Annotated in this window: 89 protein-coding genes and 1 pseudogene (1 of these 90 running past the window's edge); 37 read left to right on the top strand and 53 right to left on the bottom strand. The window is 57.8% G+C overall.

The window, feature by feature from the left end:
- Positions 1-186 (bottom strand): sulfatase-like hydrolase/transferase (locus ACXAH8_RS14375; RefSeq protein WP_475219722.1); only part of this gene is annotated, 186 nt, incomplete at its 3' end.
- Between the two features lie 363 nt (positions 187-549).
- Between ACXAH8_RS14375 and ACXAH8_RS14380 the strand changes: the two genes are divergently transcribed.
- Both ACXAH8_RS14380 and ACXAH8_RS14385 read left to right on the top strand, forming a co-directional pair.
- Positions 550-2496, top strand: coding sequence for a DUF3604 domain-containing protein (locus ACXAH8_RS14380; RefSeq protein WP_475219480.1), 1947 nt, complete (start codon positions 550-552; stop codon positions 2494-2496).
- 546 nt (positions 2497-3042) lie between these two features.
- The gene (locus tag ACXAH8_RS14385) at positions 3043-3885 is read left to right on the top strand and encodes a bifunctional allantoicase/(S)-ureidoglycine aminohydrolase (RefSeq protein WP_475219482.1); all 843 of its coding nucleotides are present in this window, start codon (positions 3043-3045) and stop codon (positions 3883-3885) included.
- A gap of 7 nt (positions 3886-3892) precedes the next feature.
- Here ACXAH8_RS14385 and bhcR read toward each other — a convergent pair whose 3' ends face one another.
- Positions 3893-4729 carry an HTH-type transcriptional regulator BhcR gene (bhcR, locus tag ACXAH8_RS14390; RefSeq protein ID WP_475219484.1) on the bottom strand — a complete coding sequence of 279 codons (837 nt, stop codon included), beginning with the start codon at positions 4727-4729 and terminating at the stop codon, positions 3893-3895.
- A gap of 168 nt (positions 4730-4897) precedes the next feature.
- Here bhcR and bhcA point away from each other — a divergent pair, with 168 nt between their 5' ends.
- From bhcA to bhcD, 4 genes are all read left to right on the top strand, one after another.
- Positions 4898-6088 carry an L-aspartate--glyoxylate aminotransferase BhcA gene (gene bhcA / locus ACXAH8_RS14395; RefSeq protein WP_475219486.1) on the top strand — a complete coding sequence of 397 codons (1191 nt, stop codon included), beginning with the start codon at positions 4898-4900 and terminating at the stop codon, positions 6086-6088.
- Positions 6088-7056 carry a beta-hydroxyaspartate dehydratase BhcB gene (gene bhcB, locus ACXAH8_RS14400; protein ID WP_475219489.1) on the top strand — a complete coding sequence of 323 codons (969 nt, stop codon included), beginning with the start codon at positions 6088-6090 and terminating at the stop codon, positions 7054-7056. The genes bhcA and bhcB overlap by 1 nt, the downstream gene beginning before the upstream one ends.
- Before the next feature lie 42 nt (positions 7057-7098).
- Positions 7099-8262 carry a 3-hydroxy-D-aspartate aldolase BhcC gene (gene bhcC, locus ACXAH8_RS14405; protein ID WP_475219491.1) on the top strand — a complete coding sequence of 388 codons (1164 nt, stop codon included), beginning with the start codon at positions 7099-7101 and terminating at the stop codon, positions 8260-8262.
- 110 nt (positions 8263-8372) lie between these two features.
- Positions 8373-9338, top strand: a complete 966-nt coding sequence (gene bhcD, locus ACXAH8_RS14410; RefSeq protein ID WP_475219494.1) for an iminosuccinate reductase BhcD — start codon at positions 8373-8375, stop codon at positions 9336-9338.
- 198 nt (positions 9339-9536) lie between these two features.
- Here the strand turns inward: bhcD and ACXAH8_RS14415 are convergent, their stop codons facing one another.
- Both ACXAH8_RS14415 and puuE read right to left on the bottom strand, forming a co-directional pair.
- The gene (locus tag ACXAH8_RS14415) at positions 9537-10022 is read right to left on the bottom strand and encodes an ureidoglycolate lyase (protein ID WP_475219496.1); all 486 of its coding nucleotides are present in this window, start codon (positions 10020-10022) and stop codon (positions 9537-9539) included.
- Positions 10019-11431, bottom strand: coding sequence for an allantoinase PuuE (gene puuE, locus ACXAH8_RS14420; protein ID WP_475219497.1), 1413 nt, complete (start codon positions 11429-11431; stop codon positions 10019-10021). Before puuE ends, ACXAH8_RS14415 begins: the two co-directional genes overlap by 4 nt.
- A gap of 146 nt (positions 11432-11577) precedes the next feature.
- Between puuE and uraH the strand changes: the two genes are divergently transcribed.
- Positions 11578-11931, top strand: coding sequence for a hydroxyisourate hydrolase (gene uraH, locus ACXAH8_RS14425; RefSeq protein ID WP_170378283.1), 354 nt, complete (start codon positions 11578-11580; stop codon positions 11929-11931).
- A gap of 9 nt (positions 11932-11940) precedes the next feature.
- On the opposite strand, the gene ACXAH8_RS14430 is transcribed toward uraH, so the two are convergent.
- A complete protein-coding gene (locus tag ACXAH8_RS14430) occupies positions 11941-12855 on the bottom strand; it encodes a LysR family transcriptional regulator (protein ID WP_475219500.1) in 915 nt (304 codons plus the stop codon).
- Positions 12856-12956: 101 nt separating this feature from the next.
- Between ACXAH8_RS14430 and ACXAH8_RS14435 the strand changes: the two genes are divergently transcribed.
- Entirely contained in the window at positions 12957-14189 is a 1233-nt protein-coding gene (locus tag ACXAH8_RS14435) for a urate hydroxylase PuuD (RefSeq protein WP_475219502.1), read from the top strand.
- A gap of 41 nt (positions 14190-14230) precedes the next feature.
- Here ACXAH8_RS14435 and ACXAH8_RS14440 read toward each other — a convergent pair whose 3' ends face one another.
- The gene (locus ACXAH8_RS14440) at positions 14231-15133 is read right to left on the bottom strand and encodes a LysR family transcriptional regulator (RefSeq protein ID WP_475219504.1); all 903 of its coding nucleotides are present in this window, start codon (positions 15131-15133) and stop codon (positions 14231-14233) included.
- A gap of 154 nt (positions 15134-15287) precedes the next feature.
- On the opposite strand from ACXAH8_RS14440, the gene xdhA reads away from it, so the two are divergent.
- The 5 genes from xdhA to guaD all read left to right on the top strand — a co-directional run bounded on the left by xdhA (position 15288) and on the right by guaD (position 23004).
- Positions 15288-16751 carry a xanthine dehydrogenase small subunit gene (gene xdhA, locus ACXAH8_RS14445; RefSeq protein WP_475219506.1) on the top strand — a complete coding sequence of 488 codons (1464 nt, stop codon included), beginning with the start codon at positions 15288-15290 and terminating at the stop codon, positions 16749-16751.
- Between the two features lie 15 nt (positions 16752-16766).
- Complete coding sequence (gene xdhB, locus ACXAH8_RS14450) at positions 16767-19085, top strand: xanthine dehydrogenase molybdopterin binding subunit (RefSeq protein WP_475219508.1); 2319 nt, start codon at positions 16767-16769, stop codon at positions 19083-19085.
- 3 nt (positions 19086-19088) lie between these two features.
- The gene (gene xdhC / locus ACXAH8_RS14455) at positions 19089-19967 is read left to right on the top strand and encodes a xanthine dehydrogenase accessory protein XdhC (RefSeq protein WP_475219510.1); all 879 of its coding nucleotides are present in this window, start codon (positions 19089-19091) and stop codon (positions 19965-19967) included.
- Between the two features lie 43 nt (positions 19968-20010).
- Positions 20011-21612 carry a xanthine/uracil/vitamin C permease gene (locus ACXAH8_RS14460; protein WP_475219512.1) on the top strand — a complete coding sequence of 534 codons (1602 nt, stop codon included), beginning with the start codon at positions 20011-20013 and terminating at the stop codon, positions 21610-21612.
- Between the two features lie 63 nt (positions 21613-21675).
- The gene (gene guaD, locus ACXAH8_RS14465; protein WP_475219515.1) at positions 21676-23004 is read left to right on the top strand and encodes a guanine deaminase; all 1329 of its coding nucleotides are present in this window, start codon (positions 21676-21678) and stop codon (positions 23002-23004) included.
- Between the two features lie 397 nt (positions 23005-23401).
- On the opposite strand, the gene ACXAH8_RS14470 is transcribed toward guaD, so the two are convergent.
- The 6 genes from ACXAH8_RS14470 to ACXAH8_RS14495 all read right to left on the bottom strand — a co-directional run bounded on the left by ACXAH8_RS14470 (position 23402) and on the right by ACXAH8_RS14495 (position 29266).
- The gene (locus ACXAH8_RS14470; protein ID WP_475219516.1) at positions 23402-24460 is read right to left on the bottom strand and encodes a 2Fe-2S iron-sulfur cluster-binding protein; all 1059 of its coding nucleotides are present in this window, start codon (positions 24458-24460) and stop codon (positions 23402-23404) included.
- 12 nt (positions 24461-24472) lie between these two features.
- Positions 24473-24946, bottom strand: coding sequence for a hypothetical protein (locus ACXAH8_RS14475; RefSeq protein WP_475219518.1), 474 nt, complete (start codon positions 24944-24946; stop codon positions 24473-24475).
- A gap of 18 nt (positions 24947-24964) precedes the next feature.
- Positions 24965-26116 (bottom strand): aromatic ring-hydroxylating oxygenase subunit alpha, encoded by a 1152-nt coding sequence (locus tag ACXAH8_RS14480; RefSeq protein WP_475219521.1) that lies wholly within the window; start codon positions 26114-26116, stop codon positions 24965-24967.
- 9 nt (positions 26117-26125) lie between these two features.
- Positions 26126-26389, bottom strand: coding sequence for a hypothetical protein (locus ACXAH8_RS14485; RefSeq protein ID WP_475219523.1), 264 nt, complete (start codon positions 26387-26389; stop codon positions 26126-26128).
- Positions 26386-26976 (bottom strand): TetR/AcrR family transcriptional regulator, encoded by a 591-nt coding sequence (locus ACXAH8_RS14490; RefSeq protein ID WP_475219525.1) that lies wholly within the window; start codon positions 26974-26976, stop codon positions 26386-26388. Before ACXAH8_RS14490 ends, ACXAH8_RS14485 begins: the two co-directional genes overlap by 4 nt.
- Positions 26977-27217: 241 nt before the next feature.
- A complete protein-coding gene (locus ACXAH8_RS14495) occupies positions 27218-29266 on the bottom strand; it encodes a dockerin type I domain-containing protein (RefSeq protein ID WP_475219527.1) in 2049 nt (682 codons plus the stop codon).
- Positions 29267-29494: 228 nt separating this feature from the next.
- On the opposite strand from ACXAH8_RS14495, the gene ACXAH8_RS14500 reads away from it, so the two are divergent.
- The 4 genes from ACXAH8_RS14500 (at position 29495) to ACXAH8_RS14515 (ending at position 37724) form a co-directional block, all read left to right on the top strand.
- Positions 29495-33304, top strand: a complete 3810-nt coding sequence (locus tag ACXAH8_RS14500) for a beta strand repeat-containing protein (protein ID WP_475219529.1) — start codon at positions 29495-29497, stop codon at positions 33302-33304.
- 38 nt (positions 33305-33342) lie between these two features.
- Positions 33343-34182, top strand: a complete 840-nt coding sequence (locus tag ACXAH8_RS14505; protein WP_475219531.1) for a SapC family protein — start codon at positions 33343-33345, stop codon at positions 34180-34182.
- Between the two features lie 100 nt (positions 34183-34282).
- The gene (locus ACXAH8_RS14510; protein WP_475219534.1) at positions 34283-36430 is read left to right on the top strand and encodes a type I secretion system permease/ATPase; all 2148 of its coding nucleotides are present in this window, start codon (positions 34283-34285) and stop codon (positions 36428-36430) included.
- Complete coding sequence (locus ACXAH8_RS14515) at positions 36414-37724, top strand: HlyD family type I secretion periplasmic adaptor subunit (RefSeq protein WP_475219536.1); 1311 nt, start codon at positions 36414-36416, stop codon at positions 37722-37724. Before ACXAH8_RS14510 ends, ACXAH8_RS14515 begins: the two co-directional genes overlap by 17 nt.
- Positions 37725-37783: 59 nt before the next feature.
- Here ACXAH8_RS14515 and ACXAH8_RS14520 read toward each other — a convergent pair whose 3' ends face one another.
- From ACXAH8_RS14520 to ACXAH8_RS14530, 3 genes are all read right to left on the bottom strand, one after another.
- On the bottom strand, positions 37784-39550 hold the full coding sequence (locus tag ACXAH8_RS14520) for an ABC transporter ATP-binding protein (protein WP_475219538.1): 1767 nt from the start codon (positions 39548-39550) through the stop codon (positions 37784-37786).
- A gap of 182 nt (positions 39551-39732) precedes the next feature.
- The gene (locus tag ACXAH8_RS14525) at positions 39733-40434 is read right to left on the bottom strand and encodes a response regulator transcription factor (protein ID WP_475219540.1); all 702 of its coding nucleotides are present in this window, start codon (positions 40432-40434) and stop codon (positions 39733-39735) included.
- Positions 40434-42299, bottom strand: coding sequence for a PAS-domain containing protein (locus tag ACXAH8_RS14530; RefSeq protein WP_475219723.1), 1866 nt, complete (start codon positions 42297-42299; stop codon positions 40434-40436). Before ACXAH8_RS14530 ends, ACXAH8_RS14525 begins: the two co-directional genes overlap by 1 nt.
- Positions 42300-42551: 252 nt before the next feature.
- Here ACXAH8_RS14530 and ACXAH8_RS14535 point away from each other — a divergent pair, with 252 nt between their 5' ends.
- Genes ACXAH8_RS14535 through ACXAH8_RS14550 form a run of 4 tightly spaced genes read left to right on the top strand, consistent with a single transcriptional unit; the run spans position 42552 to position 46467 of the window.
- Positions 42552-43676: an MlaE family lipid ABC transporter permease subunit gene (locus ACXAH8_RS14535; RefSeq protein WP_475219542.1), complete on the top strand. Its 1125-nt coding sequence runs from the start codon at positions 42552-42554 to the stop codon at positions 43674-43676.
- 1 nt (position 43677) lies between these two features.
- The gene (locus ACXAH8_RS14540) at positions 43678-44484 is read left to right on the top strand and encodes an ABC transporter ATP-binding protein (RefSeq protein ID WP_170639677.1); all 807 of its coding nucleotides are present in this window, start codon (positions 43678-43680) and stop codon (positions 44482-44484) included.
- 13 nt (positions 44485-44497) lie between these two features.
- On the top strand, positions 44498-45814 hold the full coding sequence (locus ACXAH8_RS14545) for an MlaD family protein (protein ID WP_475219544.1): 1317 nt from the start codon (positions 44498-44500) through the stop codon (positions 45812-45814).
- A complete protein-coding gene (locus ACXAH8_RS14550; RefSeq protein WP_170378328.1) occupies positions 45811-46467 on the top strand; it encodes an ABC-type transport auxiliary lipoprotein family protein in 657 nt (218 codons plus the stop codon). The genes ACXAH8_RS14545 and ACXAH8_RS14550 overlap by 4 nt, the downstream gene beginning before the upstream one ends.
- Before the next feature lie 3 nt (positions 46468-46470).
- On the opposite strand, the gene ACXAH8_RS14555 is transcribed toward ACXAH8_RS14550, so the two are convergent.
- The gene (locus ACXAH8_RS14555; protein ID WP_475219545.1) at positions 46471-48051 is read right to left on the bottom strand and encodes an FMN-binding glutamate synthase family protein; all 1581 of its coding nucleotides are present in this window, start codon (positions 48049-48051) and stop codon (positions 46471-46473) included.
- Between the two features lie 265 nt (positions 48052-48316).
- Here ACXAH8_RS14555 and ACXAH8_RS14560 point away from each other — a divergent pair, with 265 nt between their 5' ends.
- A complete protein-coding gene (locus tag ACXAH8_RS14560) occupies positions 48317-48685 on the top strand; it encodes a FluC/FEX family fluoride channel (protein ID WP_170659091.1) in 369 nt (122 codons plus the stop codon).
- Positions 48682-49044 carry a fluoride efflux transporter CrcB gene (crcB, locus tag ACXAH8_RS14565; protein ID WP_170659090.1) on the top strand — a complete coding sequence of 121 codons (363 nt, stop codon included), beginning with the start codon at positions 48682-48684 and terminating at the stop codon, positions 49042-49044. Before ACXAH8_RS14560 ends, crcB begins: the two co-directional genes overlap by 4 nt.
- Positions 49045-49052: 8 nt before the next feature.
- On the opposite strand, the gene ACXAH8_RS14570 is transcribed toward crcB, so the two are convergent.
- Genes ACXAH8_RS14570 through ACXAH8_RS14585 form a run of 4 tightly spaced genes read right to left on the bottom strand, consistent with a single transcriptional unit; the run spans position 49053 to position 53047 of the window.
- Positions 49053-49379 (bottom strand): cytochrome o ubiquinol oxidase subunit IV, encoded by a 327-nt coding sequence (locus tag ACXAH8_RS14570; protein ID WP_419741360.1) that lies wholly within the window; start codon positions 49377-49379, stop codon positions 49053-49055.
- Complete coding sequence (locus ACXAH8_RS14575; protein ID WP_170659089.1) at positions 49372-50004, bottom strand: cytochrome c oxidase subunit 3; 633 nt, start codon at positions 50002-50004, stop codon at positions 49372-49374. Before ACXAH8_RS14575 ends, ACXAH8_RS14570 begins: the two co-directional genes overlap by 8 nt.
- Positions 50001-52088 (bottom strand): cbb3-type cytochrome c oxidase subunit I, encoded by a 2088-nt coding sequence (locus ACXAH8_RS14580; protein ID WP_475219546.1) that lies wholly within the window; start codon positions 52086-52088, stop codon positions 50001-50003. Before ACXAH8_RS14580 ends, ACXAH8_RS14575 begins: the two co-directional genes overlap by 4 nt.
- The gene (locus tag ACXAH8_RS14585; RefSeq protein ID WP_475219547.1) at positions 52085-53047 is read right to left on the bottom strand and encodes a cytochrome ubiquinol oxidase subunit II; all 963 of its coding nucleotides are present in this window, start codon (positions 53045-53047) and stop codon (positions 52085-52087) included. The genes ACXAH8_RS14580 and ACXAH8_RS14585 overlap by 4 nt, the downstream gene beginning before the upstream one ends.
- Before the next feature lie 153 nt (positions 53048-53200).
- On the opposite strand from ACXAH8_RS14585, the gene ACXAH8_RS14590 reads away from it, so the two are divergent.
- From ACXAH8_RS14590 to ACXAH8_RS14605, 4 genes are all read left to right on the top strand, one after another.
- On the top strand, positions 53201-54436 hold the full coding sequence (locus tag ACXAH8_RS14590; RefSeq protein WP_475219548.1) for a lytic murein transglycosylase: 1236 nt from the start codon (positions 53201-53203) through the stop codon (positions 54434-54436).
- A gap of 404 nt (positions 54437-54840) precedes the next feature.
- Positions 54841-55734 carry a UTP--glucose-1-phosphate uridylyltransferase GalU gene (gene galU / locus ACXAH8_RS14595; protein ID WP_475219549.1) on the top strand — a complete coding sequence of 298 codons (894 nt, stop codon included), beginning with the start codon at positions 54841-54843 and terminating at the stop codon, positions 55732-55734.
- A 40-nt stretch (positions 55735-55774) separates the two neighbouring features.
- Positions 55775-57205 carry a mannose-1-phosphate guanylyltransferase/mannose-6-phosphate isomerase gene (locus ACXAH8_RS14600; protein WP_475219550.1) on the top strand — a complete coding sequence of 477 codons (1431 nt, stop codon included), beginning with the start codon at positions 55775-55777 and terminating at the stop codon, positions 57203-57205.
- A 151-nt stretch (positions 57206-57356) separates the two neighbouring features.
- Entirely contained in the window at positions 57357-58427 is a 1071-nt protein-coding gene (locus ACXAH8_RS14605; protein WP_475219551.1) for a DUF2793 domain-containing protein, read from the top strand.
- A 31-nt stretch (positions 58428-58458) separates the two neighbouring features.
- Here ACXAH8_RS14605 and fcl read toward each other — a convergent pair whose 3' ends face one another.
- Both fcl and gmd read right to left on the bottom strand, forming a co-directional pair.
- Positions 58459-59436: a GDP-L-fucose synthase gene (gene fcl / locus ACXAH8_RS14610; RefSeq protein WP_475219552.1), complete on the bottom strand. Its 978-nt coding sequence runs from the start codon at positions 59434-59436 to the stop codon at positions 58459-58461.
- Between the two features lie 10 nt (positions 59437-59446).
- Positions 59447-60571: a GDP-mannose 4,6-dehydratase gene (gene gmd, locus ACXAH8_RS14615; RefSeq protein WP_475219553.1), complete on the bottom strand. Its 1125-nt coding sequence runs from the start codon at positions 60569-60571 to the stop codon at positions 59447-59449.
- Between the two features lie 158 nt (positions 60572-60729).
- Here gmd and ACXAH8_RS14620 point away from each other — a divergent pair, with 158 nt between their 5' ends.
- Positions 60730-62034, top strand: a complete 1305-nt coding sequence (locus tag ACXAH8_RS14620) for a UDP-glucose dehydrogenase family protein (RefSeq protein ID WP_475219554.1) — start codon at positions 60730-60732, stop codon at positions 62032-62034.
- Positions 62035-62043: 9 nt separating this feature from the next.
- On the opposite strand, the gene ACXAH8_RS14625 is transcribed toward ACXAH8_RS14620, so the two are convergent.
- Positions 62044-62904, bottom strand: coding sequence for a phytanoyl-CoA dioxygenase family protein (locus ACXAH8_RS14625; RefSeq protein ID WP_475219555.1), 861 nt, complete (start codon positions 62902-62904; stop codon positions 62044-62046).
- 103 nt (positions 62905-63007) lie between these two features.
- Here ACXAH8_RS14625 and ACXAH8_RS14630 point away from each other — a divergent pair, with 103 nt between their 5' ends.
- The gene (locus ACXAH8_RS14630) at positions 63008-63907 is read left to right on the top strand and encodes a LysR family transcriptional regulator (protein ID WP_475219556.1); all 900 of its coding nucleotides are present in this window, start codon (positions 63008-63010) and stop codon (positions 63905-63907) included.
- On the opposite strand, the gene ACXAH8_RS14635 is transcribed toward ACXAH8_RS14630, so the two are convergent.
- Both ACXAH8_RS14635 and ACXAH8_RS14640 read right to left on the bottom strand, forming a co-directional pair.
- Positions 63871-64950: a helix-turn-helix domain-containing protein gene (locus ACXAH8_RS14635; protein WP_475219557.1), complete on the bottom strand. Its 1080-nt coding sequence runs from the start codon at positions 64948-64950 to the stop codon at positions 63871-63873. The genes ACXAH8_RS14630 and ACXAH8_RS14635 overlap by 37 nt on opposite strands.
- A gap of 139 nt (positions 64951-65089) precedes the next feature.
- On the bottom strand, positions 65090-66595 hold the full coding sequence (locus tag ACXAH8_RS14640) for a caspase family protein (RefSeq protein ID WP_170689106.1): 1506 nt from the start codon (positions 66593-66595) through the stop codon (positions 65090-65092).
- 121 nt (positions 66596-66716) lie between these two features.
- Between ACXAH8_RS14640 and ACXAH8_RS14645 the strand changes: the two genes are divergently transcribed.
- Positions 66717-67772: an OmpA family protein gene (locus tag ACXAH8_RS14645; RefSeq protein ID WP_170378365.1), complete on the top strand. Its 1056-nt coding sequence runs from the start codon at positions 66717-66719 to the stop codon at positions 67770-67772.
- Positions 67773-67774: 2 nt separating this feature from the next.
- Here ACXAH8_RS14645 and ACXAH8_RS14650 read toward each other — a convergent pair whose 3' ends face one another.
- The 4 genes from ACXAH8_RS14650 to ACXAH8_RS14665 all read right to left on the bottom strand — a co-directional run bounded on the left by ACXAH8_RS14650 (position 67775) and on the right by ACXAH8_RS14665 (position 76061).
- Positions 67775-69706, bottom strand: a complete 1932-nt coding sequence (locus tag ACXAH8_RS14650) for a caspase family protein (protein WP_475219558.1) — start codon at positions 69704-69706, stop codon at positions 67775-67777.
- Between the two features lie 21 nt (positions 69707-69727).
- A complete protein-coding gene (locus ACXAH8_RS14655) occupies positions 69728-73369 on the bottom strand; it encodes a two-partner secretion domain-containing protein (RefSeq protein ID WP_475219559.1) in 3642 nt (1213 codons plus the stop codon).
- The gene (locus tag ACXAH8_RS14660; RefSeq protein ID WP_475219560.1) at positions 73314-75029 is read right to left on the bottom strand and encodes a ShlB/FhaC/HecB family hemolysin secretion/activation protein; all 1716 of its coding nucleotides are present in this window, start codon (positions 75027-75029) and stop codon (positions 73314-73316) included. Before ACXAH8_RS14660 ends, ACXAH8_RS14655 begins: the two co-directional genes overlap by 56 nt.
- 192 nt (positions 75030-75221) lie before the next feature.
- Positions 75222-76061 (bottom strand): M15 family metallopeptidase, encoded by an 840-nt coding sequence (locus ACXAH8_RS14665; RefSeq protein WP_170675837.1) that lies wholly within the window; start codon positions 76059-76061, stop codon positions 75222-75224.
- A gap of 168 nt (positions 76062-76229) precedes the next feature.
- Here ACXAH8_RS14665 and ACXAH8_RS14670 point away from each other — a divergent pair, with 168 nt between their 5' ends.
- Both ACXAH8_RS14670 and ACXAH8_RS14675 read left to right on the top strand, forming a co-directional pair.
- The gene (locus ACXAH8_RS14670; protein ID WP_170549474.1) at positions 76230-76802 is read left to right on the top strand and encodes an OmpA family protein; all 573 of its coding nucleotides are present in this window, start codon (positions 76230-76232) and stop codon (positions 76800-76802) included.
- A gap of 33 nt (positions 76803-76835) precedes the next feature.
- Complete coding sequence (locus tag ACXAH8_RS14675) at positions 76836-79028, top strand: serine/threonine protein kinase (protein WP_475219561.1); 2193 nt, start codon at positions 76836-76838, stop codon at positions 79026-79028.
- Between the two features lie 33 nt (positions 79029-79061).
- Here the strand turns inward: ACXAH8_RS14675 and ACXAH8_RS14680 are convergent, their stop codons facing one another.
- The 23 genes and pseudogenes from ACXAH8_RS14680 to tssA form a co-directional block, all read right to left on the bottom strand.
- Complete coding sequence (locus tag ACXAH8_RS14680) at positions 79062-79784, bottom strand: protein phosphatase 2C domain-containing protein (RefSeq protein ID WP_170659069.1); 723 nt, start codon at positions 79782-79784, stop codon at positions 79062-79064.
- The gene (tagF, locus tag ACXAH8_RS14685; RefSeq protein WP_170720171.1) at positions 79781-80467 is read right to left on the bottom strand and encodes a type VI secretion system-associated protein TagF; all 687 of its coding nucleotides are present in this window, start codon (positions 80465-80467) and stop codon (positions 79781-79783) included. The genes ACXAH8_RS14680 and tagF overlap by 4 nt, the downstream gene beginning before the upstream one ends.
- Complete coding sequence (gene tssM, locus ACXAH8_RS14690; RefSeq protein ID WP_475219562.1) at positions 80467-84036, bottom strand: type VI secretion system membrane subunit TssM; 3570 nt, start codon at positions 84034-84036, stop codon at positions 80467-80469. Before tssM ends, tagF begins: the two co-directional genes overlap by 1 nt.
- Positions 84036-85487: a type IVB secretion system protein IcmH/DotU gene (gene icmH / locus ACXAH8_RS14695; RefSeq protein WP_475219563.1), complete on the bottom strand. Its 1452-nt coding sequence runs from the start codon at positions 85485-85487 to the stop codon at positions 84036-84038. Before icmH ends, tssM begins: the two co-directional genes overlap by 1 nt.
- Positions 85488-85585: 98 nt before the next feature.
- Entirely contained in the window at positions 85586-86926 is a 1341-nt protein-coding gene (gene tssK / locus ACXAH8_RS14700; protein ID WP_475219564.1) for a type VI secretion system baseplate subunit TssK, read from the bottom strand.
- A gap of 39 nt (positions 86927-86965) precedes the next feature.
- The gene (gene tagH, locus ACXAH8_RS14705) at positions 86966-88393 is read right to left on the bottom strand and encodes a type VI secretion system-associated FHA domain protein TagH (RefSeq protein WP_475219565.1); all 1428 of its coding nucleotides are present in this window, start codon (positions 88391-88393) and stop codon (positions 86966-86968) included.
- A gap of 10 nt (positions 88394-88403) precedes the next feature.
- The gene (locus ACXAH8_RS14710; RefSeq protein ID WP_170467447.1) at positions 88404-88709 is read right to left on the bottom strand and encodes a PAAR domain-containing protein; all 306 of its coding nucleotides are present in this window, start codon (positions 88707-88709) and stop codon (positions 88404-88406) included.
- A gap of 2 nt (positions 88710-88711) precedes the next feature.
- The gene (locus ACXAH8_RS14715; protein ID WP_170702362.1) at positions 88712-89323 is read right to left on the bottom strand and encodes a DUF6931 family protein; all 612 of its coding nucleotides are present in this window, start codon (positions 89321-89323) and stop codon (positions 88712-88714) included.
- A gap of 12 nt (positions 89324-89335) precedes the next feature.
- The gene (locus tag ACXAH8_RS14720) at positions 89336-91438 is read right to left on the bottom strand and encodes a type VI secretion system Vgr family protein (protein ID WP_475219566.1); all 2103 of its coding nucleotides are present in this window, start codon (positions 91436-91438) and stop codon (positions 89336-89338) included.
- Positions 91439-91472: 34 nt separating this feature from the next.
- Positions 91473-95234, bottom strand: a complete 3762-nt coding sequence (locus ACXAH8_RS14725; RefSeq protein WP_475219724.1) for a type VI secretion system contractile sheath domain-containing protein — start codon at positions 95232-95234, stop codon at positions 91473-91475.
- A 27-nt stretch (positions 95235-95261) separates the two neighbouring features.
- Positions 95262-95762: pseudogene (gene tssB, locus ACXAH8_RS14730) on the bottom strand (type VI secretion system contractile sheath small subunit); the annotation flags it as partial.
- Positions 95755-96612 carry an ion transporter gene (locus ACXAH8_RS14735; RefSeq protein ID WP_475219725.1) on the bottom strand — a complete coding sequence of 286 codons (858 nt, stop codon included), beginning with the start codon at positions 96610-96612 and terminating at the stop codon, positions 95755-95757. The gene ACXAH8_RS14735 and the pseudogene tssB (ACXAH8_RS14730), both read right to left, overlap by 8 nt.
- 57 nt (positions 96613-96669) lie before the next feature.
- The gene (locus ACXAH8_RS14740; protein WP_170549437.1) at positions 96670-97887 is read right to left on the bottom strand and encodes a hypothetical protein; all 1218 of its coding nucleotides are present in this window, start codon (positions 97885-97887) and stop codon (positions 96670-96672) included.
- An 84-nt stretch (positions 97888-97971) separates the two neighbouring features.
- Positions 97972-99516, bottom strand: coding sequence for a hypothetical protein (locus ACXAH8_RS14745; protein ID WP_475219567.1), 1545 nt, complete (start codon positions 99514-99516; stop codon positions 97972-97974).
- A 53-nt stretch (positions 99517-99569) separates the two neighbouring features.
- Complete coding sequence (gene tssH / locus ACXAH8_RS14750) at positions 99570-102287, bottom strand: type VI secretion system ATPase TssH (RefSeq protein WP_475219568.1); 2718 nt, start codon at positions 102285-102287, stop codon at positions 99570-99572.
- A 2-nt stretch (positions 102288-102289) separates the two neighbouring features.
- Positions 102290-103360 carry a type VI secretion system baseplate subunit TssG gene (gene tssG, locus ACXAH8_RS14755; protein WP_475219569.1) on the bottom strand — a complete coding sequence of 357 codons (1071 nt, stop codon included), beginning with the start codon at positions 103358-103360 and terminating at the stop codon, positions 102290-102292.
- Entirely contained in the window at positions 103324-105201 is a 1878-nt protein-coding gene (gene tssF, locus ACXAH8_RS14760) for a type VI secretion system baseplate subunit TssF (protein WP_170461487.1), read from the bottom strand. The genes tssG and tssF overlap by 37 nt, the downstream gene beginning before the upstream one ends.
- A 5-nt stretch (positions 105202-105206) precedes the next feature.
- Entirely contained in the window at positions 105207-105701 is a 495-nt protein-coding gene (gene tssE / locus ACXAH8_RS14765; RefSeq protein ID WP_170378426.1) for a type VI secretion system baseplate subunit TssE, read from the bottom strand.
- Positions 105694-106515: a type VI secretion system accessory protein TagJ gene (locus ACXAH8_RS14770; protein ID WP_170643316.1), complete on the bottom strand. Its 822-nt coding sequence runs from the start codon at positions 106513-106515 to the stop codon at positions 105694-105696. The genes tssE and ACXAH8_RS14770 overlap by 8 nt, the downstream gene beginning before the upstream one ends.
- An 81-nt stretch (positions 106516-106596) precedes the next feature.
- Positions 106597-107091, bottom strand: coding sequence for an Hcp family type VI secretion system effector (locus ACXAH8_RS14775; protein ID WP_170378430.1), 495 nt, complete (start codon positions 107089-107091; stop codon positions 106597-106599).
- A 96-nt stretch (positions 107092-107187) separates the two neighbouring features.
- The gene (gene tssC, locus ACXAH8_RS14780) at positions 107188-108684 is read right to left on the bottom strand and encodes a type VI secretion system contractile sheath large subunit (protein WP_170378432.1); all 1497 of its coding nucleotides are present in this window, start codon (positions 108682-108684) and stop codon (positions 107188-107190) included.
- A 3-nt stretch (positions 108685-108687) separates the two neighbouring features.
- Positions 108688-109203: a type VI secretion system contractile sheath small subunit gene (gene tssB / locus ACXAH8_RS14785; RefSeq protein ID WP_170378441.1), complete on the bottom strand. Its 516-nt coding sequence runs from the start codon at positions 109201-109203 to the stop codon at positions 108688-108690.
- Between the two features lie 67 nt (positions 109204-109270).
- Positions 109271-110317, bottom strand: coding sequence for a type VI secretion system protein TssA (gene tssA, locus ACXAH8_RS14790; protein ID WP_475219571.1), 1047 nt, complete (start codon positions 110315-110317; stop codon positions 109271-109273).
- A gap of 367 nt (positions 110318-110684) precedes the next feature.
- Here tssA and ACXAH8_RS14795 point away from each other — a divergent pair, with 367 nt between their 5' ends.
- The 5 genes from ACXAH8_RS14795 to ACXAH8_RS14815 are packed head-to-tail and all read left to right on the top strand — an operon-like array spanning position 110685 to position 113920.
- Positions 110685-111101, top strand: coding sequence for a hypothetical protein (locus tag ACXAH8_RS14795; RefSeq protein ID WP_170666648.1), 417 nt, complete (start codon positions 110685-110687; stop codon positions 111099-111101).
- A 3-nt stretch (positions 111102-111104) separates the two neighbouring features.
- Positions 111105-111725 carry a MotA/TolQ/ExbB proton channel family protein gene (locus tag ACXAH8_RS14800; protein ID WP_170643312.1) on the top strand — a complete coding sequence of 207 codons (621 nt, stop codon included), beginning with the start codon at positions 111105-111107 and terminating at the stop codon, positions 111723-111725.
- Positions 111726-111735: 10 nt separating this feature from the next.
- Positions 111736-112164, top strand: coding sequence for an ExbD/TolR family protein (locus ACXAH8_RS14805; protein WP_475219574.1), 429 nt, complete (start codon positions 111736-111738; stop codon positions 112162-112164).
- A complete protein-coding gene (locus ACXAH8_RS14810; protein ID WP_475219576.1) occupies positions 112161-112571 on the top strand; it encodes an ExbD/TolR family protein in 411 nt (136 codons plus the stop codon). The genes ACXAH8_RS14805 and ACXAH8_RS14810 overlap by 4 nt, the downstream gene beginning before the upstream one ends.
- Positions 112568-113920, top strand: coding sequence for a DUF4384 domain-containing protein (locus ACXAH8_RS14815; RefSeq protein ID WP_475219579.1), 1353 nt, complete (start codon positions 112568-112570; stop codon positions 113918-113920). The genes ACXAH8_RS14810 and ACXAH8_RS14815 overlap by 4 nt, the downstream gene beginning before the upstream one ends.
- A 12-nt stretch (positions 113921-113932) precedes the next feature.
- Here the strand turns inward: ACXAH8_RS14815 and ACXAH8_RS14820 are convergent, their stop codons facing one another.
- Positions 113933-115343: the final stretch of a PA14 domain-containing protein gene (locus ACXAH8_RS14820; protein WP_475219581.1), read on the bottom strand. The gene runs 1796 nt beyond the window's last position; the window shows 1411 of its 3207 coding nt (coding positions 1797-3207); the start codon falls outside the window, past its right edge; the stop codon is at positions 113933-113935.

The following is a 115343-nucleotide window of genomic DNA, read 5'->3' on the forward strand; positions in this document are numbered from 1 at the left end:
CAGTGGGACTGTATGGTTTCCGCTCCGGATGCCATATCGTCCTGTCATGGTCGCTGCGCGGGACGGCGTGCACTGACTTTCCACGTTGAAGCTCGTAAGTCGTAATCCTTCCGCAGCGAGGGCGTCCATCTCGGGGTTCGCCGCAACACGGACTAAACCGTTTGCGTAAGCCCGGGTTCGCTCCAGCCAAAATTATCTTGAAATATGAATATGATGTTGGGCTTATCTTGAGCAGAAACGACCGAGGCAAATAAAAAGGGATAAGGACATTAGGAATGTTCGCGACAACCTCTTTACGGCAACGCCTCCGATCAAGATCTCGGTTTCAAGACTGACGAGCCAAGTCACCAGTCGTCAAGAACGTCCACTCGCAGGGGTGCTTTTAACCGCGTCCGAGCGTCAAAGTTTTGGGCGAAGCTGCGGCCCGGGACTAGTCGAACCTCACCCGGGATCTTTTGAGCCCACCTAAGAAAAACCTTTGTTTTCCTTGACGAACAGCCAGGTCAGATGTTGCCATAGACTAGAATTCAGCTCGGCTGGGAGGTTCAAATGAAGTTTTTTCTTAAAACATCGACAGCTATAGTTTCCGCAGCGTTCATAGCAAGCTCTTCAAATGCTCAAAACGCCACACAAGGCGGGCAGGTTGGAGAGATGACCATATCAGTTGATGATATGCGTGAACCAGCGCCTACTGATTTTTCGCCGTACGCAGGTCGAGATTTTCCGACACGCCCGCTATGGGGTGACACTCACCTGCACACGTCAAACTCGCTCGATGCCCGCGGATTTGGCGTCATTCTGAGCCCAGACGATGCCTATAGGTTCGCACGTGGCGAGGAGGTCACCACATCGCATGGCCTCCGTGTGAAGCTGTCGCGTCCGCTCGACTGGCTTGTCGTATCCGATCACTCTGATGCCATGGGGGCTATGAATGAGATCGTGGCGGGGAACTCTACGCTTATGCGTGACCCAACGCTTCGAGACTGGAACGAACGCCTAAATGCCGGCGGCGACGTCGCTCTGGGAGCAACCATGGAAGTGATTGAAACCTTTGCTGGCATTACCGGCGATGCTCTACCCGAGGCTGTTTCAGACCGCAGGTTTGTACAATCTATATGGGACGAATTCACGCAAACTGCGGATCATCACAACGCCCCTGGCACATTCACTGCGTTCATTGGATACGAATGGACGTCCACCGAAGCAGGCAACAACCTCCACCGCAATGTGATCTACCGGGATGATGCCATTCGCGCGCGGCAAATGCTGCCTTTTACAACCGCTGAAACCTTTAATCCGGAACGGTTGTGGGACTGGATGGAAACATATGAACAAGAGACTGGTGGTCGTGTACTGGCCCTTGCTCATAACGGCAACGTCTCTAACGGCCTGATGTTTCCGGTCGAGACTAACCCTGAAACGGGTGAGCCTTTGACAGAAGATTACGCAGAGCGGCGTGCCAAGTGGGAGCCGATGTATGAGATCACCCAAATCAAAGGTGACGGAGAAACGCATCCGTTTTTAAGCCCAAACGATGAGTTCGCGGACTATGAAACTTGGGACAAATCCAACCTCGGCCCAACGCCCAAAGAAGATTGGATGCTCCAGTATGAGTATGCCCGTGAGGCTCTGAAGAACGGACTTAAGCTTGAGGCTCAACTAGGCACCAATCCATACAAATTCGGAGTGGTAGGTTCGACAGACAGCCATACCGCTTTGGCAACGGCGGAAGAAGACAACTTCTTTGGCAAACACTCTGGCGTCGAGCCGGAGCCCGGTCGTTGGCAGCACGTCGTTGGTGAGTTCGATACGACAAGAATTCTTGGATGGGAAATGGCAGCGTCTGGCTACGCCGCAGTCTGGGCAGAAGATAACACACGCGAAGCAATATTCGACGCAATGGAACGGAAGGAAGTCTATGGGACGACTGGCAGTCGAATTGCAGTTCGTTTCTTTGGCGGCTGGGACTTTACCGAAGCTGATGCAAGGTCTCGTTTGCCCGCCGAAATAGGATATGAAAAAGGCGTTCCGATGGGAGGGGACCTCGCAGATGCAACAGAAGGCGCGGACGCCCCAACATTCCTGGTTGCTGCGCTGAAAGATCCATTTTCCGGCAATCTCGACCGAGTTCAGATTGTGAAAGGTTGGTTAAATGCCGATGGCGAAACTGAAGAGCGGGTCTATGACGTGGCGTGGTCGGGAGACCGAAAACTTGATGCGGACGGCAAGCTGCCAGCGGTTGGGAACACCGTGGATGTTGCAACGGGCACGTTTACCAACTCGATAGGGTCTCCGGAGCTGATCAGTGTTTGGACGGATCCTGAATTTGATCCGTCAGTCAGGGCTTTCTACTACGCACGTGTCCTAGAGATTCCCACTCCGAGGTGGACAATTTATGACGCAGTTCGGTTTGGAGACGAGGTGCCTGCCGAAGTGCCTACTTCAACGCAGGAACGTGCTTACACCTCGCCAATTTGGTATACTCCTAAAGGCTGAAATGTGACTAATCCCTGCATCGTTGCTTGAAAAGCGCGGCTGTTCCTGTCGCTTCAACACTGGCGTAGTCCGTTCATTTTTTTTGTCCGACTAGGGCTGAGAGCGGACATCGAAACAATCCAGGCGAAGGACTGCTTTGTGTTGGCACTAGTCGTTACCGAGTCTACGGGTCAACTTCTGCAGTTTCCCAAAATCTTCGCCGCTTTCGGGTTCACCTTAAGGTCGATGACAGGCACTTACAAAGAAAGCTGCTGTGTTGGCCGGTCATTGATTAAGCGCAGCACATGTGTGGGTTGTGTCAGAGAGTAGTTCTTTGAGACAATGCACAAGTCGAACGGCTCGTGAAGCGCAACGCAAACTCTTTGCGAAGCCACTTCTTGCGGATCAAAAAGAGAAATCGTCCCGCGCCAAGTGAATCCTAAAATCACCAAACAATTTCCATGATTGTCAAATTTTCGCAGAGAGAGCTGTCGCCTCCTTACGGCTGGTTCGATCCTCAGAACCGGAGCATATGTAAGCGGGCACGGCTTTTCTTCAGGAGCACACATGAGCAAGCATTACTACGCACCCCATGGCGGACACCCCGGACAAGACCAGCTGCTGACGGACCGCGCCGTTTTTACGGATGCTTATGCCGTGATCCCCAAGGGCACAATGCGGGACATCGTGACGAGCTTTCTGCCGTTCTGGGACGATACACGCCTCTGGGTGATCTCGCGCCCACTGACAGGATTTGCCGAGACCTTCTCGCAATATATTATGGAGGTGCAGCCGGGCGGAGGCTCGGACCGGCCCGAAAACGACCCCGAGGCCCAAGGCGTTCTGTTCGTGGTCAACGGCACCGCAACTCTGATCGCTGAAGGTACGCGCTATGAGCTGACGCCTGGCGGCTATGCCTATCTGCCGCCCGGATGCGATTGGACCCTGCATAACCACTCCGATGACACCTTACGGTTCCATTGGATTCGCAAAGCCTATGAGGCCGTTGAGGGGCTGGGTATTCCGGATGTCCTCGTGCTGAATGAAAACGATATCGCGCCGACCCCAATGCCTGGCACCGATGGGAAATGGGCGACGACGCGGTTTGTCGAACCGAGTGACCTGCGCCACGACATGCATGTGACCGTGGTGACGTTTGAACCCGGTGCGGTCATCCCTTTCCTCGAGACCCATGTGATGGAACACGGCCTCTACGTGCTGGAGGGAAAGGCGGTGTACCGGTTGAACAACGACTGGGTCGAGGTCGAGGCCGGAGACTATATGTGGCTGCGCGCGTTTTGCCCACAGGCCTGCTACGCCGGCGGTCCGGGCAAGTTCCGGTACCTGCTCTATAAGGATGTGAACCGACACATGCCTCTGCGCCTTGGATCCGCCGCCAACCGGCGATAGAGGCCTCTCAGTTCACGATTCCTCCGATGGCCTGAGTCAATGCTCGGCCCGCCTCGATCACGGGGCGGCTGAGTTGTTCGATCCCGTTCTCGCGCACCCGGCTGGTGGGTCCCGAGACGGAAATCCCCGCAACCGCTTCGCCGTTCACGTCGAACACCGGCGCAGCGATACAGCGCATGCCCTCGTTTTTCTCTTCATTGTCGATCGAAAAACCTCGCGCGCGGATAGAAGTCAGGTCCTGTTTCAGACTTTCTACAGTCGTGATCGACCGGTCCGTGAACGCCTGCAGCTGGACCGAGGCCAGCAATCTGTCCAATCGGTCCTCATCCATATGCGCCAGCAGGACCTTCCCGATCCCCGACGCGTGCATCGGCGATAGTGTCCCGGGCGGAAAGAATGCCCGGATACTGGAATGCGTTTCCACCTGGCTTAGAAAAAGGACCGAGCCTTCTTTCTGAATGCCCAAATTGGCGGTCTCACCCGTAGTTTCCATGAGCTTGCGCATCACCGGTCTTGCCCGATCCACAAGGCTGGTGCGCCGTAGAAATCGCGATCCTATGACGAAGGCACGGGGTCCGATATGCCAGATCTGTTCGACGGGATCGAACTCTACCAAGCCCCTACCCTCAAGCGTGACAAGGATGCGATAGACCGTGGCTGGGGACTGCTGCATTTCATCGGACAGCATCGTCAATGACTTGCCTTGCGCCTCGCTCAGATACTCGAAAACCTCCATCGCACGGTCGAGGGATTTGATCGTGTTCTGAGCCGTTTTGTCATCCCATCCCCGCGGCCTTCCCCTGGCTTTTCGAGGGGAACCAGCGCCATTTTTTTGAGAAGCCATAAGAACCTTCGGATTTTTTCGAAATTTTAATTCATCGTATGAAAAACATAAGTTACTGACAACAATAATCTAAATAGTAGTGGTTGATTTTTGAAAATCGTTTTCAAAAAAATTTAAAATCGAGAAGCTTGGCCTTAGGATGTCCACAACGACGGAAGGAGACCATCCATGAGCTTTCAAAATCCCGTTTTCATTCCGGGCCCGACCAATATCCCTGAAAGCCTGCGCAAGGCTTGTGACATGCCCACGATCGACCACCGGTCGCCGCTGTTTGGGCACATCCTGCACCCTGCCCGCACGGGCGTTCGGAAAGTTCTGAAAAGCGACGGCGCAGAGGTGTTCATCTTTCCCTCGACCGGGACAGGCGGCTGGGAAACAGCTTTGACCAACACCCTATCCGCCGGAGACAAGGTTCTGGCCGCGCGCAACGGTATGTTCAGCCATCGATGGATCGACATGTGCCAGCGCCATGGGTTGAATGTAGAGATCGTCGAAACCCCTTGGGGTCAAGGTCTGCCGGCAGATCGCTATGAAGAGATCCTGACCGCCGATAAGAACCACGAGATCAAAGCCGTTCTTGCCACGCATAACGAAACGGCGACTGGCGTAAAGTCGGACATTGCGGCCGTGCGCAAGGCGCTGAACGCGGCGGGGCATCCTGCGTTGCTGTACGTTGATGGCGTCTCGTCCATTGCGTCGATGGATTTCCGCTTTGATGAGTGGGGCGTCGATGTGGCCGTCACCGGATCGCAAAAAGGGTTCATGCTGCCCGCAGGTCTCGCGATCGTCGGCTTTAGCCAGAAGGCGATGCAGGCGACCAAAACTGGCACCCTGCCCCGCACGTTTTTTGACGTCCACGACATGGCCAAGGGATACGCAAACAGCGCCTATCCCTACACGCCTGCCGTCGGCTTGATGAATGGCCTAAACCAGGCCTGCGACATGTTGCTGAACGAAGGGTTGGAGAACGTCTTTGCCCGCCATACCCGCATTGCCGAAGGTGTGCGTGCCGCCGTGGGCGCGTGGGGGCTGGAGCTTTGTGCCGCGAACCCTGCGGTCTATTCCGACACGGTCAGCGCGATCCGCACACCGGATGGTTTCAACGCGACCGATATCGTCACCCATGCGGCCGAGAAGTACGGTGTCGCCTTTGGCGTCGGCCTTGGCGAAGTCGCCGGCAAGGTCTTCCGGATCGGACATCTGGGCAGCCTGACGGACGTCATGGCCCTGTCGGGGATCGCGACGGCCGAAATGTGCATGGTCGATCTGGGTTTGAACATCCAACTGGGTTCGGGCGTGGCGGCCGCACAGGAATACTATCGCGGTCATCCAGCCGCTGTTCAGAAGGACGCTGCATGATGAAGGACCTCTCCATGAATATCCCGACCTATGAGGACATGCTCGAAGCGCATACCCGGATTGAGCCTTACATCCGACGGACCCCGGTTCGGACCTCGGACTACCTGAACGAATTGACGGGCGCCCAGCTGTTCTTCAAATGCGAGAACTTTCAGGAACCGGGCGCCTTCAAGGTACGCGGCGCCACCAACGCAGTGTTCGGCCTTGACGAGGAACAGGCGCAAAAAGGTGTTGCCACCCATTCCTCGGGCAACCACGCGTCGTGCCTGTCCTACGCCGCAATGAAGCGCGGCATTCCGTGCAACGTTGTGATGCCCCGCACGGCGCCTCAGGCCAAGATAGACACGGTGCGTCGCTACGGAGGTAAAATCACAGAATGTGAGCCTTCGACCACCTCGCGTGAGGCGACCTTCGCCCAGATTCAGGCGGCCACGGGCGGGGATTTCGTCCATCCCTACAACGATCCGCGGGTGATCGCCGGACAGGGCACCTGTTCGCGCGAATTCATCGAACAGACCGATGGTCTGGACGCGGTGGTTGCCCCTATCGGTGGTGGTGGCATGGTGTCCGGCACTTGCCTGACCCTGTCCACCCTCGCGCCCGAAACCGCAATCATTGCGGCGGAACCCGAACAGGCCGACGACGCTTATCGCAGTTTCAAGGCGGGCCACATCATCGCCGATGATGCGCCGAAAACCATCGCTGACGGCCTGTTGGTGCCCTTGAAGGACCTTACGTGGCACTTCGTCTCGAACCACGTTTCCGAGATCTACACGGCCTCGGAACAAGAGATCATCGACGCGATGAAGCTAACGTGGAAACACCTTCGGATCGTGATGGAGCCGTCCTCGGCTGTGCCTCTGGCTACGATCCTCAAGAACCCCGACGCGTTCAAAGGCAAGCGGGTCGGCCTGATCATCACCGGTGGTAATGTCGATCTGGACAAGCTGCCCTGGCTGAACACCTGACCCAGTCGCAAAAGACATCAATCCCGACACAGGAATACGGACATGAAAGATATGACCAATCTCGACGCATTCGAAGTAGGCTATGACATTCCGGCCAAGCCCGGAATGGATGAAGCAGATATCCAGACCCCCAGCCTTGTGCTGGATCTCGATGCGCTTGAACGCAACATCAAGAAGATGGGCGACTATGCCAAGGCCCACGGTATGCGCCACCGAGTCCACGGCAAAATGCACAAATCCGTCGACGTGGCGAAACTTCAGGAGCGCCTCGGCGGAGCCGTGGGCGTGTGCTGTCAGAAGGTCTCAGAGGCCGAAGTTTTCGTGCGCGGTGGGATCAAGGACGTGTTGGTGTCAAACCAGGTGCGTGACCCCGCCAAGATCGACCGCCTGGCCAGCCTGCCAAAACTCGGCAGCCGCATCATTGTATGCGTCGACGACGTAGACAATGTTGCAGACCTTTCCGGAGCAGCCGTCGATCACGGCACTCAGCTTGAGGTCTTCGTCGAAATTGACTGTGGCGCGGGACGGTGCGGTGTGACCACGACACCTCAGGTGATTGAAATTGCCAAAGCCGTCGAGGCGGCCGACAACCTCAAATTCACCGGCATTCAGGCCTATCAGGGCGCGATGCAACATCTCGACAGCTACGAGGCGCGCAAAGAAAAGCTGGATACCGCAATTGCGATGGTCAAAGACGCCGTTGTCGGCCTTAAGGCGGAAGGCATCGATTGCGAGCTGGTTTCCGGCGGCGGTACTGGCTCCTACTACTTCGAATCCAACTCAGGCGTATACAATGAGCTTCAATGCGGGTCCTATGCTTTCATGGATGCCGACTACGGCCGCATTCTGGACAAGGATGGTAATCGCATCGACCGGGGAGAGTGGGAGAACGCCCTGTTCATCCTGACCAGCGTCATGAGCCACGCCAAAGCTGACAAGGCGATCGTCGATGCAGGCCTCAAGGCGCAATCGGTAGACAGCGGCTTGCCCGTCGTGTTTGGGCGCGACGATGTCGAGTACATCAAATGCTCGGACGAGCATGGCGTTGTGATGGACACGGATGGTGTCCTTAAGGTCAACGACAAGCTCAAGCTGGTGCCGGGTCACTGCGACCCGACAGCCAATGTGCATGATTGGTATGTCGGCGTGCGCAACGGCAAGGTCGAGGCCGTCTGGCCCGTATCCGCCCGTGGTCGCGCCTACTAAGGCCGAGCAATCTAGAAAATCTGGCTCAACAGTAGCCTGATTCTCGCCCGTGTGCCGCCTCTCCCTTCGGGACAAACGCACGGGCGAACGAATTCCAAGTGGAGACTGACATGTTGATCGTACCCGAGCGCGAGATCGCCGGATTGATGACCCGCCAAGCGGCCTTCGATGCCGTTGAGAACGTCTTTGCGGCAATGGCCGCAGGCGACGCCTATAACTTCCCTGTCGTGCGTGAGGCCATCGGCCACGAAGACGCGCTGTATGGCTTCAAGGGTGGTTTTGATCGCGCCGGCCTGACTTTGGGCCTGAAGGCTGGCGGCTACTGGCCGAACAATCTTGAGAAACGCGGGTTGATCAACCACCAATCTACGGTTTTCCTGTTCGATCCCGACACCGGCAAACCTTCGGCGATGGTGGGCGGCAACCTGCTGACGGCGCTGCGCACAGCGGCGGCCTCGTCCGTGTCGATCAAACATCTGGCCCGCGCAGATGCCAAGGTGATCGGCATGATCGGAGCGGGCCATCAGGCCGCCTTTCAACTGCGCGCCGCGCTGGAACAGCGTAGCTTTGAAAAGGTCATTGGCTGGAACTACCACCCGGAAATGCTGCCCAATATCGAGAAAGTCGCTGTTGAGGCAGGCGTCCCGTTTGAGGCGGTCGAACTTGACGGAATGGCCGAAGCGGATGTGATCATCTCAATCACTTCGGCCTTTGCGCCGTCGTTGATGTCGTACCATGTCAGCCCCGGAACGCATGTTGCTTGCATGGGGACAGACACCAAAGGCAAGCAAGAGGTCGAACCTGCCCTGCTGGCCAAGGCGCGTGTTTTTACCGACGAGGTCGCGCAATCCGTCACCATTGGCGAGGCACAGCACGCCGTGGCCGAAGGACTGATCAGCCAAAGCGATGTCGCGCAGCTTGGCGCGGTCATCAATGGAACGCATGAGGGCCGCTCGGCAGATGATCAGATCACATTGTTCGACGGCACAGGCGTAGGCCTGCAGGATCTTGCGGTGGCCGCAGCGGTGGTCGACCTTGCCGTAGAAAAAGGGATCGCTATCGAGGTCAATTTCTGACGTCAAAGCAAACGCTGATACCTGGTTCCGAATGGCAAGTCGCCCCTCGGATTGCAAAGGACAGGCTGGCTGACGGCCGGGGTAAGCGCCCCGGCCAATGTCATTCCACCCGGAAGATGTTGCTAGGCGTTGAATTTTCGCTGGATTTCCAGCCTCATGCGCAGGGAAGTTGCGATACCCTGCGCATCTTAACGCGGTTTATTCGATGATAAGGTACAGGAACTCGAACCAATGCTCCTGTAGGTTGGGTCCAGTTCCAATTCTATCCACGACCGCAAAAAGCCCCGGATCATGGAGCGGGGTCAGTACCCCGTGCCAAGTGTTGCGATGATAGTTCACCCCCTGCCCCGGCGCAGTTATGAACGCAATCGGGTGGCCGGGTTTCCCATCTTCATCGGTAGCTACAACCACAACGAACGGCTTTTCGGACAATGGTAAAAACGCCTGGCTGCCCTCAGGGTGACGCTCCATCATATCCAGCCTGATCGGCAGGCTGAAAGCCTCGGACTGGAACACGCTGATCCCCGCACGGCCGTCCTGGAAATCCAACTCCGCGCGGTCGTGATAGCGGGCGCATTTGCCCTGATTGATGTACTTGTCCACCTCACCCGCCGCTTGGATCACATCTCCAAACGGCGCAAAGGCTTCGGGGGTTAGGGGCTGTAGCTTCAGCTCGACAGTCATTCCGAGAACTTCTCGATCAAGCGCAGCTCGGCGATCCGTTCGACCTGACGGCAGGCTTCGTTGAACTCGGTATCCCGGTCACTGTTAATGCGGCGGTGAAAGGCCTCCAGGATGCTGGCCTTCGTATTGTCTTTAACGGCGATGATGAAAGGAAAGCCGAATTTGGTCGTGTAGGCCTCATTCAACGCGGTAAAGGTTTCGCGTTCTTCATCTGTCAGCATATCCAGACCAGCCCCGGCCTGTTCCGCCGTGCTTTCCTTGGTCAGCCGCCCGGCGGCGGCAAGCTTACCCGCCAGATCCGGGTGCGCCGTCAGAACGCCAAGGCGTTGCTCAGTCGTGGCGGTACGGAATACACGCGCAAGCGCATTGTGGACACCAGCCGCATTGTCATGGGTCGGTCCGAGTTCAAGGTCAAACGCGCCTTCGGCAATCCAAGGGCTGTGTTCGAACACGCCGCCAAATTCGGACACAAAGGTCGGCTGGTCCATTTCGGACGGGGTGAGGCGTTGCATCGGTGGGTGTTCCTTTGCCCAGTGATCGGCAATCTGTTCGCGTGTCGCGAACCAGACGCCGTCGTGTTTTCTAAAGTACTCAAGCGCGCGTTTCAGCGCCATGGCGCGACCCGGACGACCGATCAAGCGGCAGTGCAACCCGATCGAGAGCATTTTCGGCATACCCGCTGTGCCCTCGGCATAGAGCATGTCAAAACTGTCTTTCAGATAGCTTTCGAACTGCGCGCCATTCGTATACCCGGCCTGAATCGCAAACCGCATGTCGTTGCAATCCATCGTGTATGGCACAATCAACTGATCCTTGCCCCCTGCTTTGATCCAATAGGGCAGATCATCGGCATAGCTGTCCGCGATATAGGCAAAGTCACCCTCTTTGGCGGCAAGATCGATCGTATTCATCGAACACCGACCCGTATACCAACCGCGCGGAGGCTGACCGGTGACTTCTGTGTGCAGCCGGATCGCCTCGCGGATCTGGACGCGCTCGTCTTGCGGGTCCAGATCCTTGTGTTCGACCCATTTCAGCCCATGGCTCGCGATCTCCCAGCCTGCATGCTTCATCGCCGCAACCTGCGCCGGGGCACGTGCCAGAGCTGTCGCCACGCCATAAACGGTCACGGGCAGGTCCTGCAAGAGCTGGTGAACACGCCAAAACCCGGCCCGACTACCGTATTCGTAAATCGATTCCATGTTCCAGTGTCGCTGCCCCGGCCAGGGGGCCGCGCCGGTGATCTCGGACAGAAACGCCTCGGAAGCGGCATCACCGTGCAAGATGTTGTTTTCGCCCCCTTCTTCATAGTTCAATACGATCTGAATCGCGATCCGGGCCCCGTTGGGCCAGTTGGCTTTGGGCATTTGACTGCCATAGCCGGTCATATCTCGTGGATAAGGCTTCACATCTGTTTCCTTCTTCTTGAGTTCCTCAATACTCCGGATAATCAAAGAAATTTTTCAAAAAATACGAAAAGCAGCTTCGGATAGTCTGGCTTTGCCCTCAGAGGAGAAAACAGACTAAGGAATAAGCAACTTGAGGAGTGGCATAAATGACCGGTTATCTTACCACACATGTCCTGGATACCGCGCGGGGATGCCCCGCCGAAGGGCTGAAAATCGAGCTGTACCGTATCAATGGCACAGACCGCACATTGCTGAAAGCACTGGTGACAAATGACGATGGCAGAACCGACGAACAGATTCTGCCGCAATCCGAGTTTTCAACGGGCGAATACGAGTTGATCTTCTATGCAGGCGCTTATCTTGATGCCTCGGGCACCCCGCCCGAAGACCCTCGTTTTCTGGATGTGATCCCGATCCGCTTCGGGATGTCCGAGCAATCTCATTATCACGTCCCGCTGCTTCTTTCCCCCTTTGGATACTCGACCTACCGCGGTAGCTAAGTACACGCTTTAGGAATTCGCCGCAGCGATTGAAGATCCGATACGCTCTATGATGAACTCCATGAACAGCCGCGTTTTGGGGTCTTGCATGCGGCGGTGGGTGAACAGACACGCCATCTGAATAGGTTCAGGCGGCGTTTCTGTGGCCACCGGAACCAGATTTCCGGCCTTGAGGTGCTGTGCGATCTCAAAGATCGGCTTGAGCGCGATCCCGTGACCCGCAAGGGCCCAATCCGTCAACACATCCCCATCGTCCGATTCATAGCGACCAGAGACACGGAATCGCTTTGGCCCCGTTTGAGTTCTTAGAAGCCATTGAAACTCGGTCGCGCCCGGGAAGCGCAGGTTGAGGCATTCATGATTGTCGGCGATCAAATCATCGCCACTTGCCGGCATCCCGCGTTTCTTGATGTATTTCGGCGAGGCGCACAGAACCCTTTCCACATCGGCGATTTTGCGAATGCGCAAATTACTGTCCTCGGGCTGCCCTAGGAAAAACGCAAGATCCAGTCCTTCTGTTGTTAGATCGACTTTGCGATCTGTCAGCCTCAGCCTGACATTGACCTCGGGGTACTCGGCCAGAAACTTTGGAACCTGTGGCGCGATCAGCCTGCGACCCACTCCTAACGGCGCAGCCACGTAGAGAGATCCTTTTAGGTTCTCCGTAATATTGACAATCTGTGCCTCGGCGTTTTCGACGGCCTCAAGGATCTCAGCAGCCCCCCGATAGAAGGATTGCCCCTGTTCCGTCGGCGTCAGGCTGCGCGTCGTGCGTTGAAAAAGCCGCACGCCCAGATGCTCCTCCAGTTGCGATATACGCGCCGAGGTGACAGCCGGAGAAACCCTCAGATCACGGCCTGCGGCCGACATGCTGCCCAACTCGTAGACTCGGACAAAGGTTCTGATGTTATCTAGATAGGACATTTTTTTGCATTTTTTGATACTGCTTGGTCTTTGCTAGCAATACCAGAACAAAGCAGTCTCGCATAGAGTGAGCGGAAGCAAAGAATCTTAGGAGCAAACCTATGTATGATCTGGCCGTAATGTGGGAGTGGATCGCCTTTTCGGTCCGCTGGCTGCACGTGATCACAGCGATGGCATGGATTGGGGCATCTTTCTACTTTATCGCATTGGACCTGATGCTTAAGCCAAACCCTGCGCTGCCGGATGGGGCCTATGGCGAGGAATGGGAGGTCCATGGCGGCGGGTTTTACCACACCGTAAAATACCTGGTGGCGCCCGCCCGGATGCCCGAGCATCTGACCTGGCACAAATGGCAAAGCTACACGACATGGCTATCTGGTGCAGCGCTCCTGATGATCATTTACTGGGTCGGAGGAGAGCTGTTCCTACTAGACCCGACCAAGGTCGATCTGGCGCTGTGGCAGGGAATTCTGATCTCTGGCGGGTCACTGACCATTGGTTGGTTGCTCTATGACCAAATGTGCAAATCCAAGCTGAGCGATCATCCCACTTTTCTGATGCTGTTGTTGTTCGTGATCCTGGTGATCATGTCCTGGGGCTACAACCAGATATTCACCGGACGGGCCGCGCTGCTGCATCTTGGGGCGTTTACAGCAACGATCATGACAGCCAATGTGTTCTTTCAGATCATGCCGAACCAGCGCATCGTGGTCGCAGACCTCAAGGCCGGTCGGACCCCGGATGCGAAGTACGGAAAGATTGCCAAGGTACGTTCGACGCACAACAACTATCTGACCTTGCCGGTCGTGTTCCTGATGCTGTCGAACCACTACCCGCTGGCCTTCGGCACTGAGTATTCATGGATCATTGCAAGCCTGATCTTCCTGACCGGGGTCACCATTCGCCACTATTTCAACACGATGCATGCGACCGGAACAGGCCCCCATTGGACCTGGGCAGTCACGGTCCTTTTGATGATCGTGATTGCATGGCTGTCCTCCGTCCGGTCCGGCGAGACATGGGAAGAGGCCGAAGCGCGCGAGCTGACACCTTATGAACAGAAATTCGCCTCGGCCGAGGGGTTCGAGGCCGCTTATGACACGGTCCTGGGCAACTGTTCCATGTGTCATGCGCGCGAGCCGGTTTATGGCACAATGAAATGGGCGCCCAAGAAGGTCTATCTTGAAACGCCCGGAGATGTCGCCCGTCAGGCTGATCAAATCTATCTGCAGGCCGGGATCAGCCACGCAATGCCGCCGCCAGCTGCGGTTCAAATGGATGACGAAGCCCGTCAGACTATCATCGCATGGGTGCGTGAAGTAAGAGGCCATTAAGCCCCGACTTGTAGCAGGTGAAACAGGACCCTCCTGCTGGTTTATCCAAAGAACCTTTTGCTGTGTTTCGCGATGTGTTCGACGAACAGGCGTATTTTAGGATCCTGAAGTTTCTTGTGCGGATAGAGGCAGCCGAAGATGGTCGGCAATGGCGGTGTCGAGGGCAGAACCTCGACCAGTTGGCCTGACACGAGATACTCTTTCACATCAAAGCGCGGTTTGTTGACGATCCCCTTGCCCGCCAAGGCCCAGTCCGTCAGGACATCGCCGTCATCCGCATCATACTTGCCCCGAACCTCAAGCTTGCGCGGACCCATATCGGTATTCAGGGTCCAGAAATACTCGGGCGATCTGGGGTAGCGCAGCAGCAGGCAATTGTGCTGAGAGTGCAATAGGTCATCCGGCGTTTTGGGCACACCAAAGTTTGACAGATATTCGGGCGAGGCACATAGCAGCCGATCACAATCCGCGAATTTCCGCAGCTTCATGGAGGAATCGCCCGGCTCTCCGATAAAGAACGCAATATCCAGACCATCGGCCATCATGTCCACTTTGCGGTCGGACAGGCGCATGCGGATCTCGGTCTCTGGATAACGCTCCGAGAAATCCGGCACCAGCGGCGCAACGATTCTGCGCCCAACCCCCAGCGGCGCTGTTATGCGGATTGCGCCGCGAGGGGCGTCCGAAAAACTGGCGACGCGCGCCTCGGCGTGGTCCAACGCCAGCAAAACGGCCTTGGCCTCATCATAGAAAACCTCGCCGACCTCTGTTGCCGTCATCGAGCGGGTTGTTCTGTTGAACAGGCGCACGCCCAGATGGTTCTCCAGCTCTTTCAGACGTTTGCTTGCCACCGCGGGTGTCAGCCGCAGGTCACGGCCGCCGGACGTGATGCTGCCCAGCTCCATCACCCTAACGAAGACCCGCAAGCTTTCGATGTATGACATTCATTCCTCCCACTTCGGGAAGACTGCGACGGTGGGATTTCTTTTTCAACGTTTTGTTGAAAGTATTTGTCATTTCCGACGATTTTAAGACTCAATCTCTGACTCTATGGTCCTGCGGCGACCCACCCGAAGGCAGGTGTAGAGGGAGATTAGCATGACGCCGCGCACTGACATCCGATTTGTCCTGAATGGCAAGGATGTATCTGTTCCAGACGTATCAGCCGACCAGACTCTTCTGGATTTTCTACGTCTCGAACGACGACTGACCGGCACCAAGGAAGGCTGCGCCGAAGGCGATTGCGGTGCATGTACCGTGCTTGTCGGGCGGCTTGGACGGACAGGTCTTTCCTATGCCCCAGTGAATGCATGCATTCGGTTCCTCGCTTCTTTGGACGGCTGCCATGTCTTAACGGTTGAGTATCTGTCCGGCCCCGACGGTCGCCTTCATCCGGTACAGCAAGCCATGGTTGATCATCACGGCAGCCAGTGCGGGTTCTGCACGCCGGGCTTCGTCATGGCGCTCTACGCGCTGTGGATGCAAACGCCCGAGCCAACGGAAACGCAGGTCGAAACCGCGTTGCAGGGCAATTTGTGCCGCTGCACCGGGTATGAGCCGATCATTCGGGCGGCTGTTGCTGTCAGCCGCTACGGCACCCCGGCCTCGGATCACCTGAACACCGAACGCGAGGATATGACCGCGCGTCTGGCGGCGTTGAAAGACGGGCGGCGCGTCGTCTCTGGACCGCAGGACAATCTGAGCATCCTTCCCTCCAGCGCGGATGATCTGGCCGAGTGCCTGCAGACTTACCCAGAGGCCACTATCGTCGCGGGCGCAACGGATGTGGGCCTTTGGGTCACGAAATTCCTGCGCAAAATCGGACCGGCGATCTTTACTGGACATCTCGAAGACCTAAAAACGGTCGAAAATCAGGGCCAGCACCTGCTGATCGGTGCAGGTGCCAGCTACACTGATTGCCAAGACCTGCTGTCTGAGCACCTACCGCACCTGACCTCATACTGGGATCGCATCGCCGGGTGGCAGGTACGCAATATGGGCACAGTGGGTGGCAACATCGCAAACGGCTCTCCCATCGGGGACACTCCACCTGTGCTGATCGCGCTTGGAGCGGAAATCACGCTACGCCGAGGGTCCGACGTCCGGACAATGCCACTGGACGCGTTCTTCATCGACTACGGCAAACAGGATCGCCAACCGGACGAATTTGTCGAAAGCATCCGCGTTCCCCTGCCCCAGCCAAAGGACCTGAACGCCGCCTACAAGATCTCGAAGCGCCGCGATGAGGATATCTCATCGGTGGCGGCAGGCATTCATATGTCGGTTGAAGATGGCATTATAAGCGACGCCCGCATCGCCATGGGTGGCATGGCCGCGACGCCAAAGCGCGCGTCTGCTGCCGAGGCTGCTCTGAACGGTCAGCCCTGGTCGCGGGAAAGTTTCGAAGCGGCGGCAACTGCGCTGTCTCAGGATTTCTCGCCCCTGACCGATTGGCGAGCCTCGTCCGACTATCGGATGCTGACGGCCCAGAACCTGCTGCGTCGGTTCTTCCTCGAACATGACGCCCAGACAGACACCCCCGTTCAACTGGCTTGTGCTTAACAAGGAGACGACACAATGAAAGACACCGTTTCCATCGTTGGGGCAGCCCACACCGACGTCAACCACGACAGCGCGATCAAGCATGTTACCGGAGGGGCTGACTACACCGACGATATCGCCCTGCCTCAAAGCGCGCTGCACGCCTATCTTGGCGTGTCCGACGTGGCCCATGCCAAACTGCTTGGCATCGATTTTGCGAAGGTTCTAGCGACACCCGGCGTTGTTGGGGTTCTGACGGCAGATGACGTGCCCGGGATCAATGACATCAGCCCGACCCATCTGAACGACGAGCCGGTTTTCCCGACCGATACCATGCAGTTTCACGGCCAACCCCTGTTCGCCGTCATAGCCGAGACCCGCGACATCGCACGCCGCGCCGCCGCGCTGGCAGAGGTCGAATACGAACCCCTGCCCCATGCGCTCGACCCGATTGAGGCCCAGAACGCCGGCTACCCGCATGTCACCGCCCCCCTCAAGCTGGAGCGAGGGGATGTTGCCCCGGCTCAGGCTGCGGCCCCCAATCGGATTAAGGGCCGGATGCGCGTTGGCGGTCAGGATCACATGTATCTTGAGGGTCACATCGCCTTTGCCATTCCGGGCGAGGATGATGATGTGGTCGTGCATTGTTCGACTCAGCATCCGTCTGAGGCGCAGCATATGGTGGCCCATGTGCTTGGGGTGCCGTCCAACGCCGTTGTGGTCAATGTCCGCCGCATGGGTGGTGGCTTTGGCGGCAAGGAAAGCCAAATGAACCTGTTCTGCGTTGTGGCCGCAATGGCCGCGAAAAAGTGGAACCGCGCCGTCAAGATCAGGCCCGACCGGGATCAGGACATGACGGCGACCGGCAAACGCCATGATTTTGTGATCGACTATGACGTGGCCTTTGACGATGCGGGGCGCATACAGGCTGTCGAAAGCAGCTTTGCCGCCCGGTGCGGGTTCTCGGCGGATCTGTCGGGGCCTGTGACCGACCGGGCGCTGTTTCATGCAGATAACGCCTATTTCTACCCGAATGTGCGCCTGCGCAGCCATCCGATGAAAACCAACACGGTCTCAAACACTGCATTCCGCGGCTTTGGCGGGCCGCAGGGTGTGATCGCGGCGGAAAGGATGATCGAAGAGATTGCCTATGCCACGGGACAGGACCCTCTGGATGTGCGCAAGGCCAATTTCTATGGCACCGAAGACCGGAATGTGACGCCCTATCATCAGGTGGTCGAAGACAGCATTCTGGACCGGCTAATTGGAGAGCTGGAGGAGACCTCGGACTACCGCCAGCGTCGTCAGGACATCATCGCCTTCAACAAAACTTCTCCGATCCTGAAAAAGGGTATCGCGCTGACGCCGGTGAAATTCGGCATCTCGTTCACAGCAACGTGGTACAATCAGGCCGGCGCGCTCGTGCACGTCTACAAAGACGGTTCGATCCATCTTAACCACGGCGGCACCGAAATGGGGCAAGGCCTCAACACCAAGGTCGCGCAGGTGGTGGCTGAGGCCTTTCAGGTTGATTTCAACCGGATCAAGATCACGAAGACCACGACCGAGAAGGTCCCGAACACATCCGCCACTGCAGCTTCCAGCGGTACCGACCTCAATGGAATGGCCGCGTTGAACGCGGTTGAGCAGATCAAGGAACGGCTGGTGAAATTCGCCTCGAAAACATGGGATGTGAGCCCTGAGCAGGTGATCTTTCTCGCCAATCATGTTCATATCGGCGAAGAGGTTCTGCCCTTCGATGCCTTCATAAAAAAGGCCTATCTAGCGCGTGTGCAGCTGTCGGCAGCCGGGTTCTACAAAACCCCCAAAATCCACTGGGATCGTGACAAGGGACAAGGCCGTCCGTTCTACTACTATGCCTATGGGGCATCCTGTTCGGAAGTGACCATAGATACCCTGACCGGAGAATACCGGGTCGACCGCACGGATGTGCTGCACGATGTCGGACGCTCATTGAATCCCGTTCTCGATAAAGGTCAGGTTGAAGGGGCCTTTGTTCAGGGCATGGGCTGGCTGACCACCGAGGAGCTTTGGTGGGATGATGCCGGTTGCCTGCGCACCCATGCTCCGTCGACATACAAGATCCCGTTGGCCTCGGACCGCCCGCGTGTCTTCAATGTCAAACTCGCCGATTGGTCGGAAAACCGAGAGTTGACGATCAAACGCTCCAAAGCCGTGGGCGAGCCGCCCTTCATGCTGGGTATTTCGGTGTTCGAGGCCCTGTCGATGGCCGTGGCATCCGTCGCCGACTACCGGGAATGTCCGCGCCTGGACGCCCCGGCCACGCCCGAGCGGGTCCTCATGGCCGTTGCTCGCCTGCAAAACGGTGCCTAAACGATGCCTGCCGCGCAGTCCCTGAAGACGTTTCTGGCCGAACAAAGCAGCGTGATCCGCATCGCGCTAACGCGTGTGCGCGGGTCTTCGCCGCGCAACGAAGGGACTGAGATGTTCGTAGCGCCAAGCGCGCTTTGGGGGACGATCGGAGGTGGGCAATTGGAGTTCATGGCCATCAACGCTGCGCGGGATATGCTGCGAGACGGGTCGCTTCACCGAGATATGGATGTGCCGCTCGGGGCCGAAATTGGCCAATGCTGCGGGGGACGGGTCGAATTGCAACTGATCCGCATGCGGTCCTCAGACAAGGAGGCTGCAACCGACCGGGCGGCGCTGCGCGAAAACGCCTTGCCACATGTCTACGTGATGGGGGCGGGTCATGTGGGGCGCGCACTTGCGGATCTTTTTCAGCACTTGCCTGTGCGCTGCATCCTTGTCGACACACGGGCCGAGGAAATTGATCTCTGCACTGCGGATGTTGAAACCCGGCTGAGTGCAATCCCCGAAGCCGAAATCCTCAGCGCGCCCGCAGGCAGCGCCTTTATTGTCCTGACCCATGACCACGGGTTTGATTTCCTGCTGACCACCACCGCGCTTGAACGTCAGGACGCGGCCTATGTTGGCATGATCGGTTCCGCAACCAAGCGGATCAAGCTGAGGAACTGGGCATACAAACAGTGTGACGGACAATCCATCGAACATTTGAGATGCCCCATCGGGGCAAGCGGTAGCCGCGACAAGCGGCCCAGCGTCATCGCCGCCTTCGTGGTGGCCGAGGTGATGGCTGAACTGACCTCTGAAACTGCCGCGACCGCCCCAACCGGGGCAACCAAGGCGCCCCATGCGGGCCAACATCACGACCGGAGAGGGAGATCCGCCTGACATCCATCAGGCAATTCCGGTCCTATCAGAGGAGGAGACCGTCATGGACGGGAGGACCTACGAATACAAGCTGTTTACCCGCAGCGACTTCAGCGCTTTCTGGGCGCTTTTTACGGATAACCTAGTGAACCTGCTGATCCTGTCCGGGGTCTGTCAGTTCGTGTTCCAGATGCCAACCGAGATCGTCTTTGGCCGCATCGTACCCGGTGCCGCCATAGCAATCCTGGCTGGTGTCGGAGTTTATACGTTTCTCGCCAAATGGGCGGCCACCAGGAAGGGTGAAGATGTCACCGCCCTGCCCTACGGTATCTCGACGCCGGTCATGTTCGTCTATCTTTTCGGCGTGATCGGACCCATTTACTGGGCCACCAACGACCCGATGCTGGCCTGGCAGGTAGGTATTGGCGCGGGCTTCATGGGAGGGATCGTTGCAGCCCTTGGGGCGTTTGTGGGTCCCTACCTCAAGCGGATTACCCCGCGCGCCGGGATGCTCGGCACGCTTTGCGGCATTGCGCTGGTCTTTATCGGCTCCGTCCCCCTGGCCGAGGTGTTTGAGAACCCGATTATCGGTTTTACCTCGTTGCTGTTCATCCTTTGGGGTCTGATCGGGCGGTTCCGCCTTCCGGGCAACGTGCCTGCCGGTCTGGCCGCGATTGCGGCGGGCACGGTGATTGCCATCATCCTTGGTGAATCGAAAATCGACACAAGCGGCATCGGCTTCTACCCTCCAATCCCCTATTTCGGCGACCTCATCGCAGGTGTGCAGTACCTGTTCGCCAACCCTGAGCTGTTTCTGGTGCTCATCCCGGTGCAGATATACAACTTCATCGAAACCATGAACAACGTGGAATCCGCCGAGGCCGCGGGCGATCACTACCCGGTCGGGCTATGCCAGGTAACGGATGGCGCGGGCACGATGTTAGGCGCGCTGTTTGGCTCTCCGTTCCCGACGACCGTTTATATCGGTCATCCGGCCTACAAGCGGCTTGATGCACATGCGGGCTACATCGTGGGTGTGGCCGTCGTGATCGCGGCTGCCGCTTTCCTTGGTTTCCTATCCTTCCTCGCGGGCCTGATCCCGATTGCGGCTGCGGCGCCTGTTCTGGTCTTTGTCTCGGTCAGCCTGATCACCAACACGGCCTGGGCGGTGAAGCCGACGCACATGGCTGCGGTTTCCTTCGCGATACTGCCTCATATCTCGGCCTTCCTGATGGTCAAATGGGGTTCGCTGATGAACGCGCTGCGCAGCAGCGGTGTCGAAGGCCTGCCTGCGCTGGGTGACGAAGGCCTGACGGCTGCGCTGTTGATGGAGGGTGCCCATTACGAAGGACATCTGGCGCTAAGCCAGGGTGCGATCATCACCGGTCTGATCTGGGGGGCCATTGTGGCCGACGTGATTGACGGCCGGTTCCGCATGGCAGGGGCGTTTGCCGTCGCTGGCGGGCTTATGTCGGCGGTGGGGATCATCCACTCTTACACGCTGCAGATGCCACAGTTCGACGGGATTACCATCGGCTATCTGATCGTCGGCGGGTTCCTCTACCTCTACCCGATGCTCGCCCCGAAAGAGGATCTTGAGCATCGCGTGATCGTTCCAGATGAGCCCGATCTCATCGACGACGACACACCTGCGCAACAGGCCTGACCCGTGGCGGGGCAGCCTCAGGGCTGCCCCACTGCCCGTTTCCCACGACATACGAGACATTCCATGACACAGAGATTGCTGCGCGGTCGTCTGCTGACCTTTCATCGCGAACCACAAAACGGCGACGACGCCGGCGCCTATACCTATCTTGAGGACGGCGCGCTGCTGATCCGGGACGGGATCATTCAGGACACCGGCCCATTCTCAGCGATTAGCGTGAAGGCCGGAGATGTGCCCGTAACGGACCATCGCCCTCATCTGATGATGGCGGGATTCATCGACACCCATATCCACTTCCCTCAAGTGCAGGTCATTGCCTCGTGGGGCGCGCAGCTATTGGACTGGCTCAACACCTACACATTCCCAGAAGAAACCCGCTTTGCCTCGGATGGGCACTGCGCGACCATGGCGCGGGCGTTGTATGACCAGCTGATTGCGCATGGCACCACGACGGCGGTTGCCTATTGCTCGGTCCACAAAACCTCGGCTGACGCTTTCTTTACCGAGGCGACTAGACGAAACATGCGCATGTTGGGTGGGAAGGTCCTTATGGACCGCAACGCGCCTGAGGCGCTGCAGGATACGGCGCAATCCGGATATGACGACACCAAGGCCCTGATCGCCGACTGGCATGGCAAAGGGCGCAATGGCTATGTCATCACGCCTCGGTTTGCGATCACCTCAACCCCGGACCAGATGGCGATGGCCCAGGCGCTGGCGCAAGAGCATCCCGACTGCCACATCCAGACACACCTGTCGGAAAACAAGGACGAGATCGCCTTCACCAGACAACTCTACCCGCAAGCCCGGGACTATCTGGATGTCTATCAGTCCTACGGTCTGCTGGGACGAAAAACCCTACTCGGACACTCCATCCATCTTGAACCGCGCGAGATCGACGCGCTGGCCGAAACCGGCGCGCATCCCGTGTTCTGCCCGACCTCGAACCTGTTTCTAGGTAGCGGCCTGTTTGATCATGCCGGGCTGAGCGCGCGCGGAATCGCCAATGGGATCGCAACGGATGTTGGTGCTGGCACCAGCTATTCAATGCTGCAAACCCTGAACGAAGGTTACAAAGTCCTGCAATTGCAAGGGACAGCCCTGCTCCCTTTGCAAGCATTCCATTGGGCAACCCTCGGCAATGCCTGCGTTCTGGGCCTCGAAGACAAAATCGGTACGCTCGCCTCGGGAAGCGAAGCGGACGTCGTTGTTCTAAACGCACGCAGTACCCCGGCCATGGCCCTTCGAATGGACCGGGTGGACAGCCTGTCACAAGAACTGTTCGTCCTGCAGATGATGGGAGACGACCGCGCGATTGAGGAAGTCTATGTGTCGGGAACACCCAGTAAGGTTGCACGGCCGCAACCTGAACGAGCCAAAGTCCCTGCCTAGCGGCACCCGAAGCGCGGGCCCATTGCCAGCCCGCGGCGGTCTTTAGTTGAAAACCCGGATAGTCAACTTAGGCGATCCGGGCCAAACCCTGCAAAACCGCGCGACCAGGCCACTTACCGCACAAGGCAAATAACGCTGGGTTCCTATGGTGCCCAATAAATCCTTCAAGCCCCCATGACGAGCCGATCTGTGATCAGTCATTCCAAACATAGAGTGGAAAAGCAGTTGACGGTATTTTCTTCTGCGAATTGGCACATGATATTAGAGTGTTAGGTCAGAATGTGGGTCTGCAAGGAGGTTTGATTTTCCGCAGGAACCACTACCGATCCCTCACCCTAAGGTGCACGGCTTGGACTTGATTGCTTCGTTTCTGCCTAAATTTGTCTCAACCCCGAGCCTACTCCTCAAACTTCAAGGCGATGGTTTTTTGCGTCGCAACGCTTTGACAACACAGGATGAGTCCTTTCGAGATATCGTCGTCTTCGAGCGCAACTCGGTTCCGCATATGGACGGCCCCTTCGGTAAGGCGGGCAACACAGGCACCACAAACACCGGACTGGCAACTGTATGGTGGGTTCAAGCCTTTCGCTTGAGCAGCTTCCAGTATGGTTTGACCCGCAGCCACTGGTACATCATGCCATGCACCATGCAGATTTATTCGGGCTGTCGCCGCGACCCCTGACGTGCTGAGATCGGGATTGAAATCGCCACCAAAGCTTTCCGTGTGAATGCGATCGTCAGGCACGTCCAAATTCTTGAGCGCTTCCCGCAGGTCCGTGTTCATGCTGCCCGGACCGCAGATCCAGTATTGCGTGTCCTGCGCTACAGGTGGGGTCTCGGCAATAGCGGCCTGAACGGCGTTTGCATCCAACCGACCCGTGCGCCAAGGGCTGAACCAACTGAACAAGGAGGGGTGTGACAGAACATGGCGCACAGAAAAGCGTTTTGGGTATCGCGCTTGGATCTGCTCCAACTCGTCCCGAAAAATGATGCTGTTCGCGTTGGTGTTGCCGAAAACCAAATGCGCGACGGAATGCGGCTCTGCCGTCAAAACGGCATTGATCATCGCGTATAGGGGCGTGATACCACTGCCCGCGCCAAAGAAATAGTGCGTGCGGCGTTTCACGGCTCCGGGCGTCAGGGTGAACTGTCCAAAAGGGGGCATGACTTCGATGATATCCCCTACCGACAGAGCATCACCGATATGGTTCGACACGATCCCGTCTTTCATACGTTTCACTGTGATGCGCAGTGCGGATCCAGGAGGGTTTGAGATGGTGTAGCTGCGCCTATGTTCTTTTCCTTCGATCAGAAATCTGACCGTCAGATGTTGCCCCGCCGTCCACTGAAACAGATCAGCCAATGTAGTAGGGACATCAAGAGTGACGCTTGTGGCTGCTCCGCCGATTTCTATGCGGATGTCAGATACGGTTAACGGATAAAAGTTGCGCTGCATTAGATCACCCAATCACCGGTAGTCATAGGTTGTGGTCAATGACCGGATCACCATCCCGCCAAGGTAAGGTTCAAAGACAAACTCATCTGTTTGACGCATTTTGCCGGAATATCCCTGCCAATCATATTCAACATCCGTAAACGCGGTTATGTGGTGGACCTCATCTTCATTGCGGGTGGTTATTTTAGGCTTGGATCGCTCAGTTTCCTTGTAGTCCGCCAGATCCTTCGGGAGTTCAGCATCGGTAGCGGCCGCCACATCTCCCAAACGGTAAGTGAAGACATCATCTTCCTGCTCGGTACCGTATTTGAGGACGATCCGGTGTGTGGCTTCGGGATGCCAACTGTCCCACGTAGCCAGAAGGCCATCTTCGTCTTGAACCGCCAGGACACGGGCAGAGATCTCTTCAGGCGTGTCTGCTTGCGCTGTCAGCACCAAAGCCGACGCGATTACCACGCCTGTCAGGGTAGCTTGAACGGGCGTCATTAGTGATCTCCGCGTTGTTCAATCATCCTTCATGAACTCCAACACGGCTTTCTGGTGCTGTGTAATCGGGTTTTCACCAATACCGGCCGGGCCGATTTCCAAGTAAGGGCTTTTCAGGGACTTCTGCTGTTGTTCGCAGGCATAGATATCCTCGGTCGTGAAGTCTCCGGATGCCATCGGATCATCTTCGCCTGCGACATCGGCCCCTTGATACTTGGCACTGCCAAAGTCCTTCCAAAAACCCCAGCTTTTCCGCTGTTGTTTCTGAAACGCCCAATCAGATTCATTGGCCAGTTTCGTGCGATTTTCGATGCGCGTCAGGTCCGGCGCCAGTGGCGTGATGATAAACAGGTTCCAGCTTTCCTCACTGGCCCCGATACCAATGCCCGGAAAGAGCATTGGAACCCACGCGCCGACATGGGGTTTTGGGATCGCGCGCGGCATCGGCAGGTTCGCCTCATGATCCTTGGCGTACTCCGCGGACGGAGGCTCCCAAAAGTGATAGTGCGGCCCCTTCCACCCGTATTCTGCCTTGGCATGATCATACATGTGCAGTGTGTTCGAGTGCAGGTGGCTCAGGTGATAGACGTCGATGTAATTCTCGACAACGATCTTCCAATTGGCCTTGATCTCATAGGTGTTCCGGCCTTCAGCGTACTCTACCAGTTCCTCGGGCTTGTGCGGGCCAAGGAATGGATCGACCTCGCCGAACCATTCCGCAAGCGTGGGCGCATTCGGATCGGGATGAACGAACAGCATACCGCGCCAGACGTCTACGCTGGCCGGTTTGAGGCCAAGGCAGGATTTATCGACACCACCGGGAAATTCGGACGCCTCATCGGGGACGGAGATCAGGTTGCCTTCCAGATCATAGGTCCAATCGTGGTAGGGACATGTAAGCGCTTTTTGCGTCTTGCCGACCGCGCGGATCAGCTGTGTCCCGCGATGGCGGCATATATTGTGAAAGGCCCGCAGCCGGTGATCGCGCCCCATGACGACAAACAGGTTGTTCAAACCTGCCTGCACCGACAGATAGTGCCCGGGGCCTTCGATATCTTCAACCAGTCCCGCAAAACGCCAGGTGCGTGAGAAGATTTGTTGTTGTTCTCGGTCGAACCAATCCTGCGAGGTATAAGCTTCGACAGGCAGGTGATGATACATTTTGGTCATCTTTTTCCCTCAGGTCATCAGATGGGCGTGTTGCGGAAAAAGGCTGGCGGCGAGCATCATCAATCCCGACAATGCCCAGAGGCAGACTATGGACCAGAAAAGAACTGGGTCGTCGTCTCGGTTGATCTCGAACACCAGAAAGGTCTGACCATTCAGGATGGTCGGAATGGTCCACCACAGGAAGAGCAGCCCCCAGACCCAGTAGTAACCCAGGACAGCTGCAGCCAACAGTACAGGCATAGCTATATAGTTCGCGGTTCTGGCGTGGCTCATCGCTCGGCCTCCAGCGTAGAGGCCAGCAAAGAAGCCGCCAGTTTCAATTCCGCGCGCCAGACTTTGGGTGGCTCGAGTGGCGACAGGGCATCCATGCTGACAAAGATTGCGGAAATACCCTGAGTCACGGCACGAATGCTTGCATCCGGCGCGTTAGGTGCGGCGCGCTTCAGGACATCCTCAACCACATCAAAGAAATCACTTAGGCTGTCCATAAGATCCTGCCGCAATTCGGGGCGATCCGGAACAACTGTCACCAGCGCCTGATACGCCAGCATCAACCGCGGATCAGTTCCGCTGTTTTCGGCAAAAAGAGCGTTCACAAGATCGGTTGGCGTTGCTCTATCTGGCAGGGCGTGTCGCAGGCCGTCCAGTGACATAGCAAAGCCTTCAAGGGTGTACTCGGCAAGTGCGGTAATCATTTCGTCCTTGTTGCCAAGATAGTGGCGCAGCAGGGGGCGTTTGACGCCAGCTTCCTCTGCGATCCGTTCCTGGGTCGCGCCGTCAAGGCCGAACCGCGCCACACATGTTAGGTACGCATCCAGGATTTCCTGAGATCGTTGGTCTTTCAGCGATGGTCTTGGCATTGCGGCCTCATAAATTGTCACTAATGACAAATAATGACTAAAGGTTATTTGTCAACCATGACAATTTAACTTTTTGATCAGCGCGTGAAAAGAAACTGAATTTCGGAAGGGCTAAAGTGAGGGGCCAGCCTCATCATCTGCGGTCGCTCGTGCGGCACCCCGCACCTCAGCTTTTTCAACAGGACCGCAAGCCGGTTCAGGAAAGCAAGGTCAGCCCAGGCAAACGGACCGCAGAACGCCGTCACAACGACTCGATGTTCCCCAAAAGAATAGAGGTCATATCCACCGCAATTGAACCGTTTTGGACAGTAACATCCATCTGAGTGTCATAGGTCACCGCATTTCGCGTTGTCCCTGAGAGGTCGGCATCTGCGTCCAGAAAAACCCATTTCGCGGGATAGGGTGAGGTTTGTCCGACCGCCGCCTGTAGGATGGAAAGCGCGTCCAGGGCGTTAACGGCTCCGTCCTGGGTGATATCTGCGGCAATCAGGTTTTCTGGAGCGGCTGGTCCCCATGTCGGATCCAAACCAACCGAGATGCGCAGAACCTGCAACGCATCCAGAGCGTTAACCCGTCCGCTCGCTGTTGAATAGGTTTTGACGACCTCCAGCTCTCCGACCAACGTCCCGTTCGGAACGTTCAGATCGAAGCGTCCGGTCTCATCCGTGGTTGCGGTTACGGTGCCGCCTCCGGTCGGAGTGAACTTGATCTCGGCATCTGCAAGAGCCGGATTGGCGGTCTCGGAATCGACGCGCACGCGGCCCTGAATGCCGTCCGAGCTTGCAGGCTCCAACCCGCCGAACGTACCGAAATCCACCGGAATGTGGTCTGGTCCACCGAACCCGGAGCCAAAAACCTCTTCTTTCGTCAATGACGCACCGGTTGAGGAAATTACGTGGACGACCTCATTCAGATACTGGATGTCGGCCCCTTGGGATGTGGCGGTAAAGGTCAATTGATCGGGGGTACGCAGCAGCAGATAGTCGAACATGTCCAATCGATCAGTGCCGGCTTCGAAATCCGTTATTGTCGTGGGATCGCTGCCATATTGCATGATGAAGATATCGGCCCCTGCCCCGCCTGTCAGTGTCGTCTCACTGCTACTTGCAATGAGGACGTCATCTCCCTCCCCGCCAGACAGTTGGGCATCCAGAACCCCCGCGCTGAGCATGTCGTCCTGCGCCGTGCCCATAACCGCCCCGCTACCGTCCAGGACGACGCCAAGATTTGCCAAAGAAAAGCTCAGCTGCGTCAGTCCGGGATCCTGCTGCGACGTAGCCAGGACCTGAAGCTCATCACCGATATGGGCGAGGCTGAGGGTCTGGACGTTCCTCAACCCACTATCCAACGTGTCGGCAAAGCTATCCAGATAGATCAGCTTTCCATTCGGGGTCAACGTGAACAGGCTGACGCCATCGTCGGACCCGCCCGCCACGATGAACGCACGGCCATTCACCTCGATCACCGACAGATCCTGCACGGATTCAAACCGGGTATTCAACGTATCAAGAACATGATCCTTGGGGATCAACCGACCATCGCTGCGCAATCCCATAACGCTGAGGGAATTGCTGCCCGATCCCGCCACGATGACCCAGGATTGCCCATAGGCCTCGACCACCTCAATCGCCGTGGGCGTAGAGATTCCCATCGTTGAAACAGCGGCACTGTTGTCCAGAGCGCTGAGGCTGCCGTCGCTTGCGGAAACATCAAATACGGAGATTTCACTATTCACAGCATTTGTGGTGATCACGAATTGCTCGGTTCCAACCTTCGCAGCATGCATCGAATCGGCTTGACCAGAGACCAGCGACACAACCGAAAGCGTGCCGTCTGGATTGACCGCATAGCTGCCGATCTGATCGGTATCTTCATGTGCAAGAGTCAGATAGCTCTGCCCTCCGACGGCCAGCTGCGCCATCGCCGAGATGTCTCCGCCACCGACGAGCGTTCCGGTTTCCTGAAGATCTCCAAAGGTGCCATCCTCGTTCAGAGTATACCCCACCAAACCCGTTGCATTGTTGACATCAAGGGCCAGTTGGTCCTCTGCGCCCAGTGTGATGGGGACGCCTGTCCGGCCCACTTGATACAGGATCGGACCGCTATGATAGACCGTATCCACCAGCTGCGGCCCAGCCCCTTCGGTGAGGCGCCAGGCGGCAACGCCACCGAACGGACCGGTGACGGAATAGAGATACGTATCCCCGTTAAACGTTTTTAAAGCCGTATCGCCGATACCTGAATCGAGCGCCGGGCTTCCCGTTGCAACCACAGTTTCGAATTGAAGCATTACTTTGATCACCCCCAATGCCACCCCTGGCAATGACCTGAGGATGATCTGATGCCCAGACCGAAACAAAAGCGGGAATGTGGTGAAAACGAGGAGTTCGGCTTCAGTTTAACTCAATTTTTCCAGGTTCGCCCGCGGTGGGAACCGGAAGGCAAGACAGATGAACAAAGCGTCATGTCGGGAACGGCCTTCCCAGGATCGCGGACACCAAATCTGAGGGGCAAGACGATGAAGACACCTGAGCGCCATACTGAAACGCCAGCCGATCTTTCAGGGGCAGACCGCGATCGCCACAAGCGTTCGTGGATCGAGCGCAAACTGCGCAAACTGTCCGGGCGCGGCATTGCGGGCGGTTTGGTGTCGACCTTGCTGACCCTTCCGGCTTTTGCGCAGGCGACGGTCGAGGAACTCTATGCGTTCCAATTCGCGGATACGATCCCGGGTGTGAAATCAGCAAAGCTCATGGACAATGGGGATGTTCTGCTGAAAATGCTCGATGGGCGCACGATGGTTGTTGCGGCTGAACATGTTCAGGTCCTTGAAAGCGGCTCGATCATGATCGCCGAGGCGATGGTTTATCAGATCGTCGAATTCAGCGCCGTCGCCGAGGCCGGAGCCGCCTCAGCGGCAGGTGGTCTGGGCGGCATGGGTGCTGCGGCGGCGGGTCTTGGTCTCGCCGGCGCGGCCGCAGCAGGTGGCGGCGGTGGAGGCGGTGGGGACGATCCAGCCCCTACTCCAAATTTCCCTACGCTGAATCTGGCAGAGCTGCAGGCCACCTCCCTCAATAGCACTCTGACCAACGCAACTGCGCCGGACGATGCGACCTCGGTCGAGGTTACAATCGGCTCCGTGACCAAAACCGTGACACCGGATTCCGAGGGGAACTGGACCGTCACCCTTACAGCGCCCGAGGCAAGCGCCATGGCCCAAGGTCAATCCACGGTGACTGTCCGAATGCTCGATACCTTCGGGGACCAGATCTCCGCATCGACGGCAACCGTGGTCGTAGACACCATCCCACCAACGCTCAGCATTGACAGTTTCTCGGATGGGGCCGTCATGAACGCCGCCGAACAGGGAACGGATCTTGTCGTAAGTGGCGCAACAGATGCCGAAAATGGGCAGTCGGTTAGCGTCTCTCTGAATGGCCAGACGTATACCGGTACGGTGTCCAAAGGCCAATGGTCAGCAACCGTACCTGTCGCCGATCTGGCGGCGCTGGCGGATGGAGCAACCATAAGCGTCACAGCCGATGTCTCGGACCGCGCTGGCAATCCGGCCGTTCAAGCCAGCAACAGTTTTGATACAGACTTCACGGCCCCAACCCTCACGCTCGATCCGGTTGGCGGAGGGTCCATTGACCTTATTGATGTAACCGGCGATCTGACCTTGACCGGGGCAACTTCAGCCGAGGACAATCAAACTGTAACGCTTGTATTGGACGGGCAGTCCTTTACCGGCACGACGCTGGGCGGCAGTTGGTCTGTCACCATTCCCAACGCAGATCTTGCCGGGTTGACGACGGGCACTCCGGCAGAAATCAGTGTTTCGCTCGCGGATGCGGCTGGCAACCCAGCGACCACCATGACGGCAACGGTGCCTGTTGACCTCTCGGGTCCATCCATCGCCATTTCGCCCTTATCCGTAAGTGACATCCTGAACGCTGCCGAGGTCGCTTCAGATTTGACCATTTCAGGCACAACAGGAAATGTTGGCGACAACCAGCAGGTTTCCGTCACGCTGAACGGCCAGACCTATACGGACCTCGTTTCGGGTGGCACCTGGAGCGTAACCGTCCCGACAGCCGATCTGGCGGCTCTGTCCGATGGCGGCGATTTTACGATAACAGCCAATGTGTCTGACGCGGACGGGCTGGCTGCGCCTCAAGCAACAGCGCAATTGGCCAAGGATGTTAGCGCTCCGACAGTCACCATCGACAGTTTCTCGGACGGTGCCGTCATGAATGCGGTAGAGCGAGGAACGGATCTGACCATTTCGGGTTCCACCACAGCTGAAGACGATCAAACCGTAACCGTTGGCATGAATGGGCTAACCTACACCGCCGAGGCCTCGGGCGGGGCGTGGACCGTAACGGTGCCAGCCGCTGATCTGGCACTCTTCGCAGACGGAGCAACGATTGCCGTGACGGCAGATGTCTCAGACATCGCCGAAAACCCGGCTGTTCAGGCGACAGGCAGCTTCGATACAGATTTCACTGATCCAACCATCGCGATCACGGGTGTTTCGGACGGCTCGATCATGAACGCCGCCGAACGGACAACGGATCTGACCATTTCAGGCACAAGCGATGCAGGCGTAGGGGCTGTCGTGTCCATCACGATCGCACGCGCCGACGGCACGGTTGACGTCACCGACACAACAACCGTAACCGGTGGCAATTGGACATTGGTGACAAATGCGTCCGATCTTTTGGGGCTTCAGGATCAGGAAAGCTATACCATCACCGCGACCGTGGCTGATGCAGCTGGAAACACGTCCAAAACCACACTGGGTTTTTCAACTGATTTTGCGGCACCCAGCATTACCCTCGATCCTCTGTCCATCGGAGCAGTTCTTGATGTCGTGGAGCGTGGGCAGGACCTGACGGTTTCAGGCACAACAACGGCGGACAACGAAGACACCGTGACCATCACCTTGGGCGGCGAGACCTATACAGCTACCGCAATGAACGGGAGTTGGAGTGCGGATATTCCAACCAGCGATCTCGCAGCCTTGGCCGACAGCACAAGCTTTCAGGTCTCGGCATCGGTTGAAGACGCTGCTGGCAATACCTCCAACGCGGCAACAGGTTCCTTCTCAACCGATTTCCGGCCCACCCTGAGCCTCGATTCGATTGGAACAAATGGGGCGATCTCTCTTGCCGATGTGCAAAGTTCCGGGGCTACAATTAGCGGTTCTTCGGTCGGTTTGGCCGCTGGGCAGACGGTTGATATCCTGTTGGGCAGTACATCCGTTGGCACCGCAATCGTCGCCGCAAATGGAACATGGTCTGCGCCTATCGCAGCCTCCGCTTTTGCCGGCACGACGGCCGGGACGGATCTGAGCTTCTCGGCAGAAGCAACAGTATCGGGAGGGCCTGACCCCCTTCCGGTGAGTGCTGACGCCACAGCTCATACGCCCGCAGCCTATGTCATCTCGGAAGTCGGCAGAAGCGGCTCAACCGTCCAGTTCGCGGTTTATTCGGAAGCCGACCGTGATCTGTCGAGCGGGTTATTTGTAGACATGCGTTTAGAGTTCGACTCCGCTCAGGTCACCTTTGACAGCGGCTCCATCATATTCAACGGGCAATTGCCTCTTGCCATGAACGCAGCCAACCCCAGTTTCGTCAATTTCGCCGGAGCCACACTCAGTTTCTCCGACATTTCGGCCCCTCTCGTGCAGTTTTCCGTCGACATTCAGGACATCAATCAACCCTTTGAGCTGAAGATCGTCACGCCAAACGGAGGCGACTCTGTCTACCAATCAGGGACGACCACTGACGATGTCATAGGTGCAAGCAATGTGGACACGATCATCAGGGGGGGTGATGGCGACGATACGATTGACCTGAAAGAGGCAGGCCGAGACATTGTTGTGTTCGAAGCAGACCCTGCAATCAATGGCACGGATACCATCACGGGGTTCAGTACCGGAACTGCAACGGAAGTCGCAGATGCCCTGATGTTCAGGGGCCTCGACGTCGCCACGTTGCGAGGCACGGGAACGGACGTGGAATTCCTGAGCCAAGGCGGCAATCCGGGAATAGATACAGGCTTCATCGGCTTTACGACCATCCTCAGCGACCTCACGGCCAGCACCATTGAATTGGCATTGGAGAGCCTGGTCGGAGCGCAGGCCGGAGACGAGATCTATGCCCTGACAACCGATGGAACCGACGCCAAGCTCGTCAAAGCCAGCTTCTCTGCATCAGACGACGTCACTGTTGATACGCTCGCCGTGTTCGATGGTCTGAATGATCTGAGCAGCCTGAGTGCAGACAATATCCTGCATACCGATCCCACAGGTGCCACCGCCTAGTCCTTTTCTAGGATTGGCCGAGAGTTTGGAAGGCAGCCATGTCAAAAACCCACCTCAAACCCCTCTCATTCCAGAGGTATGGTCACAAGTTCTGGAAACGCTTCACCTCATTCGACCATACAAGGCACGTGACCGAATGTTCAGTTGTTGCGGCAGAAGTTTTCCCCGTAGCGGCTGCTTTCCCGCTTGTGTTCCGCAAAACGGAGGGCCGGGTAGAGCCGGTCGCAGTGTTTTCCCTGACAGACGAGGCCGAAAACCCATTTGTGTCTGAAACAGGCGGATGGTTGGCACCCTACTTGCCCTCTGCGATGAGGTGCCCGCCTTTCGATGCCGAACCAATACCAAGAGGTGGGCAGGTCAAGGACGCTCAATTCCAGTTGTTGGTCGACGAGACCCTTGGCTTAATCAGTGATGACCCCAGAGATGAGGCCTTCTACCGTGACACAGGAGCGCTTTCTTCCAATCTTGAAGCCTTAGTGACGTTCTTCCAAGGTCGAATGTCGTCCGCGCAAACCACAAAGGCCATTTGTGATGTACTTTTGGAAATGAACTTGTTGGACCCACTCACCCAATACGAGAGCTGCATTTTGCCAAGGGGCTGGTGGGGTATCTCGACCGATCGGTTGAACAGTTTGACAAACAAGCAGCTGGCCACACTGACGGCTTTTGGCGCTCTGCGGCTAGTCCACGCGCATCAAATCTCGCTGTCTCACATACCTTGGTTGACCCAAGTACAATCACGAATGACACATGATCCGGGTTCAATGGATGCTGAGCGGAAGGCCAATGCCGAAGGCTTCTTATCTGCATTGGCCGATGCGCAAACGAGCGAAACCTCTTGGGGCCAGAATTCGGAGATACACGCTTGTGCCCGATAACCCCTGGTCGCCATACGACGCAACAAAACCGAAAACAGATCCGATCAGCGGACGCATTCCAATTCTTCGCTGCTCTAACTTGCCGGAGAGGAACTGATTCATGACGCGGCACGAAACCCAACTGGACACATCACGTTTGACAGAACTCGAAACGTGTATTCTGCATGTGGGTGAGACACTTGAACGCCCAATAACAAAAGCGTCTCTCTTTGCTGCGCAGTCAGAATTGGAAAATGGTCTCTCGATAAGTGATGCACTGGCGCTTGCACGCCAAAGCGGTCTTCAGGCAGGGTATGGCGCACGCTTACTGAGCAAATTGGATGACGATTTGTCACCAGCCATACTGTTGCTGGAGGGGGGACGATCCGTTGTCTATCATGGGCGCAGCGACGACGGCATGCTATTGGTGTACGACCCTTGCATCGGGCCCGGAACCGGGACAATTCCGGAAACGCAGTTGGACAAAGCCTATACCGGCTATGCAATCCTATTTCGCCGAGATCATCAAGATATCTTGAAGAATAGCGAGGCCCAACGGTCTGGACATTGGTTCTGGTCTGCTTTGGCGGCCAATCGCTGGTCCTATTGCCAAGTCATTCTCGCAGCAGCGCTCGCCAATCTTCTAGGGCTTTCGACTTCTATCTTCATCATGGTCGTCTATGACCGTGTTCTTCCAAATGAAGCAACGGAGTCTCTGATTGCACTGACCATAGGCGTGGGCCTCGCCCTTGGCTTCGATTTCCTGCTCAAGATTCTAAGAGCTGGATTCATTGATCAAGCCGGTCAAAAGGCTGATCGGCTGATGGGGCGGCGCATTTTTGACAAATTACTCGATATTCAAATGAAGTCTCGCACCGGATCGACCGGCGCGATGGCAAATACGGTTCGCGAGTTCGAGACACTGCGCGAGTTTTTCACGTCCGCAACATTGGTTGCGATCGTCGACCTGCCCTTCATCGCTCTGTTTGTCTTTGTGATCTACCTGGTGGGCGGGCCGCTCGCCATCGTTCCTGCCATGGCGGTACCCATCGTGCTGCTGGCCGGATTGCTCGCCCAACCTATGCTATCGCGCTTGGCCGAACGGCAATTCAAGGACGGCCAATCCAAACAATCGGTTCTTGTTGAGGCCGTCTCAGGCCTCGAGACCATAAAAACCACTTCTGCGGATCGTCAGATGCGTGCCCGTTGGGAAAGCGCGATAGAACGACAATCGAACCACGGAGTTCACAGTCGCGCGATTACACAATTCGCCCTGAATCTGACTGGTCTCACGCAACAGGCGGCGCAGGTGCTGATCGTTTTCTATGGTGTTTTCCTGGTCACAGAAGGGCAGGCCAGCATGGGCGCCCTGATCGCAGCTGTCATGTTGACCGGTCGCGCTTTGGCACCTCTTGGGCAATTGGCCCAAACATTGACGCGGTACAATCAGGCGCGCAGCGCTTTTCAAAACCTCAACCAGATTATGCGGGCAGACAGTGAGCGGCCGGAAGGCAGAACCTGGATCGGTCGTTCACGCTTCAAGGGCGCGATCTCGTTCAGCAATGTTCACTTCACATACCCGGATCAATCCGAAGATACGTTGAAAGGTGTCTCTTTCACTATCAGCCCGGGTGAGAAAGTCGCAATACTTGGCCAAATTGGCTCGGGCAAAAGCACAATCGCGCGACTGTTGCTGGGCCTCTACGCGCCTCGGGTCGGGTCAATCATGCTGGATGGGTTGGACATTCGGCAAGTTGACCCAGGCGATCTACGACGCGGTGTCGGCTCTGTTTTACAGGATGTTTGGCTGTTTTCCGGCTCGATCCGCGAAAACATCGCCAGTGGCTCCATCAGACCGAGCGACGAAGAAGTGATTGAAGCCGGGCAAATTGCCGGAGTTGAGGATTTTGTGGCGCGTCATCCATCAGGTTATGACCGACTGCTTGCGGAAAGGGGCGAAGGGCTTTCTGGTGGACAAAGACAAGCGATTGCCTTGGCGCGAGCATTGATAGGCAACCCATCGGTTCTACTGCTGGATGAGCCCACAAGCGCCATGGATGTGCAAACCGAAGCGCGCGTTCTTTCGCGCCTTAAGCAGGCCACCCCGGACACGACGATGGTGATTGTCACGCACCGCCCGAGCCTTTTGGAACTGGTGGACCGCGTTATCGTCATTAACGACGGTCAAATCGCGAAAGACGGGCCAAAAAGCCTTCTGTCACAACATGCACGTCAAAACAGGAGGCACCTGAATGTCGCAGCATCATGATCTTGCCTCATTGGAACGCGCCACGCGCGGAGCCTCGCCTTTACGGAATTCTCTTCTGCTTATGGCAATTCTCGCATGCCTCCTCACGGCCGGGCTTTGGGCGTATCTGACCGAGTTGGACGACGTAACCCGCGTAGATGGCCGGATTGTGCCATCTGGTGACATCCAGATCATCGAAGCAACAGAGCCAGGTGTTCTGAAGGCATTGCACGTGCGGGAAGGCGAAGTGGTTCAAGCCGGCACCTTGTTGATGGAATTTGACACAACGCAAATCGACAGCCAGTTGAATCAGGAACAACAACGCGCATTTGGCCTGATGGCTCGGATCCAGCGGCTAAACTCCGAGATCAAGGGCCGGGACCTTCAGTTTGACGCTACGCTCGTCACAGGCGCACCGGATGTAGTTCAATCTGAAACGGCTTTGTACCAGGGTCGGCAAGCCGAATTGCAGGTGGAAATTGATATCTTGCTGCGACAGCAACAACAACGCCACCGGGAATACGAAGAAGGATTGGTGGATCAGGTTACGGCAGAAGAAACGCTGAGCGTTCTGGCTGAAGAACGGGCGATGATGGCACCTCTGGTCGCCAGCAAAATGGAGCCCGCGACCACGCTTTTAGCGCTTAGGCGCAGTGAGGCAGAATGGAAAGGTCGCCGGGTCAGAGCCGCAGCTGCGACCAGCCGACTAAAAACTGGTCTGGAAGAGATTGATGACCGAATCCGAGCGGCGCGCAGTAGATTTCGGAGCAATGCTCTGACCGACCTCGCCCTCGCGACAGCTGAACTTTCCGCCCTGGAACCAATGCTGCCAGCTCTGCAGGATCGGGCGTCTCGAGCCAAGGTTCAATCCCCGGCGCGCGGCATCGTAAACCGTATCCACCGCACAACTCTTGGTGGCCTTGCCCGCACCGGAGAGGAGTTGGTCGAGATCGTTCCATTGGATGACAGTTTGCTGGTCGAAGCCTATGTTCGCCCACAGGATATCGCATTTCTTCATGCTGGACAGCCCGTGAAAGTCAAAATCACCGCCTATGATTTCGCCCGCTACGGCGGGCTGGAGGGTGAAATTGTTCGAATTGGCGCAGATACCATCACCCGGTCCGAGCGCAACGACGAAGAGGTCTTTGTCATCGAGATCCGCACGAACGGCATAATGCTCGACGCCTCCGGAATCGCTCTTGAAATCATTCCTGGCATGATCGCCGAGGTCGATATTCTGGCTGGGCGCAAAACCGTTCTGGACTATTTGGTGCAACCGGTCGTGAAAATTAAGGAACAAGCGCTGCGGGAATAGCGCTAGCTTGGTCATTGCGTCACATTCAAATCAATGGAGTCGAATTAAACGAGTTTAAATTAGGAGTTAGGCTTCTTGAATTGCTGGTCAAACAGCCGTCGGAACGCACCGTTTTCTTCCAGTAACACATTCAAGGTCCCTTGCTCAACAATTTGACCATCCTGAACGACCATGATGTTGTCCGCTTCCAGAACCGTCGATAGCCGGTGGGCAATTACGATTGTCGTGACCCCTTCCGTCAGCTTGTCCAATGCCTTTTTGACCAGAGTTTCGGATTCAGCATCCAGCGCACTTGTGGCCTCATCCAGCAGAAGGATTTCCGCTTTGCGCAAAATTGCCCGAGCAATTGCGATCCGCTGTTTCTGACCTCCGGAAAGAAAAGCTCCGTTTTCCCCAACCTGAGTGTCATAGCCCTCTGACAACTGAGAGATGAAGTCATGGGCATGCGCTGCTCGCGCAGCTGCGACAATTTCTTCATCCGTCGCGTCGGGCGCTACATAGCGCAAATTGTCCATGACGGTGGTTGAGAAGAGGAACGTGTCCTGCCCAACATAGGATATTTTTCGGCGAAGCGATGCAAAGCTGACCTCGGTCAAATCCTGGCCGTCAATCTCAACATAGCCCTGATTAGGATCATAAAATCGCATGATCAGGCCGAAAATCGTGGACTTTCCTCCGCCGGATTGGCCTACGAGGGCCGTGGTTTTTCCTGCTTCGAAAGTGACATCCATATCCTTGATAACGGGTATTGCCCCCTGATACCCGAAGGTCACATCACGCAAGCGAATTTCGCCCGGACCTTTAACCATCTCTTTTGGTTCTGAATGCTCCTGCATAGAATCCTGTTCATCCAGAAGCTCGAACATCAGACCAATCGGTACCATGCAGGTCTCGATAGAAACCCTCATTTTCGACAAGCGTTTGGCGGGCTCATAGGCCATCAGCAGGGCCGTGATAAACGACATCAGCTGACCCGCTGTCGGAGGCTCAGACCCTCCGATCCCCAAAGTACTGACAACCAGAATACCGGCAACAGCAAGACCGGCCAGAAATTCCATCAGCGGGCTGGCGATGGCCTGCAAAGAGGCGATGTCGTTCGAACGCTTCTCGACGCGTTTGATCGCAGTGTTCATCCGATCGGTCATGCGGTTTTCAAGGCTGAAGACCTTGATAACTTTGATCCCGTTCGAAGTTTCCTGAAGGACCTGGATGATCTCGGAAAGGTATTTCAACTCGGCCTGCATAATTCGCCGAACGTTCTTCAACAGATAGCGCACGCTTATCAAAGCAACCGGACCAACGACGAAAAACAGCACGGACAGCAGCGGTTGCTGATAGATCATTACAATAACCAGACCAACAAGCGTCAGCGCGTCGCGTACGAAGCTGGTCACGATGATGTTTACCAGGTTCCGGGCGGCACCCGCCCCTGCGGTGACCCTCATCAACAGGTTCGAGGATTCAATCTCGGCAAAATACCCAATGCCGCGCTGTAGAAGCCGATTGTATAACCGCTCCTGCTGGACTGCGATAATTCGGTTCCCCGCGCGCGCCAAAAAAATCGACTGAATATAGGAAGCGAACGCCTTAGCGCCGAACAACCCGACAACAAGAAGCGCGATCCAATGTGCCTGAGACCTCATTTCCGGGGTGGTCATGGCATCAACGATGTTCTCCATCATCCAAGCCGTACCAGCGGTCGTGGCAGCAACGATTACCATCGCACCCATCGCTATGCCGTACATCCATCCTTGCTTGCGCAGACTTTCCACGACAAGCCGACCTATATAGCCCGATCGCCATTTTGCCCAGGCCTTGCCGATCATTTCACACTCCAGATCATCTGGTGTCGTCGCCCTTAACGGGCAACCGCACGGTTAAACAGCGGCGTCTTAGACCTCTGCCCCTCGGTCGTCGAGGTCGCTTTAGTTAATCAGGACAAGCCCGAGTTTCCAGCCCACCCGTGCAGATATCCTTGAAGCAGGGTCAAATGCGCGCACCGGGACCTTCAGTGCCAGACCACATCGCCCAGGAAAATATAACCTGCGCCATAAATCGTTTTGATCAATCGAGGGTTTTTGGGATCTTCACCCAGCTTAGTTCTTAGGCGGGAAATACGCACATCCATTGCACGATCAAAGCTCTCACCTGCTGCGCCGCCCAGCGTTTCCTGCATCTGGGCACGGCTAATCAGACGTTTCGGACTTTCGAGAAACAGACGCAGCACTTCGCCTTCTGCATGGCTGAAAGCGGTTTCTGCGCCGTTTTGATCCTCAAGAACATAGCGGTCAAAATGCGCGACCCAACCGTTGAAACTGGCCATCTCCGAGTGCGCCACCTGCCCCTTCGGAGCCCGCAAGCGCGCCCGCACGCGCGCCACGACCTCAGCAGGGTCGAACGGTTTGGTGATATAGTCGTCAGCCCCAAGCTCTAACCCGGTGACCCGATCCTGCACCTGCGCGCGTCCTGAAATGATGATGACGGCAGCGCCCTGCTCCAAGGCTAGACGATGCACCAGCGCAAGACCATCTGTATCTGGCAGAGACAGATCGACCAGGCAGACATCGGGCGTCACTCGGTTTAACGCGGCCTCGAATTCGCGGGCTCGTGAAAAGCTCTGGGTTCGAAAACCTGCGTCTTGCAGGGTCTCCGTCAGAATATGGCGGATCTCGGGTTCATCATCGAGAATGGTCACCAACGGTTGAGTCATCAAGCAGCCTCGGTTCGGATCAAAGCCGAAAGTTGTTTAGGAGTGAACGGTTTGTGCAAGACAGGCACCCGACCGATCGCGCGCTTCAACACAGGATCAGTCGATGGCAACGACGTCATCAAGATACATGGCAGCCGGGGTTTGAGACGCTCCATCAGGTCCAGCCCGGTTGCCTCCCCTTCCAACCGGATATCGGACAGGACCAGAACAATGTCATCCAGTTCGCTCACCAGCGTCAATGCTTCGGCGACCGAGGTTGCCTCGATGACCGAAAACCCAAAGTCGATCAGCATGTCGCGAAACTGGAGGCGCAAGTCCTGATTATCTTCGACCAGCAGAACCAATCCGCCGCGCATGGGGGGCGCAGGGCGGTACGGAAGCCGCAATACAACCGACGCCCCCGAGGGCGTGTTCTTCAGGCTCAGGTCCCCTCCGGCCAGTTTCACCGTGTCATAGACCATTGGCAAACCAAGGCCAGACCCGTCGCTGCCCTTGGTAGTGAAAAACGGATTGAGGGCTTTGTCCAGCGCCTCGGGCGAGAACCCCGCCCCGGTATCAGAGACCGTAATCTCTACCCAAATCGCGCCAATCGCATGGGCGCTGATGGTGATCTGACCGTTGTTGCCGCAAGCGTCGCGCGCATTCAGGACCAAATTCAGCAAGGCATCCTGCACCATGCCCGGGTCCAACATCAGGGCCTGATCCGGCAGAGTGTTGACCACCGACAGCCCCACCCCCCGCGGCAGAGAAGGTGAGGCGAGAATGCGCAAATCCTCAAGCAATTGAAGCATATCCGTCGCTTTGGGCTGGGGCGTCCGGTTCCCTGTCATATCCGCTATCCGGTTCAAAAGTTGCCCGCCGCGCTGCGCGGTCTGGCGGGTCGCCGCGATCAATTCATGCGCTTCATCGGGCAGGTTCATCTTGTCCAACCGTCCCTGCATGCCCAAAATGATTGTCAGCAAGTTCGAAAAATCATGCGCCAACCCACTGGTCATCTGCGCGGCCATCTCGCGACGGCGCGTTTGTTGCAGCGCGACGCGGGTTTGGGTTTCCTCGGTGATGTCTACGGACATAATATAAACGCCGCCTTCTCCATCAGGGGTAAAGGACACGCGAATGCGGCGGGAATCCTGCTCTTCCGTGAACTCGAAAACGGAGGTTTCGCCGCCATAGGCTTTTGACAGATGCGGCTCGACTCGTGAAAAAGCGTGTCGGCCAAGCGCGTCAGAGATATGCAGCCCCAGAATATCAGATGGGCGACCCGGCAACACCGAGCTGAGCCGCCGGTTTGAGTAATCGTAGCGCCCCTCTACATCGAGATGCGCGATATGGGCGGGCATCATCTCGGTCGTCATGCGCGTGCGGGCTTCGATCTCGGTCAGTTCGCGCTTGGCCTCTTCTAACGCAGCAATGGTGGCAGCAAGCTTGCGGTTGGTGGCCGAAAGCTCCTCGGTATGGCTGAGCAGTTGGTCGGAAAGCTCCTCGGATCGGGCGCGAAGCAAGTTTTCGGCGCGTTTCGTGCCTGTGATATCGGTGTAAACCGCGACCCAACCACCCTGAGGCAGCGGCGATCCCTCAACAGCGACAACCTGCCCGTTTGGGCGGACACGCTCCATATAGTGCGGCTCAAACGCCATGGCTTGCTCGACGCGCTGCTGCACCATTTCGTCTACATCGCCCTCGGGCCCGTATTCTCCGCGGGTGACCAGGAAGTGGATCGTGTCACGAAACAACGCGCCGGGTTGCACAAGGTCGTCGGGAAGACCGAACATCTCTTGAAAGCGTCGATTGCTGAGAACCAGACGCAGTTTGTTGTCATAGATAGACAACGCCTGACCGATCAAATTCAGCCCGGCAGTCGTCATCGACTTGATGCGCTTTTCGCTAACGGTCAAGATCGCCCTCCCTGCGGCCTATCCGTAGCATCAGATTTAGACTTGGTGTAGAGGCGAACGCCCAGCCGGCTGATTTGTCCCAAAACCGGCAAGCAGGTCCGCGCCGAACAACCGTGGCGTGCAAGCTGCACGTGTCGCAGCGGCGCAATGCTGGATTTGTAAATCCGGCGACAAAGGCATACAACCATTGCAGATACAGGCTTTTTTGCATCACATACAGATATGAGCAGCCCAACCATTTCTGCCGAACGCGAAAGCGATGGCACTCGAATACGCTTTGCAGGCGAAATGCTGACGCAATTGCTTTCTCCGGTCGAGGGGCCTTTTGCAGGCATTCAGCCAGAGGGCGGGCGTGTTACGCTGGATCTGTCGGACGTAGAAGCATTGGATACAAGCGGCGCGTGGTTGGTTGCGGATCTTGCCAAGCGGTTCACGACGGCTGGCGCTCAGCTGGAATTCCGGGGCGTTCAACCGGCCCATGCCGCGCTGATCGAGACCGTATCGAAGAACATCCCAGACCATCCCGGAAAACTGGCCCCGCCTCGCAATGCCGTGGATTGGGTCGCCAGCGTGGGTCAAAAAACGGTTGGCGCGTGGACGGACACGCTCTCGATCCTGGGGTTCCTAGGTCTAACGCTGCATCGGCTTGGGCGAACATTGGTCATGCCCTGGCGTTTGCGCCGGGCTGCCCTGTTTACACATATGGAGGAAACCGGGTTTAAGGCCTTGCCCATCGTGGCTTTGATGGGGTTTCTGATCGGCGTTGTTCTGGCCTTTCAGGGGGCCACGCAGCTGAAACAATTCGGGGCCGAGATTTTCGTGGTCGAGCTGATCTCGATCTCAGTACTGCGCGAGCTCGGGATCCTTCTAACTGCTATCATCGTTGCCGGTCGATCGGGGTCGGCCTTTACCGCCTCAATCGGGTCGATGAAGGTGCAGGAGGAAATAGACGCCATGCGCACGCTGGGTCTGGACCCGATCGAGGTGCTGGTGGTGCCGCGTGTCCTGGCCCTTTTGATCATGCTCCCAATCCTGGGTTTTGTCGCCGATCTTGCGGGCCTTTTCGGCGGCGGATTGATGAGCTGGATCGACCTTGGCATCAGCCCCGGCATGTTCGTTACTCGTTTGAACGAAAGCACAGATGTCTGGCAATTGGCGGTTGGGTTGATCAAAGCGCCCTTCTTCGCGCTGGTCATCGGCGTGATCGCTTGCTGGCAGGCCATGCAGGTTAAAGGCTCGGCCCAGAGCGTGGGTCAGCGCACCACGGCCTCGGTCGTGCAGTCGATCTTCATGGTGATCGCCATCGACGCCCTGTTTTCGATCTTCTTCTCTGAGATTGGGATCTGACATGGACGGCACGGTGCAACATCAGACCACTCAGGCAGATGCGCAACGCGAGGCGGTGATCCGCGTGCGCGGGCTGCGCAATCAGTTCGGGCCGCAGGTTGTCCATGACAATCTGGATCTCGATGTCTGGCGGGGTGAGGTCTTGGGCATCGTGGGCGGCTCGGGCACCGGTAAATCGGTACTACTGCGCACGATTGTGGGGCTGAACACGCCAGCGGCAGGCAGCATCGAGGTACTAGGCGTAGATGTCCTGAATGGACCCGAGGAAGATCGCCGTCGTATAGAACGCCACTGGGGCGTGGCGTTTCAGGATGGTGCGCTGTTTTCCTCGCTCACCGTTTTGCAGAACGTCATGGCCCCGCTGCGCGAACATACTGGCCTGAGCGAAAAACTGATGGAATCTCTGGGCGCATTGAAGATCAGCCTAGTGGGTCTGCCACAGCTGAGTTGCGGCAAGTTTCCATCCGAACTTTCGGGCGGGATGCGCAAACGGGCTGCGCTGGCTCGCGCCTTGGCCATGGACCCCGAGATCGTGTTTCTAGATGAGCCCACCGCTGGTTTGGACCCAATCGGTGCCGCCGCCTATGATGAGTTGATCCGAGAGTTGCAGCAGGCATTGGGCCTGACGGTTTTCATGGTCACCCATGATTTGGACAGTCTGTATGCGATCTGCGACCGCATCGCGGTACTTGCAGAAAAACGCGTACTGGTTGAAGGTCCGATAGAAGAGATGACCAAGGTCGACCATCCTTGGGTTCAGGAATACTTCACAGGCCCCCGCGCCCGCGCGGCACAGCAGAAGGGGTAAGGCAGGTAAGGCGATGGAAACCCGAGCGAACTATATTCTAATCGGCGCATTTACCCTTGCAGCACTATTGGGGGCTTTTGGCTTTTTCCTATGGCTCGCCAAGTTCGAGGTGACCCGCCAATACGCCTACTATGACGTGTTGTTCGACAACGTTTCTGGCCTGTCGGCCGCTGGCGGGGTCAGTTTCAACGGCCTTCCGGTCGGTCAGGTGATCTCGTTAAATCTGGATGATGACGACCCCTCGAAAGTAAGGGTGAGGATTGAGGTTGATGCGGATATTCCCGTCACCGAAGACACCATCGCCCAATTGCAATCACTTGGAGTCACTGGCGTCGGCTATGTCGAATTGACCGGAGGATCGACCACCGCCGCGCGTCTGCCGCAAAACAGCGTGATCAAAAGCAAACGCAGTACAATTCAGTCTCTGTTCGAAGGCGCGCCAAAGGTTTTGGATGAAGCCATCACACTGTTGCAAGAGCTGAATTCGGTCGTCGATGAAAAGAACCGCAAGGCCGTCTCGGATATTCTCGAAAACCTAGCCTCCGCCACCGGGCGTTTGGACAAGACCATGTCGGATTTTGAAACCGTTTCCGGCAATATCGGCGATGCGGCCAAGGATATCGGTGAGTTCACCAAACGTCTCGACCCGCTGATCGCTGCGGCTGAAACCACGCTTCAGACCGGAAACGAGACGCTGCAATCGGTCAAAACAGCAGCGGACTCGGCGACAGGCGCGTTGGATGAAGCCAAAACAACCCTGACAACGGCAAATAGCGTCATGGCCGAAGACATCAAGCCCTTTATTCAGCGCGGCTCGGAACTGGCCGAGAACCTGACGCGGTTGTCGAATGAGGCCAGTGTCTCGCTGGCTGTGATTACCGAAACTGTAGCGAATGCCAACACCACGCTGGCGTCAATCACCACCGCGATGGAATCGACCAAAGGCGTATTGGCCTCGGCCGAGCGTGCCTTTGACACGGCCAACCGGGTGATAGACGAAGACGTGGCTCCTGTGGCTGAAGACATCCGCAAAGCGGCCAATCAGGTGACCGAGACCGTCTCAAACATCACCAATAAAATCGACGAGATCTCGGACGATGTCCTCAGCGCCTCGAACTCAGCGAAAGAGCTGCTGGGTACGGTCGACAAGATCGTACAAGACAATAGCCGGCAGGTGTCGAACTTCCTACGCGTTGGCCTCCCTCAATTCGTCCGTTTTGTCGAAGAAGCGCAGCGGCTGGTCATTTCCCTCGACCGCTTGGCTGACAGAATAGAACGCGACCCGGCACGGTTCCTGCTGGGCACCCAAGCATCGGAGTTCCGTCAATGATTAGGACCCTGTTTCTGACCCTGTCTTTGACGTTGCTGGGGGCCTGCGCTGGTCTTGGTACGCTGCGACAGGCCTCAAAACCAAACAACCTTTATCTGCTTACGCCCAAAAGCACGTTTTCTTCCTCTCTTCCGCGGGTCCAAAAGCAGATCGTTGTGCAAGAGCCGACGGCGACGGCCGCCGTCAACACCGACCAGATCGCCATTCAGCCCACTGCGCTTCAGGTGCAATACCTGCCGCAAGCGCGCTGGGTCGATCGCGCGCCGCTGATCGTGCAAGCACTGATGGTTGAGAGCTTTGAGAACTCGGGCAAGGTTGCAGCGGTGGGTCGATCCACGGTCGGACTGCGCGCGGACTATGTCATTCAACCGGACTTGCGTGAATTTCAGGGTCTTGTCGTATCGGAAACTGAGGATTCCACGTCGGTAAGGGTCGAGGTGCGGATGAACATCAAGATCATCGACGAGTTCGAAGACAAAATCATCGCCTCAAGCTCATTCCGCGAATATGTCGTCTCAGCCAGCGATCAAACCCCTGATCTGGTAGAGGCTTTCGACATCGCACTCGGCAAAACCATGCGCGATGCCGTGGAGTGGAGCGTGCGTAAAATCCACTCGCATGCGGCCAACAATCCCCGACCGTCTTTGCAATAGACCCTAGAAATGCTGGGCTGACGCGCGGTTCCAATCGTCGGCAAATTCGGCGGGGATCTCCGCGGACAGCAGCGCGCCCTCTTCCAGGATCGTGTGCATTTGCGCGTAGGAATGCTCCCGCTCGTCGGCGGTCCGGCGCAGGATGTCACGCGGGTGAAGCTCGGCCACTGTTGATTTGCCCATTGCGCCCAGCAGTTCGCGAAAACTCTCCAAAGTGGCATCGTGGTAGCGATGTACCCGCTGACGTTTTTGCGGCACGTTTACCGCTCGCCCCCGGATCGGGTCTTGGGTCGCCACACCGGAAGGGCAGCGGTTGGTGTTGCAATGCAGCGCCTGAATGCAGCCGACCGCGAACATCATGGCACGCGCCGCGTTGCAGATATCGGCGCCCAGAGCGAATTTTTCGACGAGGTCGTAGCCAGTGGCGACTTTGCCTGCACAAATGATGCGGATTTTGTCGCGCAAGCCCACGCCCTTTAGGCAATTATTCACGAAGATCAACGCCTCGTTTAGCGGCATGCCAAGACGGTTCGTGAACTCGACCGGAGCGGCCCCGGTGCCCCCTTCGGAACCATCAATGGTGATGAAATCAGGCAAGATGCCGGTTTCTAACATTGCCTTGCAGATTGCCATGAACTCGGACGGGTTGCCGATGCACAGCTTGAAGCCAACCGGTTTTCCGCCCGACATCTCGCGCAGATGCTGGACGAATTCCAGCAGCTCGGTCGGGCCGTCAAAGGCCGAATGAACCGGCGGGGAAATGACGTCCTGATGCTCCGGCACGCCGCGGATCTCAGCAATCTCTTTGTCGACTTTGGCGGCGGGCAGTACCCCGCCATGCGAGGGTTTGGCCCCCTGAGACAGCTTGATCTCGACCGCTTTGACTACGTCCTTAGTGGCCTTTTCTGCGAACTTGTCTTTGTCGAACCCGCCGTCGGGGGTACGACAGCCGAAATAGCCGGTGCCTATCTGCCAGAAAATATCACCGCCTTCGGCCAAATGATGCGGAGACAACCCGCCCTCACCGGTGTTATGGGCGAAACCCCCATCTTTTGCCCCACCATTCAACGCCCGAATGGCGTTGGCGCTCAGCGCCCCGAAACTCATGGCCGAGACGTTCAGGCGCGACGCGCTATACGGTTTTTCACATTGCGGCCCGCCCAGCATGATGCGTTCTTCGCTTTCATCCACGTGTTTGGGGGCAAGCGAATGATTGGCGCGGTGATAGCCTACGGTCGTGATGTCGTATTGCGTACCAAAGGCCTGCGTATCGACCTGACCCTTGGCGCGAGAGTAAATCAGGCTACGAACGATCCGGTTGTAGGGACGACCGCTTTCGTTGGTTTCCACGAAATACTGTCGGATTTCGGGACTGACGAACTCCAGCATGTACCGAAAATGACCCAGCACGGGATAGTTGTTCAGCACGTTATGTTTGGTGGTCAGAATGTCGTACATTCCGATCACTGCGTAAGGGATCAGAATGATCAGGAGCCAATGCGCCGGGTGCCAGACAAAGCCCAAAAGCAGAACCAGAGGCAAACAGACGAAGCTGAGGAAATAATAAAGCCTGCGTACAACCATTCCTGATCTCCTTGGGTGGGTCGTTTTGGAGTGCGGCGTAAAATCCATTCAGATCAAAACCGAAAATGATAAATCAAAGTGAAACAGCTTGGCTTTTGATTGCAAGCCCTCAGACAGTTTGCAATCAAAGGAGACGCGTTTGTGAAATCGCGTTACGAGTTTGATCGATCTAATGTTTTAAGGCGCGACGCCTGACAGGCTGGCATTAAGGGCAGGCAGAGTGAACACGCAGAACTCTCAATCAGGTACACAAGGCCGCGTCTTGATGTTTCTTGCCGTTTTTGTCGGCGGCGCACTGGGGTCTCTAGTGCGGGAGTTTTTTTCAGTAGAAATCCCGGGCGCTTCGGTCCTGACTGCAACGTTCGGGATCAACGTTTTCGCCTGTTTCGTCCTTGGCTGGCTGTATTCCATTCGCCATCGGGTCCACGCGCATGTTTTACACCTCGGAGCTGTCGGGTTTTGTGGTGGCCTCTCCACGTTCTCTTCATTCGTGGCCGAGCTTGAACGGTTGGCTGCAAACACGCTTGGGGCGGCAGTGGCGGCGGCCGGGTTGGAGATTGCAGTTGGCCTGGGTGCCGCAATCGCCGGTGAGGCCCTTGGGCGGCGTTTTCATGCAGGTCGGGGGTCCGTATGACGGATCTGTACCTGCATGCTCTGTTTGGCCTAGGCGGTGGTTTGGGTGCTGTTCTTCGTCATTGGGTGGCGTTGCGGATCACGCATGACCTCCCTCTCTCAACCTTGATAGTGAACGTGCTTGGCAGCCTGTTGCTTGGGCTGTGGCTGGGCTATCTGGGAGGCCCCGTCGACATGGGCGAGGAGGAAAAGCGATTGGTATTCGGCTTTTGCGGCGGGTTTACCACTTTTTCCAGCTTCGCCTATCAATCGCTAGAGCTGCGACGCAAGCAAACTCTGGTTCTGGCCGCAGGCAATATCGTCGTCAGCCTTGTGATGTGTTGGGGCGCGTTGTGGTTGGGTCTCGTCATAACACGCTGACGTACCGGCTACATTGCGTGCATATGCATTCGGACCGCAAGGTTGCCCAAGATCCAGACCGTTCCGAGAATGATAATCAACAGAACAAGGGTCGAGAATAGGATCAGATCCAGATCCTCGCGGCTGCTGCGACGACGATCTATGTGCAGGAAATAGACCAGTTGAAAGATCAACTGCGCCAGACCCAACAGACCGATAGTCAGATACACTCCGGTCGTTTCAATGCCGAACACCTGTGCAACGCCAAACATCGCAAGCGTCAAAAGCAGCGAGCCTCCGTAGCCGATGACATAGCGACGACGCTCGCGCCGGTGCATTTCGGAGCGTTTATCCATAGGTCAGACCTCCGAAATAGACGATTGTGATGATGCCGATCCAGATCAGGTCGAGAAAGTGCCAGAACAATGCAAGCCGCACGACGCGTGAGATGACCAGATCCGTCATGCCCATGACGCGCAGTTGAATGCCCAAAACAATCAACCAAACACAGCCTGCCGCTACGTGTAGCCCATGCAAGGGAACCAGCCCGTAGAAGGCAGAGAGGAAGCCGCTACGCTGCGGGATACCACCCTTCTCGACCATTGCCATAAAGTCTCGGATCTCCAGCACAAGGAAGCTGAGGCCCAGGAACAGCGTTACCCCGAACCACAGAATGATCTTTGACCGGGGCAAGTTGTATTTCAGAGCGAGCATGGCCAACCCGACGGTTAGACTGCTGGTCAACAGGATCATAGTCTGCGCGAAGATGCTTTTGAGGTCGAACAGCTCGTGCGGGCCGGGACCACCCGCCTGCGCGTCGATCATCGTGATGTAGATTGCGAACATCAGGCCGAAATAGACCAGATCGCTCATCAGGAAGACCCAGAAGCCGAAGGTAACGACTTCGGACGCTTTGTGGGCACTGGCGTGGCGTTCACCGAGGTTGATGCCGGGATAGCTATGGGTCGGGGCGCGTTTCATGTCACCGCCTCCATATCGGGTCGGGCAAGGCCTCGGTTATCCGTCGCCGTCTCGTGGTCGCGATCCACGGGGGTTTCGCTGTGAACCAGTGCAAGCCAGGCCTCGTGTTCCTTGCGGACCTCCTCGGCGGGGATGGTGATTTCGGTGCTGGTGTCGAAGGTCCAGATGATAAAGGCAAGGATCATCGCACCCGTCATTAGCGCTGCCAGCCACCAGATCCACCAGACCAGCGCAAACATCCAGATACCGCTGGTCACGCAAAGGATGAATCCGATCCCGGTATTGCGCGGCATATCGATATCTTCATAGGCGTCGGGGGTGGGATAGGCCGCGCCCCGCTCTTTAGCGGTGGCGAAGTCATCCCGCGCGGTCACCTGTGGGATGATGAAAAAGTTATAGGGCGGTGGCGGTGCTGGGATCGACCATTCCAACGAGCGGCCATCCCAAGGGTCGCCCACAGGAACGCGGGTTTTGTCGCGGTCGCGGATGCTGACCCAGAGCTGAACCAGAACCGATAGCAACGCGGCTGTGATGACCAATGCTCCGACCACCGCGACGATCATATAGGGGTGAAAGCTCGGATCCTCCCAACTGAACGATCGGCGTGGCATGCCCATCAGGCCGACAAAGTAAAGCGGTAGGAAGGTCAGCATGAATCCAACGGTCCAGAGCGCAACCGTCACCCTGCCCCACCCTTCATTTAGGCGAAACCCAAACGCCTTGGGGAACCAGTAGTTATAGGCCGCGAGCAAGCCAAACAGCACGCCGGGCAGCAGAACATTGTGGAAATGCGCCACGAGAAACAGGGTGTTGTGGACCTGATAGTCAACGGTTGGATTGGCCAAGATCACTCCGCTGAGGCCGCCAATGACAAACAACATCAGGAAAGCCAGTCCATAGAGCATCGGGACTGAGAACCGGATACGGCCACGCCAGAGGGTGGCCATCCAATCATAGACCTTAACGCCGGTAGGTATGGCAATCAGCATGGTCGCAATGCCGAACACGGCATTGATCAGCGCGCTTTGGCCCATGGTGAAGAAGTGGTGCAGCCAGACGGTGAAGGACAGGACTGCGATGGACATGGTGGCAATCACCAGCGAGGTGTAGCCATAAATGCGCTTGGCCGAGAAGGTCGCGAAGACCTCGGAATAGATGCCATAGGCTGGCAGGACGAGCAGGTAAACCTCGGGGTGGCCGAACAGCCAGAACAGGTTGGCGTAGTTCATCATGTTGCCGCCGAGGTCGTTGGTGAAGAAATGAAAGTCCAGATAGCGATCCGCGGCCAGCAACAAGGCCGCGACCCCGAGCGGCGGCATCGCAAAGACGATTAGGATTGAGCTGCAGATGATCGTCCAGCAATACATCGGCAACCGCATGAAGGTCATTCCTGGAGCCCGCAGCTTGTAGATCGTGACGGCAAAATTAATGCCGGTCAGAGTCGTTCCGATCCCAGACACGACGATGGCCCAGATCCAGTAATCGGGCCCCACACCAGGGTTGAACGCGGCCCCGGTATAGGGCGGATAGGCGGTCCACCCCCCGGTCGAGAACTCTCCGACCACCAGAGAAACCATCAGCATCATGCCCGCCGAAACGGTCAGCCCAAGGCTGATCTGGTTCATCACTGGAAAGGCGACGTCCCGCGCGCCGATCATCAGCGGGATGACGTAGTTCGCGATGCCAAAGACAAAGGGCACAGCGACAAAGAAAATCATGATCGTGCCGTGCGTGCTGAAGAGCTCGGCGAAATGCTCGGCCTCAAGAAAACCGTCGCCCGGCCCGGCCGCCTGTTGGGCGCGCATGACAACGCCCTCCAGCACCCCTCGGGCCAGCATGACGATGGCAAAGACGATATACATGATGCCGATTTTCTTGTGGTCGGCGCTGGTCAGCCAGTCGCGCCACAGCGGCCCCCACAGCCGGAACCATGACAGGAGGAAGACAACTGCTGCCGCTCCGACAAGCACAACGGCGGCGGCGGCATTGGCAACGATCTCATTTGCGTTGGGGTTCTGGATCAGCCCCGCGATTGGAAACGCATCCCAACTGAGGCGGCCGAAGAAACCGGTGTCAGATGTCATTGGCCGACCCCCTGCCCGTATGAGGTTGTTCCCGGCTGCTGATCGTGCGGCAAGGCTTGGCCAGAGTGATAGCGATGCAAGATCGACTGAAACAAATCGCTATCATCCAAGCGGAAATACAAGGCGTTTTCAGGCATATCAGAGGTTCCGAGGGCCTGCTGCACCTCATCACGGTCCGAGCGCATGGCAACGGTCTTATACGTCGCCGCATCCAACACGATGCCGTTCTGGCGCACAGTTTCGACCCAAGTGTCAAAATCCTCTGCCGAAAGGGCAAGCGTTTTGAATTTCTGTTTTGTGAAGCCGCGCCCGTTATATTGCGTATTCTCGCCTTGCATCTGTTCGGGTTGATCTGCGACCAGATGTAGCTGAGTGGTCATACCCGGCATCGCGTAAATCTGCCCGGCCAAGGCAGGGATCATGAAAGACTGCATGACGGTATCCGTTGTCAGGGTCAGAGCGATTTGCTGTTTCACGGGAATACCCATCTCACCCACGGTCGCGATCCCGAGATCGGGATAGATGAACAACCATTTCCAATCGAGGCCCACGACCTGAATCTGAACGGCAGGTTCATCCCCAAAGGGAGCCGCGAAAGGGTCCAGACGATGGGTCGCTTTCCACAAGTAGACCGACAAAATCGTGACGATCACCACCGGAACGCCCCACATCACCATCTCGAGCCGGGGCGAGAAGTCCCAATCTGGCCGATAAGCAGCTGTACCGCCCTTCCGACGGCGATATCGCAGCGCAATAAGCGGAACCAGAACAAGAACAGGCACAACAGCGATCAAAATCAACCACGTTGCCCGCAAAAGATGTGCCTTCTGCACCGCCGCAATCGGACCCTGAGGGTCCATGAAGCTGTCACTGGCGCCTGCGGTCCGGGCCGATGATACCACCATCACAAGGGCCATCAGCATCGCCGCCGATATGAGGGCCGTTCCGACCTTGGTCATAGGCGACTGTCCTCTTTCGCATCCTGATTCATTGCAACTATCGACAAAGGAAAGAGATTTCTCAAGGCTTTTGATCGCAGCCTTCAAGCTGGCACTAATAGTGTTCTGGTTTCGGTTGACTTGCATGCATCCTCGGGACACAGCTTGGCTACGATGCGTATTCTCATTTTGATTTTTTGCCTTGCCATCCAGCCCCTGGCGGCCAACGCGCAAGATCGCGCCAAGGTTGAGCGTCAGTTTCAAAACTGGTTGCAGGAAACGGTGTGGCCGCAAGCCCGTGCCAAAGGCGTTTCGCGCCAGACCATGACACGGGCTCTGTCCGGCGTGACCTTGAAATGGGACCTTCCCGATCTGGTGCCGCCGGGCAGCCCGCCGCGGTCATCAAAGCCACAATCACAGGCCGAATTCGGAGCACCGGCGCGCTATTTCAAAGCAGGCTCTTTGCAGGGCGCGACTGCTCAGGGGCGCAAAATGGCCAAACGACACGCGGCGGTGCTTGCCCGTGCCGAGGCCGAAACCGGCGTTCCGGCCCGCATTATCCTCGCCATTTGGGGTCGTGAAAGCGGCTATGGCCAAGTGGCAATCCCCCACAACGCGTTTCAGGTCCTCGCGACAAAAGGCTTTATGAGCACCCGCTCGCAGTATTTCACAGCCGAGTTGCTGGCCGCTTTGCAAATCGCGGAAGCGGGGCATTTGAACGGTCGTGAGATGAAAAGCAGTTGGGCCGGAGCGCTGGGGCAGCCGCAATTCATGCCCTCGAGTTTTCTGACTTACGCCGTGGACGGAGATGGCGATGCCAACGCAGATATCTGGCAATCCGAAGAGGACACGATCGCCTCGATCGCCAACTACCTGTCGCAGCATGGCTGGATTTCGGGCCGTGATTGGGGGTTTGAGGTTGTTGTGCCTGATACAGTCAGCTGCGCTTTGGAGGGTCCTGATCAGGGGCGCGCGATCGAGGAGTGGGCCTCGATGGGGATCACGCGAACATCCGGCCGCCCGTTTCCAGCGCATGAACTGCCCGCCCAAGGGTTCCTAATGATGCCCGCAGGTCGAACCGGGCCGGCGTTTTTGGTGACCCGGAATTTCTACGTCCTGAAAGAATACAACAAGAGCGATCTATACGCCCTGTTCGTGGGTCATGTCGGGGATCGGATTGCATTCGGTGTCGGAGACTTCACGGCGCGCTGGGGTCGCGTTGACCCGCTATACCGATCAGAAATTGCAGCGATGCAAAGAGGGTTGGAACGCCTTGGCCATGATGTCGGCGGCGCAGACGGCCTGCCAGGTTTCAAAACGCGACGCTCAATCGGGCGCTGGCAGAAAACGCAAGGTCGGGCCGAGACGTGTTTCCCTGACCGTGCGCTTGTCTCTGAACTTGGGCAGTAACCAGCCCCAGTCCAAATCAACAATGTTTGTTTTTCCTCGCTATCGTTGCCTATTAAAGGTCAATTGACAGGCTTGCCCAAATTGGCTTGATGCACGGCCTTTCTATTGACCGGACATGTCGCACAGGCTTGGCGCGGCTGTTTAGAATCAACCCGTTATGGATACATCGCCAAGAACGCGATACTGGAGCGCTTCAACGAAGCGACCTCGCGGCTTGAGATGCCAGCCCAAGCAACCAGAAACTGGCAACATAACTGTCTTTTGACTTGCTGTTCCCGCCATGGCACGATCTGACCGATTTAAGCTCAGGCCCTTCGGGTAATATTGAATGATCTGGCCCCAAAGCCTAAGAGGAATAACCCGATTGGTTTCGACCACGAGGGGCAACTAGATTGAGAGGCACTATGACACGCAAGGTCACCAAGGCGATTTTCCCCGTAGCAGGACTTGGAACACGCTTTTTGCCCGCGACGAAATCCGTCCCTAAAGAGATCATGACGCTGGTTGACCGCCCTCTGGTCCAGTACGCCATCGACGAAGCCCGCGCTGCTGGGATCACCGAGTTCATATTTGTCACGTCCCGCGGGAAATCCGCGCTTGAGGATTATTTCGACCATAACCTCGTTCTGGAACAAGAGCTGAAAGCCAAAGGCAAGCACAAGCTGCTGGATACGCTCAATGCGACAAACATGGAAAGCGGCGCCATCGCCTATATCCGCCAGCACAAGGCGCTTGGGCTTGGCCACGCTGTCTGGTGCGCGCGCCGCCTGATCGGGGATGAGCCTTTCGCCGTCATGCTGCCCGATGACGTCATCGCCGCCGACAAGCCCTGTTTGCAGCAGATGATCGAAGCTTATGAAGAAACCGGCGGCAATATGGTTGCCGCGATGGAGGTTCCGCCCGAACAAACCAGCTCTTATGGGGTGTTGGATGTGGGCGACAATGTGGGCACGGTCGTGCGCACACGCGGCATGGTCGAAAAGCCCAAGCCCGAAGATGCGCCCTCAAACCTCGCCGTAATCGGACGCTATGTGCTTGGGCCGTCGGTTCTGTACAATTTGAACCAAAAGAAGAAAGGCAGCGGTGGAGAGATCCAGCTGACCGACGCCATCGCCGAAGATATCCGCAACGGTGTTCCTGTCTTTGGTTACAAATTTGACGGTCAACGCTTTGATTGCGGATCTAAAGCTGGGTTCCTGCAAGCAACCGTCGCATTTGCCTTGGCCCGCGATGATCTGCGCGATGACCTGAGCGCGTATCTGCACGACCTTGTCTCGGCTGAGAAAGCTGCTCAGTAAACGGGCGGTAAGACACACAAATGAAAGACGCTGCGCGATCATGACAACCGTATACCCAGTAATTCTGTGCGGGGGGTCCGGAACCCGTTTGTGGCCGCTCTCCCGGAAAAGCTATCCCAAGCAATTTGTGCCTTTGCTGGGCGAGAACAGCCTGTTGCAGGATTGCGCCCTCAGAATGCGTGGGCCTGAAGCTGCGCCTTACGCCAAACCTGTGGTTCTCACGAATGAGGCATTTCGGTTCGTCGTGCCGGAGCAATTGACCGAGATCGGTATAGACCCCGGCCCGGTTCTGATCGAACCCGAAGGACGCAACACCGCGCCCGCCGTTCTGGCCGCAGCCTTGTTTCTGAATGAAATCGACCCGGATGCGGTTATGTTGGTGGCTCCATCTGACCACGTGGTTCCCGATTCCAGCGCATTTCACGACGCGGTCTCTGAGGGTTTGCGCGCGATTGCCGAGCGTGGTGATCTGCTGACCTTCGGCATCACTCCGGATCGGCCGGAAACCGGCTATGGCTATCTGAAACTGAGCAAAACGCCCGAGACCCGCGCAGTCCCTCTGGATCGGTTCGTTGAAAAGCCCGATCTTGAGACGGCCAAATCCATACTGGCTGATGGCAGCTATCTGTGGAACTCGGGCATCTTTCTGTTTGCCGTTCGCGACATCATCACCGCATTCGAACAACACGCCCCTGCCTTGATGAGCCCTGTCAAAAACGCTGTCGATAACGCCAAGAGTGACCTTGGCTTCCTCAGACTGGATGCCGAGGCGTGGTCTCAGGTCGAAGATATCTCGATCGACTATGCCGTGATGGAGAAAGCGGACAACCTGAGCGTTGTGCCCTATGCGGCCGGGTGGTCGGATGTTGGCAGTTGGTCCGCGGTGCAAGAGTTGACCCATCCGGACGCAGATGGCGTCGCGACTTCTGGTGAAGTCACGGCGATTGACTGTCAAAACGTGCTGGTCCGCTCGGAGTCTCCGGCGCAGGAGGTTGTGGCGCTGGGTTTGCAAGACGTGATTGCCGTTGCCATGCCCGATGCCGTTCTGGTCGCCAGCATGGACAAGGCTCAGGACGTCAAAAAGGCCGTGACCGCGCTGAAGGTTAAAGGTGCGAAACAGGCCGAGTCCTTGCCGGTGGACCATCGCCCTTGGGGCTGGTTCGAAAGCCTGGTGATAGGGGACCGGTTTCAGGTCAAGCGCATCCACGTCCATCCCGGCGCGGCGCTCAGCTTGCAGTCGCATCACCACCGGTCCGAACACTGGATCGTGGTGGAAGGCACCGCCAAGGTCACAATTGACGAGGAAGAGCGTCTGGTTTCCGAAAATCAGTCTGTCTACATTCCTTTGGGCGCGGTCCATCGGATGGAGAACCCCGGTAAGGTGCCCATGGTTTTGATCGAGGTCCAGACCGGCACTTATCTGGGTGAGGATGACATCATCCGCTACGAGGACATATATTCACGCAGTTAAACTGTTTAAATTCAGTCTCTTGCGCGAGATTCAAGCGAAAAGGTAAACCGAAATACCTCCGGGCGTTCGCTTCGGTCAGATAGATTTCATGCGTCCTGCGGTAGGGTAGCGCGCAACGAAATGTCGGACCGACAGCCTAAGGAGGACGCCCGTGTCTCAGATCTCACCCCGATTGAACTTGCCATTCTTGCAGCCGTCTCAGGCGCAGAAACATGTCACCCATAACGAAGCCTTGCGCCAGTTGGATCTCGTGGTGCAGCTGAGCGTTGTGTCGACAAGCAGCACAAATCCACCCGCCACGCCGGAACAAGGAGAGATTCATTGGCTGGGCTCGAATCCGACGGGAGAGTGGGACGGCCATGCAGGTGAATTGGCGGCCTGGATTGATAACGCTTGGCACTTCCTGACCCCACAAACAGGCTGGCGCGCTTGGGACCAAGCCGACGGACAGGTGAAACTGTGGGATGGCACCGCGTGGGTCAACCCTCCGGTCGAGACCTCGAACTTACCCGGTATTGGTGTGGCGACAGGCTATGACAGTACCAACCGCCTATCCGTTCGTGGCCCCGCGACGCTGCTGAGCCATGAAGGTGGTGGCCATCAGTTAAAAATCAACAAAGCCGCCTCTGGCGAAACCGCGTCGCTGCTGTTTCAATCCAACTGGACGGGTCACGCCGAGATGGGCCTTTCCGGCAGCACCGGGTTCTCGATCAAGGTGTCGCCGGACGGCGGCAGTTGGACAGATGCCCTGCGCCTTGATCCCGCCACGGGTATCGCCAGCGGCGCCGCCGTTCAAAACGGCCCCGCGGATACCACGGCTGGGCGCTTGATGCGGGCCGACTATGGGTACGGGCCTGGCAATCTGCTGGGGTCGGTGTCGGAAAACGCAGGTGCGCCGACGGGTGCAGTGATCGAACGCGGCAGCACTGAAACGGGCGACTATGTCCGTTTCGCTGATGGCACTCAAATTTGTACCGCAACCCTGACCGCCACAGGTTGTAGCACTGCTGATGGCGCGCTGTTTGCTAGCAACACGGAGACGTGGACCTTCCCGGTCGCATTTGCGGCAACCCCGTCTGTCAGCGGCAACGGTGGTAGCGTGGGCCGGTTCGTCGGAGTAGACGAACCTTCGACTAGCCAAGTCGTTTGCAGAGTTCTTTCCACCACATCAGATGCAACAGTCCACGTGCCGTCTCTTATCGCGATTGGACGTTGGTTCTGAGGTAAATGGCGCGGACCTCGGGTTCGGGCCTCTATTTCGCGCGAAGATCGCCCTCAGACTGTTCAAGAAACCAAGCGTAGGTTTCGCGAATACCGTCCTCAAGCTCGATCGAAGCCATCCATCCCATATCCGCCAGACGTGACACATCCATCAACTTGCGCAGGGTCCCATCGGGTTTTGAGATATCCTGCGTGATCCGCCCCTTGAACCCCGTGACCTGCGCCACCAGCGCCGCAAGCTCGGCAATCGAGATGTCAGACCCGCACCCGACGTTGATATGGCTAAGCATCGGCTGCGTGTTCGCCTCATAAACGTCTCGCGGCAGGTCCAGCACGAACAGGGACGCCTCGGCCATGTCATCCACGTGCAGGAATTCACGACAGGGTTTGCCTGTGCCCCAGATCACAACCTCATCCACGCCGTCCCTCTGCGCTTCGTGGAAACGGCGGATCAGGGCGGGCAGCACATGGCTGTTTTCGGGATGGAAATTGTCCCCCGGCCCATAGAGGTTGGTCGGCATGACCGAGCGATAGTCCACCCCGTGCTGCCGGTTATAGCTTTCGCACAGCTTGATTCCAGCGATCTTGGCCACCGCATAGGGTTCGTTGGTGGGTTCAAGAATACCCGTCAATAGAGCGTCTTCACGCATCGGCTGTTGCGCCGCACGCGGGTAGATGCACGAGCTTCCAAGTTGTAGTAGGTGTTTGACACCAGCCTCAAACGCCTGATGGATCACGTTGCATTCGATCATCAGGTTTTTGTAAATGAAATCGGCCGGGAAGGTATTGTTGGCATGAATGCCACCGACCTTGGCCGCAGCCAGGACGACCACATCGGGCTTCTCGGCCTGCATGAAGGCGCGTACCGCAGCTTGATCGGTCAAATCCAGTTCGGAATGCGTGCGGGTGATGAGGCTCAGGGCCTCGCCTGCGGCCTGCCGGTCCTGCAATTTGCGCAGGATGGCACCCCCAACCATGCCGCGGTGCCCTGCTACGTAGATTTTGCGCATGCTAGGGTCCTCAGCCGTTTTCCAAGCTCACGGGCATCTCATAGCCGTGTTGCTTCAGCAACGCATGGCGCTGCGCTGTTTTGAGGTCCTCGCGCACCATCTCTTGGCACATATCCTGTACCGTCAACTCGGGCACCCAGCCCAGTTTCTGCTTGGCTTTGGACGGATCTCCCAGCAGGGTCTCCACCTCAGCCGGGCGGAAGTAACGGGGGTTGATCCGCATCACCACATCTCCGGGCTTCAGCGCCGGAGCGTTGTCGCCTTCGACCGCCTTGACGGTTGCAATCTCATCAACGCCTTCGCCGGAGAATTCCAGCGTCACGCCCAGCTCGGCGGCGGACCATTCGATGAACTGACGCACGGAATACTGCACCCCGGTGGCAATCACGAAATCCTCGGGCGCGTCCTGCTGCAGCATCAGCCACTGCATGCGGACATAATCCTTGGCATGGCCCCAATCCCGCAGGCTGTCGATATTGCCCATATGCAGGCAATCTTCGAGGCCCTGAGCGATATTCGCCAGACCGCGCGTGATCTTACGGGTCACAAATGTCTCACCCCGACGCGGGCTTTCGTGGTTGAACAGGATACCGTTGCAGGCATACATCCCGTAGGCCTCACGATAGTTCACCGTAATCCAGTAGGAATAAAGCTTGGCCACAGCATAGGGCGAGCGCGGGTGGAACGGCGTGGTCTCGCGTTGAGGTGTTTCCTGCACCAGCCCATAGAGCTCGGACGTGGAGGCCTGATAGAAGCGGCACTTCTCCTCCAGTCCCAGAAACCGGATCGCCTCGAGCAGGCGCAGCGTCCCAATCGCATCCACATCAGCCGTGTATTCGGGGGACTCGAAACTAACCGCCACATGCGATTGGGCCCCAAGGTTATAGACCTCATCAGGCTGAACCTGCTGGATAATACGCGTCAGATTAGACGTGTCGCTCAGATCACCATAGTGCAGATGCAGCTTGGGGTTCGGCTCGTGCGGGTCCTGATAGATATGGTCGATTCGCTGCGTGTTGAACGAGGAGGCACGCCGTTTGATCCCATGCACCTCATAGCCTTTTTCCAGAAGGAACTCGGCCAGATACGATCCGTCCTGACCGGTAATGCCGGTGATCAATGCCGTTTTGGTCATAACTGTGCCTCGTTTCCACAAATGCTTCTGTTCGAAGTCTCAAAAACAGTAAGAGCGTATGGAATGCAACCCAAGGCGACAATCTGGCATTGCACCTGACCACGATTTCTTTGATTGTGCAGGCGCATTTCGGCCGAGACAAAAAGAGGAATTCGAGCTTGCGTATTGCGATGATCGGCACCGGCTATGTGGGTTTGGTGTCAGGAGTGTGTTTTTCGGACTTCGGCCATGATGTGATCTGCGTCGACAAGTCCGAGCATAAAATCCAGTTGCTGCAAGCCGGTGAGGTTCCGATTTATGAGCCTGGGCTGGACACCCTCATGGCCAAGAATGTGGCGGCAGGGCGGCTTAGTTTTACGACCAACCTGCAAGAAGCCGTAGACGGAGCGGATGCGGTTTTCATCGCCGTCGGCACACCGACGCGACGCGGGGACGGGCACGCGGATCTGACCTATGTCATGGCTGCAGCCAAAGAGATCGCCAATGCGCTGACCGACTATGCGGTGATCGTGACAAAATCCACCGTGCCCGTCGGCACCAACCGTAAGGTGCAGCAGGTCGTTACTGCCGCAAATCCGAATGCGCAGTTCGATGTGGCATCGAACCCGGAATTCCTGCGTGAAGGAGCCGCGATCGACGATTTCATGCGTCCTGACCGGGTTGTGGTCGGCGTGGAAAACGACCGCGCTGCCGAGGTGATGGCCGAGATCTACCGCCCGCTTTATCTGCGAGACTTTCCGATCCTGACCACCGATCTGGAAAGCGCCGAGATGATCAAGTACGCCGCCAACGCGTTCCTCGCGACCAAGATTACCTTCATCAACGAGATCGCTGGTTTGTGCGAGAAGGTGGGCGCCGACGTCAAAGAGGTGTCGCGCGGGATTGGGCTGGATGGTCGGATCGGCAATAAATTCCTGCACGCAGGACCCGGCTATGGTGGATCGTGCTTTCCCAAAGATACCGCCGCTCTGGCCCGGATCGGGCAGGAACACGCGCATCCAATGCAGATCACCGAGACCGTGATCCGCGTTAATGACGGTGTGAAAAAGCGAATGATCGACAAAATCCGCGACGCCTGCGATGACAGTTTCAACCGCAAGACCGTGACCGTGCTGGGGGTGACATTCAAACCCAACACCGACGATATGCGCGATGCTCCGTCCCTGACCATCATTCCGGCCCTGATCGGCGGAGGTGCCACAGTACGTGTGGTCGACCCGCAAGGCCGTGCCGAAGGCGAGGCGCTGTTGCCCGGTGTGAATTGGTGTGACGACCCATACGCAGCGGCCAAGGATGCCGACGTCGTTGTTCTTCTGACCGAATGGAACGAGTTCCGTGCCTTGAACTTAAGCGAACTTGGCGGAGCGATGAAGACGCCGCGCATGGTGGACCTGCGCAACGTCTATTCTCAGGACAGTGTCGAAAAAGCAGGTTTTGAAACCTATGTGGGGGTCGGGCGTTAACCGCCCGTCTCAGCCCGCATAAAGCGGAACCGACGCGTCTGCCCCTTCGGCCAGTGCTTTGCTCTGATCCCGCCGTACTTGCTCATAAGTTGCTAATGCTCCGGATGAGAACAATTCTTTAGGTGCTTGAACCGGCACGAAATTGCTGTGTTTGTCCGAGCCTCTCGCCAGCAGCGCATAGTCCCGGTCCGCCACCAGCTGTTGTGCTCCGGGACTGAGATAGCGGATAGCCAACCCGATCCGCCGGTCCTCGGACTGGTTCGGCCCCGAACCGTGGATCGTCAGCCCGTGATGCAGCGACATCTGACCTGGCGCGAGTTCTATATGGGTCTTGTCCGTCTCGGCAACTTCGACGGCCACCTCTTGCCCGCGGGACAACAGGTTCGTTTCCGAATATGTATCGTTATGCGGCAAGATCGGGTTCTTGTGGCTGGCGCGCACGAAATCCATACACCCGCTACTTACCGTCGCCGGGGACAGAGCGATCCAGGCCGTGACCTGATCCGGTGTTTCCCCCATGCCCCAATAGGTCAAGTCTTGATGCATACCAACCGTTTGCACGGTGTTGGCCTCCTTGATGAAAAACTCAGCCGACCAGATCATGATATCAGGGCCCAGAACGCCCTCGACCACATCGAGAACGCGAGGATCCTGCGCGATCCGCGTCGCTAGTGGCATGACCAGATGCGCATTGACCCGCTTATAGGTGTTCAAAGGCAAGGGCAGATCCGCATCCAGCCAGTCACTCTCAATCTGTTCTAGCTCCGACCGGAAACCGGCGGCCTCGGCTTCGGAAAAGACGGAGAGGGGAAAGAGATAGCCATCCTCCCAATACTGGTCGGATTGTTGCTGCGTTAACGTCGTCGCCATGGGGTCACCTATTCGCTCTATGCGCAAAGGGTATCCGCGAGTGAGAACACGTCAAAACCAAACCTCTTGCCTGTCAGGATAAGTTTAGCTTAGCCTGCTCTACATGTTGCCTCGCATCCCATCACTCAACTGGTTACGCGTGTTCGAAGCAGCCGCCCGTATGGAGAGCTTTTCCCGCGCAGCATCGCAGCTGAACATGTCGCCAGCCGCCGTCAGCCAACAGGTCAAGGCGCTTGAGACCCGGTTGGGCACGCCTCTGTTTCACCGCCATGCCCATGCAGTCACACTGACGGAAGCAGGACGTGCCTATCTGCCCTCAGTCCAGCAATCGCTGCTGATGCTGGAAACAGCCACCACCGGGTTGTTCGGTGAGACGCGGGAACAGAGGCTATACGTTCAGTCGGTTTTGTTGTTTGCCCATGGTGTCTTGGCCAAAGGCCTTCCCGCGTTTCAGGCCGCGCACCCTCAGATCAATCTTTCGCTGACCACCGGCAATGCGAATTCGGATTTCACCAACCAGTTCACCGATCTACAGATCGTGTTTGGCAACCCTGCGCTGTTTGGCACAGAAGGAGATGAACTGCTGCGCGAGGTTCTGTTTCCCGTCGCCCCGCACGAGATTGCCGCCCAGATCCACACCCCGCAGGACTTGCTGCAATTCACCCTGATCGAAGTATCGACCCACCGAGCCAGCTGGCTCTACTGGTTCGAAGCGCTGCGTCTTTCGACAGGACAGGCCCGGTTTTTCTTTGCCGACAACTCGATCATGGCGGCCGAGCTGTCCGCCAGCGGACTTGGGATCGCATTGGCCCGCGCGCCCGCATCCGACCGTATCATGGAGGGCTCAGGACTGGTGCCCTGCCTTCCCGACCTGCAGGTCAGCGGGCAGGAAGCCTATCACGTGATCTATCCCTCGCGTGCAGATTTGCGCCGGCCGGCCCGATTGTTTCGCGACTGGCTGCTGGACTACAGCGCCGCCGTCCAAACGCGGTATCGCCCCTGACCGGTGACTTCGCGGACCAAACCGCGGCGGGTAAAGCGGTCGATGTTGCGCTGTACTGCAGCGCGCGAGGCTTGTGTAAGTTCCTCGGCAAGAGGGGCCGAAACCATGGGCCAGGCTCGCAAAGCGTCGATCAGCAAAGGCGGCGTTCGACCGCTGAGGTCGGCTGTTGCCTCCTTCGCTCGCGCCTCCCACGCATTGATCCGATCCAAATGCAACAAGGCTGCGAGGGCCGCCTGTCCTGCCCCGCCAATCCAGGCGGCCAGTTTTTCCTCGGGCGACCCAACACCACGCAGCGCGCCCGGACCGGAAAGGGCCAGCGGCATGAAAATCGCCCCGCCCCGCCCCATCGAAGCCGCATGCCGCGCGGCGATGACGGCCGCTTCCGTATCCTGACCGGGGCCTTGAGAGACTGCGCGCCATGCATGAAAGGCAATCGCGGCTTGCGTGACGGGGTGCAGCGCCTCGACACTGCGCATCACGTCCGACAGGTCTGCAATTGCCTCCGGCACCTCTTCGATCCCTTGCGCCATCCGGTCCAGAAAGGCGGTCAACCCGGCCTCCCAGCCACCATGGGAAGGTGCCGCACCTGATGACAGGCGACGCACCGCCCAACCGGCCCGGAACAAGGACTGCACGTCATCACCCGTTGCGCCGATCCGCAGACTTGTCCAAAGCGCCAAACGTTCGACACTGATCCGGTCACCCGTCCACCAGCCAAGATCGGATACATCCATCAAGGCCAGACGATGGGTCCACCCATCCGGTCCCGCGCGTAGCCGCTCGTCCAGTGCGCCAAAGGTTACCGCCAGGTCCGCAAGCTCAGAGGACAGCCCGGATTGCGCGGCCTGCCACTCTCTGGGATCGAACAATTGCCGCTGATCTGCCCGAGGGCCAGGGGTCAGGAAATCATCCTGTGGCGCGTCTTCCTCTGGCGGGAGAAACCACAGATCCTCCTCATCCTCGGGGTCACCATCATAGATGCTGCGCGGCCCGAGAGCTTCGGCCTCATCATCAAGTTCGGATGTGACAGGTTTGGGCTTCATACCCGCATTCTTCGGCTATTTCCGACCACTCACAAGGGGTTTTCCATTTGGATCACTAGCTTTCCCGACTTGTATTGGAAAATTCGACCAAATGGGCGCGCAACCAAGCCCGGTCGCTGATCTAAACCTTAAGGCAGACTTATCCCTGACAGCCGCCCATCGCCCACCGGCGTAGGTTGACCTTTAAACCACCGCCGAACGGGTGCTGCTTGGCCACGTTGCCTGCCGCTGGACGTTTGACATAGGTCTGAGCCTGATCGCACAGAGCCTCATGCGTCCACTGGTGGCAACTCGAACAGTTCTGATCTTTCCATAACTCATCCGGCAGCCCATCAATCGGCGGGAACTGAGGCGAGCCTGCGACTAGTTCCTCGATCGACTTGCCCCTGACGTGGGTGTTGCCGAAAGTCAGGATGGATTTCATGGTGACCGCTGCCCCGGCGTCGATGCTGCCTGAATTCTGCGCCTCTGGCGCCTCGACATTGGCTTCGGCTTTGCGAGTCACGGTCTCGCTTTCCAACTGCAGTGCCGCCAGACGTTCGACCGCCTGGTCCGCAAAGGCGCCACTGGGAAAGCTGTGCAGATAGACTTCGTAGGAATGGATCGAATCGTCCACCTGCGCCAATTCGTACATCAGACGGTCCGTCTCGGTCGCTTCCGGGGCCTCTTGCGATGGCGTTGGCGTGGGCAGAGTTCCAAAGGACTCGGCCAAAATCGTCTGCAACAGATCATTGGCCTGCGATGCATGAACACTGTCTGGATAGGCCCGCTGAAACAGCATAATCTTCACCGGGTCACGGCTGTTCACGGCTTCCTGCCACTGTTCTTCTTCGGTTTGTTCCGGTTTCGCGATCAGTGTTTCATTCGCACGTGCAAAGGCGAAATCCTGCGTCAGGGACGAGGTATCCCAAGGCGTTTGCAGCCCCCGCGTTTCGCTGAGAACATCAACGCGCACCTTCTTGAACAATTGCTCAATCGCCATGCCGGGCGTGTCGATATGTTGCGCAAGGCTCAGCGTGAACGGGCTGTTGCCGGTTTCGCCATCCAGCGCAACCCCACCGGGATCGGTGGCATAGGCGAGAAAAGTACCGGTCGGAGCTTTCATCTCGGCCAGACCGTTGTCATCCATATCGGCCAGATCCTCGAACGGGTTGTTCCGGCAGGCGTCCAGAATGACGATATTTGTTTTGTTGTTGGCCGAGGCCATCTGATGCAGAACCGAACGCGCCTCAACCGCCATCAGATCCAGATCGGCCGGATCAGACAGCGACACGTCCACGGGCAGCAAGTAGTTCGAACCGAAAGACTGAACCCCGTGACCCGCGTAGTAAAACAGGCCCACGGCGGTTTCGCCGCCCTTGCGCAGATCGCGTCCGAACTGGGCAATGGCGCGCTTCATTTCGATCTGGGTGCTGTCGGACAGGTGACGCACCTCGAACCCGAGCGCAGTGAGCTTTTCCGCCATCAGCCGCGCATCGTTGATTGGATTGTCTAGGGCCGAGACCGAACCATAGTCGGAATTTCCAACCACCAGCGCGATTCGCGGCTCGGCCCAAGCCGAACCGGTCCAGAGCATAGCGATCATCGCAAACAGGGTTCTAAGTACGCGTTGCACCTTTGGTTCTTTGCCTTTTTCTGGTCTCATGGTCCGTGACCCCTTGGGCACCACTCAGCCCGGAAGTACTCTGATATTGTTTTTTGGCTTTCTTATGGCCGTGGCCTGAAATATCCCAATTATAGTATCAAGACTAGGAAGAGGTTCACACATGCCGCGTTTAAACTTGGTGCGAAATGCTTTTGCGATGACGGCACTGGTATTTGCAAACACGGCGTGGGGTCAAAGCGCCGATCCGTTCGAACATGGGTGGAAATTGGACGCCGATGCCTCGGAGTTGCAATTTTTGTCGGTCAAAAAGAACTCGATTGCCGAAAACAGCGGCTTTGCAACCCTCACGGGCGTGATCAGCCCTGAAGGCGGTGCCGATATTCGGGTTCAGATGGACAGCGTTGATACCAAGATTGACCTGCGCAATGTGCGCATGCGGTTCCTGTTTTTTGAAACCTTCAACTTCCCCGAGGCTGTGATCACCGCCCAATTGCCGCCCGAACAACTGGTGGATCTGCACCAGACCCGGCACAAGATCATCGACCTGCCCTATAGCCTATCCCTGCATGGGGTGAAAAAAGACAGCGTGGCGCAGGTGGCCATCACTCTGGTCGACAATGACCGCGTGGCTGTGGCCAATACGACGCCGATTGCGATTGCCCTGCCCGACTTCAACCTTGAGGAAGGACGAGGCAAGCTCGAAGAAGCCGCCGGTGTTGATATTCTGCCCTTCGGCTTTGTCAGCTTCGGGTTCGTATTCGACCGCGCTCAACCCGGCACGCCACCTCAGCTCGAGGTTGCCTCGGCCACGCCGGGGGCTACCGCGCTGGAGACCAAGGGTGATCTGGATCGCGAGGCCTGTGAAGGGCGGATGGAGATCCTGTCGCGCACCGGCAATATCTACTTTAACTCGGGCAGTGCGCGGCTGACCAATGACTCGATTCCGCTGCTGAGCAATCTGCATGACATTGTCGACCGTTGCCCGGACCTGAAGATCGAGATCGGCGGGCACACGGATAGCGATGGCTCGGATGAGGCTAACCGTGTTCTCAGCGAACGTCGAGCGCAGGCGGTCAATACCTATCTAGTCGATCAGGGGATCGCGCCGGAACGTCTGCTGACGGTTGGTTATGGCGAAAGCCGCCCGGTTGTGTCGAATGACACCGCAGACGGCAAACGCCGCAATCGGAGGATTGAGTTTGTGCCCGTAAACTAGGCTCAGTTCTCAGCCAGAATAATCGGATCGAACCCACCACTACGCCATTGCCGCAGGGCCGATATGAAATTCGGCCCCGGCACGCCGTCGATCGCGCTGTTGTAATAGCCCGCCTTTTGCAGCAGCCGTTGAACCTCCATCAGGGTGTCGCGCGACCATTGGTCTGAGGCGAGGGATAGCTGATCCAGGATCGCTCCGTTATCCTCAGCGGCTCCGCGCAGAAGCATCCGCGCGGCCTCCAACGGATCACGAGGGACACCGCGCCCTTCGTCCAGAAGGATCGCTGCTGCCAGATAGCCCTGATATTCGCCATCGCGCGCTGCCTTCTGGAAGTAGCCCAATGCCTGTTCGGGCTCACCTGCTGCACCATCTTGCGCCAGCACCCCAAGATTGAACGTCGCCTTGGCCGACCCACCCTCCGCAGCCTGCTGCAGAAGCGCGACGGCGCGCGCGTCATCTTTGGGAACGATCTGGCCTTCAAACAGGGTGACGGCGAGGTTGATCATGGCATCGGCGCTGCCCCCTGCTGCCGCGCGCTCGTAAAGGTCCAGCGCTGTGCCCATGTCCTGAGGGACGCCAGTGCCGCTTTCATGCAATTGCGCCAAGGACACCATCGCCCGCAAATCCCCTTCGGCAGCAGCCTGTTTGTAGAGGGTCACGGCACGCTCCACATCCCCCGCAGCAATCGTCGCCCGCGCCAACAGCGCCACGTAGTGAGACAGATCCGGCGACTGCGCCGCAGCCGCGCTGCACGCCTGAATGGCCGTCAGCGCGTTTTCCTGCAACCGGCTGAAAGGAACGCCCGTGATGCTGGCCGTCCGGTCGCGGGGATGGGTCGCGAGCCGCTCACAAATGCCGCCCGGCGTGCTGTCCTCGGGCCGTGGGATCGAGGCGATCAGCCGCTGCGCTTGCGCGGCGTGGCTGCCATCGGGGTATTGTTCAAGATAGAATTCCAGCAGAGGCCGCATCCGGCTGCGTTGAGCCAGCTTCCAAAGACGCTCGGCCTGTTCGTCCTGATCTTCAACACTCAGCGCGCGGGTCTGGGTGCCGCCCTGCCCAGCCTCATCCAGAAACGCAAAAACCTCAGTGGCATGCGCGCCCTGTGGGTAGCGGTCGATATAGAGCTGCATCAGTGAGGCATCCTGCGCATTGGCCGCAACCTGCCACAGTAGGGTCTCCTCAGAAGCTGTCACCGGGCTGTTGTCAAACCGGAACTGCCGCGTCAGCGAAGAGTTGTCCCACGGGATCTGCCGCCCCCCGGTCGACGCCAGAACATCCTTGCGGACCGAGATCAGCAGGTCCGAGATATCCTGTCCCGGCGTGTAAATATGGCTCAGAAGTGCTTCGGTGAAAAAACTATTCCGCCCGGTGCCGTCGAAGGCCACGTTGTCGGGCTGTGTGGCGTAGGCGAACAGGAAATCGGCGGCGCTGCCGACGCGGGCCAGCCCTTCGTCAACGCTCAGTACACCGTCTTCGAACGGGTTGTCTCGGCAGGCGTCCAGAAACACGAGACGAATGCCGTCGGACCGCTCCATCCGTGAGACGAACTCCTCCATAGCCACGGTCTGCTCAGGAATATCGGCAGCATTGGTCAGATTGGCATCGACCGGGACCAGATAATTGCGCCCGTCTACCTGAAAGCCGTGGCCTGCATAAAACAGCAGCGAGACATCAGAATCCGCAGCCGTCGCACCATAGGATTCAGCCAGAGACAGCATCTCATCCCGAGTCAGATCGGTGCCGAGAAAAACGTCGAACCCAAGCCCCTCAAGCGCGATGGCCAGATCAGAGGCGTCGTTGATCGGATTGTCGAGCGCCCCGACGGTCTGGTAATCCGAGTTCCCGATGATCAGCGCCACACGTTTGTCTGCCAGCGCCGCAACGGCGCTGAACAGGGTCAAAAGCATGGCCGCGCAAAGACGGATCAGGAACATGGGCGCAGAGCCTCCATGGGGTTAAAGACCGATGGCGCGCGACAGGCCAATCTCGGCCTGACCAACAGCTGCCACGATTGTATCTACCTGCTGGTTCTGGATACTGACAAGCTCGGGGTCGGTTGCTCGTATCAATGTGATCGCCTTGCGGATTTCGCGCTGCGCCTGACGGATCTGACGGCGCGCTTCCTGCACGGCCTCGCGGCGGATCGTCTCCCGCTCCTCAGCGGTGGTGGCAAGTGCCAGACGACGGTTCGCATCTTCGCCCGCCGCACGAATACCAGCACTTGCGCCACGGATGATATCGCCAACAGATTCCAGACCCGGCGGCAAACCCTGCACGATCGAATCGAGGTCCGAGGCGTATTCGTCCATCGCATCGGCAATACAGGCCAGATAGGCACTAACATTATTGCCCTGTTCCGCACAGGAAGAGATGACCTCGTCAAAATCCTGCGACGCATTCTTGACCGTACCAAGCGCCGCTTCTGCTTCGGTTGTCGTCGTGGTCGTAGTACCACCGCCGCCACCCCCGCCGCCGGTGATGGTCGTATCCACGGTCGGGGTGATTTCAATGGTTGGGGTCGGTGGGGTCGGAATGACCGTGTTCCCGATGATTGCCGTGCCAGGCAGCGCAGAAACGGTATAGAACACCTCCGAGATACTCAGGAGTGAGCTGGTATCCACGGTATAAGTCGTGGTCCCGTTTTCGGTGCTGGCAAACGTCAAAGTCTCAAAGATCGGGGACGTGTCGAGCGAGTCACCCGACGGCCCGAACCGAAAGACAGACGGGCCACCAGAAATTGTGCCCGTGCCTGTCGTCGTTTCAGCCTCACCTTCGGGGATGAGAAGCGTGTCAGGCACCACGAACAGGACCGGTGAGGTCGTGTAGTGCAGTGGGTTTGTCCCGCCTTCTGACCCGCTAGCTCCAGGCGCCCACGTGTTGGTAAAGTCCCACCCTTGAGCCGACGCAAGGTTAAAAAACCCAACCGTATCCTGAAGTTGTGCGGTGGTGAGTGCCGTGCCCCCGGCGCTGGTGGCCAGACCGGAGGTATCGGTGTTCCAGAAGGAACCTGAAACAGATCCAGAGTTTGAACCGACTAACCCACCAAGCGTGGGTGTATTGGGGCCTGAAAAACTGGCACCGCCTGTTGAATAGCTTCGGGCAACTGTGCCGCCATTGTTGAAGCCTACGAGGCCTCCGAGCGTCGCCGAGTCTCCGGGCGCTGAACTCTGGTTGGTGCCTGAGACACTTCCGGTTGCATAGGAATCCTGAACAAGGCCGTTGTTGTCACCCACCAGACCACCAACGGAAAAATCACCAGCCGTAGAACCACTGACGGTTCCTGTAGCGTGAGACCGAGTGATGGTTCCGTTGTTTTCGCCGACCAGACCGCCCGCGACAACTAGGTTGGCCTCGGTCGTGGCGACGGTCACACTGGCTGTCGAGAAACTGTCAATGATTGTGCCATCGTTGAAACCAACAAGACCACCGGCCTGTTCGTCACTGCTGGAAAAGCTGCCGGATACCGACACGCCGGAGATCGTGCCTCCGTTTGTGCCTGCTAAGATACCACCGCCTCCAGAGGAAACGCTGGCCCCGTTGATACGCAGGTTTTGAACGTTGCCGTCAAGATTGTTGAACAGTCCGCCGAACGAACTGGTCGAAATGGTGAGGCCGTTTATCGAAAAGCCGTTGCCTTCAAGTGTGCCACCCGCAAAGTCGATTGGATCGAACGAACTGAGTGGCGCGGCACTGATAGGATTGGCCAGGGCGTAGTTGTTGCCGTCCGAAATGCCTTGAAGGCCAAAAACATCCGTCAGCAGAAATGGCGACCCGGCGGCGCCAGTGCCACCGAGCGCACGGGTGAATGTTGCGCCGGACGCAATATCGAGCGTTCCCGCCGAGAAACTCGGGAGGGTGGAACTTACCTGTGACCAGGCGCCATTCGTTAGCGTAAAGGTATCGACGTTGATTGTACCACCTGCGCCGGTACCAATCGTTGTGGCGGCGTTCAGTTCCAACTCACCGCTTGTCGCGGTGATCGCAGCGTTGATCGTGATCGAATCATTGGCAAGCAGCGTCAACCGAGAGCCGTTGCCCCACGTGATCGGATCGTCGACGGTGATCGTGCCGACCTGTGAGTCATCGCCACCAAGGTCGATAGGGTCTCCATCCGGTTGCAGAGTGCCACTTCCGGCGGTCGTCAGAGTGACGTTGCCGAAGCCAAGGTTCGTTTCAATTGTACCCGGCGTGACCGAACCCGGACCCGTTGCCGAGTCAGACACCGTGATGTTCGTGGGGTCCAGCAGCAGCGTGCCATACGCACCAAACGGTGCCCGCGTATCGGTCAGGCCATCGTAATTCAGGGCCAGTTTGCCCGACACTTCGACGAAACCGCCATCTCCGGCCAGATCGCCCCCACGGGCCGAGTTGAAGCCCGAGAACGATGTGTAGTCATCCGACCAGACGACTATCAGACCGCCATCGCCCTGATCTCCGCCATTGGCGCTGATTACCGTTGCGCTGTCGACCAGCGTGGTGCTTGCCCGCTGTAGATCACCGCCCCCTTGCAGGTCACCACCAACGCGGATCTCTCCGCCATTTCCAGTGCCCGCACCGTCTGCGCTCAGAGCCGCACCTGCCAATTCGATGGCTTCACCGGTAATCGTGATCGACCCACCGTTCTGATCTCGAGCCACCGGGCGCGGAGAGGCCTCGACCAATGTCACCCGCGCCGAGGTATCAATGCGGCCCGAAACCTGCACGGCCCCGCCGCTGCCGCCCAGAACAACTGCTCCGGAAACACCACCGACCGAGCGGGCCTCGATCACTCCAGACATATTCACGACCCGACGCGCCGCATCACGAGCGCTGGCAGCCTTGAGGTGAACGACTCCGCCATCCGCCTCGATCCGGCCCGAATTGGTGACCAGAGCCTCCATCGCGGCGTCATCACTGTTCGAAGGAACCGCAACCTGTAGAAAACCATCGCCGGATACGTCGAGCGTGACTTGCTCTCCCGCGCCCAATCCCACCTTGCCCATCGGCACGCGGATCACACCCGAGTTTGACACCTTGCCGCCGATCAAGGCTGCATAACCGCCGGGAACAACGTGAATCGTGCCCGCGTTCTCGACCCCTGCCGAGGCCCCGTTGCCGTTATAGTGATAGCGGCCGCTCAGAAAGTCATCGTCCGAGATATTCAGGCTCGAGGCCACAAAGCCCCCAGTATTCACATGGCCATTCGGACCGATGAAAATGCCGTTCGGGTTGACGAGGTGCACCTGCCCGTTGGCGTTCAGCTGTCCATGGATTTGACTGGTTGTATTCCCGGTAACCCGGTTCAGGATCACGCTTTGCGCGCCCGGCTGATTGATATTCACGGTCGAGCCGGAGCCAATCGAAAACCCGTTCCAATTCACGATGGCCGCATTCGACCCCTGCGTGATGTTCAACTGATTGCCGTTGGGTTGGCTGATCGCGACATCACCCGTAGCTACCGTCCCACCGGTCGGCAGGGATTGTGCCAGCGCGGTCGTGCCCCATAGCACGGTCGAGGCCGACAGCAGAATGCGGCGTGAGACTGTCATGGCTGCGGCACCATCAGAAGCGGCGACTGGCAGTGATGCTGAACCGGTTTCCATCTTCCCCGAGGTCATCACGTTCCCCCCTCCCATATTCCACTCGTACTGACCCGGACCGATAGGTCGAGTCCTCAATCGTAAACACATCAAAGCCCAGACCGTAGGCATATGCCCGGGTTGTGCCTTGTTCCAGAACAGTGGGTTGTTCTAAACCTAACACGCCGTAAGCCCCAAAAACATAGGGTTTGAAAAGGATTGGAAAGCCGGCCACTTGCGTCTGCTGTGACCGGCCAAGCTCGGCCCGTGCGACCCAGCCGTCATCTCCGCGCAGATCGCCTGCGTCGAAGGTCGACAACTCACTGGAACTGGCAACACTGAACTGTTCCGACGTGACCAGCGGATCGCCAAAGCTGGATTGAATTCGGCCATTCACGTTCACGGACCAATTGGCGTTCAACGGGCGCTGATACTGCGCCGACAGCACAAGCTTGGTGAATTGCGCGCTGGCACCTTGCCGTGACAAAGGGGTATCCCCCGCCCCGACCGAGGTACTGGCACCGAATGCATCCAGCCCGCGCGACAGAACAGCCCCGGCAGACAGAAACGCGCCATTGTCATAGGTCCAGCTTGCATCCAGTGTGGCCCGCAAGACACTGAGATCGTCGTCGTAAACCGGTAGCGACCCTGAGCTGGCAATCAGATCCTGCGAGTCGCTGATCCGGTCCAGGATCAGTTGCGACGACAGATTGTGACGCCGCGTGCGCACCCAAGGATAGTAGAGCCGCAGGGAAAAGCGTTCGAATTTACTGGTATTTGGTACCAGCTCGGCATCCGGTTGCGCCTCACTCAGCGTGTATTCGGCGTTGAACGTCATCCCATCGTAACCGATCGGAAAAACCGTCCCTGCCGCCGCAATCCGGTATTGCGCATCGCTTGAGAAGAACCGTTTGGGCGAACCGCCGACGCGGAAATAGAAGGTCTCTCCCATCTCCAGCGCGCCGTTGACCTCAAGGCCGAGGTTCAGGTTGCCCGGGCCAAGCTCATCCGACAGCGTATTGTCAAAGCCGTAAGAGCCGGTGATCTCTTTGAACTCACCATCCAGCGTCAGAATGGTGCCGCCCCGCGCATCGCCCGCCGACAGGGTCGAGGCCAGTCGCACGCCAAACGTATCCCCGGCCAGTAAAAGCGCGCGCTCGATCTGTTGCAGCTTGACGCCCCGTTTGCCGATCAGAGGTTTGGTAATCATCACCACCCGCTCACGCGCCTGCTGAGGCACTTTCTCGGCATCAATGCGTTCGATGAAACCGTCAATCACAACGATGCGCAACGTGCCCCTGTCTCGCAGGGTCTGCTGAGGGAGGACCACCCGGCTAAGAACAAAACCAGCGTTGGTATAGGCGCTTTCCAATCTATTGGTGGCCGCAAAAATCTCGGAAACAGCCACGCGCTTACCGGTCAGTCGCTCAATGAAGGCCGCATTGGCCGCTTCCATCTGGGGCAGACCATCTTCGATCCGCACCTGACCAACAGTCACAAACAGCCTGTCTGCGCCTTCGGGCACCGGCGCGCCCGGATCGCGCGCTACGGTCACAGGTCCGGTGCTGCGTTGGTTCTGAGGCTGAAAGGTGGACGGAGCAAGGTTCGACGCGCTTTGCGCCTGCGCCACCGTGGAAAATACAGTCGACGCGATCACGACGCAGGAAGCCAAAACCAGAAAACGACAGATCCGCGTCATGTCAGAAAAACACCCCTTACCTGTACCGGCTCGAACCAATGAGCCAGAAACGTATCGAGGAAATCCCATCGAAGGGACCATGGCAAGGTCGTTCTCAACACTCCGTAGCCCCCTTTGGAATAGATAACGCTTTATTTACTTTGCACCCTATTGCGTCTGTGACGGACTTCACAAATCGCAAGAAAGGCGCGGTCAGAGCATCCCGGCCTCGAGCCACTCTTCGATCTTGTTGCGGCTGACCTCGAAATGCATCGAGTCCTCACGGCCCCAGGCAGCACCCCAGACCCAGCCTTCCTCGCGGAAGAAATCGGCGAGGATCGTCAGACCCAACTGGGTTTTGCCGTCGCCCAGTGTATCCAGAACACCGTCGATATTCAGATCAACCGCAAGACCGTAAGCATGAGCCGAGGCCGAAGACGTCGCCCCGCGAATACGGCGCACACACAACGACCCAGCCGTATTGATACGCGCATAAAGGTCGGGGTCGGTGCGTTGAATGTTCTCGAATACAGCCCGCAGTGAATCAACCGCAGGTTTCAACATCCGCACCCGAACCGGCCCGACCTCTTCCAGCACCAATAGTTCCTCAAGCCGTGGATTGGTCATCGACTGGCATTCATCTGTCAAATCCTCACGCGGTAGCCCGAATGTTTCGCGCAAGAAGGACGAGCCGGCCAAGTCCAGTTCCCGGTTTACCTTGTTGCGGTTAGCGATCAGGACGACCTGCGCATAAGCGTCAATGATCTCATTGGGCGACGAGCGGTCAAACCCATAGTCATCCGCCGCCGAGTTGTCTTGCGGCACGATCCCGGCACCATTTTGGGTGCGCGACACTTCAAGCGAAAGTCGTTCAACCTGTTCGCGCATATCATCCAGCTGTTGGCTGAGCATCTCGATCTCGATCCGGGCGCCTGAATCGATGGCGGGACCTTCGAAATTCTCGTCAAGTGGGACGACCAAAGGAAAGACGTACCAGATGATCGGAGCCAGTATGATGGCCACTCCCAGAATGATCGCCGGAACGATGCGCATTTGCCTGATGTTTCCTGTATTCTGCCACCTTATGAGATGAACTTAAAAGGCTGGGCGCATGATGTCACGCTATTGACCTAAAAATGTCCAGCGCTTGTGTGACATTCTTCATTGTCGGTCGTCGGGTGGGGGGCTAGTCTTCCCCTCAAACACGGAAAGGTTAGGGTTATGTCCGCATTTGCATCATGGAAGTTCATCGGGGCCTCGGCATTTGCCGTCCTGTGTACCGCTCAGTTCGCTTTGGCGCAGTCAGGCGAGTTGACGGCAGACGAAATCACCGACGCGTTCAACAAGCAAAAGACGCGCGGCCTTGTCATCGTGCCGTCGAATTCCGGCGAAACGGCTGAGGCCGAAGCTGAAACCACCGTCGCCGCCGCACCGACCGAATACCAGCCGGTCGCAAGCGAGGATCAGGTCAATATCCAGATCCGTTTCGATTTCGCCTCTGCCGCGCTGCGCGAGGATGAAAAGCCCAAGCTTTCGTCGCTGTGTCAGGCGATGAAGAACGTGGATGTGAACGTCTTCCAGATCATCGGCCATACCGACAGTGCAGGATCGGCTGAATACAACCAGAACCTGTCGCTGCTGCGCGCCAAAGAGGTCAAACGCTTCCTCGTCGGCGATTGCGGCATCTCGGAACAGCGGCTTGAGGTGCTGGGCGTGGGCGAGGCTGAACCTCTGAACAAGGACAATCCGCGCGCCGACGAAAACCGTCGCGTTGAATTCCAGGCCCTCGGCTGATTACACCACCACTCTAACTAAACCGAGGACAGCATGACGGACTCCCGCGCAGGCGACCTGTTTCAGCCGGGCGATCTGGTGAACAATACTTATCGGATCGAAGCGATACTTGGGCGGGGCGGTACTTCTGACGTCTATCGAGCCCGCTCCGAGATTTCGGGGCGGCTTGCCGCTTTGAAGGTTCTGAAAGCGGAGTTTTCCAGCAATGATGACTATCTGGTCCTGCTGACCCGCGAGGAAGAAATCCGCGACATCCGCCACGACGCGGTTGTCCGCTATTCTGAAAACAACCGAACCGCCGACGGGCATGTCTATCTGGTGATGGACTATGTCGACGGGCCGGGTCTGGACCAGAAACTCAAGGCTGGCCCCATGTCGGCAAGCGATGTGCTGACCGTTTGTAAACGGGTCTGCGAGGGGCTTGAGGCCGCCCATGCCCGCAATATCGTCCACCGCGATCTGAGCCCCGACAATATCATTCTGCGCGATGGCGATCCGGCCCAGGCCGTGATCATTGATTTCGGCATCGCCAAGGACACAAACCCCGGGGCCGAAACTATTGTGGGCGGCGAGTTTGCCGGGAAATACGCCTACGCCGCGCCCGAGCAGCTTTCCGGCAAAACCGACCAGCGCACCGATATCTATTCTCTGGGCGCCTTGTTGCTGGCCAATTTCCGGGGGCAAAAAGCCGACGCCGGGCGCAACCTGTTGGAAGTGGTCGAAAACAAGAAAGAGCCGCTGAATACTCAGGACGTACCGGAACCGCTGAAGTCGATCCTCGACAAGATGACGGCTCCGAACCCGGATGATCGGTACCAGAGCGCTGGAGATGTCCTGCGCGCACTTGCGGCGGCCCGGAACGGATCGGCCGCGCCTCAAGACGATCTGGACGATGCGACCGTGATCGCCCCGCGCGCGGCCCCTGCTGCCACGCCATCGGTCGCCCCGGTCACGCAACCGGACCCGAAACCCAAGGCCACTCCTACCAAAGCTGAGCCTGCCAAATCCTCGCGCGGAGCCGTGGTGGCTGCAGTCGGAGCGCTTACGGTCGTTGGCATTGGTGCCGGTGGCTATTTCGGCGGCCTGTTCGACAGCTTCCTTGCACCGCAATACCCGACCGTATCGCCCTATACTCTGGTGGCTGATAAACGACCTGGTCAGGCCCCTCGTGCCGTAGGCTTTGTTCCGTCCGAGACTGTGAGGGACGCCATGACCGGCGAGATCACATCCGAAGGTGGCGATGTTGATCTCACATTAGCCTCAGGTGACATTTCCGACACCTGGGGAACAGCGGTGACTGGCGTCATCGACGCCGCCATGGATCTGGACGAGTGGCGTTTCGTGGTCGAAGGCAATGAGGCCCGACTGACCGGACAAACCACCGATCAGGCCCTGCATGCCGAGCTAGAGCAGCTCTACTCCGCCGGTCTGCCCGCCGGGCTACAAGGCACCGCAGATATCGAGTTGGAGTCGCTGTTCCTGTCCGCAGATGAGGTCCGACCCATCCTGTCCGGTCTGGCCGATTGCGGCGCGTTGAAACTGATCGACGCACCCAGCACGGGCTACGGCCCCGAAACACCGATCAAGGTTGGCGGAACGTTGGCCTCAAGGGACAGTTTGGTTGGGTTGGACACCGCGCTGACGGCCCTCGCTGGTTCACGCCCTATCGATCTTGAGCAGGTCACGCTGCTGAACCCGACCCTGTGTCTGATCGAGAATTTCCTGCCCTCGGCACCTACCAGCGATATCTCGATCGCGTTCTTCAACGGAGAGCAAGGCAACGCGCCCAATCCGACCGGAGACTTCATTGTCGGGCAGAACCCGGTCATCGATGTCGACCTGCCCGATGATGTTCAGGAAGGGTATCTGTCCGTCTCGGTCTTGGATGTGTCAGGCAATGTGTTCCACTTGCTGCCCAACGTCACCCGCCAAGACAACGATATCACCTCTCTGCGCGACGGAGAGTCCGGGCCGATTTCCGTCCGTGTGGCCTATTCGATTGATGAAAGCCAAGACAATGGCGGCATCGCGTTTCAGGTCGATGACACCGCGCTGGGGAAAAGCAAGGTGATCGTTCTGCATACTGACAACCAGCTGTTCAGTACCATACGCCCAACGGCGGAATCCGCGGCAGGTTATGCCGAGGCTCTGCGCGAGCAGGACCGCAATGTTGAAACGCAAATTCTGTCTCTGGACAGCCGCATTCTGACCACGCTGGAGCAATAGGCTCCGGCGGCGTTCCTGCGTCCAAATGTGAAATTAAAGGATGTCGACAACAATCACGGTTATGTTGTCGGCCCCGCCTCCATCCAGCGCGACCTGTATCAACTGATCCGAGACGGTCTCGATCGGCATATCCGACAGCGCTTTCTCCAACATCGGGAACGTCGCGTATTTACTAAGGCCGTCTGAGCAGATCAGAAAACGATCGCCGGGCTGAACTTCGCCACGGACCTTGTCCAGTTCAAGAACATCCCCAACGCCCACGGCCCGTGTGATCGCATTGGATTGAGGGTGCTGCTCTGCCTCGTCCCAGCTCATCTGACCGGCCAGAACCAGATCCGCCACGACCGAGTGATCGGTGCTAAGCATCTGGATCTTGCCCTCACGCAGCAGATAAATACGGCTATCCCCAGCCCAAAGCCCGACAAAGTGCCCATTGGCCAGCATCATGCACGCAACCGTCGTACCAATCGTGCCGCCACCTCGGGCATCTGCCTCTTGTCGGATCACGGCATGGGCGCGCTGGATTGCGTCCCGCAATGCGGTCAACCTATCTGCTGGGGCCAAACCGGGCGGGATTGCGGCAACCATATCCGCGACCAATCGACTGGCATAGTCTCCCGCGTCATGCCCGCCCATTCCATCAGCCACCAACCATAGGCTTTCCTCGGGCAGCGCTAGCACCGCGTCTTCGTTGACCTTACGCCTTAGGCCCACATGGCTGCGTGCACTGTACCGAACGCGGTGACTTGAATTCATATTGGTCGTGCCTCGGTCCACAATGCGGCGTGTAAGTTGAACAAGCCTTGCATGTTTGCCCCATCCGGTAAACCTTCGCAGATCATCATTCGGGGGACGCCGCCAATTTCGGTGCTCCAAACGCTTGGGGTGCGATATCTTTGCGACATCAACCCCGCCGCCAGATCAGGCAACAAGCTGTCGGAAATTTCCCCGCGGGTCAGAACCATCGTGTTCCCATGGGCGCGCACCGGCGCCGTCGGTTGCTGCGTTGGAGCTGGCAAAGCGGCCAGACCTTCGGCCAGCTTGTCGCGGGTCATGTCATCTTCGAGCGCGGCAAGCGCCAGATCTTCAAGCTGTCGGTAGACCTCAGCCGCCCGGAAATGCGCCAGCGCGGCAGACCCTTCGTTCGACACACCAGCGACCAAGGTCAAGGGAAACCGCCGTCCGACCCGATCCACCGAAGGCATCAGAACCCCCAGCATTTTCTGCGGCCCGGCTAGCCCCGGAGACAGGCAAAACCGCCAGATCGGAGCAGACATGTAGTGGGAATCCCACGCCTCTGCCAAGGTTTCTGACGCAACCAACATGCTGCGCTGAATCCACTCATCCCACGGCTGTACAAACGCCTGTGACACCCCGAGGCGGAAGAAGTCTCCGACCGAGGGCATCTTGCCGAATGCACCAAACCCGCCTGTTTGCATCAGAATGACTTGGGGCAGCTGAATTTCTGCAGCGCTGGCAGGGCGAACGGGTTGATGACCGAACCTGACTGCAACTGGAAGATTGCGATGCGACCACCGACATTGAAGATCACCTTCTTACGGTCAGACACATTGGTGCGCCTTACCTCGGCCGCGTCCAGCAGACGGAACCAAGCCCAGGGGCCGTCCTTGGACAGAACGCTTTCGATATTGCGCTTTTCCGGCTCAAAGCTGACGCGCGCCAGCCCAACCGAGCCAGGCCATGTCACAGCGAGGGGTGAGGGCAGCCCACCGCGATGTTTGAACTCCAGCACTTGGCCATCAATCTCAAGTTTGACGCCTTTGGCCTTTGGGTCTAGCGCCTCGGGCATGATCTGGAACTGGATTTGCGGTTGCGGGCCTGCGGCAAAGAATGCCTCCTTGATCTCGGCGGCATTTTGAAACTGGGTCAGAACCGCCTGACTGATGCCCAGATCGGTCGCATTGACCCCGGACTTCCACGACCATGGCCGCGTGCGCATATCCACATGTTTGGCGAGGTTTTCATTGAAGAATGAGTCGATCAGACCTTGCGGGCCGAACAACTTGCCAAAGTCACCCATCGCGACATCCGCGCCCGAGCGGCGGTTGAACGGATAGCGATCCCCGACAACCTGCTCGCAGAACGGCAGAACAGTCGATTGCCACCGCGCGTTGATGGACGAACGGGTACTATCCGAAGTAATCCCGGACGAGCCATCGATGATCTGTAGCGCCCAGCGTTCCATTGGGCCGGGAATACGGGCGGCCTCTTGCTGGAATTGCTGTAGAGCCTGCCCGGTTTCACCACCGGAGACACCGCTGAACGACATTTTGTTCAGCTCCTGATATACGCTTGTCAGCGACCCCATCAGCATGTCCAGTTGCGAAGGTTGCCCCTCTTGCCGCTCAACCAATTGATGCAACCAATCGAAGCGGTCCTCGACATACTGCCCCGGCGCTTGCACGGGTTCGCCGGCATTGACACCACTGGTTTTAGCCAAGGCTTCCAACAGGATCTGTGTCTGGGCTGAGGTCGCGGATTGCAGCTCAATCGCGGCGGCACCGGAAACGCCTTCGCTGATCGCATCATTGCCCGAGAGAATTGACCGGTTTTCGGTCAGTTTCGTCTCATCCGAGATCGAATTCAGGACATTCACGATAGGCGAAGTTGGACCTGACAGCACATTGGTAACCTCAACCGCGTGGCTGAGGCTTTCCATCGGCACGATGTCGATATCGCCCAGCATGGCGTCATAGCGCGCGATGTAGTCGTTGTAGTAGAGGTCCAGAACATCACGGCTGAGGGCAGCAAGAGCCTGCTCGGTCTGTTCAGCCTCACCACGTGGGCCCAGAACCCAGCTTTCCTTTTGAACGCGTTTTGCGACGCCAATCGCCTCACCAAGGAAGACGTTATTGAAGCCATTGTAGGTAAAAATACCCTCGATCCCGTCGTTCAGAGGTTTCCCAGAGGACCGCACCAGGACGCGACCAACAGCGGGGCCACCCACTTCGGTGATCCGCCACTCCGGCAGCGCTGTGGCCGCGGGGCTGGAAACGATGCCGTTATAGACACGCTGCGCCAGCGGGAGTTCCGACAGGATACCCTGAATTTGATCCACCATCGGCCCATTCAGGGCGATCTCTTGCATCGGCTGGCTCAGCATGGCGTCGAGGTGATCGTTCAGATCCGCACGGAATTCCTCACGCGATGGGCCGGGGAAGGACACGCTCCAATCAATGTTCATCCATTCCTTGACCAAATCCTGGTTCATCGGCCCCTGCAGACCCAGCATCAGATAGACCTTCAGCGCCTCATAGAGCACATCGGGGTTGTTGATATTGGCGCTCATCTGCTCTTCCAGACGCAGAAGAAGACGCGGCAACAGACGTTGGTTCAACGCGGCGCGATAGGTTTGCGCCGCCTGTGTGCCGATCACGTCGCCCTGATAGAGACCGTAGGTCAGACGTGTTTCGGGCTCTGGATCCGAAAGCGTCGGATTGGCCGGCAGGTCACGCAACATGTTCAGCGCTTGCACGACCGGAACCAGATCGGTGTCGCCAACGGGGCTAGGCGGCAAAGTCGCAGCGGCGGCCTGATAGGCGGATACACCCTCCTGCGCCTCGGCGATCAGATCGGTATTGCCCATGAAGCTGCGCACCAGCAAGGCTCCGACAGTGACTGCCGCAATAACAGTCGCGGCAATCGAGGCCCATTTGGTGATCTTGTAGCGCTTTTCCACCTTGTCATCGGCGCTGACCAACCCGGCCTCGCGGAAGATCACCTGATCGAACAGGCGTGTGAGGAAATAGGATCGACCCGACCCCTGCCCCGAGCCGATCGCCTGACGACCGATCCCAAAGGTCCGCGCCATGCCCAGCATCAGACGGTCAATCGGCGTGCCTTCTTGCGTGCCAGAGGTGAAATAGACCCCACGCAACATGTGGCGGTGCTGATAACGGCTGTCCTGAAACACCTCGGTCAGGAATTCATGTGCGACTTTACGAACCGAGGCGACCTGCATCGGGAACCCGGCAATCAGAGCCCGGCGCTGCGGGTCTGTCTCGGTCTGCATCCGCTCCAAGGACTGCGAGTTCAGGCGACCCAGAAGTAGGGCGAATTCCTCATCAAAAGCCGCAACCGGCGACTGTTCGCTGCGCGATTTGTCCAGTGGCAGAGTAAAGCCCCAGACCTGCTCGCGATCTTCTTTGCCCAGATTGTCGTGGAATTCGGCAAAACCTGCGATCAGGTCGGCCTTGGTGAACAAGATATAAACCGGGAACCGCACGCCCAGTTTTTCACGAAGTTCTTCCAGTCGGCGACGGACGGCCTTGGCGTGTTCCTTCTGCGTGACCTCATCCTGCAAGGACAGATCAGACAGCGAAATCGCAATCATCGCGCCATTGATCGGCTGCCGCTTGCGGTATTTCTTGAGCAGGTTCAGGAACCCGATCCAGGCCGCATTGTCGACCTCGGCATCGCTTTCCTGCGTGGTGTAGCGCCCGGCCGTGTCGATCAGAACGGCGTTCTCGGTGAACCACCAGTCACAGTTGCGCGTGCCGCCAACACCACCAATCGCAGTCTTGCCCAGCTCATCTGCCAGCGGAAAGTTCAGGCCCGAGTTCACAATCGCCGTCGTTTTGCCAGCGCCCGGAGGGCCGATCATGACGTACCAGGGCAGCTCATTCAGATGGCGCCGCCCGTTCTTGGACTTGCGCAATGCCGCCATCGCGGTTTTCAGTTTGCCGCGAAGCTCGGAAATCTCGCTGTCTATCATGTCGCCACCATCGGCGACGGATTCGGTGATCTCTTCTGTCAGTTTCTTTTCGCGACGTCGACGCAGCAGGAAGATAGTCACGCCAATCAGAAAGAAGACCAGATAGATCACCCCGCACCAGATTAGGCGGGTTCCGACCCCGTCCAGCGGCCGCCACTCATCCGAGCCGATCCACGGGCCGAAATAGTACAGACACCCAGCCAGTACCGTCGCCGTGAAGAACAGCACGGTGTAGATCGACATGAAAACATATCTTAAAACGCGGCGGATCATCAGTTCTCCTCCTGAACCAGCAGGACTTCGATCCGGCGGTTCGTGGCCCGGCCTTCGCGGGTCGAGTTGTCGGCAATCGGTTCGCTATCGGCACGGCCTTCGGCGCTTAAACGGTCAGGATCGGAAATCTCCCCCGCCATCTGGTTCATCACAGATTTGGCCCGGGCAAGAGACAGCGCGAGGTTGGACGGAAAGCGCGATGAGCGGATTGGCACATTGTCCGAATGCCCGGTCACGATGACCCCTCCGGGTTCTCCGTCCAAGGCTACGGCCACGCGGCGCACCGGTTCTTTGAATTTGTCCTGCAGATGATCCGAACCCGAACCGAACATGCCAGATCCCTTGATCCGGATAATCAGCGTGTTGCCCTTCTCAAAGACCTCAACCAGCCCTTCGTCGATCTCGGGCTGGAGGAAAGCAACCACCTTTTCGACCTGCGGCTGGGCTTGCGGCGGTGGCGGAGGAGGCGGCGGCGCGCGACGCTGCAACTCTGTCACCCGACCAGCATCAATCACCGACATCTGCCCCACAAGGTTTTCCGTCTTGTTGGACAGCAGATAAGACAACCCGCCAAATTCGATCAACAGCAGCAGAGCGGTCACGCCAACAGCGATCCAGACCGGCTTCCAAAGACTGAGGGCGCGGTAGGGTTTATCGACCCCTTCCCAATGCGGGGCCAGGTCCCGTTCCACGTCACCACGCTGAGCGCGAATGATCCGCGCCAGACCCTGACGGATCTGCATATGCTTGTCCGCGCCGCCCTGTTCGACGCGCAAACGCCCCTCGAACCCAAGCGAAAGGCACATGTAGACGAATTCCAGGAGCTCAATATTGTTGGCCGGGTCCTGTTCGAGACGCGCCAGCAGGTCATAGAAGCGGTCACCGCCGACGGTCTCTCGGTGGAAGGTGCCGACCAGCGATTGGGTCGCCCAACTGGATTGGCCGCCCCACGGTGTATTCAAAACAACGTCGTCCAAAGTCGCGCACAAAGCATAGCGTGCGATCTTGACGGTCTGCGCCGCAATGCCTGCCTGCAAAGCGGCATTTTCAAACGCGCGCACCTCGGCCACAACGCTTTGGCGCAGCTTGTCCGGATCCATATGCTGCGCACGGTTGCGAATACGGCTGATCAACGAAAACAGCGATGCAGCGCAGGCGTTCAGCCGGTTCATACCGGTAGTGGCGACCTCTTCCCCGCCCGAGGCAGGCCGGGATTGAGGCGTCTGGGGTTGAGGCGTCTGGGGTTGAGGCACCCCGTATCCCGCGCCGCCCTGCGCCGGTTGTGCCATGGGCTCGGGCTGTGGCACCTGCATCGGATCGGGATATCCGGCCGGTTGCTGCGGAGCCGGCTGTTGCGGCATGCCACCCGCCTGACGTCGCCCACCGGGATTGGGGCGAATGACCGTCTTATCGGTGTCGTCCGGTTCGGCAAATGGATCTTTGTCGGACATTCTTTGACCTGTTCCCCTAAGGCTTCCGCGTCACGAGTGTGACCCACATATCAAGCCCTATCAAATTGTTTTGGCGCCGCCAGTGATCACGTTCACTCTTATTGGTTGCGGATCGCCCACAGCTCCATCTCAAGTCCCGGATATTGCCCCGATACATGAACCGCGATCCCACCCGAGGTGGTCATCTTGCCCCAGTATGGGCTGGCGGCATCCAGTTCGAAATAGACGACACCGGAGTGATATGGAATCTGCCGCGGGGCAACCGGCAACGGGCGCAGCGTGATACCAGGAAGGGCCGAGTTCACCAGTTGACGGATTTCTTCAACCGGTCCGGTTTTGGCCTGCCCGGCGAAATGACGGCGCACGTCCTCTGCCGGGATATCCGCATTCACGGCCAGAACGAAACCGGCATTGCCGATCAACTTGCGGTCGGCGATCACGCCCACGCTGATGCCATATTTCCTCGCCTCCAGCGGAATAGAGACCGCTGTCTGCTCCAACACGGAACTCAGATATTGTCGCAAGGTTCGGATCACCGGCGCGAACGAGGCGGTCAGGTCGTCATGCTGATAGGCCGGGAATAGCACGGCCTCTTTCTCGGTACTCATGAAGGTCGCCAGCTCACCGGCGAGCGCGGCGCAGACACGGTAGACATGTTCGGGATGCACGTTCTCTATATTGGCGAAATGGCGCACCAAAGGCAGGTTGCGGTTGATGGTCATCAACAGCAGGAAGTCCGAAATCTCGGCAGCCCCTTTGGCTGGCCCGCCATCCGAAAGACGCCCTGCCAAGGCCTGCATGCGGTGCGATAGCATCCCCTCAAGCTCATTCATGAAACCCGCCAACGCTGCAGCGGCGCGTACGTCCAGCACAGATGGGATGAAGCCGCGATCCAGAATGATCTCTTTGTCCGGACGCACTTCAATGATCTTAGCAATCGGGATCGCTAACTTATCCGCCAAATCATCCACTTCCAGTGCGAACTGCAAGCGAAGTTTGCCTACACCCAAAGTAACGGGCTTTTTCTGCTGGCTCATCACATCGGTGATTTCCTGCTCGGCCGGGCGTAGACGGCTGACCGATTGTTCGGCCCCGCTCAGATCCACCTCTGAGGCACCCTGCCGCCGTTGGGGAACCGTCAGGTAAACAACGCAGTCCTTGATCGTCTCGGGTACTTCCAGAGCGGGCGGGTGATCCTCGGCCTGAGGCACGCGAAATACCTGCCCGTCCGGCGTCAGGCCCGAGCAGGATTTCAACGCAAACTGGCCGACCTTGAGCACTTCATCATCGATCTCTAACGCACTGACACCCCAAGCATAAGGCGTGACCCGGCGTGCGAGACCGGCCACCAGCGCCTCGGTATACCGATCCGCCTGCTGGAAGTGATGGGGCTGCAGAAACAACCCTTCGGTCCAAAGCACCTTGCTGTCCCAGGACAATGGCTGCCCTCCCTTGTTCTTGCCGCCCGCGATGGGGCGTTACTTCAGCTTTTCCAGCTGTTCTTTATACGCGCGCGCGAATTCCCGGCTGAAGAGATCGTGAAAGTCATTCTCTGCCTGATCCGAGATATCGGCATACATCTTCTCGTAAACTTCCCAGTATTGGGCTTTTTTACCTTTAAAAAGTGACCCAAGTTTGCCGGAACCTTCAATTTTTCCTGCCAGCACCTCGGGGTCAAGCCGGGCCAGAACGCCCTTGAGAGCGGCCTCCATGCCCGTGACCATCGCGACCTCATGCGCCTTGATATCGTTCAGCGCCTGTTCGGTCGCCTCTTCCGAGGCAAGGTAGCCTTTGACACGCGGTTTGACCAACGCCTCAATCGCCTGTTCGGGGCTGATCGAAAACTTCAATGGGTTGTTTCCACCCGCATTGATCATGGTCTGTTCGATACGGAACTCGGACTTGATCGAGGTGCGGGTCATCAGGATTTCCCGCAAGCCGGTGATCATCACCCGCAACACACGGCCCATGCGGCCCATCGTGGCAGGCAAATCGGCGTCGTCGATGCGCAGATCGTCGACCTCCAACGCCTCCAGCAAGGCACGGGCAGCGGATTGATCGCCACCGCCGGTCGGAACGGGTTTCTCTGCGTCAACGGGTTCGGGGGGCGGAGCAACATCAGCCTGCCCGCCCGGCTTTGGCTTGATCGGAGGCGGTGCGGTGGGTTCCGGTCGCGCCGGTTCAGGCGCGGCGAACGGATCCGTGGTAGAACCGCCCGAGGGCGACAGCAGATCATCGTCCCAGTCATCAGGGATCAGGTTGGCTCCTCCTGCCGACGGCGCAGTAAACGCATCGCTGGCCGACGGGTTATGCATCGCATCGCTCGCCCCCATATCCGCATGCACTTCCTTGGGCTTGGCAAAGAACGGATCATCATCCTCCAAGGGCGGCAGCAGTTCATCCATTGGGTCGGGCGTGGAAATCTGCCCGGGCCCTTTGGCTTCACCGCCCAAAAGATCATCCAGAAAATCCCCACCCGGAGCGGCATCGTCCAGCAGCGCCATCGGATCCGGCGCGTTCTGGGACAGACCCGGAGACACCCCCGCCTGTTGCGCAGGCTGGGGGATCGATTCTTCGAAACTGGGCAGGTCCGCCCCGATTTCGACAACCATCTCATACCCACCTGCGACCAGCACGTCGCCATTGTTGAGCGGCGTCGGTGTCCGGCCTAGAGGTATTTTCGAGTAGTTCAGAAAAGTTCCGTTCGTCGACAGATCAACAATCACCACGTTTCCATTGTGATCTTCAATCACGAAATGGCTTTTGCTCAGCGTCTTTTCAGGGTCAGGCAGGACCAAGTCATTGGCCGGCCCACGCCCCACGGTCAAAGAGCCCCCCTGCATCGAGACCGGGCGCCCGTCGCCCGGCACCACGCCGGTGGATTGGAATTTCAAAGTGACCGTCATTCGTTTGTCTTCATCCTCCGACCAGTACGGTAAACTCACCCTTGATGATCGGACCACCACAAGCGCAGGTATCCGTTACACGGGCGGCAGGCAGCTTGCCGATCAGGACGGTGGCCGAACCCTTGATGATCGGGTGCGGAAATGCCGGTGTCGCCATATCTGACAGACGCGCTGCGGGCAGTTTTCCCACCAGAACCGTCGTACAGCAGGGCGGCATGATCGGCATCGGCACCGGAGCTGGCGGTGGCGGGGCTGGCGGAGGAGCAGGCAGCGTACACGCATGCAAGTCCAAGATTCGTGCTTGCGGGAATCCCATGCTTACTCCTCTGTCTCAGCGCTGGCCTTCTCGCGGTCCAGCTTACCATTTCCACCCCGAGCAATATCGACCCCACGGTCAATCAGCAACTGCACGTAGGTGTCAAAATCCTCTTCATGTTTGTCCATTGCAACAACATTCATCGCAAAGGCCACAACTTCGGCCGCGCCGAGAGGTGCCGGAACGTTCGCCAAATCACCCGAACCCAGAGTTCCGTCCGAGTATAACACGCCCATGGCGCAATTTACCGTCTCATCATCTGGTTCGGCGAGATCAATCGTCGCGCCCGCTTTGTCGCGGTTTTCAGGCGTAGGGCGAAACACCCATTCTTCGGACGCCGCCAGCGCTGGCGTGTTGTTGTCCGGGGCCTCGCCGATATAGTCCCGTGCGGCCAGACAGGACCACCACACGCGCTCTCGGGCGGGCAAGGCCACCCCCAGAAGGCGAAGGATGTCGATCACTGCGCCTTTCTCTTCCAATTCAGTCAACACCACATCCAAAGGCGCACTGGCCGGGGCCTCAAGCTTGACGCTCAGACGGGCATTGGCATCGGCCAGCATGCGCGCAGCGGGCATCTGGGGCGTTTTGGTCATTCCGGAAAAACGGTCTGTCATCGCGTTGCCCCCTTAGTTGATCATTGTCAGGCCGCCCTTGAGGGTCAGCATGGCGTCACCGTTGACCGTCGTCATCGGGCTTTTTGCATCCAGCTTGGCATTGGCCTGGACTTTGATCATCGTGCTCTTGATCGTAATGCTTGTCGGGTCCAGTTTGATCGATGAGCCACCAACCTTCAATTCGATCGCCTTCATTGCGGTCATTGTGATCTTGCCCATTTTGGCATCGACCTGAATGTCACCCATCTTTACCGTCGTGGATTTGTCGCCTTCCTTGATCGTTTCGGCGTGATTGCCGGTGACGGTGCGGGTGGACTTGCCCTCGATAGTCTCGGTCTGGTCAGTCTTGATGCTGACCGTCTGGTTACCCTTCTCGATGGTGAAGGTATGGTCACCTTCCTTGATCGTCTCATCCACGTTCTTCTTGACCACTTGGCTGAGGCAGCCGTCACCGCCATTGCCACCCTTGTCCAGCTTGTCATAGCCAATGGTAATCGTGGACATATTCTTGACCAGCTTCTCGTGATCCTTCTGCGCCTGAAAGCGCACGAGTTCGGCGTCTTTCTTGTCCTCGAACATCAGCTCGTTGAACGTCTCGGCGCTGCCCTGTTTCGAGGACCGCGTCTTGATCCCAGTTTGCGTCTGGTTTGCAGGCAAGGCATAGGGTGGCATGGTGTCGGCATTGTAGAGCATGCCCGTGCAGATCGGCCGATCCGGATCACCCTCTTCAAACTGGATGACAACTTCCTGCCCAATCCGAGGGATGCTGACCATACCCCAGTTCTTACCGGACCAAGGGGTGACAACCCGCACCCAGCAGGTAGTCTTTTCGTCCTTCTTGCCTTCGCGGTCCCAATGGAACTGAACCTTGATGCGACCGTATTTGTCAGTCCAGATTTCCTCACCAGCCTTGCCGGTCACGATGGCCGTATGCAGACCCGAGATTTCTGGCCAAGGGGTCGTGCGCAGTGATTTGAATTCGGTTTTGCCGGGCTGGGCCTCAAACTCGACCATGAACATCTCATTGCTGTCCTCCGGAAACTCCAGCGCACCGGTGTCCAGATCCTTATCGTTCTTGGCAAATCCATAACCTTCGGTGGTCTGAAGAAAATACCGCGCCTTGGTTATCAGATATTCCGCATTCTCCGCCTTGTCGGGATGATCCTTCAGCGTGAACTTGCGCCCGGTTTCCAGCGCCCGAACCGAAGCCCGCCCGCGCCGCCGGTCGAACAAAGCATCTTCGGCCGTCATGCGCACCTTGGCCAGCGTATTGCCCGGCCCGGTTTCTTTGTAGTGACCTGGAATATCGTAAAGCTCTAGCTTGTCCTTGAACCCGTGCTTTGCCCCGGTCGGCGTTTTGGCTCGCGCATCTAGTGACGCTTTGGGCTTCTCGAAATCAAAATCGCCTAGCGAGACCACCCCAGGCCGGATCGTCTCGGACGCGGCCCATTCGGTTACAGAGTCACCAAGACGTTGGCTGTAATCATCTCCGCCCCGGAACTCGACCTTTGCGTCCCCGGCGATCGGCGTATGCGCGTTTGGTCCGTCGCACATGACCAGTGTCTCATTCTTGTCTTTGGCATTCGTGTAATCGAAATAATAGTAGATGCCCTCTTCCTGCATCAGGCGCGAGATAAAGTCGAAATCTGTTTCGCGATATTGCACGCAATATTCGCGCTGCTGGTAAGTGGCGCGCAGGCTTTTCCTGAAATCCGTGAGCCCGTATTCACCGAAAATCTTTTCGATGATTTGCACGGCAGTCATTTCCTGAAAGATGCGACTGTCGGTGGTCTGCGTCAGCAGCCAGAACCAGGGGCGCAATTCGGCCAGAAACTGCACATAGCCATCGCGCAGGGCCAGCCGCTCCACCCTCACGATGGTGCCAGTGAATTTACGCTCGGCTCCGTCAGCGGCCAGATGGATGGTCATCACCTTGCCCAGCAGCTTGTCCAACGCAATCGTTGTTTTTTCCGAGAGGAATTCGACCTGAATTTCGGTCAGTTTTCCCAGCTCTTCCGAGACGACGGCCCGCCTGATGACAAGATCATCCTCACCATAGCTATACGACCCCGTTATCCGAAGCGGCCACTCTTTACTTTGCAGACTCTCAGCCATTTACCGTTCCTTCCAATTCTCGTTCACCGCGCCGTCACAAATCGTTCAGCAGTGCAGCAAGTTCGGGGTCCATATCTTCATCATCACTATCGTCACCGTCATCATCGTCGCCAAATGACGCCAGAAGATCATCAAGATCGCCGCTGTCGTCATCTCCGAGGTCCAGATCTAGGTCGAAATCATCGTCATCGCCTGTATCGAGATCCAGATCCAAATCCAGGTCGTCATCCTCATCAGCCTCTGGCGCAGCAGGCACATCCGGCGACGGCGCAGGCGCGGGCATACCGGACCACGGGCCCAGAATCTCTTGCCCCGCGACCGAGTTGAACGAGCCCAGCCGGATTTCATCGCGGCCTTTGACCGAAAGCACCGGCATATAGCCGCGTTGGACCGAATGTTCGTGCTTGGGCAACGTGATATTGCGCTCGGTACAAGGCAGCGCCACCTGATCGCCGTAGCGGTCATTGACGAAATGGAAGGGTATACCACCCAGGCTCATGACTGAGCCCAAATTCATCGCCTTGCCATTTTGCTTGAAGGACCGCGCCAACAGGATCGTCACCAGAACCGCCGGATTGGCCCAAAGCATGCCGCGCAGACCCTCAGTCTCGGTGAATTCCTCAAAATCGAACTCATAGATCGGCTCGGACTTCGCTCCGTAAGGCCGTCGCAGCAGGAACCGGGGAGAGGCCAGGCCGATATGCCCGGCTTCGGGCATCGCGCGCAGGGTGTCCCAGGCTTCGACTACCAGCGGGTGGCGGTCCTCGGGCTTCACATCCAGATAGGCGGGGGTGATTGCGCTGATGAACGGCGCATCCACATGAGCCGCGACGCGGCCAATACGACCCAGCAGTTCCGCATGTGGCGGCGTTTCCTCAAAGGTATAAAGCCCGATCAGTGCTGAATACCCACCGCGCCCGTTTTCTTCATCCAGCGGCTCTTCGGTCAGCAATCGTACCAGACCGGTTTTTGCCAGATCTTCCTCGGCGGCCAAATCTGCCGCGATCTCTTCGGCCGAGACGTCATACAGAACCACGTCGAGCGTATCGTCATCCTCAACGCTACGCGCAATCAGATCGAGGCTGCGCCACTGTGCTTCAACGGATTGGAATTCCGGGTGATGCAGAACCATCCGCATGGCCGCGCTCAGCGCCTCATCCACAGCCTTTTGCATCGCTTGCACATCGGGGCTGGGCAGTTTGCGGATATGCGGACCGACCACGCGTTTCAAAAGGTCATCAACGGGTGAGGCCTGTGCCAGTTCACCTGATGTATCGCCGATAAGTTTCTGAAAATCGCTGAGTTTAAGGTCAGCACGAACCGTGTTGCCGCCCGAGGATTTGCGTGGCGGCACAACCGCCTGCCCGAACTCTTCCCCCCAACCGATCAGCTGTTTGGCGGCGTGATCTGCAGTCCCACCCGCGCTCAGCTGGCTTTTCAGACCCGAGAGGCCATCGAACAGCTCGACCTTTTCATAGAGTTCGTCGGGATGTAGATCGTCCAGCTCTTTCAGTTTCACTTGGATCCCGGCACCGTCCTTGCCAATCGGCAGCACGAGATCGGTTGCGAACCCCTCGATCACCTCTTCGACCGTATCGGGATCCAGAATGATCGGCTTACGTGCGGCTAGGGCGTCGCCAGTCTCGATCTGCCCACGCGCCGCGCGGCCAGAGAAATCGCCAAAGATCGCGATCCGGAATCGGGTGCGTTTCAGCCGTTCCGGGTCAGGTCGATCTGCGCTCATGCGGCCGAATGCCAATTGCGGCTCGTCGTCCAATTCCGCTGTGTCGCCTGACGCGTCAACGGCATCGAGGTCACTCAGCAGAGCATCCAGATCATCAGATCCGCCCTCATCGTCCAGATCCAGATCGCCCAGCAAGGCGTCCAAGTCATCTGTTGCTTCGTCCGACGAGGCCTCGCTGTCGTCATCTGCACCCAAATCGTTCAACAGATCGTCAAGGTCGTCTGAACCGCTCTCATCATCGCCAAGATCCGCCAGCAGAGCGTCCAGATCATCCGCTGCACCCTCCTCTGGCGCGCTGTCCTCGTCCGACCCCAGATCGTTCAGCAAGGCGTCCAGATCATCCCCGCCGGTATCTTCATCCTCAACATCGTCGCCAAGATCCGCCAGAAGCGCATCCAGATCATCTGTATCCACGTCTTCGGTCTCATCACCGCCTTCAAGATCACCCAGCAAGGCGTCAAGATCGTCTGAAGCGGCATCGCTGTCCGGCTCGGATTCCAAATCACCCAAAAGCGCGTCCAGATCGTCCGAAGTATCTTCTGAGGTCTCTTCGAGATCGCCCAAAAGATCGTCCAGATCATCGCCCGCTTCATCACCTGATGCAGATGGATCCTCATCCGACCCAAGGTCATTCAAAAGATCATCCAGATCGCCGTCAGGCTCTTCCGCCAAATCCGCAAGAACATTTTCTACGTCGGCTTCGTCGACCTCATCAGCTTCGGGTTCCACCAAATCCCCGAGGATGTCATCCAGAACATCTTCCTCCTGCTGTGCCTCGTCAGCAGAATCCGCCAGATCGGCAAGCAAATCATCCAGATCGGACGCATCTGCCTCTGGATCAGGTTGATCCTCGCTGGCCAGATCACCTAGGATGTCCTCCAACGGATCGGCGTCATTCGTGCTGTCCAGAGCGGGCACCGAGGCGAGTATGTCATCCGCAGCAGGCTCATCAGCTTCATCGGGAGCCTTCTCCGCCAGATCATCCAACAGACCGTCCAGATCCACGTCGTCCGCCGCCTCCTCTGGAGCAGTGTCGGCGAGGTCGGACAAAATGTCCGAATGATCTTCTTCGGCCTCTTCATCTGCATCCGGAAGCGATGAAAGCGCCGCGTCCAGTGCGCCGTCCTCTCCATTCTCCTCCAGTTCCAGATCGGCCAGTTCAGAGAGGATGTCATCGCTCTGATCCGTCTCAGATGCGGCTTCAACCTCGGGCACTGAGGCGAGAACATCGCCGAGCGTGCCCTCTTCGACCTCAATGTCCAGCGCGGAATCTGCAAGCTCTGACAGGATGTCATCGGACCCATCAACCTCATCCGCGACATCCGTTTCGGGCAGAGACGCGAGGGCATCGGACACAGAGCTGTCTTCGACCTCTTCCGTGTCCAGATCGCTGAGGTCAGACAAAATATCCGAGGTCACATCCTCAACCTCGGTCGCCTCAGGCGCAGCATCGGCCAGATCAGAAAGAACATCCGCCGAGTCTTCCGACACGTCGGGCAGCTCGACCTCTGGAACAGATGACAGAGCATCCGCGACCGACGTAACCTCGGGCTCATCATCAGGCTCAGAACTGGCCAGATCGGACAAGATATCATCCGACGCGTCCTCTTCCACCGTAAGCTCGATATCTGGCAGGCTGGACAGGATGTCATCTGCGGCGGTGTCTTCAACCTCATCCGCAGGTACCGCGTCGGCCAACTCCGCGAGAATATCGCCTGACGTGTCGGCTACCTCAGTAACCTCGGTTTCGGGCAGCGAAGACAAAGCGTCCGAGAGAGAGGTATCCTGAGCCGCGTCCTCAGGCGCGGACGCCGCCAGATTCGACAGGACATCTGCGCTGTCATCTACAGGCGCCTCCGGTTCAACCGAGCTAGGCAAAGAGGACAAGGCATCCGCGACGGCCGTATCTTCCGGCGCAGCCGCGGGAGCGGCAGCTGCCAGATCGGAAAGGATTTCAGCCGATTGATCCTGCGCCTCGGCGATCTCAACCTCGGGCAAAGACGCAAGCGCATCCTCCACCGAACTGTCGGCGGGCGCATCCTCGGGCATCATATCCCGCAATGCGTCCAACGTGGCCTCATTGTCCTGCTCGGGGAGCGTACTGCCCGCAAGCGCGCCCAGAAGGGCCGGATCGGCCAGCACTTTTTCGATCAGCGTCTCGGCCCCGGTCTTCCCATCCATATAGGCCATCAAGGTCGACAATTGCGTGCGGGCCTCAAGCAGTTTACGCAGAGGCTCGATTTTTGACGCGATCTGGGCCGGGGTAAAATCGGCCATCTTCTCGAATGTCAAATCGACGGCCAGATTGCCCTCACCCGTCAGTGTATTGGGTACGGCAAATTCAACGCGCGGGGCCATAGCCTTCATGCGGTCGTCGAAATTGTCGACATCAATCTCAAGGAATTTGCGATCCGAGACTGCGGGCGTTTCGACCTTTGACTTGCCGGAGAGATCGCTCATCACACCCATGACAAAAGGAAGCTGTACTTTCTTCTCGGCCCCGTAGAGCTCAACGTCATATTCAATCTGAACGCGCGGCGCCCGATTGCGAGCGATGAATTTCTGAGAGCTGTCAGCCATCGGCCTGGCCTTTCAACTCGGCCACTTCGCTCCGCAGGGCGCGAACCTCGACCAACAGTTCCTTGACGCGATCGTCTACGATATCAGTCTCGCTGCGCACCAGCTCGCGCAGGTGCGAGAACTCTTCAACCGACTCGTCCTCCACTGCGGATTGCATGGTGTTGACCAGCAGACCGATGAACAGGTTCAGAACCGAGAATGCAGTGATAACGATGAACGGTACGAAGAAAATCCAAGCGGTGGGATGAACCTCCATCACTGGACGGACGATGCCCATCGACCAGCTTTCCAGCGTCATGATCTGGAACAGCGAATAGAGCGATTTACCCAAAGAACCGAACCATTCCGGGAAATCGGGGCCGTACATCAAAGTCGCCATGACGGCGAAAACGTAGAACACGATCGAGATCATGATGATCACCGCGCCCATCCCCGGCAGCGCGTCCAGCAAGGCCTGGACCACAGCCCGCATCTGCGGGATGACCGATAGCAAACGCATCGCCCGGATGACGCGCAACCCACGCAGCGCGGACAGCCCGTCGCGGTTGGGCAGCAAGCCGAGCGTAACAACAACAAGGTCAAAGATGTTCCAGGCGTTGTTGAAGAAGCTCAACCGGTAGGCATAAAATTTCATCAACAGCTCGGCCACGAAAATGCCCAGCACGATCTTGTCGATCACAACCAGGGTCGGGCCGATACTCGACTGAACCGAAGGAGAGGTTGATAGCCCCAGCGTGATCGCGTTGAAAATGATCACACCAAGAATGGTGTTGGTCACAGCCTTACGCTCGACAAACTCGCGCACGGTGTCGCGGAGCGTTTCGCTCTTCTCGATACCGGGTTCCACCAACACCTCCTGTTGCTTTGGGTGTCGGGCACGGCGATCCGCACCCGAAGATTTACGTGTTTAACCAACGACGTCGCTGATTCCGTCCACCAGTTTGTAGACCCCTTTGACCGAGGTAAACATTGTCTTGGTCTCTTTCAGAACCGTCATCTTGTCCAGCTTCTTCAGCTTATCCATGATCGTGGTGTCATCCACTTTCAGACCGTTGCCTTCCATCAGAGCCTCCATCTCGGCCAGGAACTTCTGACGTTCCTCGAGCTTGGCGGCCATGGCGCTGGCCTCACGCTTGACGGCCATGCATTCAGCCCCGAGCTTGACGCCCTCTTTCAGGGTTTTCTGCGACTTCGCAGCCTTCATCAGCTTGTCAGCGGCCTTGCCCAGATCATCGACCTTGTGGCGCGTTTTCGTCGTATGCTCACGATAGAGCGCGCGTTTCTTGTTCGAGTCCTTTTGATAGACCTGATAGCCCTTGATCGCGAAATCCGCGATTTCCTTGGCGATCTTCTTGGCGTCCCGGCCCTTGGTGACCTCATCCCCCATGGCGAGGGCCTTGGCGGTCAGTTTCTTGATCGCCTCCATCGGTTTCTTGACTGAGATACCCGAAGTGTCCGTGATACCCTGCCGTTCAGCCGCCTGCATGATCGAGGTGCCGCGTAGCTTGATGTATTTCTGGATGGCGCCTTCCAAATCCTTGCGCAGCTTTTCTTCGCCCTTCAACTGCTGCTGAACCTCTTTGCCAAGGTCGTAGACCTGTTTGACAATGGTCTTGTAGGCCATGACATCCGCACCCGAGGTCGCCACAAGCCGCGTGACAGCCGTGCCGATCTTGATCACACCCGCGGTCACCTTCAGCGTGGTCTTTACCCGCGCTTCTTTCAGCAGTTTGTCCTTGTTCGCCTCAACCTTGATCTGCTTTTCGATCGCCACCTGGGCGGCCCCTTCGGCCGACCGCAGGGCGTTCTTGATCATCTGGTTGGTGGCCTGGATCATTTTCTCGGCTTCGGCCTGAGATTTCTGACCCGGTGTCTTCATCAGCTCGGCGACTTTCTTGTCGAGCTTGACCGCCTCCTGACTGATCACCGTCTCATAGCGCTCCAGCTCTTTCATACCGGCTGCTTCAAGACGTTTCAGCGTGGTCGACGGCACCGGACCTTTGGCCGTGACTTCGAATTTGACGTCAACGCGGTAGCTGGGGATCTCAATATACTGAAGCTTGGGCTTCGACCGGATGAGATCGACCACGTAAAACTTGTGAGGTGTAACTGTCTGCTTTGCCATTTTTTTCGCGCCTATATTCCGTTTCGTTCCTGCCGGATGAGGTCGGCGCCACGTGGCTTTGGGCCACGGGTGCCGCCCCGCCGCTTAGCCGATCGCTTCTTCCAGCTGATCCTTGCCTTCCGAGGCAATGTCGTTGAACAGCCCAAGTGCCGTGTTGACTGTGTCGAGCGTGCTCGACGCTTCCTTGAAGCCAACCCCAGCATTTGCACCCGCAAGCGTCAGGTTGACGACAACCGGGAATACCTTGTCGAAGATCTGCGCGTATTTCGGATTGCTCGAGTTCAGCGCATCCAGCATCTTCTTGAGGTTCGGAGCGTTCTTATCCGCGTCCGAGACCCGCTTCATCATATCCGAACACCCGTCCAGACCCTTCTGCAACGAGGCACGGGCTTTCTTTAGCTTGTCCAGATACTTACCGGCCTTCTTCGCGTCTGCCTGCTTCATTGCTTTCTCAAGCTTGTCGCATTCCTGCAGACCTTTCATGATCGCCTGAGACAGCTTGCGCCCGCCAACTTCAAGCCCGGCGACTTTGTTTTGCCACAGACCATAGTTCTTGTCGCATTTTGGCAGAGTGGCCAGGAATGGCGTATCGGTGCCCAAAATACCCTTTAGGACTGAGGCACCAACCTCGGCACCGCCCTGAACCTGCTTTTTGGCCTCGCCTTCCGCGGTGCGATACCGCTTGAGGAGCGTGTCCAGATCGCTTTTGAGGTTCTTTTCGACCTTCTCGGCCTCTTGCGCAGCGTCCTTAATCTTATCAGCCAGTTGCGCAACGCCCCGCACCAGCGAGACGATCCCCAAGGCCAGCGACGCGCCGCCTGTTGCGGCCGCACCTGCCACACCTGCGGCCCCACCGACGACACCCAACACGCCAAGCGTGATGTCAAAGCCGGTTTTGACCTTATAGTCCTTGTACTGCTGCTTGCGCTTCACAAAGGCCTGCCAGCGCTTGGCCGGGATCGACTCATAGTGCTTTTTAGCACCGTTCATGATGGTCGCCAGCTTGTCGTCGAACCCCTTGATCAACGCCGCGCGTTTCTTTGCGTCGCTGGCCTTCTTGATCGCCGCATCCGTCGCCATCAGCTCTTTGGCGATTAAGGCAACCAGTTTGTCAGTCACCGCATTGGCGTCATCCACCATCTGCTGAGGCGTGACGTAGTCGCCTTCATCTTCCAGGACATCCAGAAGATCATCGTTCAGCTTCAACTGGAACGCATAGCCCTTCAGCTCTTTCAGCCAGTCGGGCTTGTATTTCTTGGTAATCTCGGTGCCCAGATCCTTCTTCCAGATGACAACCGACTTACCCAGTTTCTGCTTGGGCGCATCACTCGAGGCCGACTTAGCCCGAGCCGCTGCATCCTTTTTCTTTTCCTCGAGTTCCTTTTCTTTCTTGTCGATTATCTTGGGGTACTTTTTCAGGACTGTCACAGTATCCGAGTGCTTGCTGCCTGCGAGCTTTACAGCCTCGGCCACCTTGCGCTTGACGTTGGACAAGGCTTTCAAAGTCTTGTCCCAATCCATCTGATCTTCGGCGACCTGGTATGCTTTCAAAGCATCGCCCAGGCCGGTTTTCTTCATCAGCTTCGGTTTGTTCTTGGACCACCATTTCTGATCCAGTTCCGGTGTCATAGTCGCCTTCATAAAGTGTCCCCTTTCTCGGTCAGACGCATCATGCGTTGCGCTCAATCAAACCCGTAAGTGAAGTCCCCGTCTGTGACGTCGATCACGACTTTGGAAACTTCTTCACCCTCCATCATTCTTTTAAGGAATTCTGCCGATATATCCGGCAGCATTGTATTGGTCACGATCGCGTCGATCATACGACCACCGCTGTCCAGCTCCTGACAACGATTGACGATCTCGTCCACCACGGCGTCGGTGTATTCGAATGGTACACCATGAGCAGATTCGACGCGCTTTTTGATTCGCCCAAGTTGTAGCTTTGTAATCTCGCCCAGCATTTCGGGGCTGAGCGGATAGTAGGGAATCGTCACCAGACGTCCCAACAGCGCTGGCGGGAATACCTTGAGCAGCGGATCGCGCAGCGCCTTAGCCATGCCTTCCGGATCGGGCATCAGATCCGGATCGGCGCACATGTCCATGATCATCTCGGTGCCGACATTCGAAGTCAGCAGAATCAGCGTGTTCTTAAAGTCGATCACGCGGCCCTCGCCATCCTCCATGACGCCTTTATCGAAGACCTGGAAAAAGATCTCATGCACGTCAGGATGGGCCTTTTCGACCTCATCCAGCAGCACGACCGAGTATGGCTTGCGCCGTACCGCTTCGGTCAGCACGCCACCTTCACCATAGCCGACATAGCCCGGAGGGGCGCCTTTCAGGCTGCTGACAGTGTGGGCCTCCTGGTATTCGGACATATTGATGGTGATGACATTCTGTTCGCCGCCATACAGCACCTCGGCCAAGGCCAGAGCGGTTTCGGTTTTACCGACACCGCTGGTGCCTGCGAGCATGAACACCCCGATAGGCTTGTTCGGATTGTCGAGTCCCGCGCGGCTGGTCTGAACCCGCTTGGCGATCATCTTCATCGCGTGGTCCTGGCCAATCACACGTTGGGCCAGACGGTTTTCGAGGTTCAGAATGGTCTCGATCTCATCCTTGACCATGCGGCCCACGGGGATACCGGTCCAGTCGCCAACAACGCTCGCCACCGCCTGATGATCGACGATGGGGAGGATCAATGGGCTATCGCCCTGCACTTCTTCCAACTCGGCGTTCTTGGCTTTTAGTTCGGCCAATAGTGCCTCACGGTCGATGGGCTGTGCGTCCGGAGCCTCTTCGGTCGCGGCTTCGCCTTCGGCAGTGCCGGTGCCTTCGACCTCTTGCCCGCCAGCGCGGAGCTTGGCGCGCAGGTCGAGGATTTCTTCGACCACTTTCTTTTCAGCCTCCCAACGCCCGTTGAGTTCGGCCAACCGCGCCTCTTCCGCCTCTTTCGCGGTATTCACGGCCTCGCGACGGTCGGCGACGTCATAGCCTGCAGTCTCATCGCGCTCGATGATCTCCAACTCTGTGGTCAGAGCTTCAATCCGACGCTGGCTGTCATCCACCTCGGCCGGAACCGCGTGCTGAGATACCGCGACCCGCGCACAAGCCGTATCCAGCAAGCTGACCGATTTGTCCGGCAGTTGCCGCGCCGGGATGTAACGGGCGGACAGGGTCACTGCCGCTTCGATCCCCTCGTCCAGCACCTGCACGCGGTGGTGTTTTTCCAGCATCGAGGCGATACCGCGCATCATCAGAACCGCTTTTGGAATATCGGGCTCTTCCACATGCACCACTTGGAAACGGCGGGTCAGAGCCGGGTCTTTCTCGATATATTTCTTATACTCGGCCCATGTGGTCGCGCCGATTGTGCGCAACGTACCGCGCGCCAGCGCCGGTTTCAGCAGGTTGGCCGCGTCGCCGGTCCCGGCAGCGCCCCCTGCCCCGACCAACGTATGAGTCTCATCGACAAACATCACAATCGGAGTCGGGCTGGCCTGAACCTCGTCAATCACCTGACGCAGGCGGTTTTCAAACTCACCCTTCATGGATGCACCCGCTTGCAGCAAACCAACATCCAGCACCAATAGGCGGACGTCCTTCAGAGCAGGTGGTACATCGCCCCGCGCAATCCGCAGGGCAAAGCCTTCGACCACAGCCGTTTTACCAACACCGGCCTCACCGGTCAGGATCGGGTTGTTCTGACGGCGGCGCATCAGCACGTCGACGATCTGACGGATTTCTTCATCACGACCCACGATGGGATCAATCTCACCATTGCGGGCCTGTTCGGTCAGGTCGGTGCAGAACTGCTCCAGCGCCTCGCCCTTACCCATCGCGCCGGGGGCCATCGCGCCGCTGGCCTCGCCGGGCTCCGCTCCGCCACCCACGTTCGAGCCATCCTGCGCGCCCAGCGTATCCTCGGGCGAGCCATCGGTGGCCTCGCCAAAGCTGTCGGCTAAATCATCGGCCCCGATCTTGGCCAGTTCCGGCGACATACTGGCCAAGATGTTGCGCAAAGCAGGCGTCTTGAGCATGCCGAGGATCAGATACCCAGTCCGCACTTTGCTGTCGGAATACAGCAACGAGCCCCAGACCCAACCGCGCTCCATCGCGTCCATCAGATGATCGGACAGATCCGAGATCGAGGACGCCCCGCGCGGCAGCATATCCAGGCTGCGCGTAAGCTCCGATGCTATCTTGCCGGGATCCAGATCATAGTGCTGAATGATACGGTGAATGTCGCTGTCCTGACCGTTCAGAATCTGATGCAGCCAATGCTGAATTTCGACATACGGATTGCCCCGCATCTTGCAGAACACGGTGGCCCCTTCGATGGCCTGATAGCCCAGCTTGTTCAGCTTGCCGAACAGCGATACGCGGCTGATTTCCGTCATCTTCAATACCTCTCGTTGTGAGCCAGTTCTTCGGCCTCGAATTCTTGTGATACATATCCGGGATACAGGATCAGATCGTCCGCATCCGGGCGGTTCTGTTCAGGATCATCGCGGGTTCTTATCCAGCTGGTATGACCCAGCTGCGTCGTTCCACCCAGCGAGGCGCGCGGCACCTCATCACCGGCCAGCACCAGATTGACCTCCCAATCCAACGTGTCACCGGCATAGGTGCGGATGATCGCCTCCATCCGTTCCTGAGAAACGCCGCCGGGCAACAGGCGTTTGTAGTCTTCAAGCGACAGAGGCCCGATGCGAATGCGGAACTTGGCTGCGCGCGACCAGACGCGGTTGCCGATGCTGGTGGATTGCCCCAATCGCGCTGGAGAGCCGAGCTGCCAAGTGTCGTCCGGCTCCAGCTCCAACCACGAGCCGACGAACTGCTGCACGTGCGCATCAACCCCGAAATAATCCGACAGGATCGCGATCAGGCCTTCGACCGTTTTCGTCCCCGACCCCAGATGCCCCGCAAAGAAACGGCGCAGCATGTCTGGCATCGCATCGCGGTCGCTGTAGCCTTCGCCCTTGAACCCAGCCAAAGCCGCCACGCGCTGTTCAAACGGATCATCGCCCCGGTCAAAGCTGGGGGCAGGCTCTGCCGCGGCCCAGGCGCGATAGAGCAGGCTCATCATCCGGTGAGTCAGCATATCGGCAAAGGCCACAAAGGTCGGGTCACGGTGGTTGCGCTGTCGGTCGCGGGCGAACTCAGTCAGGTGAAGAGGCAGAGGGCCTTGCGGACCAAAAAAGCCAAAGAACAGATTGTTGAGCTTGCCCGGCGCGCCGTCGGTCGCCGGTTCAAACCGCGTCAGCGTGTTGGGCGGAAAGGCCAGTGAGACATCCTGCCCCAAACGCACGCGATCCTCGCGCGGGCGACGCGATTCACCCAGGCGCGGCGCATCCGCATAATGCGCTTCGATCACCCGCAAGGCCTGAAAGACATGATGCCTTTCAGGATCAGCCGCCAGCGCGGCCAGCAGGCTCAGATGATCCTGCCCAGTCCGGCCGCTGGTCGCCATCTGGCAATCTCTCCTCGTCGTTCGGTTTTCAGCACGGTTTCCGTGAAGCTGTTGATCGTGGTGTATTTGCGGAAAAACCGCTCGAGCACAGCGCCCAGTACATAGACGCTGGTGCCTTCGTAGAAACTTTCGTCGAAGCCCAGCGTGATCTCTAACCCGCGCACTGCCGTGCTGAGGACCTCGTCGCTCATCCGGCGGACGATGGGGCGACTAGAGACTGAGACCACACCTTCAAGCTGTTTCTCGGTCACGCGGTTGCCGAGCGGTGCATAGATGCCGAGCAACTCGCGCAAAGCGCCCGCCCCGCCTTCTTTCCCGTCGCCCGCAATGGACAGGTAGTTGAGGCTGAGGTGGCTGATCAGCTTCCACGCAGCATCACCCTGCGCCAAGGTCGCGTGTGGGCGCGTGGGTGTGACCGGCGTCCGGATTGTCTTTACCGGACCACCGTCAGGCAGGTGGAAGACGTCATCGCCGCCTGCGGCCAGCAAGAGGGGCAAATCGCGGTTCGAACACAGCGCCTCGACCGCCAATTGCTCCAACGATCCGGGATAAGGCGCCTGCGCCCGGTCAACCAAAGTCAGGTAAACCTCAGACCCCAGATACGAGGTCCGCACGCCCCGCAGCCGTTCCTTTTCATTACGCTGCCGCATCCGGCGTTTGATCGTGTAATAAGCCGAGTGATTGTCGCCCGCAGCCGTCAGGTCAGTGTCGCTATAGAAAGGGCGGAAAGGAATATCCCCCTCTTCATCCGATTGAATGCCGGTGACACGTTCAATCCCAAAAATCTCATAGTCGAGACCCGCAGTACGGTTGGGCACCACATGATGCTGCGTGTCCATCTGGGTGATGTGCACCCGGTCGCAGCGGCGGTGGAACAGGTTCACCGCAGGCACCGCGTTCAACGCAAAGGCCGCAGGGGTCACAGCGGGGGCAACATCGCGCATCCCGTCCTGCAACAGGATGTAGATATCCACATCCGTGCCCGCCGATTTCTCAAGCGCGGGCCGCAAGCCAGTAAGTTCCACAAAGAGGAACCGTTCCGGCATCGCAAAATACTCCTGCAGTAGGCGATAACCGTCGAAGGACTGGCGCGGGGTTGGCAACAGAGCCTCATCCGCGTCAAACCCTTTGGGCACGACATCCGCAGTCGTCAGCCGGGTGGTCCAGTCCGCGCGGCGGTCCGTCGAGCGGCCCGTCAGCCCAACACATTGGGTGGCCAGCAGTTCATGCAGGGCCCAAGCCTTGCCGCTCTGGGTATCCAGATGCATCACAAGGCTGTCCATTCCCAGTTCGGCCATCGGTTCACCGTCGGTGCGGTTCAAACGCAGGCGAATACCAGCGCGCGCGTCAGTGTCGCGCGCCACCCCGGCAGCCACCAGCTCTCCCCGGCCGTCAATGTACTCGGCTTCGGTGATTTCAATCGGCCAGAGGGTTAGGTCCGAGGAAGTGGTGAACTCACACGCGGTCTGTTCGCCCTCGGCCAAACGCGCGCGTAGCGTAGTGCCGCGCGGGATCGGGTAGCCTTCTTTCAGCGCGGCGTTGCCGATGTCAGGCTCCATCTGCGCCACCATCATCGACGGTGTCGGGGCCAGGTAATGCGGATATACAATCTCGAGCAGGTTCGACGTGAAAGTCGGGAACTGCATGTCCAGTTCCAGTTGAACCCGAGCCGCCAGAAACGCGCTACCTTCCAGCAGACGTTCGACATAGGGGTCGACAACCTCGATCCCCTCCATCCCTAGTCGCGAGGCGATCTTGGGGTAGGCATTGGCAAACTCTGCCCCCATTTCACGCAGGAAGGCGAGTTCAGTTTCGTAGTGTTTCAGAAGCCGTGTATCCATCGCGCCTAGCTCCGCTCGATCGAGACTTCGCCGGTGGTCACGTCGACCCGGCTGCGCAGATACAATTCCAGAGGCATGGGTTGTGCCCACATCACGGCGCGGATGTCATAGTCCACATGCATTTCGCCCGATTGCTTTTCCGAGCGCAATTCGACCGCGACCGAGCCTTTCACGATCCGAGGTTCAAACACCTCAATGGAATCGGCAATGGACTTCTGAATGCGCTGGGCCTGACGCAAGGTTGAGAACGAGCCTGAGGTCTGGCGGATGCCGTAGTTCAGGACCGACTTGGAGGCATAAGGATAGACATCCTCATCAATCAGATCGGATTGATCGGTGGTGTTCAGCAGCATTGACAGATCGCGCTGAATGATCTCGCGCAGGCGGCCAACGTCAATCACGCGGGAATCCCGTCCCTCTTTCAACTGATCCGGTGCGTCATCCGTCAACCGGTCCAGAAGCGAGGGCTGCAGACGTTCGGCAAGGGTCTTCTCAGCCATCTCCCGCCGTTTCCCCGGCCCCGGCCGCCACGTCCAGAACCAGTTCGCGAATGTCCAGCAGCGCGATGTCGGACTTATCTGTAGTCAGCAAACGCTGGCCCAGCCCAACAAAGGTTTCGCCGCCGGCATCGACCCAAGTGGTCGCCCGCGCCAGACGGGCGGCATCATCGCCCTGCTCGGTCGAACCGGCATAGCGAGTTGGGATCAGGGCGGCGAGTTCCCCTCCGCTGGCAACAGTTAGCGTGCAGGCTGTCCAGACCGCGTCACGCAGGTCGCTGGGCGGCTCGATGTCGACCCGCACGATCTGGGAAAACGGCAGCCAGAAATAGCGGCCATTCACGATTACTTCGAGGACCGGCCCCAGCCGCATATCGGCATCGGCGATCCATTCGAACGCTTCACCATTGACCGTACCGGATGTCGCAGGCGCAGCGTCGAACGCTTTTGCGCGCAGTTCGGCGGCCTGGTCGAAATGCCCGCCAGCCGTCAGTTTCTGTGCCTCGATCAAATGGGCCAGCCACTCTTCTGGCTCGCCAAAAATCATCGGGGTCTTTTCCCCGGCAAAGACTTTTTCGCGGTAGACCTCACAAATGATGGCCTCACGGTAGGTTTTGGCCATCATCGTGGCCGCTTCATCCATCTCCGCGCTCAGTTTCAACTGGGTGATCGCGCGTTTCCAGTCGCCCATCACACAGAGCAGCTGAAACAGGAAAATCCGCAGCTTGGCGTCTGCGGGATTGGCACGGACTTTATCTTGCAGAGTGGCCAATGTGGCCGCCAGATCGCCTGATTTAAGATGCTCTTCCGGCGTCATGTAACCCTCGCGCAGTCAGGATGGAAAAAGTGCAAAAGCCCCGGTGGCATATGCCACCGGGACCCGTAGTCGTTTGAAACCTTAGCTGACGTCGCCAGTTTCCAGGTTCCACAGGAACTCGTTGCAATCGCTGAGCTTGCCGGTTTTGAAGTCGGCGATCTTGTACTTAACCGAGATGCCACGATACGCGACGGTCCAGGTTTCCGACGGGATCGAATCTTCGCCGCCATCTACCGAGTAGCTGTCCACGATTGCGTCACGCAGCTTGATAATCAGATAAGGCTCCATGCCTTTCTTTTCGTCATCGCCGGACCGGCACATATGGATCAGCATTTCCGAGTTCGACTTGCCAGACGCGACATAGGTCATGATCTTGGCAGACGCTTTGCTGAGCTCGGTGTTCAGGGTCACTTTGCCGAAATTCGCGTTGGCATAGCCGCGCTGCGTGGTGCCCATGTCGGACATGTCCAGCGTCCGCTCAACCTCCCACGAGATCGACTTAACCGCGATCCAATCTTTGTGCTGCTTTTCCCGTGCTTCGCCCGGGAAGTCCATTTGTACAAATACGTTTTCCATTTTAGCCTTCCTCTTTTCTAGTTTCTAAACCCGGTTTACCGGAGGGTCGTAGCAGCGGCAGTGAAACACATCACATGCCGCCAATTTTTTTGACCTTTATCCAGCTTTTTCGGACGGAAGTTTCGATACGAGACGCAGAGAGACCGACAGGCCTTCCAGCTGATAGTGCGGGCGCAGGAAGAATTTGGACGTGTAATAGCCTGGATTGCCTTCGACATCTTCCACAACCACCTCGGCCGAGGCCAAAGGCTTACGTGCTTTTTCCGCTTCGGCCGAGATATCGGCGTTGAAGTCCACGTATTGGTTGATCCAGCCCTGCAGCCACGATTCCATATCCTGACGGCTTTTGAACGAGCCAACTTTGTCACGCACCATGCATTTCAAGTAATGCGCGAAGCGGCAGGTCGCGAACAGATAGGGCAAGCGTGCAGCCAGGTTGGCGTTCGCGGTTGCATCCGCATCATCGTATTCCGCCGGCTTGTGCAACGATTGCGCGCCAATGAAGGTCGCCGAATCGCTGTTCTTGCGGTGGATCAGAGGCATCATGCCGTTCTTGGCCAGTTCCGCCTCGCGACGGTCCGAAATCGCGATCTCGGTCGGGCACTTCATGTCCACGCCGCCATCGTCGGTTGGGAAGGTATGCGCGGGCAGGCCCTCGACCGTGCCACCGCTTTCCACGCCGCGAATACGCGAGCACCAGCCATATTCCTTGAAGGACCGGTTGATGTTCACCGCCATACCATAGGCCGCGTTGACCCAGTTATATTTGTCACTGGTTGCACCGCTGGTGTCTTCTTCAAACGCGAATTCCTCAACTGGTTCGGTTTTCGAGCCATAAGGCAGACGACCCAAGAAGCGCGGCATTGCCAGACCGACATATTTCGCATCTTCACTGTCGCGCAGCGACCGCCATGCGGCATATTCCGGTGTCTGGAAGATCTTGGTCAGATCACGCGGGTTGGCCAGTTCCGACCAGCTGTCCATCTGGAACAGGCTGGGCTTGGCACCGGTGATCAAAGGCGCATGCGCGGCAGCAGCGATCTTGGACATCTCGCCCAACAGCTCGATGTCCTGCGGGCTGTGGTCGAAGTGATAGTCCGCCACCAGCGAGCCATAGGGCTCACCACCAAACTGGCCGAACTCTTCTTCATAGAGCTTTTTGAAGATGGGCGACTGATCCCATGCAGTTCCTTTGAACTTGCGCAGGGTCTTGTGCATATCCTTCTTCGAGATGTTCATCACGCGGATTTTCAACATCTCGTCGGTTTCGGTGTTGTTCACCAGATAGTGCAGACCACGCCACGCGCTTTCCATCTGCTGGAAATCTTCGTGGTGCAAGATCAGGTTGACCTGTTCGGTCAGCTTCTTGTCGATCTCGGCAATGATTCCTTCGATCGACCGCAAAGCGTCGTCCGAGATCAGGCCGGTATTCGCCAGCGCCTGTTCGGCCAGCGTCTTGACCGCGCTTTCAACGGCGGTTTTCGCCTGATCCGACTTAGGGCGGAACTCTTTCGTCAGCAGCGCCTCGAATTCCGAGGATCCAAACGCGGTTGCGCCTTCGGCGGCTTCTACCTTGGCTTCTTCTTCGGCCATCTTTTACTCCTCCTCGGCGGCGTCAGCGCCGGGTTTGGGCTGGGCTGCCAGTGTCTTCAGCAGCGACGGGTCCTGCATGATCTTCGAAATCAGATCCTCGGCCCCGGTTTTACCATCCATATATGTCATCAAGTTGGACAGCTGGGTGCGCGCGTCCAGCAGCTCCTTGAGAGGCTCAACCTTCGCGGCAATCGCGGCGGGGCTGAAATCATCCATGCTCTCGAACGTGATATCGACGGCCAGATTGCCCTCACCCGTCAGGGTGTTCGGCACGGTAAAGGCCGCGCGCGGCGCCATCGACTTCATCCGGTCGTCGAAATTGTCGACGTCAATTTCCAGGAACTTGCGGTCGGCCACGGCGGGCTGCTCGACCTCGGATTTCCCGGCAAGGTCGCTCATGACGCCCATGACAAAGGGCAGCTGGACCTTCTTTTCGGCACCATAGAGTTCAACATCATATTCGATCTGAACCCTCGGAGCCCTGTTCCGGGCTATAAACTTTTGTGAACTGTCAGCCATCTGATGCTCCTCGATTCATCCATCAGTGTTTCTTTTCAATCCGGTGTTCGGCTTGCGCCCAAACGGATCAATAATCGTCATCGTCTTCTTCTTTAATGCCGCCGATCTGGCGCACCTCATCCAGACCTTCTTTTGCCATATCTTCGATAATTGTCAGAAAATCGGCATTCACAAGGCGCTTGGCACGGTCAAGCAAAATTGGCAGCGGGCTGGAGGGCTCGCACCGGGCATAATAATCCATGATGCGCTCCAGCATCCGCGTGACATCTTCGGGCGTGTTGATCGCCCCACCGCCGCCTCCGCCCGACGCCATCGGCGCGGCCGGGGCACCCGATGGGCTGCTTGGGCTGTCATCGTCGCCGGATTCGACTTCTTCGGCCTCACCGACATCGGCATAGCTGGCCAACGCCTGCTTGATGCTTTTCAGCGCATCAGACAGAGGCGTCAAATCCGGACCTTCGCCGGGAGTTTTGTCGCTGAATACAGCGTCGATTGCCTCGACATCATCCAGAGCGGCGGACGCTGCATCGGCATTGGCCTTCAACACCTCGTCATCGGTATCCTTGAACGCGGCCGCAACCCCGGTTGCATCCGGCGCGTCGTCCAAATCTGCGGGCATGTTGATGCGACCCTCGGCGACGTCCAGATGGCGCAGGGTCATCCGACCGAACATACGGCTGTCCGTCAAGGCGGTCCGACGCAAGGCGCGTACCATCCGATCGGACGAGGCCAGACCGCGCACCGCATTTATGCGCATCGTGGCATCGCCGTCGTCTTCATCCAGCTCGGGGTGGCATGTGTCCCAATTGTCTTCCAGCAGGGATTTCACATAGCCCACGGCCGAAGCAAAAGCGGGAAGGCCTTTGGTGTGCAAAACAGCCTCAGCAAGATAGATGGCGGCGCGGATGTCATGGCTTTTTTCCATGACGGCCAAGGCCTTTTCCTCGACATCGCGCCAGTCCTGTTCCTCGGCCGCGACGACCTCATCGCCCATCTGACGCTCTTCGCCCGGCTGAGCCGCGATCTCGAGGTCCGTAAAGGCCGGATCGTATTCCAGATTTTCTCCGCTGGGGGGTTCGTCGTCTCTGGGCTCCAGATAAGATGAAAGGTCCATTTTATTCCCAATACCGTCCTGTTCGATCGCAGCTTGTTGTTCTTGTTGAATCGCTTACAGCAGCGCCTGCAATCTTGTGTATGAATTAGTTCACATGATGGCGAAACTCGCAAACACTTCCAGTTTCCTCTGCGGTTTGTGTGGTTAATCGGTCGCAATGCGCAGACCAGGTTGAGATTAATATACACATTTTCCCGACCCGCCGTACCGTTTGTTTACGCCAGGGCAAGTTCATCATTCCATCGCGAACGTGACCCATTGCAGAAATATCTTCCCGCATGCGCCCTGTTTCTGCAATGTTCAGTGCTAACGCCCGCGACGCAAGACATCGGATGTGGGTTCAACGACCGGCAGCAGAGGTAGGAAGATGAGAAAATCGCTTTTCGGCGCAGTTGCATTGACACTGATGGCCGCAACCGCGCAGGCCGATGAGGGCCGCCTTGGAATCGAACTGAACAAATTCGAACCCGCCGACAACGGCGGATGCCGCGCGTTCTTCCTGTTTCGCAACCAGACTGACAACAGTTTCGAAGAATTCGAGATGTCGCTGGCCATCCTCGACAGTAATGGTGTGATCGACCGGCTACTATCCATCGACGCGGCCCCCCTGCCCGTTCAACGCACCGTGCTGAAACTGTTCGAAATCCCCGAGATCGAATGCTCCAATATCTCTGAGGTGCTGCTGCATGACCTGCCGGCCTGCAAGCCCCAGAACGCCGAACCTCTGGATTGCTTCCCCCTGCTGGCGCTGGGCAGCAAGACCTCAGCCAATCTGGCGCAATAGATCATGTTCGGGCTCGAGACACTGGGCGCAGGAGGCCCAATCATCGCAATCCTTGGCGCGTTGTCGCTGCTTTCGGTCACTTTGATCGTCATCAAGGCGATGCAACTGGCCCCAGTTCGATCCGGCGGAGGCGCGAGGGACACAGCACTGGTGCAGTGGTCCAAGGGCGACAAGCAGGCGGCGCTGGCAGCCGTCGCTGCGGGGAAATCTCCGGCTGATCGCGTCTGCGCCTATGCCATGCAGGCGCTGAACGATGGGTTCAAGGGGCCCGCCTTGATGGCCGAGCTTACACGTCGCGGCAATCAGGAATTCGCTGCCATGAACACATGGATTCGTGTGCTGGAGCTGATCGCGATGATCTCACCCCTGCTTGGCCTGTTGGGGACCGTGACCGGGATGATCCAGTCGTTTCAGGAGTTGGAGCTGGCGCAAGGCGCGGCCAATGCCTCGGTCCTTGCAGGCGGGATCTGGCAGGCTTTGCTGACCACCGCCGCCGGTCTGTTGGTCGCTATCCCCGCCGCTGTCGGCGCATCGCTGCTATCGGGCCGCGCAGAAGCGGGCGCTCAGGCGATTGAGAACGCGGTCGGGCAGTTGATGGTGATCGAGGAACGCGGCACGCAGTAAGGGTTCACACATGTCCGCCGAGCTTAGCCTGAACAGACGCAGACCGACACGGCCCCTGATCTCACTGGTGCCGATGATCGACGTGATGCTGATCCTGCTGGTGTTCTTCATGGTGACCTCGACCTATCTGAACCTCGACATGATCCCAGCATTGGCTCAAGCGGATCGGTCTGCACCATCCGGCAGCTCGGGTGAACCCGCCAGCGCCATAGTGATCCGTATCGGAGGCGACGGAGCGCCCTATTTCCGCGGGCAAGCGCTGACCTCTGAGGACCTTGAGGCGCTGTTGTCCGATAGAATCGCCCAGGCCCCTGCAACTCCGGTGATCGTTCTACCAACCGGCAGCGCTCGCATGCAGGCGCTGGTCACCGTCATGGACGTCGTCACCCGCGCAGGCGTGACCAATATGCGCGTCGTCCGGTTGGAGGCGCGCCCATGAGGATCACCCGCCCGGCCCCACGCCACCACCCCGAAACCATCATCGCCCTGATAGATGTCGTCTTTTTTCTACTGGTCTTCTTCATGCTCATCGGACGCATGGACGCCACCGCGCCATTCGACGTGACCCCGCCGGTGTCGCAATCCGGAGCGGATATGCCAGCGGGAGGATTGACCCTGTCAGTCAGCGCTGATGGCCAATTGGCCCTGGACGGAACAGAGCTTCCTGCGGATCAGATCGCGCTATCGGTCGAGGAGGCGCTGTCCGAACAGCCCGACCTGCTGCTCCGCATCAACGCCCATCAGGATGCCGCCCTGCGCGAGGTCTTGCCCTTAATCGCCACGTTCGAGGCGATGGGCGCGCGGGATGTGGTGCTGGTCGTTACACCTCCGGGTCCGGTCCGGTGACGCGCACTCCGTTGATATGGGGCGTTGCGCTGTTCTGCTCGGTCACAATTCACGCCGTGGCTGCGGTCGTTCTGCTTTGGTCAACAGACCCTGAACCCGTGATCGAGCAGCCCGTACCGGAAACACGGATGCAGCTTTCCGCGCATCAGGTCAAACAAAGCACCGCCGCGCAAGCGCAGCCGGATGCAGAGGCGACCTCAACCGAAGAAACAAGCGGCGCGCGATTGGCGCAGGGCGCTATTCCTCAATCCTCGGCCCCAGAGATTGCCGCGAATGCCCTAAGCCTAGGTGCCAGCGACCAGGTGGCCAACCAAACGCAGCCTCTGGTGGCCGTTCCAGACAAGCCGCAATCTGTCGTTGCCGAACAGGCGGTTGCGGTGACTCTGGCCTCGGCCAAGTTGCCGACGACCACAGTGTCATCCAACCAGACGCAGTCGGATTCAGTGGCGTTGACACAGCCGTCCTTCGATGCCGCTCAGGCCGTGCAGACGCAGCTTGTCGCTTTGACCCAAACCCAACCGGATGTCCCAAGGGCCAAGGCGGCTGATGTGTTTTCGGCAACCGGCGATTCCCCGATTGATCCCGTAAGCCTCACCGCCTTTCAAAGTTTCACGCGCCCCGAAGATGCGGGTCAAGCGGCTGAGGACCTGCGTGATGGCATAGACGGCCTGCTGGCCCAGGTACCGTGTTCACGCCTTCAGGTGCAGTTCCGCCCAGAAACAAACACCCTCGAGCTGATCGGTCATATCCCGGAAAACGGCCTTCGCGGGCCTGTCATGTCGGCGCTTCAGGCGCAGATGGGGGCCAATATTCAGGTCACTGACAATCTGCTCATCCTTCCCCGACCCCAATGCGGCGCGCTCAGCGGGATTGTCGATGTGGGCTTGCCACAATCCACCGACCAGATCACCAACCCCTTGCTAGTAGGCGATGATATTCACACGCGGGAGTTTCGCTACGCTTCAGGTCAGCAACTGGTCCTTGATCTGACCGGAGCCGACTACGACGCCTATATCTATGTCGACTATTTCGACGCCGACGGTCAGGTCATACATCTCAGCCCAAACGCATCGGTCCCGCTTGCCAGAACACCCGCCAAATCTGCATTCAAAATTGGCGCTGAGAAACAAGGCGACCCCGGCCTTTTTATCACCATCGGCCCTCCATACGGACAAGAAATCGCGGTGGCCTTCGCGGCGTCGACCCCCCTCTTTGACGAGGAAAGACCCTTGATCGAACCGGCAGGACCTTACCTTGAGTTCCTCAAAGATCGAGTCGCCGGCGCCCGCACCAACGACCCGGAATTCAAGGGCGAGTGGGTCTATTTTTTCATAACCACGTCCGAATAGGCCAGCCACGGACTACCAATCGACTCTTTCATAGGCCTCCGTCTCAATGCTCGTGATCTCGGAGTGTGATGGCGAGATCACGTCTTCATTTAGAACATCGTCAGCTTCGTCATGCGCGGCTTCCGAAGAATCTGCATCCCAAGATACTACATCCCCGTTGTGCGAGGCGCTCGCGAAGAACGCGAATTCATCCGGCGCATCGAGTTTCGTAAGCGCATCAACATCACCAACATCCATCGAAAACGCGGTTGTCGATGTCACCGGCGCGCCGTTAAAGCCGGTATCCGAGATCACGATCTGGCCTTCAATTGCGCCCTCGAACCCCGGTGGTGGCGAGATTTCAAGGTAGCCGATATCCCAGCCGCTCACATCAACCGGCCCCCCATCCGACATCACGGCGGCCTCTGCGCCTACGATCAGGCTGTTGGCGGGCAACCCCTCAATTTCCACATCCGCATGATCGCTGGCACCCGTAAGGTCAATGCCAAGCGCTAAGGTCCCGTTTTCTTCAATCGTCAGCCCAGGGTCAGCCCGGACCAAGGCGCGACCCTCGGTATCAGGGCCATCCCATTCCAGTTTTAGCCCTGCATGCCCGTAGTTTTCGAAATACCTGACCTCAATATCATGGGTGCCTGGGGCGAGTTCGATCTGACCGGCTCGGGTCCTATAGGCGTGCAGACCATCATTCTCGATCACCTCGACACCATTGACGAATAATACGACGCCATCATCCCCTCCGGCAAAGAAGGTGTATGTGCCGCCTTCTTCGACCGAAATGCGCCCCTCCAAGCGGGCGCCGAATGTGTCTTTTGATCCGCCTTCCCAAAACGAGTCAGCGCTTTTTTTATAGTTAATTTCAGACACGATTTCCTGATGTGTCGGGTCGGCGCTCCAATCAATGTCGTCCAATTTCGACAACCTATTTTCCGCATCGAAGTAACTAGCCTGAAATCCTCCAATCACTTGCGCAGTCGGAGCGAAAACCTGCACTGGGTGAACCTCGAATGACACTGTCTGGACAGCGTCTTGGCTACCACCTAGTTCAGTTGGAGTGGAGGAACGTACCCCCACATCAATAGGGCCCGAGAAGTCGAATGGAGATTCTATGGTCAGCGCTCCCCCCTGCCAGCTGCCCATTTCTACTGTCCCGTCTGGACCGGCAGCATGGGTCTGACCGTCCACTTCAACCTGCGTTCCCGGCGGCAATCCATCCAGGGAAAACAAGGTAGCTTGGCTAAGTTCCAAAGCTGTAGTGTCGATATCGAAAGCGAGCGGAGTCCCCGCCACGACCTGCGCCTGAGCGACATCCGGGGCCGAAACAAGCTGTCGGCCGTCAAGGCCGGGGCCATCCCATTCCAGTTTCAGGCCTGCGTGGCCAAAATTCTCGAAATAGCGCACTTCAATCGAATGCGCTCCCGGTTCG

It is taken from the genome of Ruegeria sp. ABV3_008 (assembly GCF_056161185.1).

Bases quoted from the DNA above. Each gene is read 5' to 3' on its own strand.
- ACXAH8_RS14380 (WP_475219480.1), top strand. From the start codon at position 550: ATGAAGTTTTTTCTTAAAACATCGACAGCTATAGTTTCCGCAGCGTTC.
- ACXAH8_RS14385 (WP_475219482.1), top strand. From the start codon at position 3,043: ATGAGCAAGCATTACTACGCACCCCATGGCGGACACCCCGGACAAGAC.
- bhcR (WP_475219484.1), bottom strand. From the start codon at position 4,729: ATGGCTTCTCAAAAAAATGGCGCTGGTTCCCCTCGAAAAGCCAGGGGA.
- bhcA (WP_475219486.1), top strand. From the start codon at position 4,898: ATGAGCTTTCAAAATCCCGTTTTCATTCCGGGCCCGACCAATATCCCT.
- bhcB (WP_475219489.1), top strand. From the start codon at position 6,088: ATGAAGGACCTCTCCATGAATATCCCGACCTATGAGGACATGCTCGAA.
- bhcC (WP_475219491.1), top strand. From the start codon at position 7,099: ATGAAAGATATGACCAATCTCGACGCATTCGAAGTAGGCTATGACATT.
- bhcD (WP_475219494.1), top strand. From the start codon at position 8,373: ATGTTGATCGTACCCGAGCGCGAGATCGCCGGATTGATGACCCGCCAA.
- ACXAH8_RS14415 (WP_475219496.1), bottom strand. From the start codon at position 10,022: ATGACTGTCGAGCTGAAGCTACAGCCCCTAACCCCCGAAGCCTTTGCG.
- uraH (WP_170378283.1), top strand. From the start codon at position 11,578: ATGACCGGTTATCTTACCACACATGTCCTGGATACCGCGCGGGGATGC.
- ACXAH8_RS14430 (WP_475219500.1), bottom strand. From the start codon at position 12,855: ATGTCCTATCTAGATAACATCAGAACCTTTGTCCGAGTCTACGAGTTG.
- ACXAH8_RS14435 (WP_475219502.1), top strand. From the start codon at position 12,957: ATGTATGATCTGGCCGTAATGTGGGAGTGGATCGCCTTTTCGGTCCGC.
- ACXAH8_RS14440 (WP_475219504.1), bottom strand. From the start codon at position 15,133: ATGTCATACATCGAAAGCTTGCGGGTCTTCGTTAGGGTGATGGAGCTG.
- xdhA (WP_475219506.1), top strand. From the start codon at position 15,288: ATGACGCCGCGCACTGACATCCGATTTGTCCTGAATGGCAAGGATGTA.
- xdhB (WP_475219508.1), top strand. From the start codon at position 16,767: ATGAAAGACACCGTTTCCATCGTTGGGGCAGCCCACACCGACGTCAAC.
- xdhC (WP_475219510.1), top strand. From the start codon at position 19,089: ATGCCTGCCGCGCAGTCCCTGAAGACGTTTCTGGCCGAACAAAGCAGC.
- ACXAH8_RS14460 (WP_475219512.1), top strand. From the start codon at position 20,011: ATGGACGGGAGGACCTACGAATACAAGCTGTTTACCCGCAGCGACTTC.
- guaD (WP_475219515.1), top strand. From the start codon at position 21,676: ATGACACAGAGATTGCTGCGCGGTCGTCTGCTGACCTTTCATCGCGAA.
- ACXAH8_RS14470 (WP_475219516.1), bottom strand. From the start codon at position 24,460: ATGCAGCGCAACTTTTATCCGTTAACCGTATCTGACATCCGCATAGAA.
- ACXAH8_RS14475 (WP_475219518.1), bottom strand. From the start codon at position 24,946: ATGACGCCCGTTCAAGCTACCCTGACAGGCGTGGTAATCGCGTCGGCT.
- ACXAH8_RS14480 (WP_475219521.1), bottom strand. From the start codon at position 26,116: ATGACCAAAATGTATCATCACCTGCCTGTCGAAGCTTATACCTCGCAG.
- ACXAH8_RS14485 (WP_475219523.1), bottom strand. From the start codon at position 26,389: ATGAGCCACGCCAGAACCGCGAACTATATAGCTATGCCTGTACTGTTG.
- ACXAH8_RS14490 (WP_475219525.1), bottom strand. From the start codon at position 26,976: ATGCCAAGACCATCGCTGAAAGACCAACGATCTCAGGAAATCCTGGAT.
- ACXAH8_RS14495 (WP_475219527.1), bottom strand. From the start codon at position 29,266: ATGCTTCAATTCGAAACTGTGGTTGCAACGGGAAGCCCGGCGCTCGAT.
- ACXAH8_RS14500 (WP_475219529.1), top strand. From the start codon at position 29,495: ATGAAGACACCTGAGCGCCATACTGAAACGCCAGCCGATCTTTCAGGG.
- ACXAH8_RS14505 (WP_475219531.1), top strand. From the start codon at position 33,343: ATGTCAAAAACCCACCTCAAACCCCTCTCATTCCAGAGGTATGGTCAC.
- ACXAH8_RS14510 (WP_475219534.1), top strand. From the start codon at position 34,283: ATGACGCGGCACGAAACCCAACTGGACACATCACGTTTGACAGAACTC.
- ACXAH8_RS14515 (WP_475219536.1), top strand. From the start codon at position 36,414: ATGTCGCAGCATCATGATCTTGCCTCATTGGAACGCGCCACGCGCGGA.
- ACXAH8_RS14520 (WP_475219538.1), bottom strand. From the start codon at position 39,550: ATGATCGGCAAGGCCTGGGCAAAATGGCGATCGGGCTATATAGGTCGG.
- ACXAH8_RS14525 (WP_475219540.1), bottom strand. From the start codon at position 40,434: ATGACTCAACCGTTGGTGACCATTCTCGATGATGAACCCGAGATCCGC.
- ACXAH8_RS14530 (WP_475219723.1), bottom strand. From the start codon at position 42,299: ATGACGACTGCCGGGCTGAATTTGATCGGTCAGGCGTTGTCTATCTAT.
- ACXAH8_RS14535 (WP_475219542.1), top strand. From the start codon at position 42,552: ATGAGCAGCCCAACCATTTCTGCCGAACGCGAAAGCGATGGCACTCGA.
- ACXAH8_RS14540 (WP_170639677.1), top strand. From the start codon at position 43,678: ATGGACGGCACGGTGCAACATCAGACCACTCAGGCAGATGCGCAACGC.
- ACXAH8_RS14545 (WP_475219544.1), top strand. From the start codon at position 44,498: ATGGAAACCCGAGCGAACTATATTCTAATCGGCGCATTTACCCTTGCA.
- ACXAH8_RS14550 (WP_170378328.1), top strand. From the start codon at position 45,811: ATGATTAGGACCCTGTTTCTGACCCTGTCTTTGACGTTGCTGGGGGCC.
- ACXAH8_RS14555 (WP_475219545.1), bottom strand. From the start codon at position 48,051: ATGGTTGTACGCAGGCTTTATTATTTCCTCAGCTTCGTCTGTTTGCCT.
- ACXAH8_RS14560 (WP_170659091.1), top strand. From the start codon at position 48,317: ATGTTTCTTGCCGTTTTTGTCGGCGGCGCACTGGGGTCTCTAGTGCGG.
- crcB (WP_170659090.1), top strand. From the start codon at position 48,682: ATGACGGATCTGTACCTGCATGCTCTGTTTGGCCTAGGCGGTGGTTTG.
- ACXAH8_RS14570 (WP_419741360.1), bottom strand. From the start codon at position 49,379: ATGGATAAACGCTCCGAAATGCACCGGCGCGAGCGTCGTCGCTATGTC.
- ACXAH8_RS14575 (WP_170659089.1), bottom strand. From the start codon at position 50,004: ATGAAACGCGCCCCGACCCATAGCTATCCCGGCATCAACCTCGGTGAA.
- ACXAH8_RS14580 (WP_475219546.1), bottom strand. From the start codon at position 52,088: ATGACATCTGACACCGGTTTCTTCGGCCGCCTCAGTTGGGATGCGTTT.
- ACXAH8_RS14585 (WP_475219547.1), bottom strand. From the start codon at position 53,047: ATGACCAAGGTCGGAACGGCCCTCATATCGGCGGCGATGCTGATGGCC.
- ACXAH8_RS14590 (WP_475219548.1), top strand. From the start codon at position 53,201: ATGCGTATTCTCATTTTGATTTTTTGCCTTGCCATCCAGCCCCTGGCG.
- galU (WP_475219549.1), top strand. From the start codon at position 54,841: ATGACACGCAAGGTCACCAAGGCGATTTTCCCCGTAGCAGGACTTGGA.
- ACXAH8_RS14600 (WP_475219550.1), top strand. From the start codon at position 55,775: ATGACAACCGTATACCCAGTAATTCTGTGCGGGGGGTCCGGAACCCGT.
- fcl (WP_475219552.1), bottom strand. From the start codon at position 59,436: ATGCGCAAAATCTACGTAGCAGGGCACCGCGGCATGGTTGGGGGTGCC.
- gmd (WP_475219553.1), bottom strand. From the start codon at position 60,571: ATGACCAAAACGGCATTGATCACCGGCATTACCGGTCAGGACGGATCG.
- ACXAH8_RS14625 (WP_475219555.1), bottom strand. From the start codon at position 62,904: ATGGCGACGACGTTAACGCAGCAACAATCCGACCAGTATTGGGAGGAT.
- ACXAH8_RS14630 (WP_475219556.1), top strand. From the start codon at position 63,008: ATGTTGCCTCGCATCCCATCACTCAACTGGTTACGCGTGTTCGAAGCA.
- ACXAH8_RS14635 (WP_475219557.1), bottom strand. From the start codon at position 64,950: ATGAAGCCCAAACCTGTCACATCCGAACTTGATGATGAGGCCGAAGCT.
- ACXAH8_RS14640 (WP_170689106.1), bottom strand. From the start codon at position 66,595: ATGAGACCAGAAAAAGGCAAAGAACCAAAGGTGCAACGCGTACTTAGA.
- ACXAH8_RS14645 (WP_170378365.1), top strand. From the start codon at position 66,717: ATGCCGCGTTTAAACTTGGTGCGAAATGCTTTTGCGATGACGGCACTG.
- ACXAH8_RS14650 (WP_475219558.1), bottom strand. From the start codon at position 69,706: ATGTTCCTGATCCGTCTTTGCGCGGCCATGCTTTTGACCCTGTTCAGC.
- ACXAH8_RS14655 (WP_475219559.1), bottom strand. From the start codon at position 73,369: ATGACCTCGGGGAAGATGGAAACCGGTTCAGCATCACTGCCAGTCGCC.
- ACXAH8_RS14660 (WP_475219560.1), bottom strand. From the start codon at position 75,029: ATGACGCGGATCTGTCGTTTTCTGGTTTTGGCTTCCTGCGTCGTGATC.
- ACXAH8_RS14665 (WP_170675837.1), bottom strand. From the start codon at position 76,061: ATGCGCATCGTTCCGGCGATCATTCTGGGAGTGGCCATCATACTGGCT.
- ACXAH8_RS14670 (WP_170549474.1), top strand. From the start codon at position 76,230: ATGTCCGCATTTGCATCATGGAAGTTCATCGGGGCCTCGGCATTTGCC.
- ACXAH8_RS14675 (WP_475219561.1), top strand. From the start codon at position 76,836: ATGACGGACTCCCGCGCAGGCGACCTGTTTCAGCCGGGCGATCTGGTG.
- ACXAH8_RS14680 (WP_170659069.1), bottom strand. From the start codon at position 79,784: ATGAATTCAAGTCACCGCGTTCGGTACAGTGCACGCAGCCATGTGGGC.
- tagF (WP_170720171.1), bottom strand. From the start codon at position 80,467: ATGCAAACAGGCGGGTTTGGTGCATTCGGCAAGATGCCCTCGGTCGGA.
- tssM (WP_475219562.1), bottom strand. From the start codon at position 84,036: ATGATCCGCCGCGTTTTAAGATATGTTTTCATGTCGATCTACACCGTG.
- icmH (WP_475219563.1), bottom strand. From the start codon at position 85,487: ATGTCCGACAAAGATCCATTTGCCGAACCGGACGACACCGATAAGACG.
- tagH (WP_475219565.1), bottom strand. From the start codon at position 88,393: ATGACGGTCACTTTGAAATTCCAATCCACCGGCGTGGTGCCGGGCGAC.
- ACXAH8_RS14710 (WP_170467447.1), bottom strand. From the start codon at position 88,709: ATGGGATTCCCGCAAGCACGAATCTTGGACTTGCATGCGTGTACGCTG.
- ACXAH8_RS14715 (WP_170702362.1), bottom strand. From the start codon at position 89,323: ATGACAGACCGTTTTTCCGGAATGACCAAAACGCCCCAGATGCCCGCT.
- ACXAH8_RS14720 (WP_475219566.1), bottom strand. From the start codon at position 91,438: ATGGCTGAGAGTCTGCAAAGTAAAGAGTGGCCGCTTCGGATAACGGGG.
- ACXAH8_RS14725 (WP_475219724.1), bottom strand. From the start codon at position 95,234: ATGATGCCCGAGGATGCGCCCGCCGACAGTTCGGTGGAGGATGCGCTT.
- ACXAH8_RS14740 (WP_170549437.1), bottom strand. From the start codon at position 97,887: ATGGCAAAGCAGACAGTTACACCTCACAAGTTTTACGTGGTCGATCTC.
- ACXAH8_RS14745 (WP_475219567.1), bottom strand. From the start codon at position 99,516: ATGACACCGGAACTGGATCAGAAATGGTGGTCCAAGAACAAACCGAAG.
- tssH (WP_475219568.1), bottom strand. From the start codon at position 102,287: ATGACGGAAATCAGCCGCGTATCGCTGTTCGGCAAGCTGAACAAGCTG.
- tssG (WP_475219569.1), bottom strand. From the start codon at position 103,360: ATGGCGACCAGCGGCCGGACTGGGCAGGATCATCTGAGCCTGCTGGCC.
- tssF (WP_170461487.1), bottom strand. From the start codon at position 105,201: ATGGATACACGGCTTCTGAAACACTACGAAACTGAACTCGCCTTCCTG.
- tssE (WP_170378426.1), bottom strand. From the start codon at position 105,701: ATGGCTGAGAAGACCCTTGCCGAACGTCTGCAGCCCTCGCTTCTGGAC.
- ACXAH8_RS14770 (WP_170643316.1), bottom strand. From the start codon at position 106,515: ATGACGCCGGAAGAGCATCTTAAATCAGGCGATCTGGCGGCCACATTG.
- ACXAH8_RS14775 (WP_170378430.1), bottom strand. From the start codon at position 107,091: ATGGAAAACGTATTTGTACAAATGGACTTCCCGGGCGAAGCACGGGAA.
- tssC (WP_170378432.1), bottom strand. From the start codon at position 108,684: ATGGCCGAAGAAGAAGCCAAGGTAGAAGCCGCCGAAGGCGCAACCGCG.
- tssB (WP_170378441.1), bottom strand. From the start codon at position 109,203: ATGGCTGACAGTTCACAAAAGTTTATAGCCCGGAACAGGGCTCCGAGG.
- tssA (WP_475219571.1), bottom strand. From the start codon at position 110,317: ATGGACCTTTCATCTTATCTGGAGCCCAGAGACGACGAACCCCCCAGC.
- ACXAH8_RS14795 (WP_170666648.1), top strand. From the start codon at position 110,685: ATGAGAAAATCGCTTTTCGGCGCAGTTGCATTGACACTGATGGCCGCA.
- ACXAH8_RS14800 (WP_170643312.1), top strand. From the start codon at position 111,105: ATGTTCGGGCTCGAGACACTGGGCGCAGGAGGCCCAATCATCGCAATC.
- ACXAH8_RS14805 (WP_475219574.1), top strand. From the start codon at position 111,736: ATGTCCGCCGAGCTTAGCCTGAACAGACGCAGACCGACACGGCCCCTG.
- ACXAH8_RS14810 (WP_475219576.1), top strand. From the start codon at position 112,161: ATGAGGATCACCCGCCCGGCCCCACGCCACCACCCCGAAACCATCATC.